Origin of the sequence: Streptococcus sp. oral taxon 431, from assembly GCF_023115445.1 — a bacterium.
Lineage (GTDB): Bacteria > Bacillota > Bacilli > Lactobacillales > Streptococcaceae > Streptococcus.
Window position 1 is genome coordinate 1 of the sequence record NZ_JALDUI010000004.1, and the last position, 115,343, is coordinate 115,343.

117 protein-coding genes, 1 other RNA gene, 2 pseudogenes and 1 riboswitch (1 of these 121 running past the window's edge) are annotated in these 115,343 nt (G+C 40.0%); of the genes and pseudogenes, 26 read left to right on the forward strand and 94 right to left on the reverse strand.

Going from position 1 to position 115,343, the window contains the following annotated elements; genetic code table 11:
• The 16 genes from M1R56_RS03560 to M1R56_RS03635 form a co-directional block, all read right to left on the reverse strand.
• A partial coding sequence (locus tag M1R56_RS03560; RefSeq protein ID WP_348982764.1) for a sialoglycan-binding domain-containing protein occupies positions 1–3,844 on the reverse strand: 3,844 nt, incomplete at its 3' end.
• Between the two features lie 914 nt (positions 3,845–4,758).
• Positions 4,759–5,424: a DNA alkylation repair protein gene (locus M1R56_RS03565; protein WP_248034631.1), complete on the reverse strand. Its 666-nt coding sequence runs from the start codon at positions 5,422–5,424 to the stop codon at positions 4,759–4,761.
• Complete coding sequence (locus tag M1R56_RS03570; RefSeq protein ID WP_248034632.1) at positions 5,425–6,057, reverse strand: response regulator transcription factor; 633 nt, start codon at positions 6,055–6,057, stop codon at positions 5,425–5,427.
• Between the two features lie 11 nt (positions 6,058–6,068).
• A complete protein-coding gene (locus tag M1R56_RS03575) occupies positions 6,069–7,067 on the reverse strand; it encodes a sensor histidine kinase (RefSeq protein WP_248034633.1) in 999 nt (332 codons plus the stop codon).
• Positions 7,064–7,762 carry a cell wall-active antibiotics response protein LiaF gene (gene liaF, locus M1R56_RS03580; protein WP_248034634.1) on the reverse strand — a complete coding sequence of 233 codons (699 nt, stop codon included), beginning with the start codon at positions 7,760–7,762 and terminating at the stop codon, positions 7,064–7,066. The genes M1R56_RS03575 and liaF overlap by 4 nt, the downstream gene beginning before the upstream one ends.
• 94 nt (positions 7,763–7,856) lie before the next feature.
• On the reverse strand, positions 7,857–8,858 hold the full coding sequence (gene fni, locus M1R56_RS03585) for a type 2 isopentenyl-diphosphate Delta-isomerase (protein ID WP_248034635.1): 1,002 nt from the start codon (positions 8,856–8,858) through the stop codon (positions 7,857–7,859).
• A complete protein-coding gene (locus M1R56_RS03590; protein ID WP_248034636.1) occupies positions 8,836–9,849 on the reverse strand; it encodes a phosphomevalonate kinase in 1,014 nt (337 codons plus the stop codon). The genes fni and M1R56_RS03590 overlap by 23 nt, the downstream gene beginning before the upstream one ends.
• On the reverse strand, positions 9,836–10,789 hold the full coding sequence (gene mvaD, locus M1R56_RS03595) for a diphosphomevalonate decarboxylase (protein ID WP_248034637.1): 954 nt from the start codon (positions 10,787–10,789) through the stop codon (positions 9,836–9,838). Before mvaD ends, M1R56_RS03590 begins: the two co-directional genes overlap by 14 nt.
• Complete coding sequence (gene mvk, locus M1R56_RS03600) at positions 10,771–11,649, reverse strand: mevalonate kinase (protein ID WP_248034638.1); 879 nt, start codon at positions 11,647–11,649, stop codon at positions 10,771–10,773. Before mvk ends, mvaD begins: the two co-directional genes overlap by 19 nt.
• A gap of 206 nt (positions 11,650–11,855) precedes the next feature.
• Positions 11,856–12,545, reverse strand: coding sequence for a response regulator transcription factor (locus M1R56_RS03605; protein ID WP_248034639.1), 690 nt, complete (start codon positions 12,543–12,545; stop codon positions 11,856–11,858).
• Between the two features lie 11 nt (positions 12,546–12,556).
• Entirely contained in the window at positions 12,557–13,981 is a 1,425-nt protein-coding gene (gene gndA, locus M1R56_RS03610) for an NADP-dependent phosphogluconate dehydrogenase (RefSeq protein ID WP_248034640.1), read from the reverse strand.
• A gap of 76 nt (positions 13,982–14,057) precedes the next feature.
• The gene (locus tag M1R56_RS03615) at positions 14,058–15,521 is read right to left on the reverse strand and encodes a cell division site-positioning protein MapZ family protein (protein WP_248034641.1); all 1,464 of its coding nucleotides are present in this window, start codon (positions 15,519–15,521) and stop codon (positions 14,058–14,060) included.
• A gap of 12 nt (positions 15,522–15,533) precedes the next feature.
• A complete protein-coding gene (locus tag M1R56_RS03620) occupies positions 15,534–16,691 on the reverse strand; it encodes a class I SAM-dependent RNA methyltransferase (protein ID WP_248034642.1) in 1,158 nt (385 codons plus the stop codon).
• 81 nt (positions 16,692–16,772) lie between these two features.
• An RNA gene (gene rnpB, locus M1R56_RS03625) (RNase P RNA component class B) lies at positions 16,773–17,153 on the reverse strand.
• An 18-nt stretch (positions 17,154–17,171) separates the two neighbouring features.
• Positions 17,172–17,501, reverse strand: coding sequence for a cell division regulator GpsB (gpsB, locus tag M1R56_RS03630; RefSeq protein ID WP_348982765.1), 330 nt, complete (start codon positions 17,499–17,501; stop codon positions 17,172–17,174).
• Between the two features lie 69 nt (positions 17,502–17,570).
• A complete protein-coding gene (locus M1R56_RS03635) occupies positions 17,571–18,098 on the reverse strand; it encodes a DUF1273 domain-containing protein (RefSeq protein ID WP_248034644.1) in 528 nt (175 codons plus the stop codon).
• A gap of 67 nt (positions 18,099–18,165) precedes the next feature.
• Here M1R56_RS03635 and recU point away from each other — a divergent pair, with 67 nt between their 5' ends.
• Both recU and pbp1a read left to right on the forward strand, forming a co-directional pair.
• A complete protein-coding gene (gene recU, locus M1R56_RS03640) occupies positions 18,166–18,762 on the forward strand; it encodes a Holliday junction resolvase RecU (protein WP_248034645.1) in 597 nt (198 codons plus the stop codon).
• Positions 18,759–20,921 (forward strand): penicillin-binding protein PBP1A, encoded by a 2,163-nt coding sequence (pbp1a, locus tag M1R56_RS03645; RefSeq protein ID WP_248034646.1) that lies wholly within the window; start codon positions 18,759–18,761, stop codon positions 20,919–20,921. The genes recU and pbp1a overlap by 4 nt, the downstream gene beginning before the upstream one ends.
• Before the next feature lie 339 nt (positions 20,922–21,260).
• On the opposite strand, the gene M1R56_RS03650 is transcribed toward pbp1a, so the two are convergent.
• Positions 21,261–23,243 (reverse strand): peptide ABC transporter substrate-binding protein, encoded by a 1,983-nt coding sequence (locus M1R56_RS03650; protein ID WP_248034647.1) that lies wholly within the window; start codon positions 23,241–23,243, stop codon positions 21,261–21,263.
• A 202-nt stretch (positions 23,244–23,445) separates the two neighbouring features.
• Between M1R56_RS03650 and M1R56_RS03655 the strand changes: the two genes are divergently transcribed.
• Complete coding sequence (locus M1R56_RS03655) at positions 23,446–23,928, forward strand: S-ribosylhomocysteine lyase (protein ID WP_006151868.1); 483 nt, start codon at positions 23,446–23,448, stop codon at positions 23,926–23,928.
• Positions 23,929–23,986: 58 nt separating this feature from the next.
• Here the strand turns inward: M1R56_RS03655 and M1R56_RS03660 are convergent, their stop codons facing one another.
• Positions 23,987–26,089, reverse strand: a complete 2,103-nt coding sequence (locus M1R56_RS03660; RefSeq protein ID WP_248034648.1) for an ATP-dependent Clp protease ATP-binding subunit — start codon at positions 26,087–26,089, stop codon at positions 23,987–23,989.
• 583 nt (positions 26,090–26,672) lie between these two features.
• Positions 26,673–28,988, reverse strand: a complete 2,316-nt coding sequence (pflB, locus tag M1R56_RS03665) for a formate C-acetyltransferase (RefSeq protein WP_248034649.1) — start codon at positions 28,986–28,988, stop codon at positions 26,673–26,675.
• Between the two features lie 236 nt (positions 28,989–29,224).
• On the opposite strand from pflB, the gene dinB reads away from it, so the two are divergent.
• Positions 29,225–30,286, forward strand: a complete 1,062-nt coding sequence (dinB, locus tag M1R56_RS03670; RefSeq protein ID WP_248034650.1) for a DNA polymerase IV — start codon at positions 29,225–29,227, stop codon at positions 30,284–30,286.
• A gap of 33 nt (positions 30,287–30,319) precedes the next feature.
• Here the strand turns inward: dinB and M1R56_RS03675 are convergent, their stop codons facing one another.
• Complete coding sequence (locus M1R56_RS03675) at positions 30,320–31,165, reverse strand: undecaprenyl-diphosphate phosphatase (protein WP_248034651.1); 846 nt, start codon at positions 31,163–31,165, stop codon at positions 30,320–30,322.
• A 61-nt stretch (positions 31,166–31,226) separates the two neighbouring features.
• Positions 31,227–33,119: a DUF2207 domain-containing protein gene (locus M1R56_RS03680; RefSeq protein WP_248034652.1), complete on the reverse strand. Its 1,893-nt coding sequence runs from the start codon at positions 33,117–33,119 to the stop codon at positions 31,227–31,229.
• 130 nt (positions 33,120–33,249) lie between these two features.
• On the opposite strand from M1R56_RS03680, the gene M1R56_RS03685 reads away from it, so the two are divergent.
• Both M1R56_RS03685 and M1R56_RS03690 read left to right on the forward strand, forming a co-directional pair.
• Complete coding sequence (locus tag M1R56_RS03685; protein ID WP_248034653.1) at positions 33,250–34,815, forward strand: ABC transporter substrate-binding protein/permease; 1,566 nt, start codon at positions 33,250–33,252, stop codon at positions 34,813–34,815.
• Positions 34,815–35,555, forward strand: coding sequence for an amino acid ABC transporter ATP-binding protein (locus M1R56_RS03690; RefSeq protein WP_000081949.1), 741 nt, complete (start codon positions 34,815–34,817; stop codon positions 35,553–35,555). Before M1R56_RS03685 ends, M1R56_RS03690 begins: the two co-directional genes overlap by 1 nt.
• A gap of 351 nt (positions 35,556–35,906) precedes the next feature.
• On the opposite strand, the gene M1R56_RS03695 is transcribed toward M1R56_RS03690, so the two are convergent.
• The 13 genes from M1R56_RS03695 to M1R56_RS03755 all read right to left on the reverse strand — a co-directional run bounded on the left by M1R56_RS03695 (position 35,907) and on the right by M1R56_RS03755 (position 46,449).
• Positions 35,907–36,122, reverse strand: coding sequence for a hypothetical protein (locus M1R56_RS03695; protein ID WP_001140700.1), 216 nt, complete (start codon positions 36,120–36,122; stop codon positions 35,907–35,909).
• Between the two features lie 105 nt (positions 36,123–36,227).
• Positions 36,228–37,124 (reverse strand): SPFH domain-containing protein, encoded by an 897-nt coding sequence (locus M1R56_RS03700; protein ID WP_000243418.1) that lies wholly within the window; start codon positions 37,122–37,124, stop codon positions 36,228–36,230.
• 82 nt (positions 37,125–37,206) lie between these two features.
• Positions 37,207–38,457, reverse strand: a complete 1,251-nt coding sequence (gene ilvA, locus M1R56_RS03705; RefSeq protein ID WP_045763620.1) for a threonine ammonia-lyase IlvA — start codon at positions 38,455–38,457, stop codon at positions 37,207–37,209.
• Positions 38,458–38,537: 80 nt separating this feature from the next.
• Entirely contained in the window at positions 38,538–39,560 is a 1,023-nt protein-coding gene (ilvC, locus tag M1R56_RS03710; RefSeq protein WP_000290683.1) for a ketol-acid reductoisomerase, read from the reverse strand.
• Between the two features lie 65 nt (positions 39,561–39,625).
• Positions 39,626–40,102 carry an acetolactate synthase small subunit gene (gene ilvN / locus M1R56_RS03715; protein ID WP_001253809.1) on the reverse strand — a complete coding sequence of 159 codons (477 nt, stop codon included), beginning with the start codon at positions 40,100–40,102 and terminating at the stop codon, positions 39,626–39,628.
• A complete protein-coding gene (locus tag M1R56_RS03720) occupies positions 40,095–41,795 on the reverse strand; it encodes an acetolactate synthase large subunit (RefSeq protein ID WP_248034654.1) in 1,701 nt (566 codons plus the stop codon). Before M1R56_RS03720 ends, ilvN begins: the two co-directional genes overlap by 8 nt.
• 212 nt (positions 41,796–42,007) lie before the next feature.
• On the reverse strand, positions 42,008–42,697 hold the full coding sequence (gene rplA / locus M1R56_RS03725; protein ID WP_001085672.1) for a 50S ribosomal protein L1: 690 nt from the start codon (positions 42,695–42,697) through the stop codon (positions 42,008–42,010).
• A 96-nt stretch (positions 42,698–42,793) separates the two neighbouring features.
• Complete coding sequence (gene rplK, locus M1R56_RS03730; RefSeq protein ID WP_001085808.1) at positions 42,794–43,219, reverse strand: 50S ribosomal protein L11; 426 nt, start codon at positions 43,217–43,219, stop codon at positions 42,794–42,796.
• Positions 43,220–43,412: 193 nt separating this feature from the next.
• On the reverse strand, positions 43,413–43,895 hold the full coding sequence (locus M1R56_RS03735) for a GNAT family N-acetyltransferase (protein ID WP_248034732.1): 483 nt from the start codon (positions 43,893–43,895) through the stop codon (positions 43,413–43,415).
• Positions 43,870–44,289: a ParB N-terminal domain-containing protein gene (locus M1R56_RS03740; protein WP_248034655.1), complete on the reverse strand. Its 420-nt coding sequence runs from the start codon at positions 44,287–44,289 to the stop codon at positions 43,870–43,872. Before M1R56_RS03740 ends, M1R56_RS03735 begins: the two co-directional genes overlap by 26 nt.
• A gap of 27 nt (positions 44,290–44,316) precedes the next feature.
• Positions 44,317–44,967 (reverse strand): phosphatase PAP2 family protein, encoded by a 651-nt coding sequence (locus M1R56_RS03745; protein WP_248034656.1) that lies wholly within the window; start codon positions 44,965–44,967, stop codon positions 44,317–44,319.
• Complete coding sequence (locus tag M1R56_RS03750; protein ID WP_248034657.1) at positions 44,957–45,520, reverse strand: ECF transporter S component; 564 nt, start codon at positions 45,518–45,520, stop codon at positions 44,957–44,959. Before M1R56_RS03750 ends, M1R56_RS03745 begins: the two co-directional genes overlap by 11 nt.
• Positions 45,521–45,678: 158 nt before the next feature.
• A riboswitch (FMN riboswitch) is annotated at positions 45,679–45,897 on the reverse strand.
• A gap of 48 nt (positions 45,898–45,945) precedes the next feature.
• A complete protein-coding gene (locus M1R56_RS03755) occupies positions 45,946–46,449 on the reverse strand; it encodes a tRNA (cytidine(34)-2'-O)-methyltransferase (protein ID WP_045763706.1) in 504 nt (167 codons plus the stop codon).
• A 394-nt stretch (positions 46,450–46,843) separates the two neighbouring features.
• Between M1R56_RS03755 and trkA the strand changes: the two genes are divergently transcribed.
• The 9 genes from trkA to M1R56_RS03800 all read left to right on the forward strand — a co-directional run bounded on the left by trkA (position 46,844) and on the right by M1R56_RS03800 (position 57,992).
• On the forward strand, positions 46,844–48,193 hold the full coding sequence (gene trkA / locus M1R56_RS03760) for a Trk system potassium transporter TrkA (protein WP_248034658.1): 1,350 nt from the start codon (positions 46,844–46,846) through the stop codon (positions 48,191–48,193).
• Positions 48,194–48,196: 3 nt separating this feature from the next.
• On the forward strand, positions 48,197–49,636 hold the full coding sequence (locus tag M1R56_RS03765; protein ID WP_248034659.1) for a TrkH family potassium uptake protein: 1,440 nt from the start codon (positions 48,197–48,199) through the stop codon (positions 49,634–49,636).
• 150 nt (positions 49,637–49,786) lie between these two features.
• Positions 49,787–50,419 (forward strand): hypothetical protein, encoded by a 633-nt coding sequence (locus tag M1R56_RS03770; protein WP_248034660.1) that lies wholly within the window; start codon positions 49,787–49,789, stop codon positions 50,417–50,419.
• Positions 50,420–50,479: 60 nt separating this feature from the next.
• Complete coding sequence (locus M1R56_RS03775) at positions 50,480–51,172, forward strand: CPBP family intramembrane glutamic endopeptidase (RefSeq protein WP_248034661.1); 693 nt, start codon at positions 50,480–50,482, stop codon at positions 51,170–51,172.
• A 354-nt stretch (positions 51,173–51,526) separates the two neighbouring features.
• The gene (arcA, locus tag M1R56_RS03780) at positions 51,527–52,756 is read left to right on the forward strand and encodes an arginine deiminase (protein ID WP_075232048.1); all 1,230 of its coding nucleotides are present in this window, start codon (positions 51,527–51,529) and stop codon (positions 52,754–52,756) included.
• A gap of 67 nt (positions 52,757–52,823) precedes the next feature.
• On the forward strand, positions 52,824–53,837 hold the full coding sequence (argF, locus tag M1R56_RS03785; protein WP_248034733.1) for an ornithine carbamoyltransferase: 1,014 nt from the start codon (positions 52,824–52,826) through the stop codon (positions 53,835–53,837).
• Positions 53,838–54,095: 258 nt separating this feature from the next.
• Complete coding sequence (arcC, locus tag M1R56_RS03790) at positions 54,096–55,043, forward strand: carbamate kinase (RefSeq protein ID WP_248034662.1); 948 nt, start codon at positions 54,096–54,098, stop codon at positions 55,041–55,043.
• A gap of 93 nt (positions 55,044–55,136) precedes the next feature.
• On the forward strand, positions 55,137–56,645 hold the full coding sequence (locus M1R56_RS03795; protein ID WP_248034663.1) for a YfcC family protein: 1,509 nt from the start codon (positions 55,137–55,139) through the stop codon (positions 56,643–56,645).
• 18 nt (positions 56,646–56,663) lie between these two features.
• On the forward strand, positions 56,664–57,992 hold the full coding sequence (locus M1R56_RS03800) for a dipeptidase (RefSeq protein WP_248034664.1): 1,329 nt from the start codon (positions 56,664–56,666) through the stop codon (positions 57,990–57,992).
• Positions 57,993–58,625: 633 nt separating this feature from the next.
• On the opposite strand, the gene M1R56_RS03805 is transcribed toward M1R56_RS03800, so the two are convergent.
• Positions 58,626–60,170: a peptide chain release factor 3 gene (locus tag M1R56_RS03805; protein WP_248034665.1), complete on the reverse strand. Its 1,545-nt coding sequence runs from the start codon at positions 60,168–60,170 to the stop codon at positions 58,626–58,628.
• A 212-nt stretch (positions 60,171–60,382) separates the two neighbouring features.
• Here M1R56_RS03805 and gatC point away from each other — a divergent pair, with 212 nt between their 5' ends.
• The 7 genes from gatC (at position 60,383) to nusB (ending at position 66,532) form a co-directional block, all read left to right on the forward strand.
• Positions 60,383–60,685, forward strand: a complete 303-nt coding sequence (gene gatC / locus M1R56_RS03810; RefSeq protein WP_248034666.1) for an Asp-tRNA(Asn)/Glu-tRNA(Gln) amidotransferase subunit GatC — start codon at positions 60,383–60,385, stop codon at positions 60,683–60,685.
• Complete coding sequence (gene gatA / locus M1R56_RS03815) at positions 60,685–62,151, forward strand: Asp-tRNA(Asn)/Glu-tRNA(Gln) amidotransferase subunit GatA (RefSeq protein ID WP_248034667.1); 1,467 nt, start codon at positions 60,685–60,687, stop codon at positions 62,149–62,151. The genes gatC and gatA overlap by 1 nt, the downstream gene beginning before the upstream one ends.
• On the forward strand, positions 62,151–63,593 hold the full coding sequence (gene gatB / locus M1R56_RS03820) for an Asp-tRNA(Asn)/Glu-tRNA(Gln) amidotransferase subunit GatB (protein ID WP_248034668.1): 1,443 nt from the start codon (positions 62,151–62,153) through the stop codon (positions 63,591–63,593). The genes gatA and gatB overlap by 1 nt, the downstream gene beginning before the upstream one ends.
• 125 nt (positions 63,594–63,718) lie before the next feature.
• Complete coding sequence (locus M1R56_RS03825; protein WP_248034669.1) at positions 63,719–64,762, forward strand: 2,3-butanediol dehydrogenase; 1,044 nt, start codon at positions 63,719–63,721, stop codon at positions 64,760–64,762.
• Positions 64,763–65,138: 376 nt separating this feature from the next.
• On the forward strand, positions 65,139–65,699 hold the full coding sequence (gene efp, locus M1R56_RS03830) for an elongation factor P (RefSeq protein WP_248034670.1): 561 nt from the start codon (positions 65,139–65,141) through the stop codon (positions 65,697–65,699).
• A gap of 28 nt (positions 65,700–65,727) precedes the next feature.
• Complete coding sequence (locus M1R56_RS03835; protein ID WP_049548992.1) at positions 65,728–66,117, forward strand: Asp23/Gls24 family envelope stress response protein; 390 nt, start codon at positions 65,728–65,730, stop codon at positions 66,115–66,117.
• Positions 66,110–66,532, forward strand: coding sequence for a transcription antitermination factor NusB (gene nusB, locus M1R56_RS03840; protein ID WP_049548991.1), 423 nt, complete (start codon positions 66,110–66,112; stop codon positions 66,530–66,532). The genes M1R56_RS03835 and nusB overlap by 8 nt, the downstream gene beginning before the upstream one ends.
• Positions 66,533–66,586: 54 nt before the next feature.
• Here the strand turns inward: nusB and M1R56_RS03845 are convergent, their stop codons facing one another.
• The 16 genes from M1R56_RS03845 to M1R56_RS03915 all read right to left on the reverse strand — a co-directional run bounded on the left by M1R56_RS03845 (position 66,587) and on the right by M1R56_RS03915 (position 78,998).
• Positions 66,587–67,312, reverse strand: a complete 726-nt coding sequence (locus tag M1R56_RS03845; protein WP_248034671.1) for a type II CAAX endopeptidase family protein — start codon at positions 67,310–67,312, stop codon at positions 66,587–66,589.
• A 90-nt stretch (positions 67,313–67,402) separates the two neighbouring features.
• Positions 67,403–67,504, reverse strand: coding sequence for a bacteriocin (locus M1R56_RS10045; protein ID WP_282434667.1), 102 nt, complete (start codon positions 67,502–67,504; stop codon positions 67,403–67,405).
• A 164-nt stretch (positions 67,505–67,668) separates the two neighbouring features.
• Positions 67,669–68,436, reverse strand: coding sequence for an acetyl-CoA carboxylase carboxyl transferase subunit alpha (locus M1R56_RS03850; protein WP_248034672.1), 768 nt, complete (start codon positions 68,434–68,436; stop codon positions 67,669–67,671).
• Positions 68,436–69,299, reverse strand: coding sequence for an acetyl-CoA carboxylase, carboxyltransferase subunit beta (gene accD, locus M1R56_RS03855; RefSeq protein WP_248034673.1), 864 nt, complete (start codon positions 69,297–69,299; stop codon positions 68,436–68,438). Before accD ends, M1R56_RS03850 begins: the two co-directional genes overlap by 1 nt.
• A 184-nt stretch (positions 69,300–69,483) precedes the next feature.
• Positions 69,484–70,851 carry an acetyl-CoA carboxylase biotin carboxylase subunit gene (gene accC / locus M1R56_RS03860; RefSeq protein WP_248034674.1) on the reverse strand — a complete coding sequence of 456 codons (1,368 nt, stop codon included), beginning with the start codon at positions 70,849–70,851 and terminating at the stop codon, positions 69,484–69,486.
• A gap of 11 nt (positions 70,852–70,862) precedes the next feature.
• Positions 70,863–71,285: a 3-hydroxyacyl-ACP dehydratase FabZ gene (gene fabZ, locus M1R56_RS03865; RefSeq protein WP_248034675.1), complete on the reverse strand. Its 423-nt coding sequence runs from the start codon at positions 71,283–71,285 to the stop codon at positions 70,863–70,865.
• Positions 71,282–71,722, reverse strand: a complete 441-nt coding sequence (gene accB, locus M1R56_RS03870) for an acetyl-CoA carboxylase biotin carboxyl carrier protein (protein WP_248034676.1) — start codon at positions 71,720–71,722, stop codon at positions 71,282–71,284. Before accB ends, fabZ begins: the two co-directional genes overlap by 4 nt.
• A gap of 2 nt (positions 71,723–71,724) precedes the next feature.
• Positions 71,725–72,960, reverse strand: a complete 1,236-nt coding sequence (gene fabF, locus M1R56_RS03875) for a beta-ketoacyl-ACP synthase II (RefSeq protein ID WP_248034677.1) — start codon at positions 72,958–72,960, stop codon at positions 71,725–71,727.
• A gap of 22 nt (positions 72,961–72,982) precedes the next feature.
• On the reverse strand, positions 72,983–73,717 hold the full coding sequence (fabG, locus tag M1R56_RS03880) for a 3-oxoacyl-[acyl-carrier-protein] reductase (RefSeq protein ID WP_248034678.1): 735 nt from the start codon (positions 73,715–73,717) through the stop codon (positions 72,983–72,985).
• Between the two features lie 33 nt (positions 73,718–73,750).
• A complete protein-coding gene (gene fabD / locus M1R56_RS03885) occupies positions 73,751–74,671 on the reverse strand; it encodes an ACP S-malonyltransferase (RefSeq protein WP_248034679.1) in 921 nt (306 codons plus the stop codon).
• Entirely contained in the window at positions 74,664–75,638 is a 975-nt protein-coding gene (gene fabK / locus M1R56_RS03890) for an enoyl-[acyl-carrier-protein] reductase FabK (RefSeq protein ID WP_248034680.1), read from the reverse strand. Before fabK ends, fabD begins: the two co-directional genes overlap by 8 nt.
• 116 nt (positions 75,639–75,754) lie before the next feature.
• On the reverse strand, positions 75,755–75,979 hold the full coding sequence (locus M1R56_RS03895) for an acyl carrier protein (RefSeq protein ID WP_000257838.1): 225 nt from the start codon (positions 75,977–75,979) through the stop codon (positions 75,755–75,757).
• 56 nt (positions 75,980–76,035) lie between these two features.
• Positions 76,036–77,010 (reverse strand): beta-ketoacyl-ACP synthase III, encoded by a 975-nt coding sequence (locus M1R56_RS03900; RefSeq protein WP_248034681.1) that lies wholly within the window; start codon positions 77,008–77,010, stop codon positions 76,036–76,038.
• Positions 77,010–77,444, reverse strand: coding sequence for a MarR family transcriptional regulator (locus M1R56_RS03905; RefSeq protein ID WP_075232026.1), 435 nt, complete (start codon positions 77,442–77,444; stop codon positions 77,010–77,012). The genes M1R56_RS03900 and M1R56_RS03905 overlap by 1 nt, the downstream gene beginning before the upstream one ends.
• Before the next feature lie 92 nt (positions 77,445–77,536).
• Positions 77,537–78,322: an enoyl-CoA hydratase gene (locus M1R56_RS03910; RefSeq protein ID WP_248034682.1), complete on the reverse strand. Its 786-nt coding sequence runs from the start codon at positions 78,320–78,322 to the stop codon at positions 77,537–77,539.
• Between the two features lie 115 nt (positions 78,323–78,437).
• Positions 78,438–78,998: a hypothetical protein gene (locus tag M1R56_RS03915; RefSeq protein WP_248034683.1), complete on the reverse strand. Its 561-nt coding sequence runs from the start codon at positions 78,996–78,998 to the stop codon at positions 78,438–78,440.
• A gap of 158 nt (positions 78,999–79,156) precedes the next feature.
• On the opposite strand from M1R56_RS03915, the gene M1R56_RS03920 reads away from it, so the two are divergent.
• The 3 genes from M1R56_RS03920 (at position 79,157) to serS (ending at position 82,383) form a co-directional block, all read left to right on the forward strand.
• Positions 79,157–80,521: an aspartate kinase gene (locus M1R56_RS03920; protein WP_248034684.1), complete on the forward strand. Its 1,365-nt coding sequence runs from the start codon at positions 79,157–79,159 to the stop codon at positions 80,519–80,521.
• A gap of 2 nt (positions 80,522–80,523) precedes the next feature.
• Positions 80,524–80,895, forward strand: a complete 372-nt coding sequence (locus M1R56_RS03925) for a DUF956 family protein (protein WP_049508922.1) — start codon at positions 80,524–80,526, stop codon at positions 80,893–80,895.
• A 213-nt stretch (positions 80,896–81,108) separates the two neighbouring features.
• On the forward strand, positions 81,109–82,383 hold the full coding sequence (gene serS, locus M1R56_RS03930; RefSeq protein ID WP_000884217.1) for a serine--tRNA ligase: 1,275 nt from the start codon (positions 81,109–81,111) through the stop codon (positions 82,381–82,383).
• A 101-nt stretch (positions 82,384–82,484) separates the two neighbouring features.
• On the opposite strand, the gene groL is transcribed toward serS, so the two are convergent.
• From groL to M1R56_RS04100, 34 genes are all read right to left on the reverse strand, one after another.
• The gene (groL, locus tag M1R56_RS03935; RefSeq protein WP_248034685.1) at positions 82,485–84,104 is read right to left on the reverse strand and encodes a chaperonin GroEL; all 1,620 of its coding nucleotides are present in this window, start codon (positions 84,102–84,104) and stop codon (positions 82,485–82,487) included.
• 15 nt (positions 84,105–84,119) lie between these two features.
• The gene (groES, locus tag M1R56_RS03940; protein ID WP_049527054.1) at positions 84,120–84,404 is read right to left on the reverse strand and encodes a co-chaperone GroES; all 285 of its coding nucleotides are present in this window, start codon (positions 84,402–84,404) and stop codon (positions 84,120–84,122) included.
• A 135-nt stretch (positions 84,405–84,539) separates the two neighbouring features.
• The gene (locus tag M1R56_RS03945) at positions 84,540–84,833 is read right to left on the reverse strand and encodes a PTS fructose transporter subunit IA (RefSeq protein ID WP_070460176.1); all 294 of its coding nucleotides are present in this window, start codon (positions 84,831–84,833) and stop codon (positions 84,540–84,542) included.
• A gap of 102 nt (positions 84,834–84,935) precedes the next feature.
• Entirely contained in the window at positions 84,936–85,790 is an 855-nt protein-coding gene (locus tag M1R56_RS03950) for a PTS system mannose/fructose/sorbose family transporter subunit IID (protein WP_033586897.1), read from the reverse strand.
• Entirely contained in the window at positions 85,774–86,616 is an 843-nt protein-coding gene (locus M1R56_RS03955; protein ID WP_006151610.1) for a PTS sugar transporter subunit IIC, read from the reverse strand. Before M1R56_RS03955 ends, M1R56_RS03950 begins: the two co-directional genes overlap by 17 nt.
• A 56-nt stretch (positions 86,617–86,672) precedes the next feature.
• Positions 86,673–87,167, reverse strand: a complete 495-nt coding sequence (locus M1R56_RS03960) for a PTS sugar transporter subunit IIB (protein WP_070460178.1) — start codon at positions 87,165–87,167, stop codon at positions 86,673–86,675.
• A 14-nt stretch (positions 87,168–87,181) separates the two neighbouring features.
• Entirely contained in the window at positions 87,182–87,619 is a 438-nt protein-coding gene (locus tag M1R56_RS03965; RefSeq protein WP_214262372.1) for a PTS fructose transporter subunit IIA, read from the reverse strand.
• Between the two features lie 140 nt (positions 87,620–87,759).
• A complete protein-coding gene (locus tag M1R56_RS03970; RefSeq protein WP_248034686.1) occupies positions 87,760–89,058 on the reverse strand; it encodes an extracellular solute-binding protein in 1,299 nt (432 codons plus the stop codon).
• Positions 89,055–89,738: a response regulator transcription factor gene (locus tag M1R56_RS03975; protein WP_006147185.1), complete on the reverse strand. Its 684-nt coding sequence runs from the start codon at positions 89,736–89,738 to the stop codon at positions 89,055–89,057. Before M1R56_RS03975 ends, M1R56_RS03970 begins: the two co-directional genes overlap by 4 nt.
• Positions 89,739–89,744: 6 nt before the next feature.
• Complete coding sequence (locus M1R56_RS03980; protein ID WP_001224944.1) at positions 89,745–91,061, reverse strand: sensor histidine kinase; 1,317 nt, start codon at positions 91,059–91,061, stop codon at positions 89,745–89,747.
• The gene (locus tag M1R56_RS03985) at positions 91,061–92,044 is read right to left on the reverse strand and encodes a substrate-binding domain-containing protein (protein WP_248034687.1); all 984 of its coding nucleotides are present in this window, start codon (positions 92,042–92,044) and stop codon (positions 91,061–91,063) included. Before M1R56_RS03985 ends, M1R56_RS03980 begins: the two co-directional genes overlap by 1 nt.
• Positions 92,045–92,232: 188 nt before the next feature.
• A complete protein-coding gene (locus M1R56_RS03990; RefSeq protein ID WP_000282453.1) occupies positions 92,233–92,628 on the reverse strand; it encodes a single-stranded DNA-binding protein in 396 nt (131 codons plus the stop codon).
• A gap of 74 nt (positions 92,629–92,702) precedes the next feature.
• The gene (locus M1R56_RS03995) at positions 92,703–93,464 is read right to left on the reverse strand and encodes an SDR family NAD(P)-dependent oxidoreductase (RefSeq protein WP_248034688.1); all 762 of its coding nucleotides are present in this window, start codon (positions 93,462–93,464) and stop codon (positions 92,703–92,705) included.
• 29 nt (positions 93,465–93,493) lie between these two features.
• Complete coding sequence (ytpR, locus tag M1R56_RS04000; protein WP_248034689.1) at positions 93,494–94,120, reverse strand: YtpR family tRNA-binding protein; 627 nt, start codon at positions 94,118–94,120, stop codon at positions 93,494–93,496.
• A 13-nt stretch (positions 94,121–94,133) separates the two neighbouring features.
• Complete coding sequence (locus M1R56_RS04005; protein ID WP_248034690.1) at positions 94,134–94,451, reverse strand: thioredoxin family protein; 318 nt, start codon at positions 94,449–94,451, stop codon at positions 94,134–94,136.
• The gene (locus M1R56_RS04010; RefSeq protein WP_248034691.1) at positions 94,448–94,738 is read right to left on the reverse strand and encodes a DUF4651 domain-containing protein; all 291 of its coding nucleotides are present in this window, start codon (positions 94,736–94,738) and stop codon (positions 94,448–94,450) included. Before M1R56_RS04010 ends, M1R56_RS04005 begins: the two co-directional genes overlap by 4 nt.
• Before the next feature lie 75 nt (positions 94,739–94,813).
• The gene (locus M1R56_RS04015; RefSeq protein WP_248034692.1) at positions 94,814–95,068 is read right to left on the reverse strand and encodes a DUF1912 family protein; all 255 of its coding nucleotides are present in this window, start codon (positions 95,066–95,068) and stop codon (positions 94,814–94,816) included.
• Positions 95,069–95,077: 9 nt separating this feature from the next.
• A complete protein-coding gene (locus tag M1R56_RS04020; RefSeq protein WP_248034693.1) occupies positions 95,078–96,412 on the reverse strand; it encodes a DUF438 domain-containing protein in 1,335 nt (444 codons plus the stop codon).
• Positions 96,412–96,645 (reverse strand): DUF1858 domain-containing protein, encoded by a 234-nt coding sequence (locus tag M1R56_RS04025; RefSeq protein WP_000368731.1) that lies wholly within the window; start codon positions 96,643–96,645, stop codon positions 96,412–96,414. Before M1R56_RS04025 ends, M1R56_RS04020 begins: the two co-directional genes overlap by 1 nt.
• A gap of 321 nt (positions 96,646–96,966) precedes the next feature.
• On the reverse strand, positions 96,967–97,149 hold the full coding sequence (locus M1R56_RS04030; protein ID WP_248034694.1) for a hypothetical protein: 183 nt from the start codon (positions 97,147–97,149) through the stop codon (positions 96,967–96,969).
• 1 nt (position 97,150) lies between these two features.
• Positions 97,151–97,930 (reverse strand): EcsC family protein, encoded by a 780-nt coding sequence (locus M1R56_RS04035; protein WP_248034695.1) that lies wholly within the window; start codon positions 97,928–97,930, stop codon positions 97,151–97,153.
• Between the two features lie 128 nt (positions 97,931–98,058).
• A complete protein-coding gene (gene rbfA / locus M1R56_RS04040; RefSeq protein ID WP_125389399.1) occupies positions 98,059–98,409 on the reverse strand; it encodes a 30S ribosome-binding factor RbfA in 351 nt (116 codons plus the stop codon).
• 168 nt (positions 98,410–98,577) lie between these two features.
• Entirely contained in the window at positions 98,578–101,370 is a 2,793-nt protein-coding gene (gene infB / locus M1R56_RS04045; RefSeq protein ID WP_248034696.1) for a translation initiation factor IF-2, read from the reverse strand.
• 16 nt (positions 101,371–101,386) lie between these two features.
• On the reverse strand, positions 101,387–101,686 hold the full coding sequence (locus M1R56_RS04050) for a YlxQ-related RNA-binding protein (protein ID WP_049530127.1): 300 nt from the start codon (positions 101,684–101,686) through the stop codon (positions 101,387–101,389).
• Positions 101,679–101,972, reverse strand: coding sequence for a YlxR family protein (locus M1R56_RS04055; protein WP_125451476.1), 294 nt, complete (start codon positions 101,970–101,972; stop codon positions 101,679–101,681). The genes M1R56_RS04050 and M1R56_RS04055 overlap by 8 nt, the downstream gene beginning before the upstream one ends.
• A gap of 21 nt (positions 101,973–101,993) precedes the next feature.
• A complete protein-coding gene (nusA, locus tag M1R56_RS04060; protein ID WP_248034697.1) occupies positions 101,994–103,130 on the reverse strand; it encodes a transcription termination factor NusA in 1,137 nt (378 codons plus the stop codon).
• Positions 103,131–103,172: 42 nt separating this feature from the next.
• On the reverse strand, positions 103,173–103,652 hold the full coding sequence (rimP, locus tag M1R56_RS04065) for a ribosome maturation factor RimP (protein ID WP_075232005.1): 480 nt from the start codon (positions 103,650–103,652) through the stop codon (positions 103,173–103,175).
• 243 nt (positions 103,653–103,895) lie between these two features.
• Positions 103,896–105,065: a glycoside hydrolase family 3 N-terminal domain-containing protein gene (locus M1R56_RS04070; RefSeq protein WP_248034698.1), complete on the reverse strand. Its 1,170-nt coding sequence runs from the start codon at positions 105,063–105,065 to the stop codon at positions 103,896–103,898.
• Positions 105,066–105,242: 177 nt separating this feature from the next.
• The gene (gene trmB / locus M1R56_RS04075) at positions 105,243–105,878 is read right to left on the reverse strand and encodes a tRNA (guanosine(46)-N7)-methyltransferase TrmB (RefSeq protein ID WP_248034699.1); all 636 of its coding nucleotides are present in this window, start codon (positions 105,876–105,878) and stop codon (positions 105,243–105,245) included.
• Positions 105,875–106,669 (reverse strand): phosphotransferase family protein, encoded by a 795-nt coding sequence (locus M1R56_RS04080; protein ID WP_248034700.1) that lies wholly within the window; start codon positions 106,667–106,669, stop codon positions 105,875–105,877. The genes trmB and M1R56_RS04080 overlap by 4 nt, the downstream gene beginning before the upstream one ends.
• A gap of 161 nt (positions 106,670–106,830) precedes the next feature.
• Positions 106,831–107,376 (reverse strand): type II CAAX endopeptidase family protein, encoded by a 546-nt coding sequence (locus M1R56_RS04085; RefSeq protein ID WP_248034701.1) that lies wholly within the window; start codon positions 107,374–107,376, stop codon positions 106,831–106,833.
• 52 nt (positions 107,377–107,428) lie between these two features.
• Positions 107,429–108,397 carry a thioredoxin domain-containing protein gene (locus M1R56_RS04090; RefSeq protein ID WP_248034702.1) on the reverse strand — a complete coding sequence of 323 codons (969 nt, stop codon included), beginning with the start codon at positions 108,395–108,397 and terminating at the stop codon, positions 107,429–107,431.
• A gap of 159 nt (positions 108,398–108,556) precedes the next feature.
• Positions 108,557–108,961, reverse strand: coding sequence for an immunity protein (locus M1R56_RS04095; protein WP_206284145.1), 405 nt, complete (start codon positions 108,959–108,961; stop codon positions 108,557–108,559).
• Positions 108,962–108,980: 19 nt separating this feature from the next.
• Positions 108,981–109,217, reverse strand: coding sequence for a Blp family class II bacteriocin (locus M1R56_RS04100; RefSeq protein ID WP_206284146.1), 237 nt, complete (start codon positions 109,215–109,217; stop codon positions 108,981–108,983).
• A 328-nt stretch (positions 109,218–109,545) separates the two neighbouring features.
• Here M1R56_RS04100 and tnpA (M1R56_RS04105) point away from each other — a divergent pair.
• Positions 109,546–110,060: pseudogene (gene tnpA / locus M1R56_RS04105) on the forward strand (IS200/IS605 family transposase).
• 148 nt (positions 110,061–110,208) lie between these two features.
• Here the strand turns inward: tnpA (M1R56_RS04105) and M1R56_RS04110 are convergent.
• The 9 genes and pseudogenes from M1R56_RS04110 to M1R56_RS04150 form a co-directional block, all read right to left on the reverse strand.
• Complete coding sequence (locus M1R56_RS04110) at positions 110,209–110,613, reverse strand: immunity protein (protein ID WP_248034703.1); 405 nt, start codon at positions 110,611–110,613, stop codon at positions 110,209–110,211.
• A 28-nt stretch (positions 110,614–110,641) separates the two neighbouring features.
• A complete protein-coding gene (locus M1R56_RS04115; protein ID WP_248034704.1) occupies positions 110,642–110,962 on the reverse strand; it encodes a role in replication in 321 nt (106 codons plus the stop codon).
• 16 nt (positions 110,963–110,978) lie between these two features.
• On the reverse strand, positions 110,979–111,197 hold the full coding sequence (locus M1R56_RS04120; RefSeq protein ID WP_248034705.1) for a ComC/BlpC family peptide pheromone/bacteriocin: 219 nt from the start codon (positions 111,195–111,197) through the stop codon (positions 110,979–110,981).
• Between the two features lie 685 nt (positions 111,198–111,882).
• A complete protein-coding gene (locus M1R56_RS04125) occupies positions 111,883–112,179 on the reverse strand; it encodes a bacteriocin immunity protein (protein WP_248034706.1) in 297 nt (98 codons plus the stop codon).
• Positions 112,179–112,400, reverse strand: a complete 222-nt coding sequence (locus M1R56_RS04130) for a leucocin A/sakacin P family class II bacteriocin (protein ID WP_248034707.1) — start codon at positions 112,398–112,400, stop codon at positions 112,179–112,181. Before M1R56_RS04130 ends, M1R56_RS04125 begins: the two co-directional genes overlap by 1 nt.
• Before the next feature lie 294 nt (positions 112,401–112,694).
• A pseudogene (tnpA, locus tag M1R56_RS04135) lies at positions 112,695–113,210 on the reverse strand (IS200/IS605 family transposase).
• Positions 113,211–113,415: 205 nt separating this feature from the next.
• Complete coding sequence (locus M1R56_RS04140) at positions 113,416–114,105, reverse strand: CPBP family intramembrane glutamic endopeptidase (protein ID WP_248034708.1); 690 nt, start codon at positions 114,103–114,105, stop codon at positions 113,416–113,418.
• 322 nt (positions 114,106–114,427) lie between these two features.
• Entirely contained in the window at positions 114,428–114,676 is a 249-nt protein-coding gene (gene blpZ / locus M1R56_RS04145) for an immunity protein BlpZ (RefSeq protein WP_248034709.1), read from the reverse strand.
• A 40-nt stretch (positions 114,677–114,716) separates the two neighbouring features.
• Positions 114,717–115,343: the 3' portion of a CPBP family intramembrane glutamic endopeptidase gene (locus M1R56_RS04150; protein ID WP_248034710.1), read on the reverse strand. 63 nt of this gene lie beyond the right edge of the window; the window shows 627 of its 690 coding nt (coding positions 64–690); the start codon falls outside the window, past its right edge; the stop codon is at positions 114,717–114,719.

The following is a 115,343-nucleotide window of genomic DNA, read 5'->3' on the forward strand; positions in this document are numbered from 1 at the left end:
CTTTAACAGCAGTGTTGTCTGATGCTTTGAATGTTAAATCAGTGTTTTCACCTGTATAAACATAGATTTCTTTCTTATCTTTATTTGAGTATGGAAGTTCAACTGTTGGAGCTACGTTTACAAAATCTGCTAATGCTTTTGTATCTTTAGAACCATCTTTATAGGTTACTACAACGTTATTTCCTTCTCTAGTTATGCTTTCAATACGCTCATTTTGGTTATCAACGTCTGTACCTTGTTTGTCAAGCAGATTTTTATCTTTGTTTGTTGTAGAATATTGAATCTTAATGCTATCTTTAATCTGGTTAAACACATCTTCTGATATATTATTAGCATTCGCTACAGAAATTTTTGTCTCTGGATCCTTAATATCATATTTTGCTGTTTGAGCTTTTAAGACAATTCTGAATGAACCTGGGTCATTTGCATATGAATTTCCAGTCGAGATATTGTAAAGAAGTCCTCCATCTGTATCTGTTGCAGTGGCATAACGAGTTACAATTGGAAGTTCAGCACTTTCTGTTGTAGGAAGTGTTAGTTTTTTTACAGGTGTTCCACCTTCTGTATCTTTTGTGATTTTACCTCTAATGTGAACAACTGCAGGATCTGCCGCTGTTGCTGTTGTTTCTGTCGAGATTTTTTCAACTACTGTATCATATTCGTTATCCAATATATTTGGATTTGATTCATCTTTAGCTGGTTGTACCTTATTTCCACCACGTAAAATTTCTGCAGATGCAATTTTCCCTGAATCATCCGTAAATTTAATAGGAATATCAAAATCTTCATTTGCATATACAAATACATCTTTCCTGTTGTCCAATGAGTATGGAATTTCAACTTTTGGAGCTACGTTTACAAAATCTGATAAAGCTCTTTTTTCTTGAGAACCATCTGCATAGGTTACAACAAGATTTCCTTCGGCATCTTTTGCTACTGATTGAATCTTAGCATCTTTATCAGCTACAGTTTTACCTTTTTTGTCTGCTAAGTTAGCATCATCGTTGTTTTGAGAGTACTCAAGTTGAAGTTTCTCTTTGATTTTGCCTAGCTCAGCATTAGTTACATTAGCTGGATCTGCTACAGTAACTTTTTCAGTTGGAGTTGCAATGTCATATTTTTGAGCTTGTGTTTTAAGAATGACACGGAATGCACCTGGGTCAGTTGGGTTTCCTACGGCTTTATTCTCAATAAATGCACCATCTGTGTCAGTTGCTGTTGCATAACGCCATCCTAAAACCATACCTGGTGCTTTATCTCCCTTAGTTGCTGCATCAAAGTCAGATTGGCTCAAACCATCTGTTGCTGCTGGGGTACCTCTATAAGTGATTACCGCTGGGGTAGCATCTGTCGCTGTAGTTTCAGCATTGATAACATTTGCTTTAAATCCATATTGAGTATTGATGGTATTTGCTTCACCAGTAACAGGATCAAACGGTTTGTTACCACCTTGTCTTACAGTAGCACTTGCAATTTTTCCGCTATCATCTTTGAATTTGATATCGAATGAGTTTGCTTCCCCACCATAGACATAAACTTCTTTTTCAGCTTTATTAGAATAAGGAATCTCTACTGTTGGAGCCTCGTTTTGACGTGCAGGATTTACAACTACAGTAACTTCAATCTCACCTGACTCTTTACCTTGGCTATCAACGGCTTTATACTTAACTGTGTAAGTGCCTTGGGTATTTGTATCAACTGTCTTGGTTGCTGCGTTGCCATTTACTGAAACAACTTCAGCATGAACCTTATCACCTAGTGTTGCTTGAGCATCATCTTCTTTATCTGCTACGGTCACAAGAGATGCAAGGTCAAGTTGAGCACCTTGAGTAACAGTTTTTCTGTTTCCTTCAACAGCTGATGCGATAGTTGGTGCTTGGTTTTCTACTCCACGAGGTTGCCAACCAGCCACACTTGAGAATCCACCATCTACCACGTTTGAAATAGCTGATACTTCCGTACCTGCAATCTTGTCAGCCATCGTGAGGACAATCGTATCTTCAAACTTACCATGTGCGTATGATTTTACAGTTGCCTTATCTGACTTTTGTGATACCCATGCAGATGAGGCATTGTCACGTTTGACTGGAATCTCAACTGTTTGACCCGCAGTATTTGTATAGCGCATGTAGGCAATCCCTGCATCATGAGGAACCTTAAGAGTAACTTCTTTTTGCCCTGCTACAACTGCATCTTGGTTAGTAGTCAAGCTTGAAGGTTCAACAGTTGTCTCACCGACAGATACTGGTACAGTACGGCGGCTACTTTCTTCACCGTTAACTACTTGGCTTACCTCTACTGTTTGACGTGGTTTGATTGTTGTACCATCACCTTGGTTGTTGTTCAAAGCTGTTGGAAGCTCACCAGTAGTCCAGTTTCCAGCACTGTCAACAGTGACATTGCCGATGTTTTGCTCTTGACCATCGATATAAAGCTTGATTTTAGCCCCTGGAACCCCTGTCCCTGAAAGAGTGCTTGAAGTTGAAGCTACAGTTTGAATAGGAACGTTGACAGAGGTGTTGGTCAAGTTTGGAGTCACCTTTGGTGCATCAACCTGACTTACCAAGTGCTTGTCGTACTTACCTGTGAGACCATACCAGTTATTTTTTGGTAAGCCTGTTTTAGAGTCAATACCTGCAATATAAGAAATGGCCTGTGAAGGGTCTGTAACCACAGTACGGTACTTAATAGTAACCTTGCGTGCCTTAGTGTTGTTAGCAAAAGCAAGGACATAAACCTTTTCGGTTTGATCCATAACACCACTAAGACCGGGTACCGAATTGATATTCCCAACAGTATTTCCAACACGCCAGTTAAGCTTATTTCCAGCATCGATAAACTGCTGACCTTCTGCAGACGGCGAACCACCTGATGTAACATTTCCATCCACCCAGCCATCGCGGGGTTTGTAAGCGCCGTTGTTATATTCTGTCACAACTTTATAAGGATCAGATACATTTTTAGGGATTGTAAAGTAGTAGTATCCTCCCATCAGATCGTACTGAGCCTCGTTAAAGGTTACCGTCCACTCCAAGACTGGACGGCCTTTACCCTCTGGGTCTGTAGCCACTGTTTTTCCATCGGCTACCTCATAGTCTCCCAGCTGTCTGTACTCAATCTTGGCACGTTGAGTTGGATCTCCATCCTCAATTTTTTTACGACTCCGGTATTCGAAATTGATGTCTTTCCCTTCTGCAGAGCGATCTTGAGCACGTTCTTGTCCTGCAGCTCGACGGCTTCTTGACTTAGGTTGAGTGGCTGAAGTTTCTGCTTCCGTTGCTTCTTCAGCTTTAGCCTCTGTTGCTTCAGTTTTAGCCTCTGTTGCTACTGTTGCTGCTTTTTCTTCTTTGGCAGCAAGCTGAGCTACTGTATCTTTGAGACTAGCGACCGCTACATCCACTTGGTCTTGGCTAGCTTCTGCATTTGCCAAAACATTTTGTGCTTGTTCAAGGGCTGTGTTCAAGCGAGAAAGAGAGTCTTCTGTCTTGCCTGCTTTGTCCAAGCCTTTTACTTCTTCGACCAATTGGGTCAAAGCTTCTTTGTTAGCTGTTTTTGATAAAGTGGCTTCTGAACTTGTAGGATTTTCAGCAACCACTGGTGAAGTTGTTGATACCTCCACTGCTGGTGCCTTATACGTTCCTACTTCGTCACTAGTGCTTGCTTCAGCAGCTGAGTTGGCAGTTTTAGTCTCTACCTCCCCAGTATCAGCTGTGTCGGCCTTAACCGTTGGAGCTACCAAGGCTGCACCAACTGCAAAGACAAGCGAACAACCAAACAAGAAATGTTTTCCTTTTTTGATCATTCGCCAGTTCTTCTGCTCTGCATTTTTACGATTAAAATACATTACATTATCTCCTTTTTTAAAAATAACTGCATGTCTTTTACATACAGTTCAATTATACATCTCTTTTAGAAAATAGTCAATTAAAACAACTTTCGAACTTTCAAGTATTTTATAAACCAAAAACTACATATATAATGTCTTTTATCACTTAATATAGTTATCTAAAAATTCAGTAAAATAGGATTCTATACACATAGTTTTCTTCACTGGACCTTTTAAGACACAAAATTTCAAAAAAAAGCAGAAAATTTACACTAAGTTTTCAGAATGAAAGAAAAAATATATGAATGAAGTTTTTATCAAAGAACATGAGTAACCCTAAATTTTCTTGAATCTTTTACTACTCAAGAAAAATCAACCGACACTTTTTATTGACAAACCACTTAAGAAAGATGCTAGTCCAAGTATATATTTTTAATTTACAAGTCAATCAATGAATCTTCTTATGTTCTAAGAAGCTAAGGGAAGAGTTTTTAATAAATCCTATACTATAGGTGATCGCACACTGAAAATTTCTGCTCTTTTTGATTTTATAGGATCAAAATGGTGTTTTCTTTTAAAAATTATGAGATAGCACCGAGGGATGCCATTGATTACACCTGCGAGAGTCAAATATAGTAGATTGAAATAAGGCACGAACAAATCGTTTAGGAAAGGCAAACTAATTTATAGAAATATTTTTTAGCAGTCATAGTGTGCTATTCTAGATTCAATCCATTATAAAAGGACTTAGTCTTCTAGCATACTGGACTAAATCCTTGGTCTAAATCATTTGTCTCTTGTTGCAGTCTGAATAACAGCGCTAGACTCATTTGACAGACATCTTTCTCGAGATGATACTCTCTACTGTCTAGTTGTTAACAAGTTCTACTAGCTACCGCCTATTATGGTTTTTTCTGGTTAGAACCGAGTTTTTAGGACTTCTTGAGATACTTGCTTGCTTCTTTGATACTAAGTTCAGCCATTCTTCCCTTGTTTTTTTCGATGAAACTTGCTACCCATTCTGGATTGGCCTTAGAGTAGTCTCTTAGAGCCCAGCCGATGGCTCTATTGATAAAAAATTCTGTCTGGTCCAGATTGTTTAGTAGGATTTTTTCCATCAGTCGGACATTCGTTTTTTCTTTTCTTAACAACTGGTGGTCAATAGCGACTCGTCTCAGCCAGATATTGTCTGATAGGCTCCATTCGAGGATTATTTTCTCCAGTTCTGGCTTGTCATATACCAAACTTCCTACTACTCGATCTAGAATATCTACCGTGTCCCACCAAGACTTGGTCACGACCAGACACTCAAGCTTAGGCAAATTGGTGTCCTTTAGATAAGACTGCATGTTTTTCAAATAATTGGCAGCCACATACTGGTATTCTCTTGGCTCCTTTTTCCAGCAAGTGTCCACAAAATCCCAATCGATGATCTTTGTTTTTTTCTCGCTTGGAAAGTATTTTCTATAGAGCGCATTTCTTTCAGGTGCCGCAATACCTAGAAAGGAAAATTGCTGGCGCATATAGGCTTCCATAGGCCCTGCCTTTTTCGGATCTTTTGCCGCTTCTAGCTCCACAAGTAAATCTGCTAAACTCATCTAAAAATCCTCCTGCCCTACCAAGTGATGTTGAAAGGCATAAACTGCTGCCTGGGTGCGGTCGCTAACCTGAAGTTTAGCAAGGATGTTTGAAACATGAGTTTTCACCGTCTTGAGTGAGATAAACAATTCATCAGCAATACGTTGATTTTCATAGCCCTTGGCAATCAGTTGAAGGACATCGCGTTCACGCGCAGTCAGCTCTTCATGTAATTCAATATGATTGCGGTTGTATTCTACCTTTTTACTCACCTCTTGTTCAATAGCCAACTCTCCAGCCGCCACCTTACGAACAGCGTGTAACAATTCATCGGCACTTGATGTCTTGAGCATATAACCCCTAGCTCCAGCATTTAAGACTGGCATGATTTTTTCATTGTCTAGATAAGAAGTCACGATCAAGATTTTAGCTTCTGGCCATTCTTTGAGAATAGCTAGTGTCGCATCAATCCCATTGACTTCAGGCATGACAATATCCATGACAATCACATCTGGACGAAGCTCTAAGGCCATGGAAATTCCTTCCGCACCATTGGTTGCTTCTCCTACAACCTCTACATCATCTTGTAATTCAAAATAACTTTTTAAACCCAGACGCACCATTTGGTGGTCATCTACCAATAATAGTTTCATCTTACTTCCTCTTATCTATCCAAATCAAGCAAGGGAATGCGAATATCCACTGCCAAACCTTGCTTGAGAGCTGTTAATAATTGTATAGTCCCAGCCATATCTTCCACTCGTTCTTTGATATTGCGTAAACCATAGCTTAATTCATCAACATCATCTAGCTGAAAACCACGACCATTGTCTGCAACCTTCAACTGTAATTCCGTTTCCGTTTGATAAAGGTAAACATCTAGACATGAAGCTTGTGCATGACGAAGTGTATTACTAATCAATTCTTGGACAATACGGAAGACATGTTCCTCAATCTTTTTAGGCAATTCGTCTACCTGATATTTAAAACTGACTTTGAGTTCACTTTTTTCTTCTAGCTCTTTGAGGAGTAGCTGAATCCCCTCCACCAAGCTTTTTTGTTCCAGTTCAATTGGTCGCAGATGCAAAAGAAGAATGCGCAAGTCTCTTTGGGCTGTCTCTAAAATGGCAGTCACACTTTGGAGTTGTGTTTGCATCTTCTCTCTGTCTAATTTGGAAGCTTGTTGACTAAGTCCCGATAAAATCATATGGGCAGCAAAAATTTCTTGGCTGACCGTATCATGCAAGTCACGCGCGATTCGTTTGCGTTCCTTTTCAATAATCACTTCTTCTTTGACCAAGGCCTGATTGTCTGCTTTTTGAATCGCTTCTGTCAACAAACCGAGCTTACCTGATAGGTTTCTAAAACTTGCGTCTAAGTCAGCATCTCCCAGACTTTCAATCTCTTTGCCAGCTAGCAGACGTTTGAGATTTGCTTGGATTCTTCTTTTTGAAATTTCATCAACCATCGTCCATAATAGGACTAATAAAAATGCTAGGGCAGCACTAAACATTAAAACCAAAAATAGGACTTTTTCTGTCTTTTCTAGATCCTGAAAAAGAGAAGTCCACTCCAAATCTATGACCTTAAAAATGCTTCGAAATAGAAAAGCAACAAAGAGAAATGAGGTGAGTCCAATTAAAATATAGGGTTGCTTTTTCATCCTCGCACCACCTCAACATCTCCAACCATAGTTGTCAAAAGAATCTTAACACTCTTAGGACTCTTGAGATAATCCTTGGTTTCTTGATGAAATTGCTCATTGCGCAAAGCTCGCTTAGGCTGGTCAAAGAAGGTTAAATCTCCATACAAAGAATTGACACTTAGACTGACTTCTACATCCACTGGTACGATAATTCTAGTCGTACCGACCAGTTTTCTCAAGATGATGACATTATCATGATTGCTCAAAATTACATGCTCTAGATGAATGGTATCCTTCCCCATAAGACGAAAAAGATTGATATCATCAAAACGACAAGTCTGGTAACTTGAAAAGTGGTGGAGATTTCCAAACCAGCGATTTTTCTCCCTCTTCACCGTCACTACTTCTTCAAAAATCAGATTGGTGTCTTCTCTTTCCTGGTTCATCATAGGATAAAGCAAGAACAGGCTGTATATCAAGGCCACAAAAATAGCTAGAATGACAAAGGGATTGAGCATGATGATAAAGAAAAATAGGATGCTCACTGCCACTAATATGAGGTTATTTCCCTGTCTTCCGGTATAGTATCGAATCAGCAGTAAAAACAAGAGCAAGATCAGCAGAAAACGGGAAAAATGCTCTGATACCATCATAATCAGAGCTCCTGTCAATAAACAAGCTTCAATAAATAGAAAAATTTGAAATTTTCGCATGTATCCGTCCTCTCTATTTTATTGTATCACAAAACCAAAATGTCACATCAGTCTGAGGAATGATAAAAAGACCGGGACCAAAATCCCGACCTCCTTATAGTTGATCTTTTGCTTCTTTTAATTTTCCATACAGGAGATAGTCAACCTCTTGCAAATCCTCAATTCTTTTACAATTAAGGGCGCACATAATCAAACGTAGGTCTTCCTTCCAGCTTTCAACAATAGAGATAACGACATCTACTGGGTAGTTTTCGACCAACTCTAACATGGTGCGTGATAGCCCAACTGCCTTTGCTCCAAAGACCAAGCATTTGATAATATCTAGTGGATTGCGAACCCCTCCGCTTACCAGAAGCTCCATCTTATCTTTCCAGTCTTGGGCATTTAGAAGGGTTTGCATGGTCGATTGCCCCCAATCATTGAGGTAGTCCCGTTGACCGCTACGACGATTTTCGATATAGGCAAAGCTAGTTCCCCCACGACCAGACAAATCAACCGTACGTATCCCCATCTCATATGCCTTAGCAATGGTTTTCACATCCATGCCAAAGCCGACCTCTTTTAAAACAAGGGGCACAGAGATTTGCTCAGCATAATCTTTCAGATTATTTTGCCACAATCTAAATTGCCGCTCGCCTTCTGGCATGAGCAATTCTTGCATGACATTCACATGAACTTGCAGGAGAAGGGGATTCATCTCTTTGACCGTTTGTAATCCTAGTTCAACAGGTTTGTCCAAGCCAATATTGGTTCCAAGTAGTAGGTCAGGATGATTTGACTTGACGGAGAAAGAGTCATCTGATGGATCCTTAAGTGCCACACTGTAAGAACCCGTCACAAATAAAATTCCACAGGCCTCTGCCACCTGGGCCAATTTTTGATTGATTTCTCTGCCCTTGTCACTACCGCCTGTCATGGCATTTATATAAAAAGGAAAGTCCCATTTGCGCCCTGCAAATTCTGTCGAAAGATCAATCTCATCTATGTCATATAAGGGTAGTGAGGAGTGGATTAACTCCACCTCATCAAAACTATTATAAGAACTTTTTTGTTCAAGGGCATAGCGGATGTGCTCATCCTTCCGATTTGTCGTCATGTCCTATCCTTTCTTGATACAAGAGCTCAATCCCTAGATCAGCCCAGCGTTTTTTCAGTAATGTGGTCGAATCTTGGTCAAAACTGAGGGCTATCCCACAGTCTCCACCACCAGCACCACTACTTTTAGCAACAGCTTTTAAGTTTCTGCTGGCATCTTTTAATTGTCTGAGCGAAGGTGTGTAAATATCTGAACTCAAGCCTTCTAAGAGTTGGCTAGCTTGTTCTAGCAAGTCAATAACGGTTTCTTCTTGACCTACCTCCAAATCCTTCATCAAGTTAGCTACAATTTCTTTCGAAGCCTGCAAGAAGCTAGCGTTCATATTATCCTTAATTTGCTTGACCATGTGACTAGAGACAGCTACTTCTTTGGTCCAACCAACCAGAAAGTCAAATGTCAAGGTCGGTTTAATACTAGAAATAGAAAATCCCCAATCACGTGCTAATACAGTTGGCAAGTCTTCTTTTTCTAGCCATTGTGCCACTTTCTCACGGTCAAACGACTGATAGAGGACTAGGTCTTCTGAAACGATACAGGCAATATCCCCCATGGAACCATTGTCTCCACGTTTGAGAAGGACTGCACTCGCCAGTTTAAACAAGAGGTCTCTTTCAGCTGGTCTTTCATAGAAAGCAAGCATAGCCTTGATAACCAATACAACGACGCTACCACTAGAACCCAGACCAAACTTCTTGCCCTCACGTTCCATTTTCCCGCGAATATCTAAGGAAAATGGCTGCAAGTCAACCCCTTGATCAGTCAGATACTCCTCCACCAAGGCAACTGTTTCTTGAATCAAAGCATAAGAAGAATCCGGTCGCATATCTACACTATATGTAAACATATCTGAGTAGAGTCGATAAGCATCAGATGTTTTAATCTCAGCCGTCATATAGATGGGGATGGCTTTTATTAGTGCCAACTGTCCTGGTTCTAAAATGGCATACTCCCCAGCCCAATAGAGCTTCCCACAAGTCTTAACAATCGTCATCTTGGCTCAAGTCCTTTGTTTTTGATACGATTAAGCGATAGCGTTGACCTAAGAGTTCTGATAGATGTTCCAAGTCTTTTTCTAAACAAAGAACCTTGACATTAGGCCCCGCATCCATGGTGAAGTAACAAGATTCTCCTTGTTCTCTAAGCTGACGAACGAAATCCATAGCCTCATAACTCGCATCTGTCAGATAAGAGAACGGCGGATTTGCAGTTTTTGTCGTAGCATGCATTGCGAGAGCGTTCTTTTCTGTTAATACTCCAACTTTCTTAAAGTCATTTTCCTTGAGATAGACCAGCATATCCTTGTAGTCTTGCTCAGACTGACGAATCCACTCATCAAATGTTGTCGAAGTTTCCACACAGAGTTTCATACCATCCCGACTAGAGATTGGTTTTTTCTGGTCTTCTAAAACCAACATGATCATAGCTAGTTTCAAGTCAGTTTCGACAGGATAGATTTCTCCACTATCCTTGTCCCAAGCTGCTAAGGGGCCATAAAAACTACGAGACGAAGATCCTGATGCAAATTTAGCTTCCAAAGCCAATTCTTTACGATCTAATCCTAATTGGAAATAGGCGTTGCAGGCTTTGACCAGGGCAGATAAGCCACTGGAACTTGAAGAAAGACCTGCCGCTGTTGGCATATTGTTCTTGGTATCGATACGAACAAAACCTGCTCCTTCAGGACGGTAGCGGTCAATGATTTTACTCATCTTTTTATGTTCAGCTTCATTTTGCAACTGACCATTGATGTAGAAAGCATCCGAGCTTGCATCTGCAGGTAAAGGAGAAAGTGTTGTCTCCGTATACATATTTTCTAAGGTTAGAGAGATACTGCTAGTCGCAGGAACCATCTCTTTTTCTGCTTTCTTACCCCAATATTTGATAATGGCAATATTGGCATAGGAACGTACTGTTACAGGCTTTCGATCCATGTCTGAACAGCTCCTTTCTCTTCTAATCTGTCTGCTAGTTCTTGCGCTTGGTTGACATTTGCAACCAAGGCGATGATACAACCTCCTAGACCACCACCACTCATCTTGGCACCTAGGGCTCCATGGTCAAGAGCAGTTTCTACCAAGGCATCTGCCTCAGGGCTACTAACTCCGATTTCTTTTAGATTTCCATGAGCTTTGGTAAGAATCTCTCCCAGCTTCACGGCATCTTTTGTTTGAATAGCTTCTTCTGCTTCTTGGGTCAACTCTCCTAGTGCATGCAAGAAAGGTAAGGCATCCTTGCCCTTGCTCTGCACGACTTGGATAGCTTCACGAGTATGTCCATAAACTCCAGTATCTGCAATGACCAGATAAGCTGATAAATCCATGGCTAATTCTTCAAAACCAACATTCTTAATAAAACGAATAGGTTGGTCACTAAGACAGGTCTTAGCATCCAATCCACTAGGATTCATATGGGCAATCATCTCCGCCCGATTGACCAAAATCTCTAACACATCATGTGGAAGTTCCGCTTGGTAATAATCAAATACCGCTCGAATGGCCGCAATACTTATGGCTGCTGAAGAACCCATCCCACGTTTTTCAGGAATAGCCGAGTCAATTTGACAACGTATGCAAGCATCTTTGATATTTAGATACTCGAGAGAAGCATAAACTGCCATGGACAAGGTATCCTCTTCAAAAAGACGCCATGGTGTCGCTGCTGGAACCACCCTACAAGTCACTTCAACCTCTAAAAGAGGTAAAGAGATTGCTGGGTAGCCATAAACCACCGCATGCTCTCCTATTAAAATAATTTTACTATGTGCCTGACCGACACCAACTTCTTTTGTCATTTAATCCTACTATCAGATGAAAATCATCTGTTTCTAGATAAAATTTTAGAACTTTATTCCTTTCTATTTTATTATATTTTCACAAAAAAAGCGATTGTTTCCTTTCAGTTTCACAAAGCAAGGGATATATTTATGATTTTAATTAAGAAAAACGATTGTCCTTGTTTAAATATTAAAAAAGCAGTTACAAAACTGCAACTGCTTTTCTATTCTTGCATGGTATAACCAACACCACGCACTGTTTTAATGTAGCTCTTTTGACCTTTCACGTCAAGTTTGCTACGTAGATAACGGATATAAACATCCACAATATTGGTTTCGGTCGCACTTTCATACTTCCAAACACTTTCCAGCAACTGCTCACGAGTTAAGACCTTCTTGCTTCCCATAAGGGTTGCTAAAAGGTCATATTCACGACGTGTCAGAGCAATCATCTCCTCGCCACGATAGACGGTATGATGTTCTACATCCATACGCAGATTTCGATAGGATGTAGGAACCTTCATTTGACTACAGTGTTGGTCTATAAAATCCCGACCTCGGAAAATTGCTACAATACGAGCCACCAAATCATCAATAATGACTGGCTTGTAGATGTATGAAACAGCGAAACGCTGGATTGTTTCAAGTTGGTCTTGCAATTCTTCTCGATGGTCCACGACCATGATTACCGAAGCTGGCTTGGTCCGACTCAAGTTATCCGCAAAATCCTGGGCTGTCATATCCCCTAGATGAGCATTCAGTAAAATCAAGTCATAGTCAGTCTGAAGAGCCATGGAGAGGGCTTTTTGTCCCTCTTCTACCTGATCAACTCGGTATTGCTCTTTTTGGAGTTCCAGACTTAAAAAATGAGCTAGATTTCTTTCTTTCTCAAGTAATAAAATCCGTTTCCCCATGGCTGACCTACTTATTTTTCGTCATACCAAGAGTAGTGGAATGTTCCTTCTTTGTCTTTACGTTGGTAAGTGTGGGCACCAAAGTAGTCACGTTGCGCTTGGATCAAATTAGCTGGAAGGTCAGCTGAACGGTAGCTATCATAGTAAGTAATAGCTGCTGAGAAGGTTGGCACTGGTACACCAGCTTGAACAGCAAGAGCTACGATATCACGCACTGCTTGTTGGTACTTAGCTGTTACATCCAAGAAGTACTCATCCAAAAGAAGGTTAGCAAGATCTGCATCACGGTTGTAAGCATCAGTAATCTTTTGCAAGAAACGAGAACGGATGATACATCCATCGCGCCAGATAGATGCGATATCTGCAAATGGCAAGTTCCAGTTATTTTCTTTAGAAGCTACACGCAATTGCGCAAAACCTTGTGCGTATGAGATGATTTTTGAGAAGTAAAGGGCTTGACGGATTTTTTCAATCAATTCAGCCTTATCGCCTTCAAATTTGAAAGCGGCTGGTTTTGGAAGCACCTTGCTTGCATGAACACGTTCTTCTTTGTAAGTTGAGATGTAACGGGCAAATACTGACTCAGTAATGAGTGACAATGGCACACCAAGGTCAAGAGCTGATTGGCTAGTCCATTTACCTGTTCCCTTGTTTCCTGCAGCATCCAGGATGTAGTCTACGATTGGTCCATCTTGACCTTCATCATCTTTACGTCCAAGGATATCAGCAGTGATTTCGATCAAGTAGCTGTCCAATTCACCCTTGTTCCACTCAGTAAAGATTTCAGCCATGTCTTCTGCAGAAAGACCAAGCAAGTGTTGCATAAGATCGTAGCTTTCTGCGATCAATTGCATATCACCGTACTCGATACCATTGTGGACCATTTTTACATAGTGACCAGCTCCATCAGGACCGATGTAAGTTACACATGGTTTACCATCTTCTGGAGCTTTAGCAGAGATTTCTTCAAGAACATCTGCTACCAAGTCATAAGCTTCTTTTTGTCCGCCAGGCATGATAGATGGTCCTTCAAGGGCACCTTTTTCACCACCAGAAACACCTGTACCGATAAAGTTGATACCTGAGTTCGCCAACTCTTCATTACGACGGATGGTATCTTTGTAGAAAGTATTCCCTCCATCGATCAAGATATCACCTTTATCCAAGTGTGGAAGAAGGGCTTGGATGGTCGCATCTGTACCAGGTCCTGCTTGTACCATAAGCATGATACGACGTGGTTTTTCAATTGAGTTTACGAAACTTTCGATATCATAGCTTGGCACGAAGTTTTTATCAGGGTGGCAAGCAATCACATCTTCAGTTTTTTCTTTACTACGGTTATAAATAGCAACTGTATAACCACGAGATTCAATATTAAGGGCAAGGTTACGACCCATTACGGCCATACCAACAACACCAAAGTTAGCTTTTGTCATGTGACACTCCTCTTGTTTAATATGTTTTATTTTATCATGTTTATCTGTGAAAAGAAAGAATTTTGTAACAATTTGACTAGTAGTCTAAATCATCCGCATGTCCAGAACCATTCCCTACAAAGTAACCTGTCTTACAATTTAGGGTAAAGAGATAGGTACCATCTGGTTTATAAAGATTATAGTAGCCATTACCATTAACAATATTCACAGGTTCCAAAATGTATTGGTTGCCTGTAATGTAGCCACGCGCACGCGAAGTCTCAAGAATGCGTTCAAGGACACCATCTGCAAAAGTCCAAGCAGGATCACTACTATCACTTACAGCGGCTTGATTGTACGGTACTCGACTGACACTTCTTTGTAGGTTCACACCATTGCTTGATAGTCCACTATTTAGGATATTACTTGCTGAGGCTGTTTCACCCGCTGAAGTTGATGCATTAGCAGAGCTGCTAGCATTGCTTTCAGTTGCAGAACTTGACTCTGCTTGGCTTGATGAACTTGACTGACTACTGCTTGAGCTTGTAGAACTTGAAAGTTGACTCTTACCGAGACTAATAGCCTTAGCTAGCAGTTTATCAATTTCAGTATTCCCAGTCTTAACTTCGGTAAATTTAGCATCTGCCTTTACTTTAGCATTTGTATTTAGAACACCATCTGTGATAGCTGGTGTTTCAAATTGAGCATTAACATCTTGTACCGCTTTGATTTGTGTTTCAAGACTATCGTATTTTGATTTGGCAAGAGTATGCTCACTAGCTCCCTCAAGTTTATCTAAAAGTTCTTTGAGCTGACTCAGCTGACTAAACTGACTATTTTTTAGGGCAGTTTTATTCTCATCAGTATAAAAAGTATCATAGAGACTGTTAAATTGATTGAGAATTGCTTGATTACTTACCAAACCTGTATCAGATGACTGAGACTGAATTTCTTGAGAAGAACGCGTAATTTGACGATAAACGTAGTAGCTACCCCCAATAATCAAGACAATAATCGCTAAAAGAGCTGACAAGATGACCCACAGTTTTTTGTTTTGTGGCTCATCTTCTGCTTGAGCAGAGCGAGATAAAGATTGATGTTCCTCTTGCAAAGCTTCTTCATCCTCTGCAACAAGGGGCTCAGTTACAGGTTCCACTGGGTTTTTATCCATAACCAAGGTTTCTTCAAGGGGTGGAAGGAGAAATTCTTCCATTGCTACTCCCTCTTCTTCAGCAGCAATCTCTAAGTCAGGGATTTCTTCTACTGGTTCAACCTCTTCATCAATTGTTTCTTTGGCGTCTTGAAGCAAATCATCTAGACTTCGAAGTTCCTCTTTCTTCGCCTGAATGTTTGCAAATTTGTCAGCCTCGATTTCTTCACGGTGTTGTTTAATGTATTTGTCCAAAATAGTATCATCAGGAGTTACTCCTGCCTCGATTTCTTCATTTTTTCGAATAACCTGTCCAACTGTCAGATCCTTAGCTTCTTCAAAATCAAACTGAGGCTCCTGAAAGGTTTTCTCAGGTTCTAACAACTCTTCTTTTTTATCCTTTGGATCCATGGCAACTCCTTTCTAATCTGTCAAATTTCTTTTGACACGTTGACCAAAATATTGATATAAATCAACTTTCAAAGTACCATTGTAGAGTTTTCGTTTTTTGTCCGCCTGACTACCATATTTGCTTTCAAAGGCTTCGTCACTAGTCAGGATAAACTTACTCCACGTCTTGAGAGGCTCAAAAACCTCACCCATTTCAGCATAGAGCTTGGTAACCCCTGCATCATCTGACAAGCGTTCACCATAAGGCGGGTTAGAGATAATCACCCCATTAATCTTATCCGTACGCAAATCCTGTACGCGCATCTGTTTAAAGAGAATATCTCCAGATACTCCTGCTGCCTGGGCATTGGCCTTGGCAATTTCTACCATACGACCATCAATATCACAGCCCATAATATCCAGTTCAATCTCTCGATCTATCTGCTTACTAGCTTCAGTTCTGACTTCTTGAATCAAACGGTCACTGACCCAGTTCCATTCTTCAAAGGCAAAGGAACGACGTAAACCAGGCGCCATCTTGCGCGCAATCATAGCCGCCTCAATACAAAAAGTTCCCGAACCACAAGTTGGATCAATCAAAGGCTTATCAGGGTACCAGTTAGAAAGTTGCAAAATCGCAGCTGCCATATTTTCTTTGATCGGAGCTCCACCTTTTTCAGTACGGTAACCACGTTTAAAGAGACTTGAGCCAGTAGTATCAATCATGACAGTTGCTATGTCTTTAAGGATAGAAACTTCAATCTTGAACTCTGGTCCATTCTCCATGAGAGGAACACCCTCTGGCCGTGCATAATGTTTTTGCAATTTCTTAACAACTGCCTTCTTGGAAATTGCCTGTACACTTGGTTCATTGTGTAATTTTGACTTAACACACTTGGCCTTTGAAATTGGGAAACGGGCACCAAGCGGGAGATAGTTCTCCCAGTCTAAACCAAAAACACCTTGAAAAAGTTCTTCAAATGTTTTTGCTGGGAATGTTCCCACAACGATTTTGATCCTATCCGCAGCTCTTAGCCACAGGTTAGTTTGGATGATTGCTTTCACATCACCTTGAAAACGAACACGTCCATTCTCAACTTGACAATCATAACCAAGATCGCGTACCTCTCGCCCAACTACAGCTTCCAAACCCGCCGCAGCAGTTGCAATTAAATTAAATGTTTGTTTCATTTCAGTCTTTTGTAGACCTTTCTTTATTCACTTTAAAAAATGAGGTTGAGAATATATCTCAGCCCCAACCTATATGCAATTTTCTATAAGCCATGTTTTGTTCCAGAAGTGACTAGGACCACTTCCTTCGATAATCATCTGTCTACCACTAGCAGCTCTAGCTGATAGCAGTCAGAGTACTACGTTCGTTTCCGCGCACTCCATGCCCCGACCAAAATTTGGGTTGCTAGCTTGAGGGGTTTACCGCGTTCCACTCTCTCCGTTTCCAGAGAGACTCCGTCACTGTGGCACTTTCAAGCCTACTCTGACCTATCAAAAGACTTAGCCATTTCAACTGCCGTAACGATTTCTCGTCCCTAGGCTTATGGTTTCGCCTAGCACAAACACTACAGGCATCACAGCCTGTGCTAGCATGGACTTTCCTCATGAAAAGAAATTCTCTTCACGCGATTATCCAAAAATTGCACAACAAAATCATTCTTAGAAATCAGAATTATCCAAGATTTGTTTGCCAAATACTTCTTTTTCAAGACGATTCAAACGTTTCAAAATATCAAAGTTTGTCATAGAAGTCGTACTTCCATGATCTGCTGATTCAGAAGTTGCTGGTGCCACTTGAGGTTTTTTCGCCAATTCTTCTTTGAGCTCCGCGATTTCTGAACGCAATGAATTTACTAATGCTGCATAAGTTTCATAATCCTTGATGACATCATCCAAGAATTCATCAACCTCTGCTTTACTATATCCACGTACTTCTCTTCCAAAATCCTGTTCAAAAATATCTTTTGCTGTAAAAATAATACTTGCCATGTCTCTCTCCATTCTCAGTTGCTAGTATTATTATATAAAAAAAGGCAAACAAAAAGCAAGGTCAAAGGCTCAATTTTCGGAAAAATTTTCAGCTACTTCGTTTAATTCCTCAAATGTTAATCTTTTTGTAATATAGTTGTCTTTCTTTTTCATCAGTTCGTAAAAATACTTCAGTTTTGTTTCATTTTCTTCATCATAAAAAAGATAGGCACCATCTGTATTTTCAAGTAAGAAAAGTTGATAGTCTCGTAATTGACCCTTGTGCTCGTAGTTTGGATAGGCGTACTTAACAAAATCAACTTGTTTAAATTCACTAAGTTTAACCTGATTTCCCTCATTCCAGTTTTCCCCATGAGTCTCAAAATCAAAAATAGTTGCAAGTTGGAAACCAAAGTCATCTTTCATATCTCTGGCCACCTCTAAAACCCAGTGTTCAAATCCCAGAGTTCCCGTAAATACCAACCATTTCAAACCTTCGTCAGCCATTTTTTCCAAATCACTACGAATGGCTTTTTTAATAATTTTTAAACGAATATCTTTATCATTAAACAATCCTAAATCAAAGCTAGAATAGCCTAAAACCAAGGCTGTATGCATTTTTTCACCCTTTCTGTGCACTTTTATGGTATAATAGAGTGATGTTATTGTACCAATAAGGAGAATTATGGTCAACTATCCTCATAAACTTTCATCGAAAAAAAAACAAGAAGTCACCTCACAAACTAAAAATTTCGCAAATCGTGGGATGACCTTTGAAAAGATGATCAATGCTACAAACGATTATTATCTGACACACGGTTTAGCTGTTATCCATAAGAAACCAACTCCTGTTCAGATTGTCCGCGTAGACTATCCGCAGCGTAGTCGGGCTAAGATTGTTGAAGCTTATTTTAGACAGGCATCGACTACCGATTATTCTGGAGTTTATGAAGGGTTTTACATCGATTTCGAAGCTAAGGAAACTAAGCAAAAACATGCCATTCCGATGAAGAACTTCCATCCTCATCAGATTCGGCATATGGAACAAGTCCTTGATCAAAAAGGGATTTGCTTTGTCCTTCTTCATTTTTCTTCTTATCAAGAAACGTATTTATTGCCGGCACTTGACCTCATCCGTTTTTATCATCAGGATATGGGGAAAAAGTCAATGCCGCTTGACTATATCAAAGAATTCGGTTATGTGATTGAGCAGTCTGCTTTCCCACAAATTCCTTACCTTGATACAGTCAAACAACATTTACTAGGTGGTAAAACAATATGAACAAACAAACTATCTTGCGCATCGTTAAATACCTCAGCATTGTTACGATTAGCTTATTTATCGTAGCTTTCCTACTTGGCGGTGGTGTATTTCTTCACTATGCAAACAAGGCTCCTGAACTCTCTGAAAGCAAACTTGTTGCAACTACATCAAGTAAAATTTATGATAGCAAAAATGAACTCATTGCAGATTTAGGTGCTGAACGTCGTGTCAATGCTCAAAGTAGTGATATTCCTACTGATCTTGTCAATGCGATTGTCTCTATCGAGGATCATCGCTTCTTTAACCACAGAGGAATTGATAGCATTCGAATAGCAGGAGCTTTCCTACGTAACCTCAGTAGTAATGGTGGTCTTCAAGGGGGATCAACCTTGACCCAACAGTTGATTAAGCTGACTTATTTCTCAACATCAACAGCTGATCAAACCCTATCCCGTAAAGTTCAAGAGGCTTGGTTGGCTATCCAGCTAGAGCGAACTGCAACTAAGCAAGAAATATTGACCTATTACGTCAATAAGGTCTACATGTCAAATGGTAACTATGGTATGCAGACAGCTGCGGAAAACTATTATGGTAAGGACCTCAAAGACTTGTCCATCCCACAACTTGCACTCTTAGCAGGTATGCCACAGGCTCCAAACCAATACGATCCCTATTCTCATCCTGAAGCAGCCCTTGAAAGACGAAACCTCGTTTTGTCAGAAATGCAAAAACAAGGCTACCTTACAGCCGAGCAATATGAAACAGCAATCAATACCCCAATCACAGATGGACTTCAAAGTCTAAAATCTGTTAATAGCTATCCACCGTACATGGATAACTATCTTAAAGAAGTTATTGACCAAGTAGAGCAAGAGACAGGTTATAATCTATTAACAACAGGTATGGAAGTCTATACAAACGTCGACCAAGAGGTACAAAAACGCCTTTGGGATATTTACAATACAGACGAATACGTTGACTATCCAGATGATGACCTTCAAGCTGCTTCTACTATCGTTGATGTTACAAATGGTAAAGTCATCGCTCAACTTGGTTCTAGACACCAATCAAGTAATGTTTCATTCGGTATCAACCAAGCCGTCGAAACAAACCGTGACTGGGGTTCTACTATGAAACCAATCACAGACTACGCTCCTGCACTTGAGTACGGAATCTTCGACTCTACTGCAGCAACGATTAATGATGCCCCTTATAACTATCCTGGAACAGACATTCCTGTCTATAACTGGGATAAAACCTACTTTGGAAATATCACTCTCCAGTACGCAATTCAACAATCTCGTAACGTACCAGCCGTTAAAACACTTGAAAAAGTTGGATTAGACCATGCTAAGACCTTCTTGAATGGTTTAGGAATTGATTACCCATCAATGGTATACGCAAATGCTATCTCAAGTAATACAGTTGAATCTCATAAACAGTACGGAGCAAGTAGTGAAAAAATGGCTGCTGCCTATGCTGCCTTTGCTAACGGCGGTATCTATCACAAACCAATGTATATCAATAAAGTTGTCTTTAGTGATGGCAGTTCAAAAGAGTTTTCAGACCAAGGTACTCGCGCCATGAAGGAAACAACCGCCTACATGATGACAGAAATGATGAAAACCGTATTAACATACGGAACTGGTCGTGGAGCCTACATGTCATGGCTTCCACAAGCTGGGAAAACTGGTACTTCAAACTATACAGACAATGAAATTGAGAACTACATTAAGAACACTGGGTATGTTGCTCCAGACGAAATGTTCGTAGGATATACTCGTAAGTATTCAATGGCCGTTTGGACTGGTTACTCAAACCGTCTTACTCCAATCGTAGGAGATGGATTTAGAGTCGCTGCAAATATCTACCGCTCAATGATGGGATATCTGTCAGAGGATGATCATCCTGGTGATTGGACAATGCCTGAAGGTTTGTATCGCAACGGCGAATACGTCTTTAAGAACGGTGCTCGTAACAACTGGATTCCACAGTCAACTCAAGCAAGTTCGACAACAGAGAGCTCAAGTTCAAGTACAACTTCAACAACTGAAAGTCCAAGCTCTTCGAATGATAATACGAATGGCGCTACCAATCCAAATGCCTCAGTACCAAACACAACTACAAATAGTCAACAACAAAATCCAGCCCCACAAAATACACAAGGGCAGCAATAAAATATAAAAAACTGAGGATTTATTCTCAGTTTTTTGTATGCAGTTTTTTATGGTGGAATCTTAATTTCTACCAGGTCAAACTTTTTAAAAATATGTAGAGAAACAACTGAACAGGTTAATATCTCAATCGCAACCTTATCCCAAACACAAGTTAAATAGTCGGGAAAACTGTTTAAAATTATAGATAAAAGATATCTTACTTTTATGTAATACTGGAGCGTGACTTAGAATGTCTGTTCTACTACTTCAATGCAGTGCTTGAACTAATAACCAAAATATCAAACTGATGTCTCAGCAATGATATCAAAAGACCAGACTTTTTGTCCGGCCTCTTTTTTCTTATTTGACATGATTTGCAAGATCTTCTTGCGCTTTTTTATTAGATTCTTCTTTTTCTTTCTTCCATTTATCTTGAGCTTTTTGATATTCATCAGCAGTTACTGGTTTATCTTGAAGTTCAAGGTACTTGTACAAGAGGGCTTCACTCATACCCTTGTTACCTGAGTATGCAAATGGAAGGGTGAATGGTACCATCTTAGACAACATTGGACGTCCAGTTTTAGAAGTTGTTGGAATAATCAATGCACTATCTGTCAACCAAGCTTGGGCTGCAGCATATTTATCATAACGTTTTGAAACGTCAGTGTCTTCATTTCCAGCTTCAACAACCATCTTTTCGTAATCTTCCAAACCAACTTGTTTGGCGGCAGCGTTATTTGTACCTGAATCAAATCCTAGGTAAGTCTTAGTATTTTCACCTACTGATGGTTTGATGATATCAAGGTATGTAGATGGGTCGATGTAGTCCGGAGACCAACCAACGTTATCTGAAAGGTCCCAATCTTCCCCAGCAGCTGATTCTGCAAAGTAAGTGACATTGAGAACTTCATCTTTTTGAAGTTGTTGGATATCAATAACGACATTGTCAGTTCCTAATGTTGCTTCAAGCGATTGTTTCAATGATTGAACACGTTGAACTTTTGTAGTATTGGTTTGGTCAACTGGCATATCCAAGTGGATTGGGAATTGAACACCCTCCGCTTGGAGAGCTGTCTTAGCCTTAGCAAACTCTGCTTTTGCTTTTTCAGGATTGTAAAGACCGTCTTGAGCGTCTTCTAGATTAACATCTTTCCACTCATCACCATAGGTCACTAATTTTTCCTTAACTAAGTCACCAAAGTTTTTACCATCTGCTTGAACAAATGTTGGTGGTACGAACAAGTTACGAAGGAGTTTGCTTGCTCCACTTGCTCCATTAACTTGAGAAGCATAAGCTGTTCTATCAAAACCAAAGGCGATGGCTTGACGGAAGTCTTTGTTAAGAAGAGCTTTCTTAGTTGAAGTCTTTTGCTCGTCTGTAGTCTTAGAAGTATATTTGTAAGACTGACGGTCAATATTCGTACCGACTAAGAAAGTTGTAGAATCTTGTGTTGTATAAACGATGTTATCCTTAAACTCTTTTTCAAGTTCAGAGTAGCTTCCACTTGTTGGGAAGAGAAGGGCCATTGAGAAACCACCATCTTTAAAGGTTTCTGCAAGTTTGTTATTGTCTTGACCATCCCAGAATGAAAGTTTTACTTTATCAATATGAACATTGTCCTTATCCCAGTAGTTTGGATTCTTTTCAAATTCTACTGAAGATTTTGCTACCAATGATTTCAACAAGAAAGGACCGTTGTAAAGAATACTGCTTGGATCTGTTGCTTTAGCAAAGTCACTTCCTTTAGAAGTAAGGAATTCTTCATTGACTGGTGCAAGAATTCCCATGGTTGTCTTAGAGTTCCAGAAGCTTTCTGGTTTGTTCAAAGTGTATTGAACTGTTTGATCATCTACAGCCTTGATTCCAACTTCTGAGAAGTCTTTAACTTCACCTTTTACATAAGCATCCAAACCTTTAATAGATTCTTGAACAAGATAAAGGGCTTCTGACTTATTGTCAGCAGCATACTTAAGACCTGTTACAAAGTCTTGCGCTTTAACTGGTGCATACTCTTCGCCTTCAGAAGTGTACCACTTAGCATCTTTACGGATTGTGTAAGTGTAAGTCAACCCGTCTTTAGACACTGACCAATCTTCTGCCAAAGATGGCACGAAGTTACCGTAGCGGTCATTCTCCATCAAACCGTCAACGACATTACTTGTGATATTAGCAACCGCAGCCTTACCAGTTGTCAGATAGTTGAGACTATCTGGATCTGTTTCATAAACATAAGAAAAAGTTTTCTCACCCTTTGCACTAGAGCCTGAACCTGAACAAGCTGCCAAAACACCAGACGCTAACAGAGTCACCCCTGCTAGGGCCATTACTTTTGAAAATTTCATAATAAACTCCTTTTTAACTTTTTATACATTATAATCCCTTTTCAGCCAAGTGTCAATACAATTTTCAGAATTTTTCAAATTGATTTAAAAACATTTTTATGAGAAACTTTTCTAAAAACCAACTGAGAAAAAGTTCTTTTATTGACAGTTCTCAAACAAATCTTTATGATATAATGAAAAGAGAAAATTGAAAGGAAATACCATGTCAAAAGAAGTTATTGTTGAAAGTTTTGAACTCGATCACACCATTGTTAAAGCACCGTATGTCCGTTTAATCGGAGAAGAAACAGGTCCTAAGGGAGATATCATTTCTAACTTTGATATTCGCTTGGTTCAACCAAATGAGGACTCTATCCCTACTGCTGGACTTCATACTATTGAGCACCTCTTGGCTAAGCTAATCCGTACTCGCATCGACGGTATGATCGATTGTTCACCATTTGGTTGTCGTACAGGGTTCCATATGATTATGTGGGGACGTCATACTAGCGCAGAAATCGCTGCTGTCATCAAGGATTCACTCAAAGAAATCGCTGAAACAACAACTTGGGAAGATGTCCCAGGAACAACCATTGAATCTTGTGGTAACTACAAGGATCATAGCCTATTTTCAGCTAAAGAATGGGCAAAATTGATTCTCCAACAAGGAATCTCAGACGATGCCTTTGAACGTCATGTCATCTAATAATAAAAAAGAAACCAGCTTTTGAACTGGTTCCTTTTTTTATTTTCAAAATCTTGATTTAGGCTTTTTCACGAATGACCAAAACACCATCTTCCATGTCAGCTTCTAGGTGTTTAGCATCAAGGTTATCCAAGTGGAAGTCTGTGACTTTGTCACGGATTTGTTGTTCAATCACACGACGGAGTGGACGAACACCCATGACTTCATCGTAACCTTCTTCAGTCATGTATTCTTTAGCAGCTTCGCTCACTACCAAGTCAATGTCTTTCTTAGAAAGCGTCTTGTTAACTTCAACCAACATAAGGTCTACAATCTTAGAAAGATCTTCTTTGCTCAAGTGTGAGAATTCGATGACAGCATTGAAACGGTTAAGGAATTCTGGACGGAAGTAAGGTTTCAAACGATCCATAAGTTCTGGTTTATCAGCATCTTCTGTCAAGTTAGCTTCGTAACCAAAGCCTGCGTTTGAAGTTGCGATAATCACCGTATTCTTGAAGTTGACAGTATTACCTTGACCGTCTGTCAAACGACCATCATCCAAGACTTGAAGGAGAAGGGTGATGACTTGAGGATCCGCCTTTTCAATCTCGTCAAGAAGAACGATTGAGTATGGATTACGACGAACACGTTCAGTCAAGGTATTGTTGTTATCATCGTAACCAACATAACCTGCAGTTGTACCAATCAATTTAGATACGGCTGTACGGTCGCTATATTCTGACATGTCCAAACGGATGATGGCATCTTTAGTACCAAACATATCAAGAGCCAATTGTTTAGCTAACTCAGTCTTACCAACACCAGTAGGACCTACAAAGAGGAAGCTACCGATTGGACGGTTTCCTTCATCAAAACCAGCACGGTTACGACGAATCGCTTTTGCTACTGCTTCAACAGCCTTGTCTTGGCCAATAACTTTGGTTTGCAAACGGTGACCCATATCTTTCAATCGTTCGATATCGGTTGCACCCATTTGTGATACTGGGATTCCAGTCATCCGTTCGACAGACTCAGCTACATCATTTACAGTAGCTGTAACCTTGTGATCTTCTGTATGATTAGCAATTTGCTTTTCAAGCTCTTCGATACGGACTTTTGCATTTAGAGCTGCTTCGTAATCTTCTTTAACGGCAGCTTCTTCTTGTTTAGTTTTTTCCGCTTGAATTTCGTGCTCAACTGCATGTACATCTGTAACTGGGTGTTGTGCTGCCAAGTGAGCAGCTGTCACATCCACAAGGTCAATAGCCTTATCCGGTAAGCTACGTTGTGGAATATATTGAACAGAGTAATCAACGGCAGCTTTCAAGACTTCATCTGGCAAAATAACATTGTGGTGTTGTTGATAAAGATCTCGAATGCCTTGAAGAATCTTGAAGGTATCTTCAGCAGATGGAGCATTGACCTTCACTTCATTGAAACGACGAGCAAGGGCTGCATTTTTCAAGATGGTATTACGGTATTCATCTTGAGTTGTTGCACCGATAACTGTTAATTCCCCACGTGAAAGAGCAGGTTTCAAGATATCAGCAAGACCTTTAGATCCTTGACCATCCCCTGTGCTACCTGCACCCAGGATTTGATGGATTTCGTCGAAGAAGAGAATAATGTTTCCAGCTTCTTTAACTTCTTTTACCAAGTTTTGAATATTTTCTTCAAAGCTACCACGATATTGAGTACCAGCTTCAAGTCCAGAAATATCAATAGAAATAATCTCTTTGTTCTTGATTGCTGCTGGAACATCACCATTCACGATAGCTTGAGCCAAACCTTCAACTACTGCCGTTTTACCAACACCAGCATCCCCGACAAGAACTGGGTTATTCTTTGTACGACGAGAAAGGATTTCAGATGTTTCTTGAATTTCCTTGTTACGTCCAATAACTGGATCTAACTTACCTTCACGGGCTTCAGCAGTTAAGTTACGTCCAAGTTTAGCAAGAATACCGTCTTGTTTCATGGCTTTACCTTGAACATATTGAGCTTGTTCACTTCCTTCGCCTGGAAGTTGACCAGTTTGACGGTAAATAGCGAATTCTTCAGGTGTTACTTCACGGCCGTTAATCAAGTAACGACGGTTTTCTGAACTATATCCACGCATACCACCCATCAATTGGTTAAATAAATCATCCATGTTGTTAAAGTTATTAAAGTTGTTATTCATATTTCATACCTCGTTTGTTTTCAAATTTACTTGTCAAAATAATTTGACTTTCTCTGACCTTTGTTTCAAAAAATTTAGACTAGCTATTTGCTACTCTACGTATAATTTCAGGTTTTTCTTTATCCAATACAGGTTTTTCGATTGGACTTCTAAAAATACTAATGTTAACCATAGGTTGTACCTCTTTTCTAGGTTTTACCCATACTTTGATCTTAAGATAGTATATACAATCATCTTAAAATCAAGGTTTTCTAAGGACTTTCCTTATCCTTATGTTCTTAGTATATCACTTTGGTCAGTTTTAGTCAAGAAGTTTGACCAAGTTTGACTATTATTTTTTTAAAAAATTTATGGTACTGAAGATATAAAATATGAAAATATCTTTTACTTATCTTTTTTTCGAGTAAGAGCTGGTTTTCAAGCTTCACTGATGATAAACAGCAATGATAGCCTAACAATGTTGACCTTAGGAAGTGGATTCCTATGTCTAGAAAATAAATTTCCAACTGTAAATTTATAACGATATTTATTCAAATCAAAAAAGCCAGTCATCAGACTGGCTAGTTTTTAGTATTGCTGAATTTTATAGCAATGCATCATCCATTGAAAGAACTTCGTGGAAGACACGTTGTGTCAATTCAGTTTTTTGTTCTGGAGTGAGGTACTTAGTATTTACACAGTATCCTGAGATACGTACGATTACGTCTTCACCTGACATGATCTTTTCGTAAACATCGTTCAAGTCCATAACGTTCAAGTTAACGTGTTGTCCACCGTTTTCGAAGTAACCATCAAGGATTGTTACCAAGTTATCAACTTGTTCGTCACGAGTTTTACCAAGAGCACGTGGTGATACTTGAGTTGTCAATGAGATACCGTCAGCTGCATAACCAAAGTCAAGGCTAGCAAGTGAGTTCAAGTTTTGCAACCATCCACCTTTAGCTTTGTTAGATGGGTTAGCACCTGGTGAGAAGAATTCAAGTTTAGACAAGTTCACAGAACCATCTTCGTTGAGGTATACACCTTTGTGGACTGGAGAGTTACCAGTTTGTTTAGAGTAAGCAACGTTAGATGTGATTGTCAAAAGTGATACAGTAGCTTCTGCGTCTTTGTAAAGTTTGTGGCTACGTAGACGAGTTGTGTAAGCTTCGATCAACCATTCTGCCAATTCGTTTGAACGTGGGTCATCTTCACCCCAACGTGGGTATTCACCGATTGTTTCGTAATCGTAGATGTAGCCATTTTCATCACGGATTGGTTTAACTGTAGCGTATTTGATAGCTGACAATGTGTCAACAGTGTTAGCGAATCCACAGATACCGAATCCCATGTTTGCACGTTGTTTAGTTGGCAAGAAGGCCATTTGAACAGCTTCGTAGTTGTACTTATCAGTCATGTAGTGGATGATGTTCAAAGCATCTACGTAAGTGTCAGTCAACCAGTCAAGAGATTTTTCAAAGTTAGCTTTAACTGATTCGAATTCAAGGACTTCGTCACGGATTGGTTCGATGTCAAATACTTTGTAGTCTTTATGAACATCGTCGTAACCACCGTTCAAACCAGTAAGAAGAGCTTTAAGAACGTTAACGCGAGCACCGAAGTACTGGATGTTGTGACGTTGTTCTTCGTTTTCTGGGTCAAGTGGAGATACACAACATGAGATACAGCTCATTTCACCATATCCATCTTTAGCCATTGTTGTAACACCTTCGTATTGGATTGAAGAGTGTTTGTGGCTCATGTGCATACAGTAGCGACGGAAGTTGTATGGCAATTTGTCAGTCCAAAGAACTGTCAAGTTTGGTTCTGGAGAGTTACCGATGTTGTCAAGAGTGTTCAAGAAACGGTAGTCCATCTTAGTAACACGGTGACGACCGTCGTTACCCATACCAGCCATTGAAGTTGTGATGAAGGTTGGGTCACCTGAGTACAATTGGTCGTAAGCTTTTGTACGAGCAAATTTAACTGTACGAAGTTTCATAACGAAATCATCAACAAATTCTTGGATTTCTGATTCAGTAAATGTACCACGAGCAAGGTCACGTTCTGCAAAGATGTCCAATACGATTGGCACACGTCCAAGAGATGTAGCCGCACCGTTGATAACACGGCAGACAGCCATGAAGGCAATGTTTACCCATTGGATAGCTTCTTTAACGTTCATCGCTGGTTTACGAACATCAACTCCGTAAAGGTCACCTAAGCGTACAACTTGTTGCAATGCTTGATATTGAAGGTTGATTTCTTCACGAAGACGGATTGTTTCTTCATCGATTTCTTCGATTGCGTTCCAGTCGTTAACTTTTTCTTGCATCAAGTAGTCTGCACCGTAAAGAGCAAGACGTGCATAAACACCGATGATACGTCCACGTGAGTATGCATCTGGAAGACCAGTTACAGTGTGAGCGTGACGAGCACGACGGATGTTTGAAGTGTAAGCACGGAAGATACCATCGTTAACAGTTGTTACGTATTTAGTGAAAATTTCGTGAACAGCTGGATCTGGTTCGTATCCATTTTCTTTCAAAGTAGTTTCAGCCATACGGATACCACCTTTTGGCATGAAGTTCAATTTGAAGAGTTCATCGTTTTGGATACCATAAATCAATTCGTTTTCTTTGTCGATAAATCCAGCAGGAATATCAGCAATAGAAGTTGGACGAGTGTCCATTGGGAAACGAGTTTCTTCGTAGTGTGCTTTAGTTTCTTCTACGATTTTTTTGATGTGAAGTGAACGCTCTGTTGGTCCTGCAAGGAAGCTTTCATCTCCATCATAAGGTGTGTAGTTAGCTTGTACAAAGCGTGATACACTTGCTTTTTCTTTCCAGTCAACACCTTTAAAGCCTTCCCAGGCTTTGTCAAAAATGTCCTGTGCTTCAACAACTGTCTTAACAACCATGTTAATTCCTCTTTTTTCTTTCTAGTAACAGTCATCTGTTACATTCATGTATTCAGTATAACACACAGTAAACGATTTCAACAACTAAAAACTCACTTTTTTAACACTTTCTTTTCTAATACAGTTCAAAATATATCACAAACTGTATTATATTTTTGAAAGAGATTATTTGATTTTCATTTTTTCAGAAAAAGAGTATAATAAAATTAAACAAACTAGCACTGAGAGGTTTCTCCATGTTGATTTTTCCACTAATGAATGATTTATCTCGTAAAATCATCCATATTGACATGGATGCCTTTTTTGCTGCTGTTGAAATTCGAGACAATCCCAAACTTAAAGGGAAGCCAGTTGTGATTGGCAGTGACCCTAGAAAAACTGGTGGTCGCGGTGTTGTTTCTACCTGTAGCTATGAAGCACGAGCATTTGGCATCCACTCAGCCATGAGTTCTAAAGAAGCCTATGAACGTTGTCCTCAAGCAGTTTTCATTTCTGGAAACTACGACAAATATACTGCTGTCGGTCAACAGATTCGAGCTATTTTCAAACGTTATACGGATAATATCGAGCCTATGAGTATCGATGAAGCTTATCTAGACGTGACTGAAAACAAACTCGGCATCAAGTCCGCTGTTAAAATCGCTCGACTAATCCAACAAGATATTTGGCAAGAACTTCATCTGACTGCTTCTGCTGGTGTGTCTTATAATAAATTCTTAGCTAAAATAGCCAGCGATTACCAAAAACCTCGAGGTCTGACAGTTATTCTCCCTGATGAAGCTGAAGATTTTCTCAAACAAATGGATATCGCTAAATTCCACGGTGTAGGTAAGAAAACAGTTGAGAAATTGCATCAAATGGGGGTATTTACAGGTGCTGATCTTTTAAAAATTTCTGAAATTAGTCTCATTGATCGTTTTGGTCGACTCGGTTTTGACTTGTATCGCAAGGCTCGTGGCATTGATAATTCTCCCGTCAAATCCAATCGCATTCGTAAGTCTATTGGAAAAGAAAAAACTTATAGTAAAATTCTCAATCTAGAAGAGGATATCAAAAAAGAGCTAACTCTCCTTTCGGAAAAAGTTGCCCTGAGTCTTCAAAAACATGAAAAATCTGGAAAGATTATTATTTTAAAAATCCGCTATGCTGACTTCTCTACAATGACTAAGCGGAAAAGCTTATCTCAAAAGATCCAAGATGCTGAAACTATTTCACAAATGGCTATCCAACTTTACGAATCTCTGACAGATAAAGATAAAGACGTTCGCTTATTGGGTGTCACTGTGACTGGATTTTAAAACCTTGAAGGAAGCTTCCCTCAAGGCTTTTTCTTATACAAATAATCGAACAAAGCTATAAAGTAGTAATACACTACCTAGGACAATACGGTATTTACCAAACATCGTAAAGTCGTGTTTTTTCACATAGCTAGTTAAGAAACGGATAGCAACCATGCTGACTGCAAAGGCTACTACCATAGCAACTAGAAGTAAGAAGAATTGACCAAAACTCAACACTTCTCCTGCTTTGATAAATTTAAAAATCTTCAAAGCACTAGCTCCAAACATAACTGGAATTCCTAGATAGAAGGTGAACTCAGTTACCACTGAACGACTAGTACCGTTCAACAAACCACCGACGATAGTGGCACCTGAACGGCTAGTTCCTGGTAAAAGAGCCAACACTTGGAAAAGACCGATATAAAGGGCTGTTTTATAAGGTAATTTGTCCAACTCTGTGACTGTTGGCTCAATCGCTTGCGCTTTGTTGCGTTTTTCAAGATAGATAAAGGCCACCCCATAAACAATCAACATAATAGCCACTGACACCATATTATGAAAATGAGTATCAAACCAGTCATCGAACTTAAAGACAAGGAGAAGAGGAAGAGTCGCTACAAAAACTTTGGACCATAACTGCCAAGTTCTACGGATTTCCACTTTATCCTTACCAGGTTTGAAGGGATTAAGCTTGTTAAAGTAGATAACCATAACCGCTAAAATAGCTCCGAGTTGAATAACTACGTTAAACATAGACATGAAGGCTTCACTCTGGTCTTTATACTGGATAAATTCTTCTGCTAAAATCAGGTGACCAGTGCTTGAAATCGGCAACCATTCCGTGATTCCTTCAACAATACCAAAAAAGATAGATTTTAAAATTTCAATAAGATACATAGATAACTCCTTTTTCTATCCTCCATTATATCATACTTTTATAAGCTGTGTTTAGTTTTCTTTAAAAGGCACCGATGCTGCCGCCACCACCGCCGCCAGAAAATCCACCACCAGAACTTCCACTACTAGAAGATACTGAGTAAGTACTTGCCGTATTTGCGACACTGGCATAATGGCTCATTTGCGCTGTTGAATGATAAAACATGCTATGCCAGCCATAGGCTACATAGAGATTGATATCTGGATTTTCAACTTGGATCTGGTGAACCTTCATCAAATGGCTAACCTTGTCAGCATATCCAAACAAAGTTGCATAAACTAATAGACGATTCCAAACAACAATACTTTCTAATTCTACTTGATCCAGTTGTGCAATCTCACGTAACATATTTTCAAAACTGGTCCAGAGATAATAGACTTCCGCACCTGCTTCATTTAGAACACCATCACGATTATCCAGTCGAATCTTCCAATAGTAGAAAGCAGCCAAAACTAAACCTATTAAGCCAAGTATTGGCAAGGGGAGATAAAGATAGCCATGAACGTCCAAACTGTACAAGAACAAACCAAATCCGATGATTAGTGGGAAAATAGTAGAAACACCCATGCTCACTTGCAAGATCTTTTCCACGCTAGTCAAGGGGCGATAATAATCCGGAAGCCCCAAGAAATAGACTCGGTCCTTGACCCCGTCTTGCATCTCTTTCAATGCTCTTTCAAAAGAATATTTAAGTTTACGGCCTTTTGTTTGAATCCGTTTTTCATCAGTAGCTTTCGCTCCACGGTAAAGATTCTCAGAAATCTTATAATCTGCAAACAAATTGGAAACAGCAACTTCTTTTTTACCTGAAAAGGCCAGATTTAGACAGATCCTCTCAAAGCTTGATAAACCATCTTCTTTTACCAGCCTCAAGCCAACTGCGTCTCCTCCTGAAATAATAGAGATATTCCCACGGTCTATCACATCTAACAAGGTAGCTTGAATAAGTTGGTCAAAGGTGAATTTTCCTGCTCCTTTGGTTAGAGGACTCACTTCCTCTAAGGAGGTCGAGTAGACAGCCTCTGATAAAACCATAGGCTCTAATTCCATCGGTGGTTCATAGAGACGATGATTTTTGGCATATTTGACGGAAGGAGTGGTTTTTCTTCTATAGACAAAATAGAAGCAGATACTCAATAACAAGGAGATGGAAAGTATTGAAGGAAACACCCAAGTAACGAGTTGTTTACTCTGATCTTTTTCTCTAACAATCGACTCTTCTATCTTATTAAACTCTTCTAAACGATTCCCTTTTAAGCCCTGATCTGTAGCGCTAGCAAAATCAGTTCGAGGCCAGTAGGCATGCAACTCAACTCCACGCTTAGACGGAAGATTGTCTAAACGAATCGTATAGTCATGACCACTCTGTTCAATCCTTCCCTCTCTATAGAGTTGCCCTGTGTGGAAAAAGAGTTTTTCGGCCCCATTATCTCCCATCACATGAAACTCAAATTTTTCAATAGATTCTGAACTATCTGTTAAGGGTTGCCAATTTAATTCAGCGATATCATCATATAAAAAAAGAAGATTTTTCAATTGCCAGGTAAGTTCCACTTCGACCCTATCCCCTTCCTGACCTGGATTATAGACTTTAACAGTATAACCATTCGTTTCTTCTGTCACTTCGCTAGTAAGATTTTCGATTTTATGACCATTTTTAGATGCCTCAACCTTTGGCTGAGGATCAATATAAAATCCGCTAGGCATCTTGCCAGCACGTCCAAGTCCCACGATTTGGCCCTTAAAGTCCTCCTCAAACTGGTAAACTATCTTCTGCCTAAATTCCGCTGTATTGTCTGCATGAATATACAGTTCTCCTTTATAGGATGGAATGCTATAATCCACGGCAAAAACCAATTTTGGAACAATTATCAGACAAGTAAATATAAATACTATTAACCATCTTTTTTTCATAATATAGCCTCTTTTGACCTTTTTCTCATTATATCATTTTTTTACAAGTAAGGGTTTACTAAGATTGAAAAAGTTCCGCTTTTTCGATACAATAGAGAGAAGCAATTTTAGACTAGAGATAGGAGAAATCATGAAAAAATTATGCTTAACTATCCTTGCTAGCCTGGCCCTTACTTTAGGACTAGTTAGCCAGGTCCAAGCCGATGAATATTTACGCATCGGTATGGAGGCAGCCTACGCACCTTTTAACTGGACTCAAGATGACGACAGTAACGGCGCTGTCAAAATTGATGGAACTAACCAATATGCTAATGGTTACGACGTCCAAATAGCTAAAAAGATTGCTAAGGACCTAGGTAAAGAGCCCTTGGTTGTTAAAACCAAGTGGGAAGGACTTGTTCCAGCCCTTACTTCTGGTAAGATTGATATGATCATTGCAGGTATGAGCCCAACTGCTGAACGCAAACAAGAAATTGCATTTTCAAGCAGCTACTATACTAGCGAACCAGTACTTTTGGTCAAAAAGGATTCTGCCTATGCTAACGCCAAATCATTAGATGACTTTAGCGGAGCAAAAATCACTTCTCAACAAGGTGTTTACCTTTACGACTTGATTTCACAAATCTCAGGCGCTCAGAAGGAAACTGCCATGGGAGATTTTGCTCAAATGCGTCAAGCTCTTGAAGCTGGTGTCATTGATGCCTACGTTTCTGAACGTCCTGAAGCCCTAACTGCCGAATCAGCAAACGCTAAGTTCAAAATGATTCAGCCTGAACCTGGTTTTAAAACTGGAGAAGAGGATACCTCTATCGCTATCGGTCTTCGTAAAGACGACGAACGTATCAGACAAATCAATGCCAGTATTGAAACCATTTCTAAAGATGAACAAGTTGCTCTCATGGATCGTATGATCAAAGAGCAACCAGCAGAATCTACAACGACAGAAGAAAGCAACAGTAATTTCTTTGGTCAAGTTGCTAAAATTCTAACTGAAAACTGGCAACAACTCTTGCGTGGTGCTGGTATTACCCTTCTCATTTCAATTATCGGTACCATCGTTGGTCTCGCTATCGGTCTTGCTATCGGTGTTTTCCGTACTGCACCTCTATCTGAAAACCAATTTATCTTTGGAATCCAAAAACTAATCGGTTGGATTCTCAATATCTATATTGAAATTTTCCGTGGAACACCTATGATTGTACAATCTATGGTTATCTACTATGGAACTGCCCAAGCTTTCGGGATCAACCTAGACCGTACGCTAGCTGCTATCTTTATCGTTTCAATCAACACTGGTGCCTACATGACTGAAATTGTTCGTGGTGGTATTTTGTCTGTTGATAAGGGACAATTTGAAGCGGCAACTGCACTCGGTATGACTCATAACCAGACCATGCGTAAGATTGTTTTGCCTCAAGTTGTTCGAAATATTCTACCAGCAACTGGTAATGAGTTCGTCATCAACATCAAAGATACTTCTGTATTGAACGTTATCTCTGTAGTAGAACTTTACTTCTCAGGAAATACAGTAGCAACACAAACCTACCAGTACTTCCAAACCTTTACCATCATAGCAGTTATCTACTTTGTCCTCACCTTCACAGTAACGCGTATCCTCCGCTTCATCGAAAAACGTATGGATATGGATACCTACACGACAGGTGCTAACCAAATGCAAACGGAGGATTTGAAATAATGAGTCAACCAATCCTTGAAATCAAACACCTCAAAAAATCCTACGGGCAAAACGAGGTCTTAAAAGACATCTCTCTCACTATTCACAAAGGAGAAGTGATTTCTATCATCGGTAGTTCCGGTAGTGGTAAATCAACCTTCCTACGTTCTATCAACCTTCTCGAAACACCAACTGAAGGTGAAATCCTTTATCACGGTGAAAACGTACTTGAAAAAGGGTATAATCTCACTCACTATCGTGAAAAACTAGGCATGGTTTTCCAATCCTTTAACCTCTTTGAAAATCTCAATGTTCTTGAAAATACGATTGTTGCACAGACAACCGTTCTCAAACGTGAACGATCAGAAGCAGAGAAAATTGCTAAAGAAAACCTTGAAAAAGTTGGAATGGGAGAGCGCTACTGGCAAGCTAAACCTAAGCAACTTTCAGGTGGTCAAAAGCAACGTGTCGCCATTGCTCGCGCACTTTCTATGAACCCTGATGCCATTCTCTTTGATGAGCCAACTTCAGCCCTTGACCCTGAAATGGTCGGTGAAGTTCTAAAAATCATGCAAGAACTAGCTCAAGAAGGCTTGACAATGATCGTTGTAACCCACGAAATGGAATTTGCTCGTGATGTATCACACCGTGTCATCTTTATGGACAAAGGTGTTATTGCAGAAGAAGGTAAACCTGAAGATTTATTTACAAATCCTAAAGAGGAACGTACAAGAGAATTTTTACAACGCTATTTAGGATAAGACAAAAGCGGTTGAATAAACCTCTTAAACCAAGAGTTGTTTTCCTATTCAATCCCCAATCAACATTGAGTCAAAGGCTTATGAACATAAAAATCAAGGTCGGAGTTTTTTATCCCGACCTCTTTTTATATACTTTAAAAATCACTTTTATCCCTTCTTCTGTTTACTGAGCAAGTATTACTTGTAGCTACATTCCTAATCTTTTATTTGATTTTCATGAGTGAGATTACTCCTCTCCTGTCAACCTAGTTCATCCTAACAAATAGATGTGTTGATCAGGTCATAGCATGGCTATTTCTCCATTCCATAAATAAAAGCAGACCCTAATTAGAGTCTGCTAGTATCCAAAGATTAATCTTCAAATTTTTCATGATTTTTTTCATAGAAATCAATTAATCCAAGGGCTGTTTCAAAGGAAATATTTTTAACTTTTGCACGTCCTTGAGCTAGAGCAATGATAGACATTTCACGTGCATTCGTTTCTTTAGAAATACGATAACCAGTGATTTTCTTATCACGAACCCAGCTAACAACTGATTCTACTTTTTCAAAGTTAGTCTTAGCCATGTTTTTCTCCTATTTTATTCTTTACGATATTTAATTGTATACGTTTTTAAGGCATTTGTCAATAAAAAAACATATATCCAATCAAATAAGACGTTAAGATTTAGTTTACTTGGCTTTTAAAGCCGATAATATATGGGTTCGTATATCTTCAACTCCGTTAGGATTTGCTGGTAAGAAAATTGTATTATTACCTTGTTTTTCTGCAAAATTATTCAATGTATCTAAATACTGGTTAGTTAACAAGATTGACATGATTTGCTCTTCAGTTAATTCAACATTGGCTCCTTTTAACTCTTTAATAGAATCAGCAAGTCCATCAACAATTGCTTTTCGTTGCTCTGCGATCCCCACACCATGTAGGCGATCCTTTTCTGCCTCTGCTTCGGCCGCTGTTACGATCTTAATTTTATCTGCTTCGGCCAATTCTTGTGCTGCTACTCTCTTACGTTGAGCAGCATTGATTTCATTCATCGATTGCTTGACTTCCGCATCCGGCTCTACTTTGGTAATGAGCGTTTTGACGATAATGTACCCATACGTTGACATTTCTTCCGCTACTTGTTTTTGAACTTCTAATGCAATTTCATCCTTTTTCTCAAACAATTCATCCAAAGTTAACTTAGGAACTGATGAGCGCAATGCGTCTTCAATATAAGATTTGATTTGAGCCTCAGGTCTCATTAGTTTATAGTAAGCATCTGTAACATTTTGTTCATTTACTCGGTACTGTGTCGCAACATTCATCGTCACAAATACGTTATCTTGAGTCTTGGTTTCCACAACGATTTCACTTTGCAAGAGACGCAGTTGTACACGAGCTGCAATTTTATCAATTCCAAATGGTGCTCTTAGGTGAATACCACTATTGCTCAATTTTTGATACTTACCAAATCGTTCAATGATAGCTACTGATTGTTGGCGAACAACATAGATTGAGCTCATTAATATAGCTCCTACAATAAGCATTAGAATAATTAGAACAAGTATAACTTTTAAAACCATGGGAATCTCCCCCTTTCTTCACTTACATTATAGCACTAGTAAATAGGTTAGGCAAATAATATGATAAAAATTTCATAGCATATTAAACAAGCATATTATATAGGGTCTCATTCCCATTTAAGTTAATATAAGACGGGTCGAATTTTTCCATACGGTGAATCAATCCCGCATAATCATGTTTATCAGCCAGCGCAATCCCTATTAGTACTGGACCAGTTCCCTTGCTAGCTCGTTTGATATATTCAAAACGAGTAATATCATCATGAGGTCCTAAGATATCATTTACAAACTCTCGAAGTGCTCCCGGACGTTGTGGGAAATTCACTACAAAATAATGCTTGATACCATCATAAATCAAGGCACGTTCTTCCATCTCTGGCATACGGTTGATGTCATTATTCCCTCCAGAAATGATACAACAAATGGTCTTGCCCTTAATATAATCGGATAATACTTCTAGAGCTGCAACACTAGCGGCACCCGCAGGTTCTGCTACGATACCTTGTTTAGAATAAAGATCAATTAAGGTCTCAGAAATCAAGCCTTCATCTACACCGATAAGAGTTTCTACATGTTTGCGTGTTGCTTCATAGGTTAACTGTCCTACCTTTTGCACAGCAATTCCATCCGCAAATTTATCAATTTCTTTAAGTTTAACCGGTCCTCCAGCTTCAAAGGCAGCCTTCATAGAACGAGCACCTTCAGCCTCTACTCCAATGACCTCAATCTGAGGATTTGTTTCTTTAATATAAGTAGAAACACCTGAAATGAGACCTCCGCCTCCAACAGGTACCAAGACAGTATCAAATTCAATAGATTCTTTACGAGCTTCTTCTAAAATTTCATAGGCTACCGTACCCTGACCAGCTTGAACATAGGGATCATCAAAGGGGTCAATAAAAGTACGATTTTCAGCTACAGTAAAGTCTTGAGCAGCCTTGGCTGAAGCATCAAAAGTATCCCCTACTAATTTGATCGTAACAAAATCTCCTCCAAAGAAACGAACCTGACCAATTTTCTGTTGAGGTGTCGTAATTGGCATAAAGATTGTTGCAGGAATCTTCATCTCATTACACGTGTAGGCAACTCCTTGAGCGTGATTTCCCGCTGAAGCACACACTACACCACGTTCACGTTCCTCTTTTGTCAATTGGGAAATAGCGTAATAAGCCCCACGAATTTTAAATGAACGGACACGTTGAGCATTTTCCTTTTTAAGATAAATTTTCGCTCCGTATTTTTCGGATAAATAATGATCGTAGTCAAGTGGCGTATTGGCTACTACACCACTCAAAACCTTGTGGGCTTTCACCACATCTTTTGCACTTAGCATAATCTCCTCCTAGATGAGTTTTCAAGATAAAAAGCGAGTTAGGTTCCCCCCAACTCGCCTTCTGTTTATATTCTTAAAAATTAGTTGTAGATCTTGAATGCATCATCGTCGTTTTTACCGACAAATGGCATTGCTTTACGCAATTCTGCACCAACTTTTTCAATTTCAAGGTTAGCTGCTTGTTCACGGTAGGCAGTCAATTTTGGACGTCCAGCTTTGTAGTCATTTACAAAGTCGTTAGCGAATTTACCATTTTGGATGTCCGCAAGAACTGCTTTCATGTTTTCTTTGACTTGTTCAGTGATTACACGTGGTCCTGAAACATAGTCACCATATTCAGCAGTGTTTGAAATTGATTGACGCATTTTCTTGAATCCACCTTCGTAAATCAAGTCAACGATCAATTTCATTTCGTGAAGAACTTCAAAGTAAGCCAATTCTGGAGCATAACCTGCTTCTGTCAAGACTTCGAAACCTGCTTCAATAAGGGCAGTCAAACCACCACAAAGTACAGCTTGTTCACCAAACAAATCTTCTTCAGTTTCTTCTTTGTAAGTTGTTTCAAGAAGACCTACACGAGCAGCTCCAACACCTTTACACCAGTCCATAGCAATGTTTTTCGCATTTCCTGTTGCATCTTGGTATACTGCGTAAAGAGCTGGTACACCAAATCCTTCTTCGTAAGTACGACGTACCAAGTGTCCTGGTCCTTTAGGAGCACACATGAAGACATCAACATCTGCAGGAACTTTGATGAATTCGAAGTGGATGTTGAAACCATGTGCAAAACCAACTGCATTTCCAGCTTCCAAGTTTGGTGCAATTTCTGCTTCGTACAATTCTTGTTGGATTTCGTCTGGAGCCAAGATCATGATAACATCAGCCAACTTAGTTGCTTCTGCTACTGTGTATGTATCAAAACCATCTTCTTTTGCTTTGTCAAAAGATTTACCTGGGCGTACACCGATGATCACATCACGACCTGAATCACGCAAGTTTTGAGCGTGAGCATGACCTTGTGAACCATAACCGATAACGGCGATTTTTTTACCGTCAAGTGCTGCTACTTTTACATCTTTTTCGTATTCCATTTGAACTGCCATAGTTTTTTCTCTCTTTTCTATTTTTATTGCCTATTAGGCTAGTTTAACAAATTGAGGTTGGATTTTTAATCGCGGGTAAATCCAGTTGCACCCGTACGAGCGATATTCTTAATACCATATGGTCGAATCACTCGAATTAAGGCTTCACTCTTTTCAGCATTCCCAGTCATCTGAATGGTAATGGAACTTGGAGCTACATCGACTACTGTTGCACGGAAAGGTTGGATAATAGCCAAAATTTCTGCACGTTTTTCAGCAGGCGCTGAAACCTTTATAAGAATTACTTCTCGTTCTAAGTGGGGCTGATCCGTGATATCACGAATGCGAATCACATCAATCTGACGATTAAGTTGTTTGATGATTTGCTCAACTTCATCATGTGAGGCAACATCAATGATAATGGTAATTCGTGATACATTAGGATTTTCCGTTGCGCCAACAGAAATGCTTTCGATATTGACTTGACGTCTCGATAAGACTCCTGTGAAGCGATTGAGAACACCTGAACGGTTTTGAAGTTTGGCTGTTAACATTCTACGCATTAAACTTCACCCCCAACATCTCATGATTACTCTTACCAGCTGGTACCATCGGTAAAACATGTTCTTTACGAGAAATGTCTACTTCAATAAACATTGGTACATCTTCCATGATGACTTCCAAATCCTTCTCAAGAGTTTCAGGATTATCAAACTTATAATTTTTAATCCCGTAGGCTTGAGCCATCAATTGAAAGTCTGGCAAGGTTTCAAATACCGACTCTGAAGTTCGACCATCATAGAAGGCTTCTTGCCACTGGCGGACCATCCCAAGTGAATGATTATTTAGCATGATGACCTTGATTGGAATCTTATAAATATTTAAGATTGCTAATTCCTGATTGGTCATCTGGAAACCACCATCTCCGACAAAGAGAACAACTTCTTTATCTGGATTGGCAATCTTAGCACCAATAGCTGCAGGGACTCCGAATCCCATAGTTCCTAAACCACCTGACGTAACCAATTGACGCTCGTTTTGGTAAGGATAGTATTGAGCCGTCCACATTTGGTGTTGCCCAACGTCTGTTACAACAATAGCATCACCCTTAGTCAACTCACCGATACGTTCAATAACTGCTTGAGGTTGAACCACACGTTCTTTCTTATCATAAGATCGAACACGGTTCTTATCTTTGGTAACTTTTTCAATCCATTTTTCAGTATTGTTACGAACAATTGGCTCAGCTAGTAACTGTTGCAAAGCTTTTTTCGCATCTCCAACAACCGGAATATCAACTGCGATAATCTTACCAATCTCTGCAGGATCGATATCAATATGCGCTACTTTTGCATTCTTTGCAAAGGTCTTTGGATTTCCAGTCAAACGGTCATCAAAACGACAACCAATAGAAATCATAAAATCAGCCTCAGTCATGGCAATATTAGCTGCAAAGGAACCGTGCATTCCACCCATTCCCAAAAATAGTGGATGGCTAGTTGCGATTGTTCCCTGTCCCAAAAGACTTGTCACAACAGGAATTTGATAACGCTCTGCGAATTCATTTAACTCTGCTGCAGCCTCAGCGTAACTAATACCACCCCCAGCTAGCAAGACTGGCTTTTTAGCCTTAGACAATTGCTTCAAGATTTTCTTGATTTGCATATCATTTGGCTCAAGTGTTGGCTGATAACTTGGTAAATCTATCTCTGGAGAGTAAATAAAGTCTGTTTCAAGCGCAGAAACATCTTTTGGAAGGTCAATGACGACTGGCCCTGGACGACCTGTGGTCGCAATATGTACCGCCTCTGTAATAATTCGTGGAATATCCGCAGTTTCTCGAACCTGATAATTATACTTAGTGATTGGCATGGTGATACCAACGATATCAGCTTCTTGAAAAGCATCTTTCCCAATTCCAGCACGTGCTACTTGGCCAGTAAAGACTAAAAGGGGAACACTATCGCTCATAGCATCTGCGATCCCTGTAATGGCATTTGTAGCTCCTGGTCCGCTTGTGACGACTGCTACACCCAGTTTTCCTGTTGACTTAGCATAACCTTCAGCTTCGTGAAGACAGCCCTGCTCATGGCGACCTAGAATATGGCGGATTCCCTTAAAATTATAAATAGCATCATATAAAGGAAGTACCGCTCCACCAGGATAACCAAAAATCGTATCGATTCCTAAGTCACGAAGTGTTTCCAAAACAAGATCCGATCCCGACTTAGGTGAGTCTAAAATGATTTTCTCCATCGTTCCCCTTTCTCTTCTCTTAAAAATAGCTTGTTACTATGATACCATTTTTTCAAAAATTTTCAAGGGAAAAGAGCAAATTTTCTGAATTTTCTATCTAGATACTTTACAATATCAAATAGATTAGGAAGTTTATACGTATTTTTATTTTTTTAATAGAAAAAAGGTTGAGACAAACTTGTCTTCAACCTTTCATGTTAAATTATTACTAATTAAAGTGAGTTAACGTCAACCTTGATACCAACACCTTGAGTAGTTGTGATTGTCAAGCTTGTTACGTAAGTTCCTTTAGCAGTAGCTGGTTTAGCTTTTTGGATTGTTTCGTTGAATGCTTTGAAGTTTTCAACCAACTTGTCAGCTTCAAATGAAACTTTACCGATGATAGCTTGTACGATACCTGCACGGTCTGCACGGTAAGTGATTTTACCACCTTTAGACTCTTCAACTGCTTTAGCAACATCCATTGTTACAGTACCAGTTTTAGGGTTTGGCATCAAGTTACGTGGTCCAAGGACACGTCCAAGACGTCCAACAAGAGCCATCATATCAGGTGTAGCGATAACTACGTCGAAGTCCAACCAACCGTCGTTGATTTTAGCAACAAGGTCGTCTTCACCAACGAAGTCTGCACCAGCAGCTTTAGCTTCTTCAGCTTTTGCACCACGTGCAAATACAAGAACGCGAGCTGTTTTACCAGTACCGTTTGGCAATACCATTGCTCCACGGATTTGTTGGTCAGCTTTTTTAACGTCGATGTTCAAGTTATAAGCAACTTCTACAGTTGCATCAAATTTTGCGAAGTTAGTTTCTTTTGCAAGAGCTACAGCTTCTTCCACGCTGTATGCTTTTGTGCTGTCGATCTTCTCAAGAGCAGCACGAAGTTGTTTGCTTTTTTTAGCCATTTTCTATTCTCCTTGTAAGTGGTTCAATCGATTTTCATCTCCCACGTCACTTCTCGAAATGATGAAGTCTTGCGGGTTATATAGGGATGTTATTGATTAGTCAACAACAGTGAATCCCATAGAACGAGCAGTACCTTCGATCATACGCATTGCAGACTCAATGTTTGCAGCGTTCAAATCTGGCATCTTAGTTTCTGCAATTTCTTGTACTTGTGCACGAGTAACTGTAGCAACTTTAGTTTTGTTAGGTGTACCTGATCCTTTTTCAACACCTGCAGCTTTTTTCAAAAGAACAGCAGCTGGTGGTGTTTTTGTAACGAAAGTAAATGATTTGTCTTCGTATACTGAGATAACAACTGGAATGATCATACCAGCTTGGTCAGCAGTACGAGCGTTGAACTCTTTTGTGAATCCCATGATGTTGATACCAGCTTGACCAAGAGCAGGTCCAACCGGTGGAGCTGGTGTAGCTTTACCAGCAGGGATTTGCAATTTTACAAGTTTTTCGACTTTTTTAGCCATTTTTAAATCCTCCTTTGTGGTTTTGGCGGTAATTTAGAGATTTTTACCTCCCACAAGTATGCTTTACGCATACCCATCTATTATACACTATTTTTTAAAAAATGCAAGAGAAATTTTTATTTTTGATATTTCTTTCTGTTACAATTTTTTGGTGAAATCAATCTTTAGAATCTTCTATCTCGATGGAGTGAATTCATTCAATCAAAGTCAATACAAAACTCACTCCATTTTCAGTAGTACCACTTTCCACAAATCCAAGAGACTCAAAACATCTTCTAGAAATCCGATTGAAAGTGTAGATTTCTTGAACTTTCAATTGTTTCCAACCCTTTTGCCGAGCTAGATCAATCAAAGTCTTCAATACCTTGCGTCCAAGTCCTTGATGTTGATAAGTTGGATTGCCAATCACAATAGGAAGATTCTCCTGAGATAAGGTTACATCCCCAATTGGAAGCCACTCTCCCTTTTCTCGAAACTCAATCCAGAACAAATCCCCGTGTCTTTCTAAATAGGAATACATGGCATTTAATTTTTCTGAACTATAGGGTATTTTAATACCGTCTACAAGTTCCACCAAATCCACATCTTGATACCAGGCCAAAGCTGCATCATGATGATCTGCTAAAAAATAGGGAACTAGACGCAAGGAATCATCTATCTGAATGATTTTTGTCATCATTTTCTAATCCTAATACTAGCTCCGCTGCTTGATTAAAACCATCACACCAGTTATACCATTTTGCTTCATACTCATCTTGAGGTAAGATATGATCTTTTAAATCCAGAACAGAGTATATCTTTCTTTTCTCACAAGCTTGCGCATAGAGATGATATAGTTCATCACCACCATCTTTATCCCACTCAGCAGAAATCGTATTCTGGCCTATCAATAAAGCCTGATAAGCCCTGTGATGCCCGTCTGTAATCAACAAATAATCTCCAAATGTAAGAACACTGATTGGATTAAGATTGTGCTTTTCTACCGATTGATAAAGCATCTGGATATCTTGTAATTTCTTTTCTGATAAGTATAGTTGACTCGGATGAAGATCTTTTATGTTGACTTCCATTTCTTCCTCCTCAAGAAGGGTTAATGCCTACTTCTGCTTTCCTTTGAAGCGCCATTGAAATCGCAGTTTATCGTAGAAAGGAAACTCCATAAACAAAACTCCTATGCCTACACAAAGGCTGGCAATCACATCTGACGGGTAGTGAACTCCCAGATAAATTCTTGATACCAATACACTGAAGATGTATAAACTTAGCAAGATTTGAACGATTTTTCTCCAGACTGTATTCTTAATCCTTTGGCTCAAAATCACAATCAAAGTTCCAACCATAATCGTTACTGCCAGAGAATGTCCGCTTGGAAAAGAAAAACCTTTTTCTTCTACCAAGTGTAGAATTTCTGGCCGTGGTCTTTGGTAGATATTTTTAAAAGTTACGATTAAGATTCCAGCTAAAGTCAAATTCCCCAGCATGAGATAACTTTCCATCTTCCATTGCTTACGATAAAATATAAAAGCTACAATTAAAACCCAGCTAATAATGACTGGGATATCAATTAAGTGCGTAATTGCCCGAAAAAGAAGCGTTAAGGTCTCAGGTAAATCACCTCTAATGGCAGTCTGAATCGGCTGATCAAAACCGACCAGCATTTCTGGATAAAATTTGACAATATAGCCAATAATCATAAAAAGTAAAAGGGCAAAAGAGCCCTTCATCATAAATGTTTGTTTATCTTTCATAGTATTTTAAAGTTGGTTTCAAAAGGACAAACAACAACCAGAAAGAGATGGCAAAGATAATACCTTCAATCAGATTAAAAGGCAAAACCATAGTCATCAGGTAGTTGCTCAATCCTAAGATTTTCTCAATATCAAAATTAGCAAACTTAGCGTACAAAGGAACAGCATAAACATAGTTTAGAACTAGCATAGCTAGAGTTAAACCAAGCGTACCAGCTAGTGAAGCTAGGACGAAACGCATGGTTGTTCGCTCTTTTTCCCAAATCAAACCAAAAGCAAGTACAAAGACTCCCAAGGCAACAATATTCATCGGTAAACCAATATAGGTACTAACCCCTTGATTGTTCAGAAGGATTTTCAACAAGGACCGAAGGAAAAGCACTCCAAAAGCTGCTGGTAAATCCAAGACTACCAAGCCCACAAGGACCGGTAAAATACTGAACTCAATCCTCAAAAAGGATGCCGCTGGCAAAAGCGGAAAGTCAAAGTACATCAACACAAATGAAAGTGCTGATAGAATTGCAATGGTCGAAAGTCGACGTGTGTTTGTCATAACAGGTTCCTCCAATTTTCTATAAAATCAGAAGAAGTTGGAAAGGATTCCTCTATCTATCCTTTATTTTTATATTCCAAAAGTTCCCCCTCACTCTTTTTTTAGCAAGCGGTTGCAATTTACCTATAAAAAATCAATTAGAATAGACAAAGCCATTCTTTCGTCTTCTCCCATCCAGACTATACTGTCGGTTGTGGAATCTCACCACATCAGCTTGCGCTCGCGGACTTATTTGGCTAAGATATTTTAGATTTATCTAGGCGTCGTAGTCGAAGATAATACTTAAAGTATATCGAGACAAGACAACGACGAGAAAGCTAAAATAGCTAGTCAAATTTACCGCCGGTCGGGAATTTCACCCTGCCCTGAAGACCCCTTTATGATAACAAAAAAAGCTTGCAAGCGCAAGCATTTTATCTAAGTGTTTATTTCAACTTATCTGTTTCGTAAGTGTGAACCAGTTCGAGACCCGCAAAGTTTTGTTGACGAAGTGCTTCATAAACAATCATACAAACTGTATTTGAAACATTGAGACTACGAACATGCTCATCATTCATAGGAATGCGGAGAGCTTTTTCTGGATGCTCACGCATAAATTCCTCAGGCAATCCCTTATCTTCTCTCCCAAAAAGAAAATAATGATCTCCTTCTGTCGTAAAATCTGCATCTGAATAGACTTTTTCTGCAAACTTGGAAATCAAGTAGAGCTGACCATCCATTTTTTCCATAAAATCAGCCAAACTATCATAAAAATGAATCTCAAGCTTGTCCCAATAATCTAGACCTGCTCGCTTCATCTTACGGTCATCGATAGGAAAGCCCATCGGTTTAATAATATGAAGGGGCGCATTCGTTGCTGCGCAGGTACGAGCAATATTACCCGTATTTTGTGGAATTTGGGGTTCAAATAATACAATGTGATTTGCCATGCCTTGTTTCCTCTCACTAGTGCAAAAAAATAGCCACACTGCCCGGAGTCAAGCTCAGCAAACAGCGTGGTTAAGGCATCGTTAACTTACCTCACAACAGGTTTGAAGTAAATCAGCGAAACTACTGTTTTAGTATATCACTTTCAGCTTGATTGTCAATAGAAATGACTTGATTTTTTCAATTTTTTTACAAACATATTTACATTAGCTTAAAATGCTTATGTATTCATTAGAATTACACGAAAATAGCTGATTTATATCTTAAATTTTTAACAAGTAAGATTATCAGTGGGACAATTTTCTACCCTAATAATGAAAAGAGTCGGTTGCCGAGTGCATTTTATTCTAAAAAAGAGTATGATAGATACATATTGAAAAAGTAGGTTATTTAAGTATGAAGATTATTCTTGTCGGAGGGGGGAAAGTTGGTTCTGCCCTTTGTCGTTCACTTGTCGCTGACAATCATGATGTTGTCCTCATTGAACAGAACGAAACGGTTCTTAATTATATGACAAGCCGTTTTGATATTATTGGAATTGCAGGTAATGGGGCTGACTTTGCCATGCTAGAAGCTGCCAATGTTCAAGACTGCGATATTTTCATTGCTATGACTCAATATGACGAGGTCAATATGGTCTCTGCTGTCTTAGCTAAAAAGATGGGGGCTAAAGAAACCATCGTCCGTGTCCGCAATCCTGAGTATTCCAACCCTTACTTTAAAGAAAAAAATATTCTCGGATTTTCTCTTATTGTCAATCCAGAACTCCTTGCAGCTCGTGCTATTGCTAATATCATCGATTTCCCAAATGCTCTTTCTGTTGAGCGTTTTGCAGGTGGTTTGGTTAGTTTGATGGAATTCAAGGTTCGAATTGATAGTAATATTTGTCAGATGTCTATTGCTGATTTCCGTAAAAAGTTTGGTAATGTTATCGTTTGTGCCATTGAGCGCGATCATAAGCTCATGATTCCAAGTGGGGATATGGTCCTCCAAGATAAGGATCGGATCTTTGTTACAGGTAACCGTGTAGACATGATGCTTTTTCATAACTATGTCAAATCTCGTGTCGTTAAAAGTTTACTCATTATTGGAGCTGGAAAAATCGCTTACTACCTTGTTGGTATTTTGAAAGATAGCCGTATTGATACCAAGGTCATTGAGCTTAATCCAGATCGTGCAGCATTTTTCAGTCAAAAATATCCAAAACTCTATATTGTGCAAGGTGATGGAACCGCAAAAGATATCCTCCTAGAAGAAAGCGCCCAACACTACGATGCTGTCGCAACTCTCACTGGCGTTGACGAAGAAAACATTATTACATCTATGTTCTTAGATAGTGTTGGTGTTCAGAAAAACATCACCAAGGTCAATCGAACTAGCCTTTTAGAGATTATCCATGCACCTGAGTTTTCTAGTATTATCACACCAAAAACCATCGCTGTAGATGCTATCATGCACTTTATCCACGGTCGTGCTAATGCCCAATATTCAGACCTTCAAGCTATGCACCACCTTGCAAATGGACAGGTTGAGACACTTCAATTCCTCATCAAGGAAGCCAATAAAATGACTGGCAAACCTTTGTCTCAACTTAAATTCAAAAAAGATTTGTTGATCGCTGCTATTATTCGTAATGGGAAAACCATCTTCCCAACTGGTGAAGATAGCCTTCAAGTCGGTGATAAACTAGTGGTTATCACGCTACTGTCAAATATCACCAAGATTTACGATTTGCTAGAGAGGTAAGCCATGAATAGAAGTATGGTACGCTTTCTTCTTGCTAAGCTACTCTTGATTGAGGCTGGTCTACTCTTAGTTCCAGTTAGCATTGCTATTTATTATCGAGAATCGAGTCAAGTTTTTACAGCTCTTTTCTCTACCATCGGAATCCTTGTTGTTCTAGGTCTTCTGGGAATTATCAGTAAGCCTAAAAAACAGCGAATCTATGCAAAAGAAGGGGTCTTAATTGTTGCTCTCTGTTGGATTCTCTGGTCATTCTTTGGTGCCCTTCCATTTGTCTTTTCAGGACAAATTCCCAATATGATAGACGCCTTCTTTGAGATTAGTTCCGGCTTCACAACAACGGGAGCAACCATCTTAAATGACGTTTCTGTCTTAAGCCGTTCGCTTCTATTTTGGAGAAGTTTCACCCACCTCATCGGAGGGATGGGGGTGCTGGTTTTTGCCCTAGCTATCATGGACAATGCAAAAAACAGTCACTTAGAGGTTATGAAGGCAGAGGTTCCTGGACCAGTATTTGGTAAGGTTGTATCTAAGCTAAAAAATACAGCTCAAATCCTTTATATCCTCTACCTGGCTATGTTTGCCCTTTTTGTGGTTATTTATTACCTTGCTGGGATGCCACTCTACGATAGTTTTGTCATCGCTATGGGTACTGCTGGTACAGGTGGCTTTACTGTTTATAATGATGGAATTGCCCACTATCACAGTTCTCTCATTACCTATCTGACAAGTATCGGAGTTTTGATGTTTGGTGTCAATTTCAACCTCTACTACTATCTCATGCTCCGTCGTATTAAGGAATTCTTTTTTGATGAAGAACTCCGAGCCTATCTCTTGATTGTAGCCATATCAACTGGCTTAATCACGCTTAACACACTCCACCTCTATAGCGGAGTTTCACAAAGCTTTGAGATGGCTTTCTTCCAAGTATCTAACATCATTACCACTACCGGTTTTGGATATGGAGATATCACGAACTGGCCTTTGTTTTCTCAATACATCTTGCTAATGCTGATGGCAATCGGTGGTTCTGCCGGCTCCACTGCAGGTGGTCTCAAGGTTATCCGCGGAGTCATCCTATCTAAAATTGCTAAAAATCAAGTCTTGTCTACCATATCACCTCACCGTGTGTTGACCCTCCAGGTCAATCAAACGGTTATTGATAAGGATACCCAGCACAAGATTCTGAAGTACTTTGTGGTTTATATCATGATTTTACTCAGTTTGATTTTCATCGTCAGTTTAGATACCAATAATTTAATGGTTGTTACGAGTGCTGTTTTCAGTTGTTTTAACAATATCGGTCCTATTTTAGGAACAACTGCAAGTTTCTCAATTTTTAGTCCATTTTCAAAACTTCTGCTATCCTTTGCAATGATTGCAGGACGTCTTGAAATTTATCCAATCATACTGCTCTTTATGAAGCGCACTTGGTCTAAACGTTAGAACACCTATCTCCCCTCTTCAAGGAACCCTTGAAGAGGGATTTTTTAGTTTCAAAAGACAAGACAGCCCTAAAAATCGACAATTGGGAATTTAAGGACTTTTCTCTCCTATCTTTTAGCTATAATAAGAAAAAAATATAGGGGATACTTTATGGAAAAAGTCATGAAATCAATTCGACTACTCTTGTTCTTTGCCTTAATCCAACTGGCACTTTGTAGTTGTATCTTTTGGTCTGGAACGTCTCTGGCCCTTAAACAATCCTGTTTTTATTTTCTACTGGCTTTATTGGGCTTATCTGGGTCTTGTGCCTTTATGCATTATTTATCTAGTCACAACCTGAAAAGAGATAGACTGATTGATAGGAGTCGCTTTATCTTTTTATTTTATAGTATGATGATTGTGGTCAACCTCTGTGGTATTGGACTGGTTCTGTCAGAGAGTATCGTCACTGTTAACTTACTTCAAAAAGAAGCTGTAGAACTCATCCTTCCCTCCTTCTTTTTTCTCTTTGGAGTTGATCTCGTTACCTTTCTCCCCTTGAAAAAATGGAGAAGGTTACAAAAAAATTCCAGTAGCAAGGAAGTGAGATTTGCCGTCATCATCATTTCTATTTTAATCTTCCTACGTAATCCAATCACCATTTTATCGATTGCTTTTTATATTGGCCTTGGTGCTCTATTTCTCAGTTTTTTATTCCCCAAAAATTTGAGACAGGAGGTATCATTCTACGGTCATTTGATTCGGGATATTCTATTTGTCGTCTGTACTTTCCTCTTATGGTAACAAATAGAATCCTCTCAGCAATTGTGTTATAATTAGATAAAAATTTTAGGAGACCTATCAATGAACTTTTTTAAAGATTTTCGTAAACGACTCGCGTGGTTTGGGATTTTGTTAGTATCCATCGTTCTCTCTCAAATCCCGATGCAAACTCTAGCTCTGCTAGCAATAAGTCAGATTGATCCTATATGGTCATCACTTATCGTAGCTCTTATTTCGATTCTTGTGCTTGCTATCTTTTTATACGGAGCCCATAAGAGTAAGTTACTAGTATTTAAGCCTAAACTCTTAACGATTAATGATCTTCCTCGTATTGTTTTGAGTTATTTGACAATCTTTGTTGGAAATCTTGTAGGTGGCATCTGGTTACAACTCATAAAACAAACAACAACTTCTAATCAGCAAGTAATCAACAACCTTATTTCCGAAAGCTCTCTGATTAGCAGTTTCTTCCTCATCGTTTTAATCGCACCTATTTGTGAAGAAATCATCTGTCGCGGGATTATTCCTACCAAACTCTTCCAAGGCTACGAAAAGTTTGGCTATGTCATTGGTTGGTTGATCTTCCTCCTTGCGCACAGACCTTCTAATCTCCCTTCCGTTTTGATTTATGGCTGGATGTCTGCTGTCCTCACTTGGACTGCTTATCGTACCAGACGTTTGGAAATGTCTATCTCGATCCATATGCTACTTAATAGTATCAGTTTCATCTTACTGGCACTCTTTACAATTTTTATGAAAAATTTCGGTATCTAATACCCAACTATTCTTCCCTTAGGCTAGATCAATCTCCTAGTCTAAGGGATTTTTTTATTTCAACAAACTTTCCACCTCAGAAAATCCACTTTTTTCTACTATCTCAAAAATTTTTTTAAAAAATTTTAAAAATATTTTTATGCATAAATTTTATAGAATATAAAAATAAGTTAACTTAACATGTATATTTGTGAATATTCTTATAAAAAAATGTAAGAAATCCTTTAAAATAGCCATTTTAAAGCCTTTTAGGCCTTATCATATCCCTTGTAATGCATATTAAATTGTGATACTATTAGCTTGTAAGCGATACCAATATCATTTGGTACACACGAGAAAAAAAGGAGGATACACATGTCTTCACATCCAATTCATGTTTTCTCAGAAATTGGGAAACTGAAAAAAGTTATGTTGCACCGTCCGGGTCAAGAATTAGAAAACTTGATGCCTGATCACCTTGAGAGGTTGCTCTTTGATGACATCCCATTTTTAGCAGATGCCCAAAGTGAACACGACGCCTTTGCTCAAGCACTCCGTGACGAAGGAATCGAAGTGCTCTATCTTGAACAATTGGCTGCTGAATCATTAACTTCTCCAGAAATACGCGACCAGTTCATCGAAGAATATCTCAACGAAGCAAATATTCGTGGTCGACAAACTAAAAATGCCATCCGAAAACTGCTTCATGATATTGACGACAATCTTGAACTGATCAAGAAAACAATGGCAGGTGTTCAAAAAGTTGAATTGCCTGACATCCCTGAAGAAGGCAAAGGATTAACTGACTTGGTTGAATCTGACTATCCATTTGCCATCGATCCAATGCCAAACCTTTACTTCACCCGCGACCCATTTGCGACTATCGGGAATGCAGTATCACTTAATCACATGTACGCCGATACACGCAATCGCGAAACACTTTATGGTAAGTACATCTTCAAGCATCACCCAATTTATGGTGGTAAAGTAGAGCTCATCTATAACCGTGAAGAAACTACTCGGATTGAAGGTGGAGATGAACTTGTTCTTTCAAAAGATGTCCTAGCAGTTGGGATCTCTCAACGGACTGATGCCGCTTCTATCGAAAAACTTTTGGTTAATATCTTCAAAAAGAAGGTTGGCTTCAAGAAAGTTTTGGCTTTTGAATTTTCAAACAGCCGTAAGTTCATGCACTTGGATACTGTCTTCACCATGGTAGACTATGACAAATTTACAATCCACCCAGAAATCCAAGGCAATCTTCGCGTCTATTCCGTCACTTACGAAAATGAAGAACTCAAGATTGTTGAAGAAAAAGGAGATTTGGCAGAGCTCCTTGCTCAAAACCTTGGTTTAGAAAAAGTTACACTCATTCCTTGTGGTGATGGGAATATCGTTGCAGCTGCTCGTGAACAATGGAATGATGGCTCTAACACACTCGCTATCGCACCAGGTGTCGTAGTCGTTTATGAACGCAACACTGTGACCAATAAGAAACTTGAAGAACATGGACTTCGTCTCATTAAGATTCGCGGCAGGGAGTTGGTACGCGGTCGTGGTGGACCTCGTTGTATGTCAATGCCGTTTGAACGCGAAGACATTTAAATTCTTCCTATTTCTGCCTAGCATCTGCTAGCAGAATCATGCTTGTTAGAAAAGGATATATAGAATGATACATTCAGTATTTCAAGGAAGAAGTTTTCTAGCTGAAAAAGATTTTACCCGTGCAGAGCTCGAATATTTGATTGGACTTTCAGCTCACTTGAAGGATCTTAAAAAACGAAACATCGAACACCGCTATCTAGCTGGTAAAAATATTGCTCTTTTATTCGAAAAAACTTCTACCCGTACACGCGCAGCATTCACAACTGCTGCAATCGATCTTGGTGCACATCCAGAATACCTAGGGGCCAACGATATTCAACTAGGTAAAAAAGAAACTACGGAAGATACCGCAAAAGTTTTGGGACGGATGTTTGATGGTATTGAATTCCGTGGTTTTAGTCAAGATATGGTTGAAGAATTAGCTGAATTCTCTGGCGTTCCTGTTTGGAATGGCTTGACGGATAAATGGCACCCAACTCAAATGCTTGCAGACTACTTGACAGTACTAGAAAATTTCGGACATCTTGAAGGTTTGACATTGGTTTACTGTGGTGACGGTCGTAACAATGTTGCCAATAGCCTTCTAGTAACAGGAGCGATCCTTGGTGTGAACGTTCATGTCTTTTCACCAAAAGAACTCTTCCCAGATCAAGCAGTTGTTGCACTGGCTGAGGGATATGCCAAAGAAAGTGGGGCTCACATCCTCATCACAGAAGATGCTGATCAAGCTGTAAAAGGGGCTGATGTCCTTTACACTGATGTTTGGGTATCTATGGGCGAAGAAGATAAGTTTGCAGAACGCGTCGCTTTGCTAAAACCTTACCAAGTCAATATGGATCTTGTTAAAAAAGCAGGCAATGAAAACTTAATCTTCCTCCACTGCTTACCAGCCTTTCATGATACGAACACAATCTACGGCAGACAAGTAGCTGAGAAATTTGGCGTAAAAGAAATGGAAGTAACTGATGAGGTCTTCCATAGCAAATATGCTCGTCAGTTTGATCAAGCAGAAAATCGTATGCACACCATCAAAGCCGTTATGGCTGCTACACTAGGAAATCTCTACATTCCTAAAGTGTGATACCGACTATAAGAAACAGCTTAGGGGCTGAGACTAATGTTTTAGTCCGGTCCCTTTTTGTAATAGTTCCGAGCTCTGAGTTGGAATTCACCAATAGTCACCATTCAAGCAAAAACCTCATAACAAGTAACTGTCTTCCAGTTATTCGCATTTCGAAATTCCAACTCAACTCGCCCCTACAAACTCTTTCTTCTCAATTTCCAAATCCAAGCTTTTAGCCAAAATTGGCTTTTGTTCATCCAAAAGAAAGGAGCGCTCATGTCTCATCGTAAAATCGTTGTCGCTCTTGGAGGAAATGCCATTCTTTCCACAGATCCATCTGCTCAAGCTCAAGAAGCCGCTCTGGCAGAAACAGCACGCCATCTGGTGAAACTCATCCAAAATGGTGATGAATTGATTATCACCCATGGCAATGGACCGCAAGTTGGTAACCTTCTCCTCCAACACCTAGCAGCGAATTCCGAAAAAAATCCTGCCTTTCCTCTCGATTCACTTGTTGCTATGACTGAGGGTAGCATCGGTTTTTGGCTCCAGAATGCTCTGGAAAATGCTTTACAGGATATTCATCTTGATAAAACTGTCGTTTCTGTTGTCACACAAGTTGTCGTGGACAAGAATGATCCTGCCTTTCTCAATCCAAGTAAACCCATTGGTCCATTCTACTCAGAAGAAGAGGCTAAAGCAGAAAGCGAAAAAACTGGAGCCAACTTTAAAGAAGATGCAGGACGTGGCTGGCGTAAGGTAGTGGCTTCTCCAAAACCTGTTTATATCAAAGAAATCGATAGTATACGCGCACTCTTAGATAAGGGACAAATTGTCATCGCAGCAGGCGGTGGAGGTATTCCTGTAACCAAAAACGAAAACGGTTACTTCTCAGGGGTAGAAGCTGTCATCGATAAGGATTTTGCATCGCAATGCTTGGCAGAGCTAGTCGAAGCAGATCTCTTCATCATTTTAACCGGCGTAGATTATGCTTATGTCAACTATAACAAACCAAATCAAGAAAAGTTGGAGCGAGTAACTGTTAACCGACTTCAAGAATACATCCAAGAGGGGCAATTTGCTCCTGGTAGTATGCTACCAAAAATCCAAGCTGCCATTGATTTTGTAACCAATCGTCCAGCAGGAAAAGCCGTCATCACTTCCCTCAGCAATTTGGGAGCCTTGATTGAATCTGATAGCGGGACAATCATCGTGAAAGAATAATAGTTTAGTCATACCTTTCAAGAAAGTTTAGTCAGCACTCTTGCCACATCATTCGTTTTTATACTGTGTGACATAGTTTAGGAGGAAAAACAAATGAGTGAAAATAAAAAAAGGTTTCAAATGCCCTCATCATACACTGTTTTGATCATCATCATTGCCATTATGGCATTTTTGACCTGGGTCATTCCTGCAGGTAAGTATGATACCAATGAAGCAGGTAACCTCATCGCAGGTACCTATCAAACTGTTGACTCAAATCCTCAAGGGATTTACGATATCCTCATGGCACCAATTCGTGCCATGCTCGGTCACGAACCAACTAGCGCAGCCATCGATGTTGCCTTCTTTATCCTTATGGTCGGAGGTTTCCTTGGTGTTGTAAACGCTACTGGTACACTCGATGTAGGGATTGCCTCCATCGTAAAAAAATACAAGGGCCGCGAAAAAATGTTGATTCTCATCCTCATGCCCCTCTTCGCACTTGGAGGAACTACCTATGGTATGGGGGAAGAAACCATGGCTTTCTACCCCCTTCTTATTCCTGTAATGATGGCAGTTGGTTTTGACAGTATCACTGCCGTAGCCATCATCTTACTAGGTTCTCAAGTTGGTTGTTTGGCATCTACATTGAATCCATTTGCTACTGTTATTGCTTCTGATACTGCGGGAATCTCTTCTATGGATGGGGTTATTCTCCGTGTTATCTTCTGGTTTGTAATGACAGGTATCAGCACTTACTTTGTCTATCGTTATGCAGAAAAGATTCAAAAAGATCCTACTAAATCACTCGTTTACGCTCAACGCGAAGAAGATATTAAACACTTTAATGTTTCAGAAAACGATGATGCACCATCTACTTTGAGCAAGAAACAAAAACATGTCCTCGCTTTATTTGTATTAACCTTTATCATTATGATTGCAAGTTTCATCCCTTGGGTTGATTTGCATGTTACTGTATTTGAAGACTTCAAGAATTGGTTAATCGGACTTCCTGTAATTGGAGGAGTTATCGGTTCATCTGCTCTACCATTTGGTAGCTGGTATTTCCCTGAAGGCGCTATGCTCTTTGCCGTTATGGGGATTTTGATCGGTGTTGTCTATGGTCTCAAAGAAAGCAAGATTGTCTCAACCTTCCTAACTGGTGCTGCAGATTTGCTTTCAGTAGCCTTGATTTGTGCGGTTGCTCGTGGTATCCAAGTTATCATGAACGATGGTATGATTACTGCAACCATCCTACACTGGGGTGAAGTTGGCCTTCAAGGTCTTTCTCCTCAAATCTTCATCGTATTGACCTATATCTTCTACCTACCTATGTCCTTCCTCATTCCTTCTTCATCTGGTCTTGCCAGTGCAACTATGGGTATCATGGCTCCTCTTGGAGAGTTCGTCAATGTTAAAGCAAGCCTGATCGTCACTGCCTACCAATCTGCTTCTGGTGTCCTTAACCTTGTGACTCCTACTTCAGGTATTGTCATGGGAGCTCTTGCTCTTGGTCGTGTCAGCCTTGGAACTTGGTGGAAATTTGTCGGAAAACTTGTCATCGTCATTGTCGTTGCAAGTATTCTACTTCTTATCTTAGGTACCTTTGTGCCATTCTTATAGTCAAAAGGGGAAATACGGATGAAATCCTATATTACAGAATCAATCAAAGAGGATTTTCTTCAAAGTTTGAAAACAATCATCTCTTATCCTTCTGTTCTCAATGAAGGTGAAAATGGCACTCCCTTTGGTCAAGCAATTCAAGATATCCTGAAAAAAACGCTGGACTTGTGTCAAGAACTTGGTTTTAAAACCTACCTTGATCCTCAAGGATATTATGGGTATGCAGAAGTTGGTGAGGGGGATCTCCTTGCCATCCTCTGCCACCTAGATGTAGTTCCTGCAGGCGATTTGACAGACTGGGAAACTCCTCCATTTGTAGCTAGTATCAGAGATGGGAGGGTTTATGGTCGGGGTTCTCAGGATGATAAAGGACCTTCTCTTGCAGCCCTTTACGCAGTCAAAAGCCTGCTTGACCAAGGAATTCAATTCAAAAAACAGGTTCGGTTCATATTTGGCACTGATGAAGAAACACTTTGGCGTTGTATGGCAAGATATAATGCCATTGAAGAGCAAGCCAGCATGGGATTTGCTCCTGACTCATCATTCCCATTAACCTATGCAGAAAAAGGACTCCTTCAAGTCAAACTTCATGGACCTGGATCAGAACAACTCGCCTTAGATGTAGGTGGAGCTTTCAATGTCGTTCCTGATAAGGCAACCTATCAAGGACCACTTATGGATCAGATCCAGGCAGGCCTAATAGCTGCTGGCTACGATTATCAACAAAATGACCAGAACCTTACTGTTCTAGGAGTATCTAAGCATGCCAAGGATGCTAGCCAAGGGACTAATGCAGTCATTCGACTAGCCACCGTCCTTGATTCTATTCAATCCCATCCTGCACTTACATTTCTTGCCAAAGAAGTTGGTCAGGATGGTCAAGGAAAAGGAATCTTTGGTGATATCAGCGACCAGCCTTCTGGACATTTATCCTTTAATGTGGCCGCCTTGACCATTACTCCCGAAAGTTCTGAGATTCGAATCGATATCCGAATCCCAGTCCTTGCAGACAAGGATGCCCTTGTTCATCAGCTGAAAGAGCGCGCAAAAGCTTACCAACTTAGCTACCAAGAATTTGACTACCTAGCGCCACTTTACGTAGCAAGAGATAGTATGCTCGTCACTACTCTCATGCAGGTTTATGAAGAAAAAACTGGTGACAAGAGTCCCGCTCTATCGTCTGGTGGTGCAACCTTTGCACGTACGATGCCAAACTGTGTCGCTTTTGGCGCCCTCTTCCCAGGAAGAGAGCAAACAGAACACCAAGCAAATGAATATGCTATCTTAGATGATCTCTATCATGCTATGGATATCTATGCTGAAGCTGTTTACCGATTAGCGACCTAAAAGACCTCCTAAACTCCGTCCCACATTGGGGCGGAGTTTTAGGAAAATTCTAAATAGCAAGCTACAACAAAAGCCAAGGAAGGGATTTTCTTGGCTTTTTGCAATAGTTTTAAGGTAAGTTCACAACTCAGATACTCTTTTTCACTACGACACGGAGTTTTTCAAATCGATTCTATTTGGCAAACGAAGTTAGTAAGATAGTGAGGCAACTCTATTAGGTCTTTCCTTAATCTTCTTAGATTGTTACACAACCACATAAATTTACTGAACTACGACACGAAGAGGCAGAAACGCTGATAAGTTAACGATCGTTAGGCAGACCATTTTTGAATTGTTATGACGAAAAAGCCCACGAATCGAAACTATTCGTGGACTTTGCCTAGTGAAGCGTTTAGGTGAACTGCCATAACGGTTACCGTTTATTAAATTACGACACGAAGTTTGGCAAATCGATTATATTTGCCAAACGAAGTTAGTAAGACAGTTAGCTAGTTCGCTTCCTTTCTGTTACGACGTAAAGTTTTACGAATCGATTATATTCGTAAAACTTTACTAGTGGAGCGCCTAGCCAAGTTCCATAGAAACTTGGCGTTAGTTACTTAGATTGTTACACAATCAAGTAACTTTGGCGATCTACATCTTTTCTTCTAACTCCACGTCTGGATACTTGTCCGCAAACCAGCGGAGGGCAAAGTCATTCTCAAAGAGGAAGACTGGCTGGTCAAAACGGTCTTTAGCCAAGATATTGCGACTTGATGACATCCGTTCATCTAAGTCCTCAGGCTTGATCCAACGAACAGTCTTTTTACCCATTGGACTCATGACTACTTCCGCATTGTACTCACCTTCCATACGGTGCTTAAAGACTTCAAACTGGAGTTGCCCCACAGCCCCTAGCATGTACTCACCTGTTTGGTAATTCTTATAAAGCTGAACGGCTCCTTCTTGCACCAATTGCTCAATCCCCTTGTGGAAGGATTTCTGCTTCATGACATTCTTAGCAGAAACTTTCATAAAAATCTCAGGGGTAAAGGTTGGTAGCGGTTCAAACTCAAACTTATTTTTTCCAACTGTCAAGGTATCCCCAACCTGATAAGTACCTGTATCGTAAACTCCGATTATATCTCCTGCCACGGCATTGGTCACATTCTCACGACTTTCCGCCATAAACTGAGTGACATTCGAAAGTTTAGCACCCTTACCAGTACGAGGCAGATTGACACTCATCCCACGCTCAAATTCACCTGATACGATACGGACAAAGGCGATACGGTCACGGTGACGAGGGTCCATGTTGGCTTGGATTTTAAAGACAAATCCTGAAAAATCCTTGTCGTAAGGATCCACAATTTCACCGTCTGTTTTCTTGTGTCCATGTGGTTCTGGAGCAAACTTAAGGAAGGTTTCAAGGAAGGTCTGCACACCAAAGTTTGTCAAAGCTGAACCAAAGAAGACTGGTGTCAATTCTCCAGCCAGAATAGCTTCCTCTGAAAACTCATTTCCAGCTTCATTCAAAAGCTCAATATCATCCTTGACTTGCTCGTAGAAAGGATTGCTGCCAAAAAGCTCGTCCCCATCTTCTAGACTAGCGAAACGTTCATCCCCCTTGTAGAGTTCCAAGCGTTGGTTATAAAGGTCATACAAACCTTCAAAAGCTTTCCCCATCCCGATTGGCCAGTTCATAGGATAGCTCGCAATGCCTAGAACTTCTTCTAATTCTTGCAAGAGATCCAAAGGCTCACGACCGTCACGGTCCAGCTTGTTCATAAAGGTAAAGACGGGAATGCCACGATGTTTCACAACCTCAAACAATTTCTTGGTTTGGGCCTCGATACCTTTTGCAGAGTCCACGACCATGACCGCAGCATCCACCGCCATCAAAGTCCGATAAGTATCTTCTGAAAAGTCCTCGTGCCCTGGGGTGTCTAGGATATTGACACGCTTACCATCGTAGTCAAATTGCATCACAGATGAAGTAACCGAAATCCCACGTTGCTTCTCGATATCCATCCAGTCAGACTTGGCAAAAGTCCCTGTTTTCTTTCCTTTTACGGTACCAGCCTCACGAATCTCGCCTCCAAAGTAGAGCAACTGCTCAGTAATGGTTGTTTTCCCCGCGTCAGGGTGGGAGATGATAGCAAAGGTACGACGTTTCTTAATTTCTTCTTGAATATTCATAAGTTCTCTTTCTCTGATTCTCTATTTTTCTTGTTTCAATAGCTAAGAATGATTTCTACATTGGATTTTACCATTCCTTTCAACACTCCATTATATCGGATTTTAGCATTTTTTTCAATTTCTATTTCTTTTCACTTATCCCTCCCTTATTTATAGGAAAATATGGTAAAATAGAACAGATAAATAATCATCATTTCACGAAAGGATGCAAGATGAAAATTACGCAAGAAGAGGTAACACACGTTGCCAATCTTTCAAAATTAAAATTCTCAGAAGAAGAAACTGCTGCCTTTGCGACAACCTTGTCTAAGATTGTTGATATGGTCGAATTGCTGGGCGAAGTTGACACTACTGGTGTTGAACCAACGACTACCATGGCAGATCGCAAGACCGTTCTTCGCCCAGACGTAGCCGAAGAAGGAACTGACCGTGATCGCTTATTTAAAAATGTACCTAAAAAAGACAATTACTATATCAAGGTACCAGCTATCCTGGACGATGGAGGAGATGCCTAATGACTTTTAACAATAAAACGATTGAAGAGTTGCATAATCTCCTTGTATCTAAGGAAATTTCTGCAACCGAACTAACGCAAGCAACGCTTGAAGATATCAAGGCACGTGAAGAAGCTATCAATGCCTTTGTCACTATCGCTGAAGATCAAGCTCTTTCTCAAGCTAAAGCTATTGACGAAACTGGAATTGACGCTGACAATGTCCTTTCAGGAATTCCGCTCGCAGTCAAAGATAATATCTCTACAGACGGTATCCTCACAACTGCAGCCTCAAAAATGCTTTATAACTACGAGCCAATCTTTGATGCGACAGCTGTTGCCAATGCAAAATCTAAGGGCATGATCGTTGTTGGGAAAACCAACATGGACGAGTTTGCCATGGGTGGTTCAGGTGAGACTTCCCACTACGGTGCCACTAAAAATGCTTGGGACCATAGCAAGGTTCCTGGTGGTTCATCAAGTGGTTCTGCTGCAGCTGTAGCCTCAGGCCAAGTTCGCTTATCACTGGGTTCTGATACTGGTGGTTCTATCCGCCAGCCTGCTACCTTCAACGGGATTGTTGGTCTCAAACCAACCTACGGAACAGTTTCTCGTTTCGGTCTCATTGCCTTCGGTAGCTCATTAGATCAAATCGGACCTTTCGCACCAACTGTTAAGGAAAACGCCCTCTTGCTCAACGCTATTGCTAGCGAAGATGCCAAAGACTCTACTTCTGCTCCTATCCGCATTGCCGACTTTACTTCAAAAATCGGGCAAGACATCAAGGGCATGAAAATTGCTTTGCCTAAGGAATATCTTGGTGAAGGGATTGACCCAGAGGTTAAGGAAACCATTCTGAATGCGGCCAAACACTTTGAAAAACTCGGTGCTATCGTCGAAGAAGTCAGCCTTCCTCACTCTAAATACGGTGTTGCCGTTTACTACATCATCGCTTCATCTGAAGCTTCATCAAACTTGCAACGTTTTGACGGTATCCGTTATGGCTATCGTGCAGAGGATGCGACTAATCTTGATGAAATCTATGTAAACAGCCGTAGCCAAGGTTTCGGTGAAGAGGTGAAACGTCGTATCATGCTTGGAACTTTCAGCCTTTCATCAGGTTATTACGACGCCTATTACAAGAAGGCTGGTCAAGTTCGTACCCTCATCATCCAAGATTTTGAAAAAGTCTTTGCGGATTATGACTTGATTTTGGGACCAACTGCTCCTAGCGTTGCCTACGACTTGGATTCGCTCAACCATGATCCAGTTGCTATGTACTTGGCTGACCTCTTGACAATTCCTGTCAACTTAGCTGGTCTACCAGGGATTTCTATTCCTGCTGGATTTGTTCAAGGTCTACCAGTAGGACTCCAATTGATCGGTCCTAAATACTCTGAAGAAACTATCTACCAAGCTGCTGCTGCTTTTGAGGCAACAACAGACTACCACAAACAACAACCTGTGATTTTTGGAGGTGATAACTAATGAACTTTGAAACAGTCATTGGACTTGAAGTCCACGTAGAGCTCAACACCAATTCAAAAATCTTCTCACCTACTTCTGCCCACTTTGGAAATGACCAAAATGCCAACACTAACGTGATTGACTGGTCCTTCCCAGGAGTTCTGCCAGTTCTCAATAAGGGTGTTGTCGATGCTGGTATCAAGGCTGCACTCGCTCTTAACATGGACATCCATAAGAAGATGCACTTTGACCGCAAGAACTACTTCTACCCTGATAATCCTAAAGCCTACCAAATTTCTCAGTTTGATGAACCAATCGGTTACAACGGTTGGATTGAAGTGGAACTAGAAGATGGTACGACTAAGAAAATCGGTATTGAACGTGCTCACTTGGAAGAAGACGCTGGTAAAAACACCCATGGTACAGATGGTTACTCTTATGTTGACCTCAACCGCCAAGGGGTGCCTTTGATTGAAATCGTATCTGAAGCAGACATGCGTTCACCAGAGGAAGCCTATGCTTACCTAACTGCCCTCAAGGAAGTCATCCAGTACGCTGGTATTTCTGACGTCAAGATGGAAGAAGGTTCAATGCGTGTAGATGCTAACATCTCCCTTCGTCCTTATGGTCAAGAAAAATTCGGTACCAAGACTGAATTGAAGAACCTCAACTCCTTCTCAAATGTTCGCAAGGGTCTCGAATACGAAGTTCAACGTCAAGCTGAAATCCTTCGCTCTGGTGGTCAAATTCGCCAAGAAACACGCCGTTACGATGAAGCTAACAAGGCAACCATCCTCATGCGTGTCAAAGAAGGTGCTGCTGACTACCGTTACTTCCCAGAACCAGACCTACCTCTCTTTGAAATTTCTGACGAGTGGATTGAAGAAATGCGTACGGAGTTACCAGAGTTTCCAAAAGAACGCCGTGCGCGCTACGTCTCTGACCTCAGCTTGTCAGACTATGACGCTAGCCAGTTAACTGCAAATAAAGTCACTTCTGATTTCTTTGAAAAAGCTGTCGCCCTCGGTGGTGATGCCAAACAAGTTTCTAACTGGCTCCAAGGTGAAGTCGCTCAATTCTTGAACGCCGAAGGTAAGACACTGGAACAAATCGAATTGACACCTGAAAACTTGGTTGAAATGATTGCTATCATCGAAGATGGTACGATTTCATCTAAGATTGCCAAGAAAGTCTTTGTTCACCTAGCTAAAAATGGTGGTGGAGCGCGTGAATACGTGGAAAAAGCTGGTTTAGTTCAAATCTCAGATCCTGATGTTTTGATTCCAATTATTCATCAAGTCTTTGCGGATAACGAAGCCGCTGTTGCCGACTTCAAGTCAGGAAAACGTAACGCTGACAAGGCCTTCACAGGATTCCTCATGAAAGCGACCAAAGGCCAAGCCAACCCACAAGTCGCCCTCAAGCTACTTGCCCAAGAATTGGCTAAGTTAAAAGAAGATTAATATGTAAAGGAAACCAGCCCTGAGGTTGGTTTTTTCTTGACAAATACTAGGAAAGCGTTTTCAATATTACATGTAAAGTTTCCTAAAAGGAAAACTAAAAATCGCAACGATAAGGAGTTATTCATATGGCTACAATGAAAGCAGCTCGCTGGCATGCAGCAAAAGATGTTCGTATTCAAGAAGTAGAAGTCCCTGAGGTACTTCCGCACCAAGTAAAAGTTGCTGTTAAATTCACAGGAATTTGTGGTACTGACCTCCACGAATTTTTAGATGGCCCTATCTTCATCCCAACAGAAGAACATGTCTATTCTGGTCAAAAAGCACCAGTAACACTGGGACATGAATTTTCTGGTGAAATTGTAGAAGTCGGAAGTGATGTTACTCGTGTTAAAGTTGGTGATCGTGTTGCTGTAGAACCAATTCTAGCTAAGAATAACTTAGTTGGTAATTATAATTTGGATCCAAACCTTAATTTTGTCGGTTTGGCTGCAGACGGTGGATTTGCCAAATATTGTGTTTTAGACGGTGACTTAGTACATGTCATTCCAGATAGCTTAAGCTATGAGCAAGCTGCTCTCACTGAGCCAGCTGCTGTTGCAGTTTATGCAGTTCGTCAATCAGCACTAAAAGCTGGTGATACTGCTGCTGTCTTTGGCTTAGGTCCGATTGGTCTCTTAATTGTAGAAGCTCTTCGTGCAGCGGGTGCTTCTAAGATTTATGCTGTTGAACTATCACCTGAACGTCAAGCAAAAGCTGAAGAGTTAGGAGCTATCGTTGTCCGTCCGGAAAAAGGTGAAACAGCTGTTGAAGCTATTCATCGTTTAACAAACGGTGGTGTAGATGTTTCTTATGAAGTAACGGGTGTGCCAGTAGTTTTAGGACAAGCCTTAGCTGCCGTACATAAAGCAGGTGAGTGCATGGTGGTCTCTATCTGGGAACGAGAAGCAAATATTAATCCGAATGAATTTGCAATCCAAGAAAAGACACTAAAAGGAATCATTGCTTATCGTCATATCTTCCCTAAAGTATTAGAATTGATGGAACAAGGCTACTTCTCTGCTGAAAAATTAGTTACTAAGAAAATTAAATTGGAAAATATCGTCGAAGAAGGCTTTATCGAATTAACTCAAGATAAGTCACAAATTAAAATTTTGGTAGAACCAGAATAAAAATCAATCTTTTTAAGACAATACTAACAGGTCGGAGTAAGCTTACTTCGGCCTTTTGAAATATAATACTCTTCGAAAATCTCTTCAAACCACGTCAGCGTCACATTACCGTATATATGGTTACTGACTTCGTCAGTTCTATCCACAACCTCAAAACAGTGTTTTGAGCAGCCTGCGGCTTGCTTCCTAGTTTGCTCTTTGATTTTCATTGAGTATGAGAAGAAATATAGTGGATACTATTTAACATTAACCACTCCACCTGACTAGGCAATATTCTTTTTCTCCTCTACCATCTCCCAATAACTATTTTGGCTTTATTTCCAGAAGATTTTATGGTAAAATGAAGAGTAATAATATTTATAAAAGAGGTAAAAACATGATTGAAGCAAGTAAACTAAAGGCTGGTATGACCTTTGAAACAACAGAAGGAAAATTGATCCGCGTTTTGGAAGCTAGCCACCACAAACCAGGTAAAGGAAACACTATCATGCGTATGAAATTGCGTGATGTCCGTACTGGTTCAACTTTTGAAACAAGCTACCGCCCAGAAGAAAAATTTGAGCAAGCGATCATCGAAACAGTTCCAGCTCAATACTTGTACAAAATGGACGACACAGCTTACTTCATGAACACAGAAACTTATGACCAATACGAAATTCCTGTTGTGAATGTTGAAAACGAATTGCTTTACATCCTTGAAAACTCAGATGTAAAAATCCAATTCTACGGAACTGAAGTAATCGGTGTGACTGTACCAACTACTGTTGAATTGACAGTTGCTGAAACACAACCATCTATCAAAGGTGCTACTGTTACAGGTTCTGGTAAACCAGCAACAATGGAAACTGGTCTTGTCGTGAACGTTCCAGACTTCATCGAAGCAGGACAAAAATTGATTATCAACACTGCAGAAGGAACTTACGTTTCTCGCGCCTAATCTCTAGAAACTAGAAAGAGGTCATTCTATGGGAATTGAAGAACAACTTGGCGAAATCGTCATCGCCCCACGTGTACTTGAAAAAATTATTGCTATCGCAACTGCGAAAGTTGAAGGCGTACACTCTTTTTCAAACAAATCAGTATCTGACACCCTTTCAAAACTTTCTCTTGGTCGTGGCGTATATCTAAAAGAAGCAAACGATGAGCTCACAGCTGATATCTACCTCTACCTAGAGTACGGTGTCAAAGTTCCTAAGGTTGCTATGGCTATCCAGAAAGCTGTTAAGGATGCTGTCCGCAATATGGCTGATGTTGAAATCACTGCCGTCAACATTCACGTTGCTGGTATCGTTCCAGATAAAACACCAAAACCAGAATTGAAAGACTTATTCGACGAGGACTTCCTCAATGACTAGTCCATTATTAGAATCTAGACGTGAACTACGTAAGTGTGCTTTCCAAGCCTTGATGAGTCTTGAATTTGGTTCAGATCTAGAAACTGCTTGTCGCTTCGCCTACACACATGATCGCGAAGATACAGACGTACAACTTCCTAACTTCCTTGTAGAGCTCGTTTCTGGTGTCCAAGCTAAAAAGGATGATCTGGATAAACAAATCACTCAACATTTGAAAACTGGTTGGACCATCGATCGTCTGACTTTAGTGGAAAAAACTCTTCTACGCCTAGGAGTTTTTGAAATTACTTCATTTGACACTCCTCAACTCGTAGCTGTTAACGAAGCCATTGAGCTTGCTAAAAGCTTTTCAGATCAAAAGTCAGCTCGTTTCATCAATGGACTCCTCAGTCAATTTGTGACAGAAGAAGATTAAATAATATAGAAAAAGTGTTTGACTCAGATCAAACACTTTTTTCTTTCCCTTCCACTATCTAAAAAAGTGGTAATAGACATAATTATAAACAAAAATCCAGATAGGTTTTGCATAAGTGAGAAAGTTGAAAAAACTATGGCATAGGATTGTAATTCTCAGGTTCTTTGTCCAACGGTAGACAAGGGCATAGAAGAGACCGCCTAAACTATAAATGATCAAACTGATAGGATCTCGGTGAGTTAGGATCAAATGACTAAGTCCAAAGATAAGAGCAGATAGGATAACATCCAGGTAGTACTTGGACTGGGGGAAAAAGGTATTCATAAAGTACCCTCTATGAATCAGTTCCTCCAATATAGGGCCGACGACTACTGTTAAACTAAAACTGAGAACAGTTGATAGAAAAGTTGGTTGCCCATTGGAATATAGAATCGAAAGAAGGTCTTGAAAGATATACTTGTTATCAATTAAGTGATGAAACTGTAACTGAAAGGCATCCACCAATTGACGATCAAAATAAGTAGCCACTAGAGCGACTAGAAGATAAAGATTTGTCGACCATTTCCAAGACTCATTTTCAACGATATAGAGCATCTTTTTCTTTTTGAGCCAGTAGATAAATAATAGCAAAAGAGCTGTTACTTCAACTGTTAAAAAGATAGAATAGCCATCTATCCCCCATCCTAAAAACTTAGTCAGATGCATAATCCCTAACTCTGGTAGATAAACTGATAGAAATACCAGTAAGATATAGACTCCCAAATGCCAAAGTTTTTTCATACTCACTCCTTTAACTTATCAATAGCCAACACCAGAACCACGTCTAGTCACATCAGCAAGTATAGTTTTCTGATCTGTTGCTATACTAGGTCAAGTCCAAATTCTTTCATCAAACATCCAAATCATACCACCGCCTGAAACTTGCTCTAACTCTTCAAATGAAAGAACTGTAAATATATCTATACATGTCATGTCAAGTAGCTTCTTAAATGATATGTTTCTAAATCTATATGTACATTATACATATTTTTTTGATTATTTTAGCAGTTATTTCCTCAACTGTCAATTCTTAATCCTGAAATGTCTTTTTATAGAAGACAAAAAGCTAGAACCTTTTCCTAGTTCTAGCTTTCTTTTTAATATTTTCTAAAGCGTTGATAACGTTCTTCAATGAGTTGATCTAGCGGAAGTTTACCAAGTACATCGAGTTCTGCTTGGAGTTGTTCCTTCACTTGCTTGATTAAATCTTTGCTTGAAAGACCAACTTCAGAAATGACCTTATCTACAACTTGCATATCCAACAACTCATACGAGGTGATTTTCATCAACTCAGCTGCTTCCATGGCGCGAGTTCCATCTTTCCATAAGATAGAAGCAAATCCTTCAGGACTCAGTACGGCATAGATGGAATTTTCAAGCATCCAAACACGGTCAGCTACTGCAAGGGCAAGGGCACCACCAGATCCACCTTCACCGATAATAATCGCAATGATGGGAACTTTTAAATCACTCATTTCAAAGATGTTACGGGCAATAGCTTCACCTTGACCCCGTTCTTCTGCTCCTACACCAGGATAGGCTCCCGCAGTGTTGATAAAGGTAACAACTGGACGACCAAACTTTTCAGCTTGCTTCATCAAACGAAGGGCCTTGCGGTAGCCTTCTGGATGGGGTTGTCCAAAGTTACGGTTAAGATTATCTTGTAAACTTTTACCTTTTTGGATTCCAACTACAGTTACTGCTTGGTCTCCCAACCATCCGATACCACCAACCACAGCACCATCATCTCTGAAAGAGCGATCCCCATGTAGCTCCACAAAGTCATCAAAAATTCCTGTTGCGAAGTCCAAGGCAGTTAAGCGGGTTTGTTCACGTGCTTCTCTGACGATTTTCGCTATATTCATCAACGATCCCCCTTATGCAACCTTACTAATCGAGCAATCATATCTGGCAATTCTCGCCGTTTTACAATTGCATCTACAAAGCCATGCTCTAGAAGAAACTCTGCCTTCTGGAAATCCTCTGGTAAGTCTTCCCTTACAGTATTTTCAATCACACGGCGTCCAGCAAAACCAACAAGACTTTGAGGTTCCGCTAAGATGATATCCCCTTCCATAGCAAAGGAAGCTGTAACACCTCCAGTTGTTGGATCCGTAAGGATTGTCAGATAAAAGAGACCTGCATTGGAATGACGTTTGACTGCGGCAGAGATTTTGGCCATCTGCATCAAACTCATGATTCCTTCTTGCATACGGGCACCACCAGAAGCTGTAAACAAGACGACTGGCAATTTCTCATCTGTGGCAAATTCGAATAAGCGAGTAATTTTTTCACCAACAACTGTCCCCATTGATGCCATGATAAAGTTTGAATCCATGATGCCAAGGGCAACCTTCTCTCCCTTAATCAAAGCTGTTCCTGTTACAACAGCCTCATCAAGACCTGTCTTTTCACGCATCAAAGTCAACTTTTTACGATAGCCTGGAAAATTCAAAGGATCCTGAGTCTCAATCCCTTTAAACATTTCCAAAAACGTACCCATATCAATGGTTAAAGCTAAACGCTCTTGAGCTGAAATACGAAAGGTATAGCCACAGTGAGGGCATATACGCTCACTCCCCAAGTCCTTTTGGTAAATCGTATATTTGCAACCTGGACATTGGGAGAAGAGCTCATCTGGAACCTCTGGCTTGATCTGAGGTTGATTTACAGTCGAACGATTGGGATTGATTCGAATATATTTATCTTTTTTACTAAATAGAGCCATACATCCCCCTTTTCAGTCTTATACTATTTTATACTCAATGAAAATCAAAGAGCAAACTAGGAAGCTAGCCGCAGGTTGCTCAAAGCACTGCTTTGAGGTTGTAGATAAGACAGACGAAGTCAGTCACATATATAATCCAAGGCGAAGCTGACGCGGTTTGAAGAGATTTTCGAAGAGTATTACATTATTCTTTTTCTTGATAGTGTGGTAAGAAGGTCTCCATCAAGAATGAAGTATCGTAGTCTCCTGCTATCACTCGACGATCAGAGATTAGATCCAGTTGGAAATCAGCATTGGTTACGACCCCTTCAATTTCGAGTTCATATAGAGCTCGTTGCATTTTCATAAGAGCATCAAAACGATTTTCACCATGAACGATAATCTTAGCAATCATACTATCATAGTAGGGTGGAATAGTGTAACCTGGATAAACTGCAGAATCTACGCGCAAGCCAACACCACCGCTTGGTAGATAAAGATTGGTAATCTTACCAGGACTTGGTGCAAAATTAAAGGCTGGGTTTTCTGCGTTGATACGGCACTCAATAGCATGTCCTTTTAGAACAATATCTTCTTGTTTCAGAGTCAAAGGTTGACCTGCCGCAATACGGATTTGTTCCTTGACAATATCCACACCAGAAACAAATTCGGTTACTGGATGTTCTACTTGGACACGAGTATTCATCTCCATAAAGTAGAATTTCCCAGTTGCTTCATCTAGTAGGAATTCAATCGTACCCGCATTTTCATAACCAACAGATTCTGCTGCACGAACTGCTGCAGCACCAATTTCATTACGAAGTGTTTTCCCAATAGCAATCGAAGGACTTTCTTCTAAAACCTTTTGGTTATTCCGCTGAAGCGAACAATCACGCTCACCTAGGTGAATCACATGTCCCATCTGGTCAGCAAGAATCTGTACTTCAATATGGCGAGCAGGATAAATCACACGCTCGAGGTACATAGCCCCGTTACCAAAGTTTGCTTTAGCTTCACTAGAGGCTGTTTCAAAGGCTGATACAAGGTCTTCTGCCTTTTCAACCTTACGAATTCCTTTACCACCACCTCCAGCTGAAGCTTTCAGCATAACTGGATAACCAATTTTTTCGGCAACAGCAAGCGCTTCTTCTGCAGTATGGACTTCTCCATCTGATCCTGGAATGACAGGTACCTTAGCCTTAATCATTTGAGCACGGGCGTTAATTTTATCTCCCATGACATCCATGACACGAGCTGATGGCCCAATAAATTTGATACCGACTTCTTCACACATAGTTGCAAATTTGGAATTTTCACTTAAAAAACCAAATCCAGGGTGAATAGCTTCAGCTTCAGTCAAGACCGCAGCTGATAGGATGGCATTGATGTTCAGATAAGATTCTGTAGCCTTCCCAGGGCCGATACAGATAGCCTCATCAGCCAAAAGCGTGTGGAGAGCTTCCTTGTCAGCAGTCGAATAGACAGCGACTGTTGCGATTCCTAACTCTCGTGCCGCACGAATAATACGAACAGCAATTTCACCACGATTGGCAATTAAAATCTTACGAAACATGGAAAACCTCCCTAGTTTCCAATAGCAAAGGTCAGAGTACCGCTTGCTGTAAGCTTACCATCTACTTCTGCCTTCGCTTCTACTACGGCGATTGTGCCACGACGTTTGACAAAAGTTGCTGTCATGACAAGCTGATCACCAGGAACAACTTGTTTCTTAAACTTAACCTTATCCATACCAGCATAGAAAACGAGCTTCCCTTTGTTTTCAGGTTTAGACAATTCCAAAACACCTGCTGTCTGAGCCAAGGCTTCCATAATGAGGACTCCTGGCATAACTGGGTATTGAGGAAAATGACCGTTGAAGAAAGGTTCGTTAATCGTCACATTTTTAATGGCAACAATTGTATCTTCACTAACTTCTAAGACACGATCTACTAAGAGCATGGGATAACGGTGTGGCAAAGCTTCTTTAATTCCTTGAATATCAATCATTTGATACGTACCAAGCCTTTCCCAAACTCAACCATTTCTTCATTTTCAACTAGAATTTCTGTTACAACACCATCTTTAGGTGCTGGAATTTCATTCATGATCTTCATGGCTTCGATGATGACCAAGGTTTGGCCTTTTTTAACAGTATCACCGACTGAAACAAAATTAGATTTGTCTGGTCCGGCAGCCAAGTAAGCAACTCCGACAAGTGGACTTTCTACAAGGTCCCCCTCAGCTACAGATTCACTAGCACTTGATTCTGAAACTACTTCTACAGCTGGTGTAGTTTGATCTTGAGGTGCTGGACTTGCTTCTGCAACAAGTTTCGCTTCATTCTTACTGAAGACCAACTCATCCGTTCCATTTTTATAAGAAAATTCTTTCAAGCTTGACTGGTCAAATTGCGCCATCAAGTCTTTGATTTCATTTAAATTCATCTTTACTTATTCTCCCAACGTTTGAAAACAAGGACTGCATTATGCCCACCAAATCCAAAGGTATTTGAGATAGCATATGGAATTCCACACTCCAATCCCTGTCCATAGATAACGTTTGCTTCAATATAGTCTGATAATTCTTTCGTTCCGGCTGTCATTGGAACATAGCTATGACGAATAGCTTCAATAGTAGCAATGGCTTCAACAGCCCCTGCTGCTCCCAGCAAATGACCTGTGAAGGATTTGGTTGAAGAAACTGGAACATCCTTACCTAGAACAGATACAATGGCACCACTTTCTCCCTTTTCATTGGCAGGAGTCGAGGTTCCATGAGCATTGACATAGGCTACTTGGTCTGGAGAAATCTCAGCTTCTTCCAAGGCTAATTTGATGGCCTTAATAGCTCCTTGACCTTCTGGATGTGGTGAAGTCATATGGTAGGCATCACAAGTGTTCCCGTAACCAACAACTTCAGCTAGAATAGTTGCACCGCGTTTTTCTGCGTGCTCTAGACTTTCAAGAACCAACATACCTGATCCTTCACCCATGACAAATCCATTACGGTCTTTGTCAAATGGAATAGAGGCACGACTTGGATCCTCTGTTGTTGAAAGAGCTGTCAAGGCTTGGAAACCTGCAATGGCAAATGGAGTGATAGAAGCCTCAGAACCACCAACTAGCATAACATCTTGGTAACCAAACTTGATGGAACGAAAGGCATCCCCAATTGCATCATTTGAAGAAGCACAAGCAGTATTGATAGATTTACAAACACCGTTTGCTCCAAAACGCATAGCAACATTTCCTGATGCCATATTTGGTAAAGCTTTTGGAAGTGTCAATGGTTTTACACGTTTTGGTCCCTTATCATGAAGTCGAAGCACTTGATCTTCGATTTCCTTGATTCCACCGATACCTGAAGCAACGATGACACCAAAGCGGTCTCTATCAAGAGTCTCTACATCAAGATTAGCATTGTTCACTGCTTCTTGTGCTGCATATAGTGCATATAAAGAATAAGCATCAAAACGGTTGGTATCTTTTTTTACAAAATATTTGTCAAAAGGAAAATCCTGGATTTCTGCCGCATTATGCACCGCAAATTCACTATGATCAAACTTGGTGATTTCAGCAATTCCGATTTTTCCAGTTGTCAAACTATTCCAAAATTCTTCTGGTGTATTTCCGATTGGAGATGTCACTCCATAACCTGTCACTACTACTCGATTCAGTTTCATTCTTCTACCTCTATTTTAACTCTTATTGCATAGTTAGTCCACCATCAATTGCAATGACTTGTCCTGTTAGATAATCTTGACTAGCCAGAAAGGCTGTCACATCAGCAACCTGCTCAGCTTGGCCAAATTGTTTCATCGGAATTTGTGCCAACATGGCATCCTTTACTTTATCTGTCAAGACTGCGGTCATATCCGATTCAATCATCCCTGGCGCAATAGCATTGACACGTACATTGCGATTGGCAACCTCACGTGCTACTGATTTAGTAAATCCAATCAAACCAGCTTTGGATGCGGCGTAGTTGGCTTGACCGATATTTCCCATGAGACCAACAACACTAGACATATTGATGATAGCACCTTCGCGTGCTTTTATCATCGGTTTTAAGACTGATTGTGTCATATTGAAAGCCCCTGTCAAATTGACTTTCAAGACCTTCTCAAAATCTTCTTCTGTCATCTTGAGCATGAGAGTATCTTGAGTAATCCCAGCATTATTAACGAGGACATCAACTGAACCCAGCTCTTCAATGGCTTGGTCTACCATACGTTTTGCGTCCGCAAAATCAGACACGTCACCAGAAATAGCAAGAACCTTCACCCCGTATGGTTTAAATTCGGCAAGAAGTTCCTCGGAGATTTCACCACGACTATTCAAAACAACATTGGCTCCCAAGCTGGCAAATTTATGAGCAATGGCGAGACCAATTCCTCGACTTGAGCCTGTAATAAAGACATTTTTCTGTTCTAGTTTCATGTTTCTCCTTTCAGAACTTCTACCTCATGAAATTTAATTCTCTAGAAGTGCTTCTAAGCTTGCTTGATCTTCCACATTAGCAAGTTGAGCTGTTTTATTAATCTTTTTAACGAATCCTGACAAGACTTTTCCAGGACCAATCTCGATAAAACGAGTGACACCCGCTTCTTGCATGACTGCAATACTTTCATAAAAACGAACGGGTTCCTTAACTTGACGAGTCAAAAGTTCTGCAATTCGTTCTTTTTCCATGACCTTTGCTTCTGTATTGCCAACAAGTGGACAAGCAAAGTCAGAAAACTCAACTTCTGTCAGGGCTCGAGCTAGTTTTTGACTAGCAGGTTCCAATAAAGCTGTATGGAAAGGACCAGAAACATTTAGCGGAATCAAACGTTTTGCTCCTGCTTCTTGCAAGAGTTGAACCGCACGATCTACCGCCACTACCTCACCACCAATAACAATTTGACTCAGCGTGTTGTAGTTAGCTGGAGTTACAACACCAAGTTGAGAAGCTTCTTGACAAGCTTTTTCAATCACTTCAACTGGTGTATTTAGCACAGCTACCATTTTCCCTGATCCTACTGGTGCTGCTTCTTCCATATAAGACCCACGTTTAGCAACTAGAGCCACTGCAGCTTCAAAATCCAAGGCACCACTAGCTACCAGGGCAGAGTATTCTCCAAGAGACAAACCTGCCACCATATCAGGCTGGTAACCTTTTTCCTTTAGTAGTCGGTAAATAGCAACGGATGTAGCTAAAATAGCTGGTTGCGTGTAACGAGTCTGATGTAGCTTCGTTTCATCGTTATCAATCAAGTCACGAAGGTCATAACCTAAGACTTGGCTAGCTTGATCGATTGTTTCCTTGACGATAGCATATTGGTCGTATAGCTCACGTCCCATTCCAAGGTACTGGGCTCCTTGACCTGCAAATAGAAAGGCTGTTTTAGTCATTTCTTGTAACTCCTGCCCAACGAGCAGCTTCTGCTTGAATCTTTTCAGCTGCACCGTAGTAAATATCTTTTAAGATTTCTTCAACAGTTTCTTCTTTCGAAACCAGACCTGCAATCTGGCCGGCCATCACTGAACCACCATCCACATCCCCATGGACAACAGCTTTTGCTAAGGCTCCAGCACCCATTTGTTCAAAGATTTCTAAATCTGGATTTTCTTGTTTAAAGGCATCTTTTTCAGCTTGTTCAAATTCACGAGTCAATTTGTTTTTAATGGCACGAACTGCGTGTCCAAAATGTTGTGCCGAAATCGTTGTATCAATATCACGAGCTTTTAAAATTTTAGCTTTATAGTTTGGATGGGCGTTTGATTCTTTAGCAACTACAAAACGAGTTCCTACTTGCACAGCTTCTGCACCGAGCATAAAGCCAGCAGCGGCTCCCTCACCGTCTGCAATGCCTCCAGCTGCAATAACAGGGATAGAAACAACAGCTGCAACTTGACGAACCAAGGTCATAGTTGTTAGTTTACCGATGTGTCCACCTGCTTCCATACCTTCTGCAATAACAGCATCTGCACCGATTTTTTCCATCCGTTTAGCCAAAGCTACGCTAGGAACTACAGGAATAACGGTGATTCCTGCTTCATGAAATCGATCCATATATTTACTTGGGTTTCCTGCACCAGTTGTGACTACCTTAACCCCTTCTTCAATGACGAGGTCAACAATATCATCAACAAATGGAGACAGAAGCATAATGTTGACACCAAAAGGCTTATCTGTTAAAGATTTAATCTTATCGATATTAGCTTTAACCACTTCTTTAGGAGCATTTCCTCCACCGATGATACCTAGACCACCTGCTTTTGAAACAGCTCCAGCAAGGTCACCATCTGCAACCCAGGCCATTCCCCCTTGAAAGATAGGATATTTAATGTTCAATAATTCTGTAATACGTGTTTTCATAGTGCCTCCATGAGTCTTGCTTAGGTAATAGTTCGACCACATTATACTTTGACTGTCAAACTATTACCTGAACAAGAGGGAGCGGGTTCCCCCTACTCCTTCTTCATTTATTTTAATTATTTTGTTTGCTCTTCAACGTAGGCAACCAAGTCACCAACTGTTTTCAAGTCATCTTCTGCTTCGATTTGAATATCAAAAGCATCTTCAATTTCTGAGATTACTTGGAACAAGTCCAATGAATCTGCATCCAAATCATCAAAAGTAGATTCAAGTGTTACTTCTGATGCATCTTTTCCAAGTTCTTCAACGATAATTTCTTGTACTTTTTCAAATACTGCCATGATAGACTCCTTTAAAATAAATAGTTTTTATAACAATGTGTTCACCACATGATTACCTAAATTGTAACAATAAGCGTGCCCCATGTCAAACCTCCGCCGAAGCCTGACAAGAGAATTTTTTGGCTTCCATCCAAACGAATGAGCCCTTCCTCTACACACTCTGAAAGTAGAATCGGAATACTTGCCGCACTGGTATTTCCATACTTGGTCATATTGGCAGGAAGCTTGTCTCGATCTACACCGATCTTTCTAGCCATTTTATCTAGAATGCGGATATTAGCTTGGTGAAGCAGGAGATAATCTAGTTCTTCTGCCGACAGAGGACTCTCTTCTATGGTATTTTTTATAGACTTAGCAACATCTCGAATCGCAAAATCAAAAACTGCTCGGCCGTCCATTCTCAAGAAAGCATCTGGATTTTCTTGAACTGAAAATGGCGAAGTCAAGCCTGTCTGCCCATAGGTCAAGCACTCACTACGTGAACCATCGCTATTGAGACTCTCCGCTAGGAAATGTTGCTTATCGCTTGCTTCTAACAAGACGCCACCAGCTCCATCTCCAAATAGGACAGCTGTTGAACGATCTGTCCAGTCCAAGGTTTTGGACATAGTTTCACTACCGATGACCAAGCCCTTGCCAAATCGTCCAGATGATATGAATTTCTCAGCAGTTGAAAGGGCAAAGGTGAAACCACTACAAGCGGCAGTTAGATCAAATGCAAAGGCCTTACGAGCACCAATACGAGCCTGTACACGTGCTGCAGTAGAAGGCATCATTGAGTCAGGTGTCATCGTAGCTAGGATGATAAAATCCAACTCTTCCGCAGAAATCCCTGACTTCTCTAGGAGTTGTTTTGCAACTTCCGTTGCCAAATCTCCTGTTGATTCTGTCTTAGAAATGCGACGTTCCTTAATCCCAGTTCGACTTGAAATCCATTCATCACTCGTATCCATAACCTGAGCCAAATCTTCATTTGTGACAATCTGCTCTGGAACATAATGAGCAACCTGGCTTATTTTCGCAAAAGCCATTATTTCAAATCCTCCAAAAATTGATAAAGATTGGTCAAACCTTTACTCATGACATCCATTTCCTCTGGGCTCATGCCTTCGATGATCCTTTCGACCATGGCCTTGTGAAAACGTCTATGGAGCCGATGTACCAAGCGACCTTTCTTTGTCAAATGCAGATGTACTACACGACGATCCTGATCTGATCGCAAGCGCTCGATATAACCTTTTCGTTCCAAGTTGTTCAAGCTAGTTGTCACGGTTCCTAGAGTTACCATCAACTCTTTGGACACTTGACTTGGAGTCACATCTGGAAACTTGCCAATCACATCGATCGTGTGCATTTCCTTGATGGAGATATCCTTGAAACGACTACCTCTCAAACTCACTTCCTCAATCACAAGGACGTTATTAAAAATAGATGTTAAATAGTCATTGATCCGTTGGTAGTCCAATTTTCTTCCCTCCCTCATCAAAAAAAGTTTAACTATCAAAACATTTGACAAAAAAAGTATATCAAACTTCAAAGAATTGCGCAAGTATTTTATTATTTCCCCAAAAATTTTGGACGTCTTCTTTCAGAATGTGCACGAACACCTTCTTTGAAATCCTCCGTATAAGATAGAGATTTTTGCAATTCCAATTCTAGCTGTGCGTACTCGTGCCACTGCTTAAACTCGCTCTCCCAGACTAACTTCTTAATAGCAGCATAGGAGTTAGAGGAGCCTCTTCTCAACTTCTTCAACAATTGTTCTCTTGTCTTTTCCAGTTGATCACTAGCACACATACGATAGACAGCACCTGCTTCTAAAGCATTCTCAGCTGTAAAAGCTTCACCGGTCATGGCAAGCTGCGTTGCCCGAGTCGTTCCTAGCGATCGTGTCAGCAAGAATAAACCTCCCGCGTCTGGAGCCAAGCCCACACCTACAAAGGCCTGGATAAATTTAGCTTTGTCAGAAGCAATACAGAAATCAACTGCTAAAGCCATGTTAGCCGCTGCCCCAGCAACTGCTCCATCCACCTCCATAATGACTGGTTTAGGAATTTGTTTAATCTTATAGGAAATCGTATTTACTAACTCCGCGATTTGGGTGAGGGAGACAATATCATCCTCTTCAACAGCACGTTTCATTTCTACTAGATCGCCCCCAACAGAGAAGACTTTGCCGGGAGCATTAATGAGAACAAACGAAACCGAAGCATCTTTTTCAGCCAATTCCAATGCTTCTAGAATTTCTTGACACATAGGAATATGAAAACCATTGGCCACCTCAGGACGATTTAAAGTTAGTATCGCTAAATCGTCTTGAACTTGATAGAGAATATGATCCATAGCCACTCCTTTCAAATTACAATGATGTTTAAATTATTTTATTTTATTTTCAAATTATATATTTTTCTTGTTTATAAGACAAGAGAAAAATCGACCGAAAGTGTCTCGGCCGATTTTAAAAGCTTAGTTTGGTCTCTAAAAATACAGGAAAACCAGTACTTGTATCATCCATAAAATCATAAATCACTTCAAGCATTCGTCCTCCTTCTCTCTGATAGAGCTGTGCTTGGTTGGGTCCCTTATGGTAGAATTCTCCTGAAACCATGTAAAAAACACGATTTGGATCTTCAAGGTAGGCAAAAAGATTTCCTGTAAAAGGAACTTCCTTATCCCCATCCTTGTCGACCAGACTTGCAGCTAAGAGTTTCGTGATTCCTCTAAATTGTCCACTCTCATCTGTTTGACAGTAAAACTTGACTCTAGCTTCATAGTTAGGATTGACGATAATCTTTTCAGAGAGAATTCGATAAGTCCTTGACTGACTATCTGACAAGCCGATAGATAAGATAATTTTAGCCCTCTCAACTGATATCTGACCTTCCTGAGCATACTCAATCGCTAATTCTTCTCCGGTCAAACGACCACTGGGAAGAGGATGAGAAGTTGCTCCTATATTTGTAGGATTCATCACGAAGGTAAGGACTAGTAGTATTAAACAAAACACTCTTTTAATCATCTTTCCCAACTCCTTTCATCAGAAGAGTCTTTCCCCCTACATCTTTATTATAAGCTTTCTTGATGAGACATTCAAACAATTATATAGGAAATTTTCCAGATTGAAAAAAGCCCCTCTTTCTGCTATAATCGTATAAAATACTTACTTTAGGAGTTCTTATGAAGGTTGTTAAATTTGGTGGAAGCTCGCTTGCCTCTGCTAGTCAATTAGAAAAAGTTTTAAATATTGTCAAAAGTGACCCAGAACGTCGTTTTGTGGTTGTATCTGCCCCTGGTAAACGTAATTCTGAAGATACTAAGGTTACAGATGCCTTGATTAAATACTACCGCGACTATGTAGCTGGTAACGATATCAGTAAACGTCAAAACTGGATTATTGATCGTTATGCTGCCATGGTTAGCGAATTAGGTCTTAAACCAGCCGTTTTAGATAAAATTTCAAAAAGCATTCGCTCTCTAGCTACTCTTCCAATTGAAGATAATAAGTTTCTTTACGATACCTTCCTTGCTGCAGGGGAAAACAACAATGCCAAATTGATTGCAGCCTACTTTAACCAAAATGGCTTGGAGGCGCGTTATGTTCATCCTAGAGAAGCTGGTATCGTCGTTACGAGCGAACCTGGAAATGCACGTATCATCCCATCAAGTTACGATAAAATCGAGGAATTGACAAATTCAACTGAAGTTCTTGTTATCCCTGGTTTCTTCGGTGTTACGAAAGAAGATCACATCTGTACCTTCTCACGTGGGGGTTCAGATATCACTGGTTCTATCATTGCTGCTGGTGTCAAGGCTGACCTCTATGAAAACTTTACGGATGTAGATGGAATCTTTGCAGCCCACCCTGGTATTATCCATAAGCCACACTCTATCCCTGAATTGACCTACCGTGAAATGCGTGAATTGGCTTATGCAGGTTTCTCTGTCCTTCATGACGAAGCCCTTCTTCCTGCCTACCGTGGGAAAATTCCTCTTGTCATTAAAAATACCAACAATCCAGACCACCCAGGTACTCGCATTGTGCTACAACATAGCAGCGACAAATTCCCAGTTGTTGGAATCGCTGGTGATTCTGGCTTTGTCAGCATTAATATGTCTAAATATCTGATGAACCGCGAAATCGGTTTTGGTCGTAAAGTTCTTCAGATCCTTGAGGACCTTAATATTGGTTGGGAACACATGCCAACTGGTATCGATGACCTGTCTATCATCTTACGTTCACGAGAATTGACTCCGATCAAGGAAGAAGAAATCCTTCGTCAGTTAGTCCAAAAAGCAGAGGTAGACCACGCTGAAATCGAACACGACCTCTCTATCATTATGATTGTTGGGGAAAAAATGAAGCGTCATATCGGGGTAACTGCTACAGCCACTCGTGCCTTATCTGAAAACAACATCAACATCCAAATGATGTCACAAGGTTCTAGTGAAGTTTCTATCATGTTTGTTGTCCATAAAGACCAAGAAAAAGCCGCTCTTAAATCTCTCTATCAAGCATTTTTCGGTGAAAATAAGGAAGACTAAATATGGCACAATCCCTCAACAAGGTCGTCGACTTGCAAACAACTGGAACTTCCTATCTCTCCATTACAGGAAAGGTTGGAAAATTTCTGGTTGGAGATCATGCGCTAGAATTTTACGCAGATCGAAATGTCGAGGACTATATTCAAATTCCATGGTCCAGCATTAATCAAATCGGAGCCAATGTTTCAGGCCGCAAGGTTAGTCGTCATTTTGAAATCTTTACAGATCAAGGAAAATTTCTCTTCGCCTCAAAAGACTCTGGAAAAATTCTTAAAATAGCTCGTGAAAAACTGGGAAATGACAAGGTAGTCAAACTTCCTACCTTAGTTCAAATCATTGGTCGAAAAATTAAAAATCTATTTGCAAAAAAATAGAAAGTTTAGTATAATCATAGAAACGGATAAGTAGGTTACTTCCTTCTTTCAGAAAGTCTGCGGGTGCTGCGAGCAGATAGAAGATTTAATTGAAATTCTACCGTTAGTAACAATTACATACACAATCAAGTGCACACCTGTGAAGTTGGATGGAACCGTGGCCCTGCCACTCCAACGCTTTGTCAGGTGTGCTTTTTTCATAAAGGAGTTTATATGTTAGATATCAAACGTATTCGTACAGACTTTGATGCTGTCGCAGAAAAACTAGCTACACGTGGTGTAGATGCTGCTATCTTGAACGAGATGAAAGAAATCGATGCCAAACGACGTGACATCTTGGTCAAGGTTGAAACTTTAAAAGCAGAACGTAACACAGTTTCTGCTGAGATTGCCCAAGCTAAACGTAACAAGGAAAATGCAGACGACAAGATTGCAGCTATGCAAACCCTCTCTGCCGAGGTAAAAGCTCTTGATGCAGAATTGGCTGAAATCGATGCTAAATTGACAGAATTTACCACAACACTTCCAAATATCCCAGCTGATAGCGTGCCTATCGGTGCAGACGAAGACGATAACGTAGAAGTTCGCCGTTGGGGAACTCCTCGCGAGTTCGACTTTGAACCAAAAGCTCACTGGGATCTAGGTGAAGATCTTGGTATTCTTGACTGGGAACGTGGTGGAAAAGTAACTGGTGCCCGCTTCCTCTTCTATAAAGGCCTTGGAGCTCGTTTGGAACGTGCTATTTACAACTTTATGTTGGATGAACATGGAAAAGAAGGCTACACTGAAGTCATCACACCTTACATGGTTAACCATGATTCTATGTTCGGTACTGGTCAATATCCAAAATTCAAAGAAGATACATTTGAATTGAAAGATACTAACTACGTCCTCATTCCTACTGCTGAAGTCCCTCTGACCAACTACTACCGTGATGAAATTCTTGATGGGAAAGACTTGCCAATCTACTTTACTGCTATGAGCCCATCTTTCCGTTCTGAAGCTGGTTCAGCTGGTCGTGATACTCGTGGTTTGATTCGTTTACACCAATTCCACAAGGTTGAAATGGTGAAATTTGCCAAACCTGAAGAGTCATACGAAGAACTAGAAAAGATGACGGCCAACGCTGAAAACATCCTTCAAAAACTCAACCTTCCATACCGTGTGGTAGCTCTCTCTACAGGAGATATGGGCTTCTCAGCAGCAAAAACTTACGACTTGGAAGTGTGGATTCCTGCACAAAACACCTACCGCGAAATCTCAAGCTGTTCAAATACAGAAGATTTCCAAGCCCGTCGTGCGCAAATTCGTTACCGTGATGAAGCCGATGGTAAGGTTAAACTTCTCCACACCTTGAACGGTTCTGGACTTGCTGTTGGACGTACAGTGGCAGCAATTCTTGAAAACTATCAAAACGAAGATGGTTCTGTTACTATTCCTGAAGTACTTCGTCCATACATGGGTGGTGCTGAAGTCATTAAACCATAATAAAATAAACATAAAAAGAGGAAGTCGAGCTTCCTCTTTTGCATTTCATGTAAAAAAACAGGTAGAAAATCTTTCATCTCTACCTGTTATTTTTATATTCTCTAGTAACCACCCATCATTGATGGATCCATAGCTGGTACTGGGGCTACTGGTTCTGGTTTGTTAGCCACAACTGCTTCTGTTGTCAAGATAAGACTTGCTACTGAAGCGGCGTTTTGAAGGGCTGAACGACTAACCTTAACAGGATCGATAATTCCTGCTTCAATCATGTTGACCCATTCACCTGTTGCAGCATTGAAACCTGTTCCAAGTTCTGCATTTTTCAAACGATCAATAACAATTGAACCTTCATAACCTGCATTATAAGCGATTTGGCGTACAGGTTCTTCCAAGGCACGAAGAACAATGTTACGTCCTGTTGCTTCATCACCTTCTAACTCCAAGGTCGCAACAGCAGAGATAACATTGACAAGGGCAGTACCACCACCTGCAACGATACCTTCTTCAACAGCTGCGCGAGTCGCATTGAGAGCGTCTTCGATGCGGAGTTTCATTTCTTTCAATTCTGTTTCTGTTGCAGCACCAACCTTGATAACTGCTACCCCACCTGACAACTTAGCCAAGCGTTCTTGGAGTTTTTCACGGTCAAATTCTGAAGTTGTTGTTTCAATTTGTGATTTTATGACAGCAACACGGTTAGCAATTGCTTCAGGATTACCTGCACCTTCTACAATGACTGTACTATCTTTATCAACAGACACTTTAGCTGCTTGACCAAGTGCTTCAATGGTAGCATCTTTCAATTCAAGACCAAGATCTTCTGTGATAACAGTTCCGCCTGTCAAAATGGCAAGATCTTCCAGCATAGCCTTACGACGATCACCAAATCCAGGCGCCTTAACAGCAACTACGTTGAAGGTTCCACGAATTTTGTTCAAAACAAGAGTTGGAAGAGCTTCACCGTCAACATCGTCTGCAATAATCAAGAGTGGACGACTGCTTTGAAGAATGCTTTCTAGAAGTGGCAAGATTTCTTGGATATTTGAAATCTTCTTATCTGTAATCAAAATGTATGGATTTTCAAGGTCTGCAACCATTTTTTCATTGTCAGTGACCATGTACTGTGATAGATAACCACGGTCAAATTGCATTCCTTCTACAACTTCAAGCTCTGTTTCCATCCCACGTGATTCTTCAATGGTGATGACTCCATCCTTGCCAACTTTTTCCATGGCTTCAGAGATGTACTCACCAACTTTTTCAGAACGAGATGAGACAGCAGCAACCTGCGCGATAGCTTCTTTGTTGGCGACAGGAATAGCATTGTTCTTCAAGGCTTCTACAGCAGTTGCAACTGCTGCTTCAATCCCACGACGGATACCGATTGGGTTTGCGCCAGCCGTAACGTTTTTGATCCCTTCACGAACAATGGCCTGAGTCAATACTGTTGCAGTAGTTGTCCCGTCACCAGCGATATCATTGGTTTTAGAAGCCACTTCTGACACCAATTTGGCACCCATATTTTCAAAATGGTCTTCTAGTTCGATTTCTTTAGCGATGGTTACACCGTCATTGGTAATCAATGGTGAACCGAATGATTTTTCAAGAACGACGTTACGGCCTTTAGGTCCCAAGGTTACTTTAACAGTATCAGCTAGGATATCAACACCACGGACCATTGCTGAACGTGCATCAGATGAAAATTTAATCTCTTTTGACATACTTACTTCCTCCTATTATTCTTCAACGATTGCTAAGATGTTAGCTTCACCCACGATGACATATTTTTCGTCACCATCTTTGACCTCGATACCTGCATGAGCTTCGACTAAAACTTGATCTCCAACTTTTACACTTGGAGCGACTAGTTCACCACTCAAGGTGCGAACACCTTGTCCAGTAGCCACTACTGTAGCTGTTTTCGTTTCTTCTTGGGCTGATTTTGCGAGGACAAAGCCTCCGACTGTTTGTTCTTTCTCTTCAATTTTCAATACCACACGGTCCCCTAATGGTTTCAACATCTGTTTTCCTCCATAACATAATCATATTGTTAGCACTCTTTACAAACGAGTGCTAAACCATAGTTCTATTGTATCACTTAGTCAGAAATAGTCAAGAAAAAAACACCTCAAAATGAATGAGATGTTCCTTAAAGATCACTTTAGAATTATTAACTTTCGATTAAAATCATCGACGACTTTTTGGAGATTGATCCGTCCTCGATAGATACCATATCCAAAAACCACCATTCCCAATATTCCAACCAAGGCAAGTAAAATTCCGAAAAGTAAGAGTGGGAGGAAGCTTTTATGAAAGAGATAAATCAAGACCATACCTACACTGGCAATGATAAAGAGTAAGCTAAACCAACGGCCAAGATTTTCAATCATGTGACGTTGATACTTAATTTCTGTTTCATATCCATTAACAAGTTCTTGTTTTGTAACCATGAGTATCCTCCTGACAAAAATTGAGAATGAAGTGTAAGAGAAGGAGGTTAGTCTACTTCATTCTCAAAATTCTCTACTAGTAAATATGTGCTTTTCTTGAGCTTAGTAATTAAGATGTGGGTCAAAGATACCTAGAGCAACACCGACCAAAGCGACAACAACTAGAAGCAACATAACTTTGTTTGGTGAAACTTTTTTCTTAGACATTAACCACCAGCAAATAGTGATGAAAGTTGCTGTCAAGAGACCTGGATAAACACCATCAATCTTTTCTTGGATATTTAAGAAGACTTTTCCTTCAGAATTCTCGAATTGAAGAGCTGTTGTAACAGATACCCAAGTTGCTGCTACCGCACCGATAACCATACCGCCGACAACGCTGATTGCTTTACGAAGTGCTTGTCCTTTTGGTCCTACTAGGAATTCAACGGCTTTATCCCCTAATTGATACCCTTTAAAGAAGGCAAAGCGCATACCAAAGTATACTAAGAGGTTCCATACGACGATGTAGAAGATAGCACCAGCGATGTTACCACCTTTAGAGAGACCAAGGGCAATCCCCAAAAGAACTGGAATCAAGGTCCCAACGACCAAAGAGTCACCGATACCAGCGATTGGACCCATCAAACCGGCACGCATACCATTTATGGTTTCACCATCCACTGCATCTCCGTTTGCGCGCGCTTCTTCCAAACCAGCTGTAATCCCTACAACGAGAGAGCCAAGTTGTGGTTCAGTATTGAAGAAGGCAGTATAGGTTTGCATAGCATCTTTTTGTTCTTCTTTTGTATCATACATTTCTTCTACGATTGGAAGCATAGAAGTCAAGTACCCAAAGGTTTGCATGTGTTCTTGAGAGAAACAAGTCAAATGACCATAATACCAATGATGAAATGCTTTTGCTAATGTTTTCTTTGAAATTTTCTTTCTATCAGCCATTTTAAATATCCTCCTCATCATCGTCTACGTAAACAACCCCAGCTGGAGCAGCTTTCATAGATTTGATTACTTCAAGTTCATAGTAGATTACTGCAAAGATCAATGAAACAACTGCACTCGCTACCAAGTTCAATCCTAGAGATTTAGCCAAGGTAAATCCAACAAAGAATGGAATGAAGTCAGTTGCTTTTGTAACAATTTGTTTCAACAAGATAGCAATACCGACACATGGGAGAAGGGCTCCAACTGTAAAGAGGGCTTTCATCCAGAAACCATCCATAGGAAGGTAAAGTTTCATCAAATCAACCATGTTTTCACCATATTTGGTGATAATCATAGTTGGAAGGAAAGAGAAGAGGAAGTGAGAGATCCAAGGATAAACCCAGTCAACTGCGTAGAGTTTTTTGAAGTTTCCTTCTTCAACGGCTTTCCAACCAATGTGTTGCCAAAGCAAGTTCATTGTAGCTGTACCGTAGAAAAGAACAGTACCGATTGTCCCAACGGCTGCACCGATTGGGGCTGCAGCTGCTGCAATTCCAGCTTCGTCTGTGATGTGATTTGCATGCACAAACAAGATAGCAAGAGGAACACCGATATAAGAGATTGCACGAACATCAGCAGATACGGTTCCACCAGGTGTTACCAAGGCGATATAAACGACTTGAAGGGCAACCCCGACCATAATACCGGTTGTCACATCTCCAAGAATTAAACCTGAGATCAACCCACCGATCAAGGGACGACCGAGTGTATAGTTCCCGATACTGGAACCTCCCATACCAGGCATTGAAGACAAGCTGGCGAAAACTGCAAGCAAGATTGCTTGAATCCATGAAATTGTCATAACAAACGCTCCTTTTGTTTGTAAATTTATTTACCTAACTAATAAAACTGTTAGGTTTAAAAACCAAATTTAGATTTGAAATCATCCCAGTAACCAATTGAAACATCCGGCAACAATTGGAATTTCACCTTATATCCTGCTGCTTGAATAGCCTGAAAGGCTTCTGCTTCTTCCTGGGTGATGGATTGGTTATTGCCCAATTTCACTGCACCAGGTCTATCATTTGCAGGGCCAACGATGATTTCTCTGACATCACCTGGGACAAAACCTTGATCCACCAAAATTTCCTTCATATCGATTGGGTTTTTGGTAATCAAGAAGTACCGACTGTCAGATTCCGTTACTTTTGCTGACTTTTCTTTAAAGGCTTCTTTTGTCCATACAAAGGTTTTCTTGTCTGATGCGCCTTTGTAAGCTTGGATCAAAACCTTGTTTGATGCTGCTGCATCGTTTACGGCAATCAAACCATCACATGGTTTTTCTTTTGCCCAGCGTGTGACTGTTTGACCGTGAATCATGCGGTCATCAATCCGTACAAATGTTACTACCATAAGGTACCTCCCTATTAAATATCGTCATCATCTTCTTCAGCACTAGTGGCTGAAACTTCAAAAGGTTGTAGTGCAGATTGTGCTTCTGATAAGATAGTTGCTGACAAATCGTCTCCATCCAACACATCCTTCATCACAACTGCTGTCAGGGCCATGGTCAGGTTCATCCCACCAAGGATCAAAGCTCCATCTAGCTTTCCAGCTTCTTCTAGGACAGTAGCTGCCGTGGTTAATGGACTACCACCTACAATGTCTGCCAAGACCAGCACAGAATCATCTGCTGTCAATTCTGAAATGCTCTCTCTAAAATCAACTGCAAAGTCATCGACCGATTTTCCTTCCTTAAGTCCAACTGCGATGACCTGATTCATCTTGTCACCAGCAAACATAGCTAGCGATGTTTTTAGTCCTTCTGCTAATCCACCATGACTGACTAAAATGAGATATTTCATTTTTCTACACCTCCTTTATTTGACTCTATTGTAGAACATTTGGAAGCGCTTTTACATTGTCAAATGTCACATGATAAACATGACATTTAGCAACAAAAAAATGACATCTGTCACTTGACACAATGTCATCTTATTTTTCTTTAAACTCCTACCTGAAGACTACTTTCAATTTCCCTCTGAATTTGAGGCAAGCGGTTCTCGACATCTTGATCGCGCAAAGCATTGCCAATCAAGTAGTCCAGCTTTTCCAACATTTCTTTAGAGACATTCTTGGGACTACTTTCAACAGCTTGTTCCATGATACGATTCAAGGTCTGATTGGTCAAGGAATCCGTGCCAAAATCATCTACCTGTAAAAGATCTTTACTAGACTGACTTTGGACCACCTGTGGCATAACGGAAATCCCTTGAGATTGATCAAAGAGGAGTTGTTGAATTTCTGGATCTTCTGTCAACACTTGCATCAATTCCCAAGCTAACTTGGAATGAGGGGTCCGAGCAGACATGGCAAAAGAAGTCGTCGTAACCAAAGTCGCCTTGGTAGTTTTTGACTTAGCAGGCATAGGGATACAGGTCCAGGTGAAGTTTGAATATTTTGAAACATGGTAAGGATAAGGTTTATAGGTTCTATATTGAGCCAAAGTCATGGGATAAAAAGCGACTTTCCCCTGGTCAAAATCTTTGGAACTCACCTTATAGTTCTTATTCAACTCTTCCAATTTTTGTAAAAAAGTCAAAGACTCTTTGACTTCTGGAGCCGTAAGTTTGAGCATCCCTCCTTGAAAGAGACTACCCCCATTTGCTGCCAAAGCTTCTTTCCAGGTATATTCTGTACTCCCAAACTGATCCAATTGACCATCTCCATTGGTATCTTTGGTTAGTTTTTTACAAATTGTATGGAACTCTTCCAAACTCCAACCTTCCTTGGGAACCTCAATGCCTTCTTTGTCCAGCAAATCTTTATTGACACACATCAAAATAGGATTACTTTCATAAGGTAAGGCATAGGATTGCCCCTGATAGACACCTGATTCAAATGCAACAGGATAAAAAGCAGCTTGGTCTTCTTGATTCATATAGCCATTTAACTTTTCTAGAACGCCACGTGCCGCCAATAAGGACAGATCTTGCTCAGAGACCATGAACACATCCGGCGTCTTTCCTGAAACAATTTTTTCTGAGAGCCAGTCTGAATAATCCGACTGTGGAATCCCATTTTCATATTCCACACGGACATTAGGATGGGACTTTTCAAATTTTTGAATCGCAAGATCCAAAGCATGGGAGCGTTGACTGGTCGGTACATCCCAACTAGATCCTGCATAAACGCCTATATGGAGCACGATTGGTTGTTGTTTCCACCAATAAAAACCAGTACTCAAAGAGAGCACAAAAAGGAGAACGATTCCCCAACAAAGATGCTTTCGGTTTAATTTCATTCCGTATTTCCTTTTGAAAAATCGCGTCTAGTCACTCCTGTTTGAACTGACCAAATTGCTAATTGCGTTCGATCTCTTAGGTTTAATTTCGCCAAAATCGTTGATAGGTAATTGCGCACAGTTCCTTCTGACAAGAAAAGTTTGGCAGCAATTTCTTTGTTTGACTCGCCATAGCCGACTTCTTGAATAATTCGCCATTCTGTCGTGCTCAAATCCTTGACGTTGTCCTCATCCACAGCAATAGAGAAATTCGATTTGGCCATTTGAGAGAAGATCTGAAAGACCTTGCTTGCGATATTGGGATTGATCATAGCTCCACCCTGATGCACCACCTTAATAGCCTCATAGAGCTCTTCTGTCGAGGCTCCCTTTAAGAGATATCCTGAAGCACCATACTTGAGTGCACTATAGATAAATTCATCATCGTCAAAAGTTGTTAAAATAATAATTTTGATATCCGGATAGTGTTCTTTTACTTCTTTTGTAGCCAAAACCCCATCCATGCCTGGCATCCGAATATCCATCAGGATCAGATCCGGATGCGTCTGTGGAATGCTGGACAAGACATGATTCCCATCTTCCACTGTAGCTACCACTTCGATGTCGGAGTGAGCCGACAAAATAATTTTCAAAGATTCTCGAATCAAGGCTTGGTCATCTGCCACCATTACTTTTATCACCATATCTTATCTCCCTTCTTTATATTTTGGTAAACTGACACGTGTGAAAAATCCATCGCGACTTTCAAATTGAAGCTGGCCTCCTAGAATTGAAATACGCTCCATCATCTGTTTGAGTCCATAACCATAAGTTAAGGTTTCAAACCCAACTCCATTATCTTGCAAAGCGATCAAATAATTCTCTTTATCCTCAAAAAAATGGAGTTTTAGTTGGCTGGCGTGACCGTGGCGAACCGCATTGGTCATAGACTCTTGAATCACACGAAAGATCGTATCTTCAATCATGACATCCATATCGACATCTACCCATTCATAGTTTAGATCAACTTGTAAGTTGGAAAGAATTTGATACTCGCGGATGGTCTTTTCTAAAGCATCTTTGAGAGTTCGTCCCTCAAGTGCTCCCGGACGAAGACGATTAAGAGAACCTCTCACATCTTGGATTCCTTCACGGACCACTTCTGATACGTTTTTCACCTGCTCTTTTGCCCGATTTGGATCGATATCGATCAAGACCCCAACAGCATCTAAACCTGCTGAGATGCCTGTTAGTGCGTGCCCCAGAGTATCATGAATCTCACGAGCAATCCGCTTACGCTCCCGATCCTCTGCAATCTTCTCAGACAAGGCCATATAATTGTTCAACTCCGTATTAACCTTGGACACCATAGCCAATTCTTCCTCTACTTCGTGGTTTTCCGCAAGGACGTTCATAATATAAAACAAAAGTGAAATAATGAAGAGTACCATATTCGAGGCATAAAGGGAATTCTTTAAGAAAAAGGCCAAAATGCGGATAGATTCAGGATAAAAATGAATATAGACATCTAAGGACGGAATCGGGAAGAAAAGTGAAAAGACATCTGAATTTGTCACAAGGAGCATCAAAAAGCTCACTAGGATAAAGGCAAACCAATACTTCCGATCTCTCTTGGTATTCAACTCTTTGGAACCATAGAAGATATCCGCAAAAACCAAGAGAATGAGCCCGTTATAAGCTACATTTTGAACCCACATCAGAAGCAGCATCAGGAGAATCTCCAGAATATTCCTCTTATCAAAAATAGACCATCGACTCGTTTGAGGCAGATATCGACTCATCGATATCAAAGCAATCCCAGCAAACAAAACTGCAGACAACCAAAAAGTCGTAGATGGAGCAAAGGGAATACGCTCTAGGCGCTCTAATAATAGAGAAGCTTGGCGTTGAGCAATGATATAGTTGGTTGCTTGAAGATAGATGATACTGTTTAGCATAACAGCGATAAAATTGACGACCATAAGAATGGCCAAACTGTATCGGACACCTCTAAACTTTCTCATTACTGCCACCCATTCACATCAAACTGATCAATGTTTTCCTTTGTCATCATTTCAACTGGAATGCTCACCTCTTTGGTATAGCTCTTCCCTTCAGCAATATCTTGAATGATCTCCATCACGCGATCTCCCATCTTCAAAGGAGACTGAGCAACGGTTCCCACAACATCATCCGTCGAGTGCAACAAAGATTTCATATCTGGTGAACCATCGATTCCATAAATCGCAATGGGGTAAGTTATTCCTTGCTCCTTAATTGCAGCCAGAGCTCCTATAGCTGAGCGGTCATTTAAGGCAACCAAGGTATCAATTTCAACCCCTGATTGTAAAAAATTCTGGACGGCCGGCATGGCGATTTCCGTTTGCCCCTTGGTTTCTAGTTCCGAGACAATCTGATAAGAACTGTGCCCCTCTATAGTGTCTTTAAAGCCCTGAATCCTCGTATCTGCTGAAACAGTCCCCTTATGTTCCAAAAGGAGGACCCGAGCACTAGAAGAACGTTTCATCAACTCTTTAGCAATCAATACTCCCGCTTGGTAATTATCGGATACAATACTTGCATCCGGCTTAAAATTCTTCAGTTGGGTATCGACCGCAATGATTTTAATTCCTTGTTTTCTAGCTTTTTCAAGAGCAGTTAAAATTGACTGGCTATCCCCCTTGACCGGATTGATCACTATCATATCAACTTTTTGAGCACAAAAATCATCAATCTGTTGGCTCTGTCTTTCTTCGTCCAATTCTGGATCTCGGACATAAACAAGAGCTCCTCTTTCATCGGCAATTCGACTAATTTCCGAATGAATACTTTTATAGAACCCATTGTTCATGGTCATATAGGTGACACCAATTTTAGTCTGATCCTTGATGCCACTTGTTTGACAACGGCCGAAAACCCATAAGAGAACACAGACCACTGGAATCAGCAGTAATAGACGCTTTATCAGCCATTTCAACAATTCTATTTTCTCTTTATTTTTCGTCAAATTTCATTCCTTTTCTGAAAATTTTGAATATATATTACTTTATTCTACTACTTTTTCAAAAAAAGTGCTTGATTTTATTGTACAAGTGCATTTATTTGACCTATTTAAGAATTAATTTCCGAACAATAGCACAAAAACAATAGAAAAAGCTGGTCTATAGGCGAACCAGCTCTTCTATTTGATTGATATTAAAATGGAAGTTCCTCTTCTTCCAAGACCAAATCTGCTAAGTCTTGTCCTGCATTATTTTCACGCATAGCACGTTGGGCACGGCTTTCTAAGAGTTGGAAACCTGTACAGAGAACTTCTGTTACATAGTTGGTCTGGCCATTCTTCTCAAACTTACGGGTACGAAGTTCCCCATCCACAGAAATGAGACTACCCTTGCTTCCATAACTAGCCAAGGTTTCAGCCAATTTTCCCCAGACCACAATATTGATGAAGTCTGCTTCACGTTCCCCATTTTGATCTTTATAACGGCGATTCACTGCGATAGTTGCTCGTGCAACAGACTTATCATTGTTGGTTTTGTGCAACTCTGGTGTAGACGTCAAACGTCCGATCATAATAACTTTATTATACATTTTTTCATCCTCCTACTTATCTATTCGAAGGTAAAAGAAAAAAGTTACAAAATTTGTAACTTTTTTAAATAATGTTAATCTCTGTGAATCATAAATCCAGTTGCTTGTTGATTGGCCATGATGGTCATATCTGTAATTTGCACACGACGTGGTTGACTGGTCACATAAACAACGGCATCAGCGATGTCTTGTGCTTGCAAGGCTTCGAGCCCCTGATAGACCGTCGCAGCCCGTGCCTCATCTCCATGGAAACGGACTTTTGAAAAATCAGTCTCTACAATACCAGGCTGAATGGTTGTCACCTTGATATCAGTCGCAATGGTATCAATCCGTAGTCCATCTGAAAAGGTTTTGACTGCAGCCTTGGTTGCTGAATAGACTGCTGCACCAGCGTAAGCGTAAATACCTGCGGTTGAACCCATATTAATGATATGGCCTTGATTTGCAGTCACCATAGAAGGCAAGAGACAACGAGTAACAGCCATCAGGCCCTTGACATTGGTATCCAGCATGGTCAGCATATCCCACTCTTCATAATCCTGATAGAGAGCTAAGCCTAAAGCAAGTCCAGCGTTATTGACCAATATATCAATCTGACCCACAGTTTTTAGAATATCTGAACAGACAGTCTTAACCATGCGCATATCCGTAACATCTAAAGGAAAGGTCCAAACTTTTTGATTTGGAAAGGTTGCCGCAAACTCGTTTTTTAGGACTTCGAGTCTTTCTGTTCGACGTCCCGTAAGAACGATATTCTCACCTTTTTCTAGATAGGCACGCGCAATAGCTTCACCAATACCTGATGTTGCACCTGTTATCACAACATTTTTTGCCATCTTACTTTCTCCTATCTAACTTAACAAATTTAAGCTGTCCAGTGTTTTGCTGGGTCAAATGGAGTTCCAACAACTTGGTCTTCGGACAATTCAATGACACCACGTTTTTGTGGAGCATTTGGCAAATGCAATTCACGAGGACTACACATCATGCCAAAACTCTTTTCACCACGAAGTTCCCCTGGGAAAATGAGATTGCCTTTTGGCATCATAGCTCCTGGAAGAGCTACAATGGTTTTCAAACCAAGACGCGCATTTGGAGCACCTGCCACGATTTGTACTGTTTTGTCATTCCCAACAGCAACTTGACAGATATTGAGGTGGTCACTATCTGGATGCGCAACCATTTCTACAATTTCTCCAACCACAAATTTTGGTTCCTTGTCGTTGATGATTGCTTCAGTAAATCCTTCTTTTTGCAATTCTTGGTTCAAACGTGCTACTTGCTCGTCAGTTAAAAAGATCTGTCCACGATTCTCAATCTCAAATAAGCTAGAAATCTCAAAAATATTCCAAGCGACAGTTTCACCAGTTTCCTTTAGGAATACACGTGCCACATTGCCTTTCCGTTCAACATCTAGTTTGGCATCGCCACTGTTTTTCACGATGACCATAAGGACATCACCGACATATTCTTTGTTATATGTAAAAATCATTCTTTCTTTTCTCCTATTTTAATTCTGCTAAAAAGTCATTTATTTGTGCCTTGGTTTTACGGTCACGATTAACAAAGCGTCCAATCTCCTTGTCCTTATCTAAGACAATTAGACTTGGAATCCCGTATACATCCCATAGTTTTGCAAGTTCCATGTACTCATCTCGGTCTACTCGTATAAAGATAAACTCTGGATTGGTCTCTTCAATCTCTGGCAGAGCTGGATAGATATAGCGACAATCGCCACACCAATCCGCAACAAAAAGGAAGACCTTCTTGCCATCCTGCTCTACTAGATTTGCTAATTCTTCTATACTCTTAGGAGAAATCATAAGACTTCCTCCTCGTAGATGAGATCTTCATCTTCGTAGACAAAGGTATAGTGACGACCATCTTCAAAAATAACACCTCCGACCAAGCGATTCATATCACTTTCGTAAAGCTGTACGTAAAGAGTTGCAATAACTCCCATTTTTGAGAATTCCTCTCGGACTCTACTAGTTAATTCTTCTTGACTTGCCATTAGTTTGTGATCATCAGCTATTTTCTTTGCTCCAAAAGCAAGAGCTCCGAGTCCTATTAAGGCAAGACCTGTCTTAAAAATATTTTTCGTTTTCATGCTAACATTGTAACACAAAAAGGCTCAAGGAACAATGAAAAAGGGAGTCCCACTCCCCTTTCTAATCTCTAAAAATTAATAATTTCTCTCGCCAAACAAACCTTCTGGTAAATCATGGAATTCCTTACCTGCCTTGAAGTTTTCAAATTTACCTAGTAAGAACTGGTAGGCATCCAAGCGACTCTCGTAGCGAATCATGGCATCTTTAGCGCGCTCATCTTGATCTTCTTCATAGACCTTTTGGCTTTCCTTGAGCGCCATATCATTAATCATGATTTGGGTATTAACCCAGGCTTCAAATTCCTTCATAAATTCTTGTTCGTAACTCATTGTCTCTCCTTATTCTATTTCGCGATAGTAATCTGTATCAATCTCACGGTATGGTTGAATGTCCTGAACGTATTCTAGGACTCCTTGAAATTCCCCTGTCTCATCATGAACAGCTGCGTAAGTGACATGGACAAACTTTCCACGTGATTCTGACTTGAACCACATCTCGTACTTGTCTTTTTTTCCCTCACGAAGACCTTGCATAATCGCTTTGACTTTCTCCAAATATTTTGGTGGATGGCATAGTTCGACATTTCGTCCAACCTGAGACGGTGTTCGCTTGAAAATCATTTCATCCGCTGGAGTATTGTCATTATAATACTGGAAAATATCATCCTTATTAACAAAGGTAATCTCCATAGGCAGGTGGTTGAGGATAAGATTCGCCTGTTCAACTGAAAGATAGCCATTTCCAAAAGCATGCTGACTATTTCGGTCCATCACTGCTTCCTTTTCCTTAGGTGTAAAGGTGATAGTAAACTGACCCTCTGGCGTATCAATCACTTGTTGAACCTGTCCATCTACAGTTTCTGACTGACTTGCTTCTTCTACACTTTTCTTCTCAACAAAGCTTTTACGTTCAGGAACCCATTTTTCAGATGGCCGGATAATGGCATAGCCATAAGCATCACTTTCCTCGGCAATCTGAATCCAGTCATCCTGGGTGAAGGATTCGAGCAGAATCATGAGGAGGATGGACTCTTCCTTGAAAATCATACTCTCAAATTCAGTCGCAAAAGCCTCAAAATCTGCCTTTACAATACTAATGGATGCTTCTGGTAGTGACCTAACTGTCCCCAAGGCTTTTTGATAGAGTTCCCTAATCTGGTCATCGACTCCCCACATGACTTTTGGAGGCGAATCATGTCCATAACGTTCCATGATAGGAAAAAAGAGCTCTTCCTTGCGCTGGTAGTGGATATTAAATTGACCAACAAGCCCCATCTGACGCACCAAACCCTTACGCATCTCTGCCAGCATTTCCTCGTCGTCCACAGATTCATAAGTCGAGAGCAATCTACGAACCCGAATCAAGGCAGCACGGAGGGCTAGATTTTCATCCTTAAAGACACGCACAGGGTGACCAGGATGATCGGTGTCCTCAACTTCGACACCCTTAACAGCATTCTTAAAGAGATTGGCATGGACATCACAGAGCTCCATGACATCTTCAAAGGTAACGCCTGAGTCCGAGTTCATCAACTCGTGCTCCATGAGAGAAATCTCGATAGCTGATACACCTGTGAAGGTTGCATCAAAGCGTTCCTGAACGGATTCAGGGGAAGCTCCATTATGCAATTCTAATAAAATATCCCGTAGGATATGAATACGTTCATCTGCCATTAGTCTATTCCAATCACTTCGTAACCATTTGCTTCAAGTGTGCGCACAATCTTATCCATAGGAGTTCCCTCCAGTTTAGACCCCTGTTTGAGCGATACTTTTCGTCCGACTGTATTTCGCATCAAAGGATTTGCAAGAGGTTTAAAACCGAGTTCTACTAGGATATCTAAAACTTCTGGATGCTTGTCCACAACTTCCGCAACAGGAATAGATACATCAATGATATTGTCCATCATAACCTCCATCATATTCTCTAACAGTTTTTTCTTTTTTATTATACCACAAGGGCAAAGATTAAAAAACTAGCAGTAGAAGACTTGCTAGTTTATTTCGTATAATTTCATTATTTCCATTTATATAGACTTTTCCTAGTAAAACCTCAAAGTCTTATCCTTACCATGATCATCAGAGAAGTTTGAAAAACCAATCTATGATCTTGAAAAGAATCTTATAGAACAGTAATTGGAAGGCGAAAGAGATTAGGAACCAGAGTATTTTTATCAGACCAACAATTGGTGTTATAAAAAGAAGAGTAAAGAACCTCCAAAAAGATTTCATTCTTTATCCTCCGGCTTCATCAACCAAGTAGCTGTATCCATAAGCTTATCTACGAGAAATAATTTTCCCAAACTAACGACTATGTTTTCATCTTTTTTTATGGTTTCTGCAACTTTTAAAGCTTGCCTTGTTAGAAGATAATTACCGTAGGTTTTGGCCAGTACTGTTATGATCCCCATGTCAATCTCCTTCTATGATTTCCACTTCTTTTCGGATAGTGGCAACATCTCTTTGATATTGTGCTTCATCGTAGTTAATCAATTTGGACAATTCTTTTTGCAATCTTTCTCCCATGGGTTTCATGGTCGCAAAGGTTAAGCCACCTGATAGAACTCCACCTAAGATAGGAATAACTTTCCCCATCCCCTTAGCCAATCCTCCCTTGGTCAGATTCACTCCAAAGATTTTCAGAACTTTTTCCAAAATTGGATACCAAAGAGTCTTTGTCAAAGCCTTTTTATTCACGATTTTCATCACTTGCTTAGCAACTGTAACACCACCAGAACGAAGGAGAGCTCCCGCACCATTTACTCCCAACATCACTCCCAGATAGAGCAAGAGCGTATTTTTAGCTTCTTCGCTCAGCTCATTTCGTGAAGCCCAGAGATCATCATAGCCGTAAATATAGCCTAGTTCCTGAGCTAGTTTCAGTGAAAATGCGTAAAACTGGGCTACATCTGCTGGTATAGTAACCGCCATGGCAAGACCGCCAGGTAATCCAGCCAAAACAGATGTCCCACTTGCTAGCAAAACATTATCTTTAATACAGGCATTGGCCACTCGATCTAAGGTTTTCTGAGGTAATAAAGCTGTCGGCCCTTCATCCAATAATCTAGGAATATCCTTTGAAGCCACTTCCTTAGAGAATTTGTCCATTAAAAATTTTGACCGGTTCACTTTAACGACAGGAAGTTTTACTACCTGTTGCAACACTTGCATCGCCACATCTTCTTTAGCCATCTCTATCTCCCTGTAATTTTTTTATTATATAATATCATACCATATAAAGCAACAATTATAAAGCGTTTTCATATCATATATTATCTTTCATTTTTCCACACAAAAAAGAGGGTTGCCCCTCTTTCTACTTAGTTTTTATCCAGATTGCGTAGCATCTCGTCAATCTTGTTTCCATACTCTATGGATTCATCTTTGACGAAAGTTAAGTCTGGAATTTTGTACAATTTCAAATTGCGACCCAGTTCACGTTTGATTGTTCCAGTTGCTTTTTCAAGCCCGATTTGAGCTTTTTGGTTATCTGAAGCCAGGTTACTCAAAATAGTGTAGTAAACCTTAGCCATAGATAAGTCCCCTAGCATCTGAACATCAGTGATAGTCACACCTTGGACTCGTGGATCACGGACTTTCTTTTGCAAAATCTCATTGACTTCGCGCTTGATCTCCATGCCCACACGATCCGTACGGAAATGATTTGCCATGCTTTTTTCCTTTCTCTCAATTGAACCAAAAGCTAGGCCAGCAGACCTAGCTTTGTCTAGTAGATAGAGGAACTAGAGCCATTTGAATCTAGGAAACAAGCCTTAGATAGAACTAAGGGTTCATCAAGGCGCTGTTGACAACGAGTCAAATGAGCTATCGTTTCTCTATTATCGTTTGATTTCTTCCATGATATAGGCTTCAATCACATCATCCATCTTAAGATCATTGTAGCCGTCGATCATAAGACCACCTTCACGGCCGTTTGTAACTTCTTTAACGTCATCTTTATAGTGTTTCAAGCTAGCTAGAGCGCCATCGTAAATAACAACACCATCACGGATAACACGGACTTTAGAGTCACGGGTAACTTTACCGCTTGTAACCATGAATCCTCCGATTGTTCCCACTTTAGATACCTTGAAGGTTTCTCGGATGATCGCTTCACCGATAACTTTTTCTTTAAATTCTGGGTCAAGCATCCCTTTCATGGCTTCTTCCATCTCTTCGATCACCTTGTAGATGATGCTGTGGAGACGGATTTCTACATCGTCAGCTTCTGCTTGTTGACGAGCTTGTGGTGTAGGGCGTACGTTGAAACCAACGATAAAGGCATTTGAAGCCTCGGCAAGAGTCACGTCAGATTCGTTGATGGCACCGACAGCTGCATGGACGATAGTAACTTTCACGCCCTCAACATCAATTTTTTGAAGTGAAGCAGAAAGTGCTTCAACAGAACCTTGTACGTCTGCTTTGATAATGACGTTAACTGACTTGAGTTCGCCAGCTTTAAGGGTATCAAAGAGATTTTCAAGGCTGACACGTTGTGTAGCTTGACGTTGCTTCATAAGAGCACGTTTAGCACGTTCTTCACCAGCTGCACGAGCTGATTTTTCATCTTCGTAAACGGCAAAGTGGTCACCCGCCATTGGCGCTTCGTTCAAACCAGTGATCGATACTGGTGTTGATGGTCCTGCAACCTTCACACGACGTCCAAGATCGTTTGTCATGGCACGGACACGTCCGAAGGTATTTCCGACAACGATTGGATCTTGAACGTTCAAAGTACCTTGTTGAACAAGGAGGGTTGCAACCGCACCTTTACCTTTATCCAAACGAGCTTCGATAACAGTACCGATGGCACGAACTGTTGGGTCTGCTTTGAGTTCTTGGATTTCAGCCACAAGAAGGACAGTTTCCAAGAGTTCATCGATATTTTGGTTGAACTTGGCTGAGATTTCTACAAACTCAGAATCTCCACCCCAGGCAGTTGACATAACACCATGTTCAGCCAATTCACCGATAACACGTTCTGGGTTGGCACCTGGTTTATCGATTTTATTGATAGCTACGATGATTGGAACATTAGCTGCTTTTGAGTGGTTGATGGCTTCGATAGTCTGAGGCATAACCCCATCATCTGCCGCTACGACCAAGATAGTAATATCGGTAACAGATGCACCACGCGCACGCATAGATGTAAAGGCCGCATGTCCTGGTGTATCAAGGAAGGTAATCTTCTTGCCATTTTCAACGATTTGGTAGGCACCGATATGCTGAGTGATACCACCGGCTTCACCTGTCGCAACACGAGAGTTACGAAGGGTATCTAGGAGGGTTGTCTTACCATGGTCAACGTGTCCCATGATGGTAACAACTGGTGGACGCTCTACGAGTTCATCTTCATTGAGATAACCATCTTCAGCAAAGAAACGTTCGATATCAGCATTGTCCACTTCAACCTTTTGTTTAGCATCAATACCGTAATCGACCATGAGGAGTTCGATTGTTTCACCGTCTAAGGACTGGTTTTGTGTCGCCATCACGCCCATCATGAAGAGTTTCTTAACAATCTCAGCTGGTTCGCGCTTGATACGTTTTGCAATTTCCGCGACGGTCATACCATCTGTATATTCAAATTCTGTTGGCAATTCATGGAACTTACGCTCTGTAACAGGTTTTGGTGCCTGACTACGGTTGTTTTTGTTATTGCCTTTTTTATTCTTTTTGTTATTGTTCCAGTTACTATTTCTTTGATTTCTCACTTGATTTTGACTACTTCGATTCTTTTGTTGTTTTCTAGGACCATCTTCTTCGTGATCGAAATCATCACGTTCTTTGTCTGGTCGGGCTTGTTTCTTACGACGTGTATCCACTACAGGTTCTTTAGATGCAGGAGCTACTTCAACCACTGGTTGAACTTGCTGTACTTGTTCAGCCAATTTAGCAGCTTCTTCAAAGATTTCCTCAGGTTCCTTGCGTTTATTTGCTTGCGTCAAGGCTTCTTTGGCAGCTTGAGACTGCTTGAAGCGTTCCTCACTTGAACGAGCATATTCTGCATTTTGCTCTGCCTTTAGAGCAGCTGCACGGGCTTTGAAGTCAATGCGTGGTCCTGTTTGATTTGGACGTTTGTCCTCTTGCTTGCGGCGATCATTTCCACGATTTTGCTGACCTTGTTGTTTTTTTCCTTGATCATTAAAGCGACGATTGTCGCGATTGCCTTGACCTTGTTTACCACCATTACGGTTATCATTTTTTTGACGATTTCCATTTTGTTGGTGATCACGGTTATTGCCCTTATTTTGCTTGCGTCGTTCAGCCTGCTCTTTTGCACGAGCTTCACGCTCAGCCTTAAAGTTTCGACTCTGCGGTTTTACTGGCGCCACTCTTTCTTCTTTAGGGGCAACCGCTGCTGCTGGTTTTGCCTCTTCCTTAGCTACAGCTGGTTTAGCTGGCTCAGATTTTTCGGCTTTCTTTTCTGTACTTGCTTTTGGTTCTGCAGGTTTTGCTTCTACTTTCGGAGCAGCAGACTTAAAGCTGGCAGCGATTTTTGCAGCGACAGCTTCTTCCACACTTGATGAGTGGCTTTTTACATCCAAGCCCAACTCTTTTGCACGCGCTACAACTTCCTTACTTTCTTTTCCAAGTTCTTTTGCGATTTCGTACAATCTTTTCTTAGACAAATCATGTCCTCCTCTTCTATTCCATAAGAGACCTCATTTTCTTTGTAAATCCAGCATCTGTCACAGCCAAAACTTTTCTTGATTTTCCGACTGCTATGCTTAATTCCAGTGTTGAAAACACGGTAATAACTTCTACTTGATAATAATGACTTTTATCCTGAATCTTCTTGGTCAGGTTGGGAGCGGCATCATGAGCGAGAAATACCAGCTTTACTTTCTGGTCTTGGATGGCCTTGACCACCATTTCTTCACCCGAGATGATTTTCCCTGCTCTTTGAGCAAGTCCCAAGAGATTGGTAATTTTTTGCTTATTCAAGTCCTAACTCTCTTCTTTTCACTTTGTGATCGACATAGGCAATCAACTCGTCATAAAAGCTTTCTTCAACTTCCATACTAAAGCTGCGGTTAAAGACCTTCTTCTTTTTCGCCTCTAGGGCTTCTTTATTGTCTAGCTTGATATAAGCGCCACGGCCATTGGCCTTGCCTGTCGGATCGATAAAGACTTGTCCTTCCTTGTTCTTGACAATACGGAGCAAATCACGCTTATCAATCACTTCATTGGACACGACAGACTTGCGCAAAGGGATTTTTCTCGTTTTCATCTTTCCCTCCTCTAGCAGCTTTTATTCTTCTACAGTATCGTTTTCTGCTTCCAACTCTACCGAACCAGCTTCTTCCATGGCTTCAAATTCGCTAGCAGACTTGATATCGATACGGTAACCAGTCAAGTGAGCCGCCAAGCGAACGTTTTGCCCACGGCGACCGATGGCAAGAGAAAGCTTGTTATCTGGCACAACGACCAAGGCACGCTTGCTGTCGTTTTCATCAAAGATAACTTGGTCAACTTCAGCAGGAGCGATAGCGTTGTAGATAAATTCAGCTGGATCAGCTACCCATTCGATAACGTCGATGTTTTCTTCGATTGGAATCATACGATCGCTCTTGGCATCGTAGCGAGCCGGGTGGAATTTGCTAGTAATTTTCTTGATGTTAGCACCACCACGTCCAACGATTGTCCCGATAGCATCCACGTTTGGATTGTGGCTACGAACAGCAACCTTGGTACGGTCACCTGCTTCACGAGCTACGCTCATGATTTCAACAGTTCCGTCATAGACCTCAGGAATTTCTTGTTCCATCAAACGTTTAATCATTTCTGGATGGCTACGGCTCACAAAGACGTTCACACCACGAGGATTGTCTTCAACCTTGTAGACATAAACTTCGATACGATCATGAGAAGCAAAAACTTCTCCAGGGATTTGGTCTTGTTTTGACAATTGGGCTTCGATGCTGCCAAGGTTAACATAAATAAAGCGGTTGTCAAAACGTTCTACTGTACCAGACATGATTTCTTGCTCATGCTCTTTGTAGGTGTTGTAGGTAATGGCACGTGTTTGCTTACGCATTTTTTCCATGATAGTTTGTTTGGCAGATTGAGCTGCTACACGACCAAACTCACCTGGTGCTTCTTCAAATTTAATCTTGTCCCCAAGCTCGTAAGCTGAGTTAATGGCAAGAGCATCTTTTAAACTGATTTCCAAACGGCTATCAAATACTTCATCAACAACTTCACGGACAGTATAAACTGTAAAGTCCCCTGTTTTTTCGTTGAAATCAATGGCTACGCTGTCTGATTGACCATAGCGTCTGCGATAGGCTGAACGAAGTGATTCCACCACTGCATCAATGATGTCTTCTTTTTTGATTCCCTTGTCTTCTTCCAAAATGCGGAAGGCCTCTAGCATTTCTTTACTCATCTTCTATTCACTTTTGAATCTTCAAAAGCTTCCTTTCTTTTACTATAATTTTACTGCTAAACGTGCTTTTGACACCAAACTGTATGGGATTTGGACCGTTTTCTTACGTGTCTTGTCCATATATTCCATAGTCAACTCATCCTCTTCAAAGGCTAGCAAGGTTCCTTCAAAGACCTTTTGCTTATCGATGGCTTGGTAAAGTCCAACATGGATGTATTTCCCAACCGCTCCAGCGACTGCTTCCTTGGTTTTCAAAGGACGCTCCAAGCCTGGGCTGGTGATTTCTAGGAAATATTGTTCTGGGAAGGGATCTGGCTTGATAGTATCTAGGACAGGACTGATAATCTCTGTCAAGTCCGCTGTGTCGTTCAAGGTAATTCCCTCTGGTTTATCTACAAAAATACTAAGAATCATGTCACTGCCAATCTTTCCGTACTCGATATCAACGAGTTCAAAGGGAGCTTCAATGACAGGTTCTACGACTTCTTTGACTAATTCTACGATAGTTGCGATTGCGTCCACCTCCTCATAAGCAAGAGGCGAAGATATTTCCTCGCCTCACTTTTTCATATTCTTACTTATAGTATAGCACTTTTGACTACTTATGTAAAGCATAAGCACTCAGAAGGCTTGATTTTAAGCTTTTTCTTGAAATTCTGCACGATTTTATAGAAAGAGATCCATTATGGAAAGATATCAGTTTCTTTACCAAGCAATCTGAATTCCCTACAAATCAACCACCCTCATCAAAACAACAGATCCTTTTCAATCTTTCACCTCTTTTGACTGTGAAATTCCTAATAACCCCAAATCATATTTCCATGATAAAATGCGTCTCACAGATTCATCAATACGATCTTCTGTCAGCTCCCCAGAGGAGACTTTCTTTAATAAATAGGGAATCTGAGTCTGGTATGAAGACCCTAGAATTAAGTCATTTCCGGCTAGAATCACTTGGAAAGCAGCTTCATCCTGATTAACAAAATCAGCTAATCCTGCCATATCTAGATCATCCGTCATAATGACACCTTTAAAATTCAGTTCCTTGCGAAGAATTTCATTGATTTTGGGTGAGATAGAAGACGGAACTGTATCAATTTTAGTCAGGATGTTGTGAGATACTAAAACACTATCTGCACCAGCATCTATGCCAGCTTGAAAGGGGAGAAAATCTGCTTGTCTTAATTCATCCAGAGAACGGTTGTCTTGGATAATAGCAGTATGACTATCTCCATTATCACCATATCCAGGAAAATGCTTCAAGGTTGACCCAACTTTGTTTTTTTGAAGTTCTGTTACAACCTGCCCAACATAACTTGCAGTTGTTTGGGCATCTTGTCCAATGGTTCGATCATAGATAAAGGCTGATGGATCCCTTGCAAGATCCGCAACGGGAAAAAGTCCAGCATTGATGCCAACTGATTTTAGCACCTCTGCCTTCTGCCTAGTATCAGAAAGGACTGCCTCCAATCCCCCTTGATGATAAAGTGTCATAGGAGCTTGGAAAGGAGTATCCAAAATCGAACTGATACGAGTCACAGTTCCACCTTCCTCATCTGAACCAATTAATAAAGGAATCTTTGAAGTGGCTTGGTAGCGACTTGTTAAAGCATTGATATCCTCTAGGGTTTGTCCTTGAAAATCTCGTCCAAATAAGAGATATCCTCCAAAATGATAGGATTGAAGGTCTTCTATCTGATGATTGGAAGGAACCCTAGCCCAAAATAACTGGCCTACTTTTTCTTCCAAAGTCATCCTGACTAATCTATCTTCAACAACCTTATTCTTTTCTATTTCACTAGGTTGAGTAGTTTTCTCAGTTTTTTCTACTTGCGACTCCACTTGTTTATGATGTTGATAGTCGGACAAAATTAAACCACCTATCACAAGGAAAAAGAAAAGATAGACTACAATCGGTTTTATTCTTCTTCTCATAACTCCTTCATTATACCACTTATCTGGTTGCAAGTATACAGTTACCAAAATCTCGAATGAACTAACAGCAAACTAAAAGAGCTTAGCCCCGTGCAATAGAGAACTAAACCCTTGGAAAAATTATATATCTAACTTTTTTGGTTATGATAAAATTTTTGATTGATATATTTTTTTACATTAAAACTGAGCCTCAACTCGGTAGATAACTTGACCCTTACTTGAGAATTTTTGCTCATATTCTGTCATGACATTGCCTTCAAAGTCGCTGGCGTGCAAGTCCAACCAAACGCCATTGAGCTTCATGCCATATTGAGAAAAACTCACTAGGCTATATTCAAACAAGCCACGGTTATCTGTCTTGAAATGAATCTCACCGTGTTCAGGCAAGATACGCTTGAAGGTATCCAAGAAACTCTTATAGGTTAAACGACGCTTTTCATGGCGCTTTTTAGGCCACGGATCTGAAAAGTTTAGGTACAAGCGATCAATCTCACCATCTTCAAAATAGTCGGTCAAATCAGAACCATCAACCCACAACAACTTAATATTGGGTACAGAAACTTCCAAGACCTTGTCCAAGGCATAACTCAAAACAGACTTTTGAATATCAATCCCGATATAGTTGATATTAGGGTTTTGCTTGGCCATACCTGACACAAAGGCTCCCTTACCACTACCAACCTCAACATGGATAGGATTGTCATTTCCAAAGAGGTCTCGCCATTTTCCTTTGGCTTCTAAAGGATTTAAGACAACATACTGAGGATTAGCCTCTAGTAATTCTGTTGCCCCTTTACGATTTCTAACTCTCATCTCTTCTTTCCATACTTGTCACGGAAGATACGCAAGGCATAAATCTCCCGATTGACATTTTCTAGATCTTCATTTGTATAATATTTGGCAATCTGGCTCAAGAAGGATAACTGAGCATACCAAAATAGTTTGTTGATGACTGTTTGGTTGTATTTGTAACCGTAATAAGTCAACCACTCTTTCCACTGATAGTCTGGAATATAGTGACATAGCATATGCGCTACATCAAACATGCGATCCGTTAAACGAACGGAATCCCAATCCACTAAATAAATAAGACCGCTCTCTGTCTCAATCCAATTACTATGTCGTACATCTCCATGAACGATCGTTGCATAATCTTCCCTAAAGTTTGGCAAGCTTCCTCGCAAATCCTCTACTACCATTCTTAGATATTGATTGTTCTTCAAGGATTCTGGAGCATCTTTTAACCAAGCCTGAAGCAAGTCTAAAGGTGTTTCTAAAGAATAGCCCAAACGAGTCAATTGCGTCATCAAAGGACGCGAACGATGCAAGCGGCTCAAAATATTGATAATCTGCTTGCGATTCATATCATAAGGGGTCAAAATTTTACCATTCAACCATTCTTGGGCACACATATCACGCCCATCCGATAAACGGCGAGTCCATAATAATTGAGGAGCGATTTGTTCCTTGGCTAAACCAGGTAGGATTGGAGAGGTGTTCATTTTAATAAAGACGCGCTTCCCATCAGGGTAGCTTCCCATATAAGCTTTTCCGCTTTTCCCAGGTATAGGGGTCAGCGTTAGCTCAATATCACCCAAGTCCATTTCTTTCCTCCGTATAAAGTTTCCTTACTATTCTACTAGTTTTTAGGCTATTCGTCAACCAGTCCAGACCCGATTCTAAAATAAAAGCCTCTGGGGTGGTTTGGGTTATCATTATAGAAAGAAAAAGGTAAGTACAATCTCCTTCTTACCTTTCATGATTTTTATAAATAAAATAAGAGTGGCCAACTGTTGTAAAACATGTGGACTAGAGTAGAAACCCATAGATTTTGACTCTTTTTATAAGCAAAGCCCAGTAACAAGCCCCCAAGTAGATAAAAAATAAACGAAGGGACATTAGAAGGTCCATGCATGAAAGAAAAGAGAGAGGAAGTTAGCACAAGCCCTAACCAAGAATTTTCAAATATAGCCCCCTGAAGAAGTCCCCTGAAAATGAGTTCCTCCAAGTGTTGAACTCCTGCGCCAGAAGAAACAGCGAAGAAACGAATATAAACTAGCGTCTCAAGCACACTTAGAAGAAAGGTTACAATGAACAGCAAAAGTTGTTTCTTGCTTAATATCCCAAAAGAAATCATTTCAAACTTTCTAGCATAAGCAACACTCAGCGAGGTTACTAGAAGACTTACAATAATCAGTGCAGGTTCATTTTGAAAAAAATCTCCATGGTTAATCGTATAAGGAACTGTAATGACGATTATTAGTACTAAAAATCCAAAACATAAGGCATGAAATTTATTAAAAATAGTCATAAGCACAACCTCTCTCCTTTAAAAGTCGATCAAAATAAGGAGGCAAAAATTTTTATTTATGAACTCTTTGTTTCCACTTGATCATACCTGAAGTAATTAAGAGTGCAACAGCTATACGCAATAGATTGTAACTTTCTTCCTCTCCTGTATTAGGCAGTAATTGTTTGCTCAAATGAATGGTTTGGGAGGCAGAATCATTCCCCTTAACTTCGGATAAAGAAGTTTGTAACTTATCAGTATTTTCAGAGATTGTCTTAGATGTATCTCCTCGCTTATTCTTATCTGTCATTACCAAATCTTCAGGCTGAACAGTTATAGTGTTAGAAGGAGGAATATTATTCTTCAATGGTTCTCTACTATCACTATTATTAGTTAAATTTTCCTTTGAATTCTCCACCTCTCCTGTTTTATCATCACGGACACTTTCTGTTACTGTATCCTCAGAAGATGCTACTGTTTCCGTTTGCTTAGGTGAGTTTCTCGAGTACATATAATCATAAACCTGTTGTGCAGTTGCTCCGCCACCAACCCATCCAGATATCGGACGTCCGTTTCTTAAATACAAAATTGTTGGTGTTCCTGGAATACCGACTTTTTTAAATAGAAACTCTCTCGCTTCCCCGTCAAAATCTTTACCATCCAAATCATAATATTCTAACTTCTTTTCAATTAAGTTATTAAATTCTTTCAATTCAGGAGAAAATTGACGACAATGAGAACAAGTTTTTCTACCAAAATATATAGTATGTTCCAATTGATCCTCTGTAAAAGATTGACGAACGGCTTCAATATCTATCTTTTTAAATTCCGCAACATTCTGCTCATACTCTTCGGGAGTTACAACGGAAGGTTTATGCTCAACATTTTCCGTACCCGATTGCAGATCTGGTGCCACAACAGAACTATCATTAGGCTGGATAGAGGAAGAAGTAGTCTGTTCTTCTGCATATGCAACACCTGTAGTAATAGATGCAAATACAAGTGGTACAAGTAATAGTGATTTTATCTTTTGTTTCTTCATAAGAATACTCCTTTACATTTGATATATTTATCTTACCTTATTTAAGATTACAAATTCATCTAAATCTTAAATGGTCATCAAAACATCTTGAATTGCAAAAACTTCATTAAAAAAGGTAAGCATTTTGAAAACACTTACCCTTTTATACTTTATTAACCTCTACTTTTTATAATACTTCAACCCCCAAATGAGCAAAAGCATGATAATCAAGCATAGAACCACACCAATATAGGCGATTATTTGTTGGTAGGCTTCTGCTGCTGTGATACCTCTATACAGACAAATAATAGACATAAAGCCTGTCAAGCCGATGAACATGAGTTGATTGGTTCTAGGACTAACCAAATCATCATCTTCAAACTCTCTTATCCTCATTTCCCTAGTGAGATAAACAGTAGCCAAAATAGAAGCCAAGTTAATAACTACTAAAAGAAATTGGAAAACTACGGAAAAATTTAAAAACTGACGAGATAGAAATAGATAAGTAGAAACAACCAAAGGTATCTGTCCGAACAACAACCTCACTAAGAAAACATTGCGTTTTGTTGCAAATATTTTTTTCATTACTATCTCCTTTCCCATGCTAACAGGTAAGCGCACCGCCAATTCCACCTAGTACAGCACCAATTGCACCTGTTCCTATAGCGTATGGCCCAAGTAGAAATGTTGAGCCATAAGTTGTAGCGTAGCCTTCCATCGCACCGTATGCAACCCCCGCTGCACAGCTAATTGTTCTTCCCCAATCAATATCTCCACCTTCAACGCAAGCAAGCATATCAGCATCCATAATCTCAAATTGTGACATCATTTTTGTATTCATGACAAATACTCCTTTTTATTTTTAATTTTTGTCTTGTTGCAACTTTGACAAGTTTAGTATAACATTGTTTTTTTAAATTTTTCACCCGAATCTTGAATTGTCATCGAAACATCTTGAATTGCAAAAACTTCATTATAAAAGGGTAAGTATTTCGAAAACACTTACCCCTTTATACTTCATTATGTGACTTTCAGTCTGTCTCGCACCTCACGGAGCGAGACAAAAAAACACCCGCTATGTAGGTGCGCGTCGAAGGTTATACCCCAAAAACTCCAAATGCGATACAATAAAGGTGTTCAAGCCAATTGTAAAGCGAAAGGAGAAAACCATGGTACAAAAGTCTCATAGTTTATCACACACAAAGTGGCACTGTAAGTATCACATTGTGTTCACCCCTAAGTATAGACGAAAAGTGATCTATAATCAATATCGAAGTAGTTTGAGAGAAATATTCCATAGATTATGTAATTATAAAGGTGTTGAGATTATCGAGGGTCACTTAATGCCAGACCATGTACATATGTTAGTCAGTAATCCACCGAGTATAAGTGTTTCAAGTTTCATGGGGTATTAAAAGATAAAAGTGCACTCATGATGTATGACAAACACGCTAATCTCAAGTACAAGTTTGGGAATCGTCATTTTTGAGCGGAAGGTTATTATGTGAGTACGGTTGGACTCAATGAAGCCACAATTAAGAAATATATTCAAGATTAAAGAAATTATCCAGTGGATGATTTCTTCACGAGTATGAAAATTTGAGAACGAGTAAAGCATGATATAGCACTAGATAAATTGAGTGTAAAAGAATATGAGGATCCCTTTAGGGATAGTGGTAAGTAATACCTAAGCCTCTTTAAGAGGCAAGTGACGAGTCAGGAGCAATAGGGCTTGAACAACGTGAAAGCCAGCGTCTTTAGGCGCTGGCTGGTAATTTGGGCTTATAGCCCTGGTACAAACCACCCGTTTAACGGGTGGTTATGATTAAGCTCTACTTTTTATAATACTTCAAGCCCCAAATGAGTAAAAGCATAATAATCAAGCAGAGAATAGCTCCAATATAGGCGATTAGTTGTTGGTAGGATTCTACTGCTGTGATACCTCTATACAAACAGATAATAGTCATAAAACATGTCAATCCTACGAACATTAGTTGATTGGCTCTAGGACTTACCAAATCATCATCTTCAAACTTTCTCACTCTCATTTCTCTAGTGAGGTAAACAATCACCAAAATAGAAGCCAAGTTAACAACCACTAAAAGCAATTGAAAAACTAAGGAAAAATGTAAAAACTGACGAGAGAGAAATAAATAAGTAGAGATCAGTACAGGCAACTGACCTAGGAACAATCTCGTTAGAAATATGTTGCGTTTTTTAGCAAATATTTTTTTCAATGATATCTCCATTATAATTAAATGATATCTAATCATTTTCTAAAATTTGATAACTTTTGTGAAATGTTTTAGCAGAAACAACTCTATGATTTGTAATATCTAGATAATCACCTGGATAACCAAGAACATACATACCATAACCAGCGAATCCTCCTCCAACTGTTCCAACTAGACCAAACTTGATATTAGTTGTGAGAGAAGTATTAAGAGCCGCCATAAGAATGCGCACATGATTATCCAACCAAACCATATAATTTTTTTGAAAAGCTTCTTCTACCCAACTTGGTTTAGGGGTTGCTTGACCAATTTCCCAAACATCAACAATTTGATTCCCATGTTTTGCCTTCATAGCTTCAATCCTTTTTTTAAATACCATTACATGAGTTTGGAGTTCCCCCTATACCATAAGGACTACATGGTTTCGAAGGATGTCTAATAGGCCACTTACCATTTAATTGATCCAAAGTTGGAGACGGTGCTAGTCCACCCAATAAACCAGAAAGCATATCTCCGAAACCTCCTTCAACTTTCGCAAGCATTTCAGTATCCATGACCTCTAATTGTAACATCATTTTTGTATTCATGATGAATACTTCTTTTTTTATTTTCAATTTTTTACCAAAGTCTTAAATTCAATAAACAAATAGAATTATTTTTAATAATATATTTTTGATTTTCTTAACAAAGTATAGACGTCTACTATCTTCTTAAAAGTAGCAGTACTTATTTTTAAGTCTAAGATTTCAATAATCCTGAGTATCTAAAATATCTTAATTTTCACTGCTCTCCTTGCAATAAAAAGTTTTACTATATTATTTATTATCTTGCAGAAAAAATATTAGTAAATTAATCGTTTGTAGTTAAGTTTTTTTATTTCCTACAAATCCATCAACTAAGCAAAACATCAACAATTATATAAACTATTGATAATATAATCAAAATTTTGCTAACTATCTTATTCTCATCATTCTTAGATAGCTTTGATATTTTGTAAGTAAGCAAATAAGACAGTAAATTAATAGCGATAATAATACTATATTTAAGAATCATAATCTTACAAATTCGAGTTATTCAGTATCCATAATCTCAAATTGTTCCATCATTTTTGTATTCATGATAAATACTCCTTGTTTATTTTTAATTTTTTTCCTGTTGCAACCATGATAAATTTAGTACAACACTGTTTTAATTTTCTCACTCAAATTCAGAGTTACAATAAAAATATTAGAAATACATAAACTATAATTAACATATCACCTATACTATATCCTAGTATCCATATCTAATATTAGATAATTCTCTTAATTTTTTTATCTGATTAGACTGAATTTCAGATAAATGTAGCGCATTTTCAATTAATACATTTGAAATTTCAATGTTCATTCGACTAAGGGTATAAGGAATCGATATACTTCCTTTCTTTAATTCACATTCGTAAGAAATCAATATATCTTTCAAAGGGAGGAGTTGAGAATCACATTTTATATTTTGAATAAGTTCTTCTAATATGATGATAGCTTCACGGCGTCTTTCAATCCCACCAGAAAACCACTTTAACCCTCTCATTATAGAGGTCCACCCGAATTCCAACCTGCATTCCCACCTGAAAATCCATTAACAATAGAATTAGTAAGAATTTTATTTATAGCTTCAGGCCAGTTTACCCAGCAACCTTTAGAGTTATCACAATATAAACCATTACCGTAATATATTGTTTTTCCTCCTACTTTACTCGCAAGCATCTCAGTATCCATAATCTCAAATTGTTCCATCGTTTTTGTATTCATGGTAAATACTCCTTGTTTATTTTTAATTTTTGTCCTGTTGCAACTTTGACAAGTTTAGTATATCACTGTTTATTAAATTTTTTCATCCAAATCTTGAATTGTCATCGAAACGTCTTGAATTACTCAAAGAGCACCATCTTCCCAATCAACTAATCATGACCACCCGTCAAACGGGTGGTTTGTACCAGGGCTATAAGCCCAGATAACTAGCCCGCGCCTAAAGACGCTGGCTTTCACGTTGTTCAAGCCTTATTGCTCTTGACTCGTCACTTGCCTCTTAAAGAGGCGTGAGTATTACCTACTACTATCCCTAAAGGGATTCTCATATTCTTTCACACTTAATTTATCTAGTGCTATATCATGTTTTACTCGTTCTCAAATTTTCATACTCGTGAAGAAATCATCCACTGGATAATTTCTTTAATCTTGAATATATTTCTTAATTGTGGCTTCATTAAGCCCTACTGTACTCACATAATAACCTTCTGCCCAAAAATGCCGATTCCCAAACTTGTACTTGAGATTGGCGTGTTTGTCAAACATCATGAGTGCACTTTTGCCTTTTAAATAACCCATGAAACTTGAAACACTTATCCTTGGTGGAATACTTACTAACATATGTACATGATCAGGCATTAAGTGTCCTTCGATAATCTCAACACCTTTATAACTACATAATCGGTGGAATATTTCTCCCAAACTACTTCGATATTGATTATAAATGATTTTTCGTCTATACTTAGGGGTGAACACAATGTGATATTTACACATCCACTTTGTGTGTGATAAACTATGTGCCTTTTGTGCCATATTTTTCTCCTTTCGCTTTACAATTGGCTTGAACACCTTTATTGTATCGCGTTTGGAGTTTTTTGGTATAACCTTCGACGCGCACCCGCATAGCGGGTGGTTTATTTGTCTCGCACCTAACGGAGCGAGACGGACTGAAAGTCACATAATAAGAAGTGAATAATATTAAATTCCATTATTCACTTCTTAAAATCGATAATTATTTTTACCCAAATACCCTGTGTAAAAAAGTCAGCAAAAATGGTAATGTCGCTACAATATTATTAATCACATGCACAGCATAGGATAGATAAATGCTCTTTGTATAGCGGGTAAAACCAGCAAAGATGATGCCAAATGTTGCAAAGACGAAGATATCTAACAGACTAGGCAGGCTTGAAAAATGAGGGAGAGCAAATAAAATGGACGAAAAAAGCAAATCAAGACCAAATCTCGAATGCTTAAAGAAGGCGTGTTGAAGTAAACCCCTATAAATCAACTCTTCCATCAGTGGAGTCAGAAAAAACAAGGTTACATAGATACCTAGCTCAGCAAAGTTGGTCCCACTATAACCGATCAATACGACCCAACCTTCCGCAATTGACTGAACATGTTTAGCTGTCTGAACGTTAAAAGAGATCTGGAGTACTACCACTAATACTGTCAAAATCGAATACCAAAGCCATTTTTTTCTTGGAATGAGAAAGAGATAACCATGGCCTGTCTTAACCAGAATCCAAATCATGACTCCGCTAAATAGCAAACTCAAGATATTTTGAATCCAGACGAAATTGCCAATCTGGTAAGAAAATCGCCAATAGTTTTGGACAATAAGCGTCAGCTGAGAAAGACCAAATACGAAAAATAGGTAAGAAAAGACTGCACTCATTTTGAATAGAAGTTGATACTTTTTCATTTGAACTCTCCTTGGTAAACTCAAGACATCTCTAATATAAGCTATATTTTCCTAAATCCTTACTCCAAATCCTAAATGGTGCTTAAGATTTCCTAAATGGTTAAATAAGACAAGAAAAAAGCATAGATATCTATGCCCTTGTTTCAAAAAATCACTGCCTTCCCCAGATAAGCCTGAGGAAAACAGTGATTCAGTTTTTAGGAATTAGGAATGAATGTAAAGAGACGCATTTGACATTTTTATAATAAAAATCAAAAAACAAGGTATAATCTTTATTGAAAACAGCCATAAAGGTAATCACTTAAACACTAAGTAAGCCTTCCTACAAGCCATCCTTTACCTCCAATCTCTCTAAAACAAACCATTTTAATAACCAAAATCCGACAACATAGCCAGCACCTAAGAATATAGCCATTAATGCTAGCATAAGATTCAGGAAATAAAAGACCACCACAGATACAAAGGTTAGCACAAAAACATTAAAGGCAATGGTGTCAGAAGCCAAGTCTAGAATATAGGGCGTCAACCAATCTAAGGTTTTTGAATCTAGGAAAAATAAGTGTTTATACATGATGACCTCCTCTATAGCTGAAAAATAAGCCTTTGTTTTTTTACCCCAAGACCCTATGCAAAAAAGTCATGATAAATGGTAAGTTTGCGATGATATTATTGATAATATGAATCGTGTAAGAAGGATAGATAGTCTTGGTATACCGTGTCAAACCAGCAAATATACATCCAACTGCTGTATAAACCAGAAGGTCTAGCAGACTAGGAAAACTTGAAAAATGAGGTAAGGCGAACAAAATCGACGGAAATAGAATATCCAGTCCCCATCTTGAATTTTTAAAGAAGGCATGTTGAAGCAGTCCCCTACAGACCAATTCTTCCATCAGAGGTCCTAGTACGATTAAGGTTAGGTAAACACCGAACTCCGCAAAATTGGTCTCACTAAAGGCAATAAATAAATTCCAACCTTCGTTTGTCCCCTGAACGTGTTTAGCTGTCAGATAGTTAAAGCTTATAAGAACGACAGCTGCTAACATCGTCAAAACAGAATAACTCAACCACTTTTTCCTAGGGATACGAAAGAGATAAGCATGACCCGACCTGACCAAAATCCAAATCATCAAACCGATAAAGAGAAGGCTGATGATGTTTCGAATCCAGATAAGATTTCCTACCCAAGAGGAGAACTCCCAATAATTTCTCCAAAATTGTGTTGTCCAAGACAACCC

Coding starts and splice junctions, on each gene's coding strand:
- M1R56_RS03805 (WP_248034665.1), bottom strand. CDS start 60,170: ATGAATATTCAAGAAGAAATTAAGAAACGTCGTACCTTTGCTATCATC.
- M1R56_RS04015 (WP_248034692.1), bottom strand. CDS start 95,068: ATGAGTTACGAACAAGAATTTATGAAGGAATTTGAAGCCTGGGTTAAT.
- M1R56_RS03920 (WP_248034684.1), top strand. CDS start 79,157: ATGAAGGTTGTTAAATTTGGTGGAAGCTCGCTTGCCTCTGCTAGTCAA.
- M1R56_RS03990 (WP_000282453.1), bottom strand. CDS start 92,628: ATGTATAATAAAGTTATTATGATCGGACGTTTGACGTCTACACCAGAG.
- arcA (WP_075232048.1), top strand. CDS start 51,527: ATGTCTTCACATCCAATTCATGTTTTCTCAGAAATTGGGAAACTGAAA.
- M1R56_RS03575 (WP_248034633.1), bottom strand. CDS start 7,067: ATGAAAAAGCAACCCTATATTTTAATTGGACTCACCTCATTTCTCTTT.
- mvaD (WP_248034637.1), bottom strand. CDS start 10,789: ATGGATCGAAAGCCTGTAACAGTACGTTCCTATGCCAATATTGCCATT.
- mvk (WP_248034638.1), bottom strand. CDS start 11,649: ATGACAAAAGAAGTTGGTGTCGGTCAGGCACATAGTAAAATTATTTTA.
- M1R56_RS03615 (WP_248034641.1), bottom strand. CDS start 15,521: ATGGATCCAAAGGATAAAAAAGAAGAGTTGTTAGAACCTGAGAAAACC.
- groES (WP_049527054.1), bottom strand. CDS start 84,404: ATGTTGAAACCATTAGGGGACCGTGTGGTATTGAAAATTGAAGAGAAA.
- M1R56_RS04070 (WP_248034698.1), bottom strand. CDS start 105,065: ATGAGAAGAAGAATAAAACCGATTGTAGTCTATCTTTTCTTTTTCCTT.
- M1R56_RS03770 (WP_248034660.1), top strand. CDS start 49,787: ATGGAAAAAGTCATGAAATCAATTCGACTACTCTTGTTCTTTGCCTTA.
- M1R56_RS04035 (WP_248034695.1), bottom strand. CDS start 97,930: ATGGCTAAAGAAGATGTGGCGATGCAAGTGTTGCAACAGGTAGTAAAA.
- M1R56_RS04055 (WP_125451476.1), bottom strand. CDS start 101,972: ATGAAAACGAGAAAAATCCCTTTGCGCAAGTCTGTCGTGTCCAATGAA.
- M1R56_RS04125 (WP_248034706.1), bottom strand. CDS start 112,179: ATGAGAGGGTTAAAGTGGTTTTCTGGTGGGATTGAAAGACGCCGTGAA.
- M1R56_RS03680 (WP_248034652.1), bottom strand. CDS start 33,119: ATGAAAAAAAGATGGTTAATAGTATTTATATTTACTTGTCTGATAATT.
- M1R56_RS03620 (WP_248034642.1), bottom strand. CDS start 16,691: ATGAAACAAACATTTAATTTAATTGCAACTGCTGCGGCGGGTTTGGAA.
- rbfA (WP_125389399.1), bottom strand. CDS start 98,409: ATGGCAAATCATTTCCGTACGGATCGTGTGGGCATGGAGATCAAGCGC.
- M1R56_RS03660 (WP_248034648.1), bottom strand. CDS start 26,089: ATGAATAACAACTTTAATAACTTTAACAACATGGATGATTTATTTAAC.
- ilvA (WP_045763620.1), bottom strand. CDS start 38,457: ATGCTAAGTGCAAAAGATGTGGTGAAAGCCCACAAGGTTTTGAGTGGT.
- rplA (WP_001085672.1), bottom strand. CDS start 42,697: ATGGCTAAAAAAAGCAAACAACTTCGTGCTGCTCTTGAGAAGATCGAC.
- M1R56_RS04100 (WP_206284146.1), bottom strand. CDS start 109,217: ATGAATACAAAAATGATGTCACAATTTGAGATTATGGATGCTGATATG.
- M1R56_RS03720 (WP_248034654.1), bottom strand. CDS start 41,795: ATGGAGAAAATCATTTTAGACTCACCTAAGTCGGGATCGGATCTTGTT.
- fabD (WP_248034679.1), bottom strand. CDS start 74,671: ATGACTAAAACAGCCTTTCTATTTGCAGGTCAAGGAGCCCAGTACCTT.
- M1R56_RS03675 (WP_248034651.1), bottom strand. CDS start 31,165: ATGTATCTTATTGAAATTTTAAAATCTATCTTTTTTGGTATTGTTGAA.
- rplK (WP_001085808.1), bottom strand. CDS start 43,219: ATGGCTAAAAAAGTCGAAAAACTTGTAAAATTGCAAATCCCTGCTGGT.
- gatA (WP_248034667.1), top strand. CDS start 60,685: ATGACTTTTAACAATAAAACGATTGAAGAGTTGCATAATCTCCTTGTA.
- M1R56_RS03915 (WP_248034683.1), bottom strand. CDS start 78,998: ATGATTAAAAGAGTGTTTTGTTTAATACTACTAGTCCTTACCTTCGTG.
- M1R56_RS03800 (WP_248034664.1), top strand. CDS start 56,664: ATGAAATCCTATATTACAGAATCAATCAAAGAGGATTTTCTTCAAAGT.
- M1R56_RS03745 (WP_248034656.1), bottom strand. CDS start 44,967: ATGAAAGATAAACAAACATTTATGATGAAGGGCTCTTTTGCCCTTTTA.
- M1R56_RS03685 (WP_248034653.1), top strand. CDS start 33,250: ATGAAAAAATTATGCTTAACTATCCTTGCTAGCCTGGCCCTTACTTTA.
- M1R56_RS03740 (WP_248034655.1), bottom strand. CDS start 44,289: ATGGAAGTCAACATAAAAGATCTTCATCCGAGTCAACTATACTTATCA.
- groL (WP_248034685.1), bottom strand. CDS start 84,104: ATGTCAAAAGAGATTAAATTTTCATCTGATGCACGTTCAGCAATGGTC.
- M1R56_RS04085 (WP_248034701.1), bottom strand. CDS start 107,376: ATGACTATTTTTAATAAATTTCATGCCTTATGTTTTGGATTTTTAGTA.
- gndA (WP_248034640.1), bottom strand. CDS start 13,981: ATGACAAAAGCTAACTTTGGTGTTGTTGGTATGGCCGTAATGGGTCGT.
- M1R56_RS03925 (WP_049508922.1), top strand. CDS start 80,524: ATGGCACAATCCCTCAACAAGGTCGTCGACTTGCAAACAACTGGAACT.
- M1R56_RS03955 (WP_006151610.1), bottom strand. CDS start 86,616: ATGACAATTTCATGGATTCAAGCAATCTTGCTTGCAGTTTTCGCCAGC.
- M1R56_RS03755 (WP_045763706.1), bottom strand. CDS start 46,449: ATGGCAAATCACATTGTATTATTTGAACCCCAAATTCCACAAAATACG.
- fni (WP_248034635.1), bottom strand. CDS start 8,858: ATGACGACAAATCGGAAGGATGAGCACATCCGCTATGCCCTTGAACAA.
- M1R56_RS04030 (WP_248034694.1), bottom strand. CDS start 97,149: ATGGGGATCATAACAGTACTGGCCAAAACCTACGGTAATTATCTTCTA.
- fabG (WP_248034678.1), bottom strand. CDS start 73,717: ATGAAACTAGAACAGAAAAATGTCTTTATTACAGGCTCAAGTCGAGGA.
- M1R56_RS03590 (WP_248034636.1), bottom strand. CDS start 9,849: ATGACGATTGTTAAGACTTGTGGGAAGCTCTATTGGGCTGGGGAGTAT.
- M1R56_RS04020 (WP_248034693.1), bottom strand. CDS start 96,412: ATGGCAGATGAACGTATTCATATCCTACGGGATATTTTATTAGAATTG.
- ytpR (WP_248034689.1), bottom strand. CDS start 94,120: ATGATTTTTACATATAACAAAGAATATGTCGGTGATGTCCTTATGGTC.
- M1R56_RS03765 (WP_248034659.1), top strand. CDS start 48,197: ATGAATAGAAGTATGGTACGCTTTCTTCTTGCTAAGCTACTCTTGATT.
- pbp1a (WP_248034646.1), top strand. CDS start 18,759: ATGAACAAACAAACTATCTTGCGCATCGTTAAATACCTCAGCATTGTT.
- serS (WP_000884217.1), top strand. CDS start 81,109: ATGTTAGATATCAAACGTATTCGTACAGACTTTGATGCTGTCGCAGAA.
- M1R56_RS04095 (WP_206284145.1), bottom strand. CDS start 108,961: ATGAAAAAAATATTTGCAACAAAACGCAATGTTTTCTTAGTGAGGTTG.
- trkA (WP_248034658.1), top strand. CDS start 46,844: ATGAAGATTATTCTTGTCGGAGGGGGGAAAGTTGGTTCTGCCCTTTGT.
- M1R56_RS03910 (WP_248034682.1), bottom strand. CDS start 78,322: ATGGATCATATTCTCTATCAAGTTCAAGACGATTTAGCGATACTAACT.
- M1R56_RS03895 (WP_000257838.1), bottom strand. CDS start 75,979: ATGGCAGTATTTGAAAAAGTACAAGAAATTATCGTTGAAGAACTTGGA.
- M1R56_RS03980 (WP_001224944.1), bottom strand. CDS start 91,061: ATGAGAAAGTTTAGAGGTGTCCGATACAGTTTGGCCATTCTTATGGTC.
- gatB (WP_248034668.1), top strand. CDS start 62,151: ATGAACTTTGAAACAGTCATTGGACTTGAAGTCCACGTAGAGCTCAAC.
- liaF (WP_248034634.1), bottom strand. CDS start 7,762: ATGCGAAAATTTCAAATTTTTCTATTTATTGAAGCTTGTTTATTGACA.
- accB (WP_248034676.1), bottom strand. CDS start 71,722: ATGAATTTAAATGAAATCAAAGACTTGATGGCGCAATTTGACCAGTCA.
- fabK (WP_248034680.1), bottom strand. CDS start 75,638: ATGAAAACACGTATTACAGAATTATTGAACATTAAATATCCTATCTTT.
- M1R56_RS03570 (WP_248034632.1), bottom strand. CDS start 6,057: ATGAAACTATTATTGGTAGATGACCACCAAATGGTGCGTCTGGGTTTA.
- M1R56_RS04010 (WP_248034691.1), bottom strand. CDS start 94,738: ATGAAAACGAAAAATATTTTTAAGACAGGTCTTGCCTTAATAGGACTC.
- M1R56_RS04140 (WP_248034708.1), bottom strand. CDS start 114,105: ATGAAAAAGTATCAACTTCTATTCAAAATGAGTGCAGTCTTTTCTTAC.
- M1R56_RS03825 (WP_248034669.1), top strand. CDS start 63,719: ATGGCTACAATGAAAGCAGCTCGCTGGCATGCAGCAAAAGATGTTCGT.
- arcC (WP_248034662.1), top strand. CDS start 54,096: ATGTCTCATCGTAAAATCGTTGTCGCTCTTGGAGGAAATGCCATTCTT.
- M1R56_RS03565 (WP_248034631.1), bottom strand. CDS start 5,424: ATGAGTTTAGCAGATTTACTTGTGGAGCTAGAAGCGGCAAAAGATCCG.
- M1R56_RS03655 (WP_006151868.1), top strand. CDS start 23,446: ATGTCAAAAGAAGTTATTGTTGAAAGTTTTGAACTCGATCACACCATT.
- M1R56_RS03735 (WP_248034732.1), bottom strand. CDS start 43,895: ATGACAAAAATCATTCAGATAGATGATTCCTTGCGTCTAGTTCCCTAT.
- accD (WP_248034673.1), bottom strand. CDS start 69,299: ATGGCTCTATTTAGTAAAAAAGATAAATATATTCGAATCAATCCCAAT.
- M1R56_RS04005 (WP_248034690.1), bottom strand. CDS start 94,451: ATGATTTCTCCTAAGAGTATAGAAGAATTAGCAAATCTAGTAGAGCAG.
- M1R56_RS03995 (WP_248034688.1), bottom strand. CDS start 93,464: ATGGCAAAAAATGTTGTGATAACAGGTGCAACATCAGGTATTGGTGAA.
- M1R56_RS10045 (WP_282434667.1), bottom strand. CDS start 67,504: ATGACATGTATAGATATATTTACAGTTCTTTCATTTGAAGAGTTAGAG.
- M1R56_RS03950 (WP_033586897.1), bottom strand. CDS start 85,790: ATGAGGAGGATATTTAAAATGGCTGATAGAAAGAAAATTTCAAAGAAA.
- dinB (WP_248034650.1), top strand. CDS start 29,225: ATGTTGATTTTTCCACTAATGAATGATTTATCTCGTAAAATCATCCAT.
- M1R56_RS03835 (WP_049548992.1), top strand. CDS start 65,728: ATGGGAATTGAAGAACAACTTGGCGAAATCGTCATCGCCCCACGTGTA.
- M1R56_RS03845 (WP_248034671.1), bottom strand. CDS start 67,312: ATGAAAAAACTTTGGCATTTGGGAGTCTATATCTTACTGGTATTTCTA.
- trmB (WP_248034699.1), bottom strand. CDS start 105,878: ATGAGAGTTAGAAATCGTAAAGGGGCAACAGAATTACTAGAGGCTAAT.
- M1R56_RS04130 (WP_248034707.1), bottom strand. CDS start 112,400: ATGAATACAAAAACGATGGAACAATTTGAGATTATGGATACTGAGATG.
- M1R56_RS03695 (WP_001140700.1), bottom strand. CDS start 36,122: ATGGCTAAGACTAACTTTGAAAAAGTAGAATCAGTTGTTAGCTGGGTT.
- M1R56_RS03960 (WP_070460178.1), bottom strand. CDS start 87,167: ATGGTAGTAACATTTGTACGGATTGATGACCGCATGATTCACGGTCAA.
- M1R56_RS03605 (WP_248034639.1), bottom strand. CDS start 12,545: ATGGGGAAACGGATTTTATTACTTGAGAAAGAAAGAAATCTAGCTCAT.
- gpsB (WP_348982765.1), bottom strand. CDS start 17,501: ATGGCAAGTATTATTTTTACAGCAAAAGATATTTTTGAACAGGATTTT.
- nusA (WP_248034697.1), bottom strand. CDS start 103,130: ATGAGTAAAGAAATGCTAGAGGCCTTCCGCATTTTGGAAGAAGACAAG.
- M1R56_RS03945 (WP_070460176.1), bottom strand. CDS start 84,833: ATGGTTACAAAACAAGAACTTGTTAATGGATATGAAACAGAAATTAAG.
- ilvC (WP_000290683.1), bottom strand. CDS start 39,560: ATGGCAGTTCAAATGGAATACGAAAAAGATGTAAAAGTAGCAGCACTT.
- fabF (WP_248034677.1), bottom strand. CDS start 72,960: ATGAAACTGAATCGAGTAGTAGTGACAGGTTATGGAGTGACATCTCCA.
- blpZ (WP_248034709.1), bottom strand. CDS start 114,676: ATGTATAAACACTTATTTTTCCTAGATTCAAAAACCTTAGATTGGTTG.
- M1R56_RS03700 (WP_000243418.1), bottom strand. CDS start 37,124: ATGGTTTTAAAAGTTATACTTGTTCTAATTATTCTAATGCTTATTGTA.
- M1R56_RS03690 (WP_000081949.1), top strand. CDS start 34,815: ATGAGTCAACCAATCCTTGAAATCAAACACCTCAAAAAATCCTACGGG.
- nusB (WP_049548991.1), top strand. CDS start 66,110: ATGACTAGTCCATTATTAGAATCTAGACGTGAACTACGTAAGTGTGCT.
- M1R56_RS04115 (WP_248034704.1), bottom strand. CDS start 110,962: ATGAAGGCAAAACATGGGAATCAAATTGTTGATGTTTGGGAAATTGGT.
- pflB (WP_248034649.1), bottom strand. CDS start 28,988: ATGGTTGTTAAGACAGTTGTTGAAGCACAGGACATTTTTGACAAAGCC.
- M1R56_RS03850 (WP_248034672.1), bottom strand. CDS start 68,436: ATGAATATAGCGAAAATCGTCAGAGAAGCACGTGAACAAACCCGCTTA.
- efp (WP_248034670.1), top strand. CDS start 65,139: ATGATTGAAGCAAGTAAACTAAAGGCTGGTATGACCTTTGAAACAACA.
- M1R56_RS03965 (WP_214262372.1), bottom strand. CDS start 87,619: ATGAAATATCTCATTTTAGTCAGTCATGGTGGATTAGCAGAAGGACTA.
- M1R56_RS04025 (WP_000368731.1), bottom strand. CDS start 96,645: ATGGACAATATCATTGATGTATCTATTCCTGTTGCGGAAGTTGTGGAC.
- accC (WP_248034674.1), bottom strand. CDS start 70,851: ATGTTTCGTAAGATTTTAATTGCCAATCGTGGTGAAATTGCTGTTCGT.
- M1R56_RS03970 (WP_248034686.1), bottom strand. CDS start 89,058: ATGAAATTAAACCGAAAGCATCTTTGTTGGGGAATCGTTCTCCTTTTT.
- recU (WP_248034645.1), top strand. CDS start 18,166: ATGGTCAACTATCCTCATAAACTTTCATCGAAAAAAAAACAAGAAGTC.
- M1R56_RS04090 (WP_248034702.1), bottom strand. CDS start 108,397: ATGAAGAAACAAAAGATAAAATCACTATTACTTGTACCACTTGTATTT.
- M1R56_RS03795 (WP_248034663.1), top strand. CDS start 55,137: ATGAGTGAAAATAAAAAAAGGTTTCAAATGCCCTCATCATACACTGTT.
- M1R56_RS04080 (WP_248034700.1), bottom strand. CDS start 106,669: ATGGACTTGGGTGATATTGAGCTAACGCTGACCCCTATACCTGGGAAA.
- ilvN (WP_001253809.1), bottom strand. CDS start 40,102: ATGCGTAGAATGTTAACAGCCAAACTTCAAAACCGTTCAGGTGTTCTC.
- fabZ (WP_248034675.1), bottom strand. CDS start 71,285: ATGATTGATATTCAAGGAATTAAAGAAGCTTTGCCACACCGTTATCCC.
- M1R56_RS03650 (WP_248034647.1), bottom strand. CDS start 23,243: ATGAAATTTTCAAAAGTAATGGCCCTAGCAGGGGTGACTCTGTTAGCG.
- M1R56_RS03635 (WP_248034644.1), bottom strand. CDS start 18,098: ATGCATACAGCCTTGGTTTTAGGCTATTCTAGCTTTGATTTAGGATTG.
- M1R56_RS03775 (WP_248034661.1), top strand. CDS start 50,480: ATGAACTTTTTTAAAGATTTTCGTAAACGACTCGCGTGGTTTGGGATT.
- M1R56_RS03900 (WP_248034681.1), bottom strand. CDS start 77,010: ATGGCTTTTGCGAAAATAAGCCAGGTTGCTCATTATGTTCCAGAGCAG.
- gatC (WP_248034666.1), top strand. CDS start 60,383: ATGAAAATTACGCAAGAAGAGGTAACACACGTTGCCAATCTTTCAAAA.
- M1R56_RS03750 (WP_248034657.1), bottom strand. CDS start 45,520: ATGACAAACACACGTCGACTTTCGACCATTGCAATTCTATCAGCACTT.
- M1R56_RS04120 (WP_248034705.1), bottom strand. CDS start 111,197: ATGAATACAAAAATGATGTTACAATTAGAGGTCATGGATACTGAAATG.